The sequence below is a fragment of the Dehalobacter sp. genome, assembly GCA_023667845.1.
Taxonomy (GTDB): domain Bacteria; phylum Bacillota; class Desulfitobacteriia; order Desulfitobacteriales; family Syntrophobotulaceae; genus Dehalobacter.
The window spans coordinates 57,672-173,014 of record JAMPIU010000053.1 but is presented as its reverse complement, the minus strand read 5'-3'; the positions used below and the strand labels follow the sequence as shown (position 1 = coordinate 173,014).

General features: G+C 43.3%; 112 protein-coding genes, 1 tRNA gene and 1 other RNA gene (1 of these 114 only partly in view). 43 read left to right on the top strand and 71 right to left on the bottom strand.

All coding sequences use genetic code 11. The annotated features are described in order from the left end of the window. From NC238_04435 to NC238_04410, 6 genes are all read right to left on the bottom strand, one after another. Positions 1 to 679 carry the 5' portion of a radical SAM protein gene (locus NC238_04435; protein ID MCM1565206.1) on the bottom strand. It extends 302 nt beyond the left edge of the window, so the window shows 679 of its 981 coding nt (coding positions 1-679); its start codon is at positions 677 to 679; the stop codon falls past the left edge of the window. A gap of 74 nt (positions 680 to 753) precedes the next feature. Beyond that, positions 754 to 1,521 (bottom strand): hypothetical protein, encoded by a 768-nt coding sequence (locus NC238_04430; GenBank protein ID MCM1565205.1) that lies wholly within the window; start codon positions 1,519 to 1,521, stop codon positions 754 to 756. 1 nt (position 1,522) lies between these two features. Further along, positions 1,523 to 2,716 (bottom strand): U32 family peptidase, encoded by a 1,194-nt coding sequence (locus NC238_04425; protein ID MCM1565204.1) that lies wholly within the window; start codon positions 2,714 to 2,716, stop codon positions 1,523 to 1,525. A gap of 15 nt (positions 2,717 to 2,731) precedes the next feature. Then, the gene (locus tag NC238_04420; GenBank protein MCM1565203.1) at positions 2,732 to 4,192 is read right to left on the bottom strand and encodes a radical SAM protein; all 1,461 of its coding nucleotides are present in this window, start codon (positions 4,190 to 4,192) and stop codon (positions 2,732 to 2,734) included. An 11-nt stretch (positions 4,193 to 4,203) separates the two neighbouring features. After that, a complete protein-coding gene (locus tag NC238_04415) occupies positions 4,204 to 4,983 on the bottom strand; it encodes a hypothetical protein (protein ID MCM1565202.1) in 780 nt (259 codons plus the stop codon). Further along, positions 4,964 to 5,230 carry a hypothetical protein gene (locus NC238_04410; GenBank protein ID MCM1565201.1) on the bottom strand — a complete coding sequence of 89 codons (267 nt, stop codon included), beginning with the start codon at positions 5,228 to 5,230 and terminating at the stop codon, positions 4,964 to 4,966. The genes NC238_04415 and NC238_04410 overlap by 20 nt, the downstream gene beginning before the upstream one ends. Before the next feature lie 480 nt (positions 5,231 to 5,710). On the opposite strand from NC238_04410, the gene NC238_04405 reads away from it, so the two are divergent. From NC238_04405 to NC238_04395, 3 genes are all read left to right on the top strand, one after another. Continuing rightward, complete coding sequence (locus NC238_04405; protein ID MCM1565200.1) at positions 5,711 to 6,757, top strand: helix-turn-helix domain-containing protein; 1,047 nt, start codon at positions 5,711 to 5,713, stop codon at positions 6,755 to 6,757. A 58-nt stretch (positions 6,758 to 6,815) separates the two neighbouring features. Continuing rightward, entirely contained in the window at positions 6,816 to 8,222 is a 1,407-nt protein-coding gene (locus NC238_04400) for a hypothetical protein (protein ID MCM1565199.1), read from the top strand. A 245-nt stretch (positions 8,223 to 8,467) separates the two neighbouring features. After that, a complete protein-coding gene (locus tag NC238_04395; protein ID MCM1565198.1) occupies positions 8,468 to 9,280 on the top strand; it encodes a hypothetical protein in 813 nt (270 codons plus the stop codon). Between the two features lie 48 nt (positions 9,281 to 9,328). Here NC238_04395 and NC238_04390 read toward each other — a convergent pair whose 3' ends face one another. From NC238_04390 to NC238_04315, 16 genes are all read right to left on the bottom strand, one after another. Then, positions 9,329 to 9,811 carry an A24 family peptidase gene (locus NC238_04390; GenBank protein MCM1565197.1) on the bottom strand — a complete coding sequence of 161 codons (483 nt, stop codon included), beginning with the start codon at positions 9,809 to 9,811 and terminating at the stop codon, positions 9,329 to 9,331. Between the two features lie 63 nt (positions 9,812 to 9,874). Further along, positions 9,875 to 10,399, bottom strand: a complete 525-nt coding sequence (locus NC238_04385) for a hypothetical protein (protein ID MCM1565196.1) — start codon at positions 10,397 to 10,399, stop codon at positions 9,875 to 9,877. Between the two features lie 12 nt (positions 10,400 to 10,411). Next, positions 10,412 to 10,789 (bottom strand): hypothetical protein, encoded by a 378-nt coding sequence (locus NC238_04380; protein ID MCM1565195.1) that lies wholly within the window; start codon positions 10,787 to 10,789, stop codon positions 10,412 to 10,414. Positions 10,790 to 10,924: 135 nt separating this feature from the next. Then, positions 10,925 to 11,101, bottom strand: a complete 177-nt coding sequence (locus NC238_04375; protein ID MCM1565194.1) for a hypothetical protein — start codon at positions 11,099 to 11,101, stop codon at positions 10,925 to 10,927. 20 nt (positions 11,102 to 11,121) lie between these two features. Continuing rightward, positions 11,122 to 11,301 carry a hypothetical protein gene (locus tag NC238_04370; protein ID MCM1565193.1) on the bottom strand — a complete coding sequence of 60 codons (180 nt, stop codon included), beginning with the start codon at positions 11,299 to 11,301 and terminating at the stop codon, positions 11,122 to 11,124. Positions 11,302 to 11,314: 13 nt separating this feature from the next. Continuing rightward, positions 11,315 to 12,220 carry a hypothetical protein gene (locus tag NC238_04365; protein MCM1565192.1) on the bottom strand — a complete coding sequence of 302 codons (906 nt, stop codon included), beginning with the start codon at positions 12,218 to 12,220 and terminating at the stop codon, positions 11,315 to 11,317. Positions 12,221 to 12,226: 6 nt separating this feature from the next. Continuing rightward, a complete protein-coding gene (locus NC238_04360; GenBank protein MCM1565191.1) occupies positions 12,227 to 12,823 on the bottom strand; it encodes a hypothetical protein in 597 nt (198 codons plus the stop codon). Positions 12,824 to 13,179: 356 nt separating this feature from the next. Beyond that, positions 13,180 to 14,604, bottom strand: coding sequence for a Flp pilus assembly complex ATPase component TadA (gene tadA / locus NC238_04355; protein MCM1565190.1), 1,425 nt, complete (start codon positions 14,602 to 14,604; stop codon positions 13,180 to 13,182). Then, positions 14,601 to 15,428, bottom strand: a complete 828-nt coding sequence (locus NC238_04350) for a hypothetical protein (protein ID MCM1565189.1) — start codon at positions 15,426 to 15,428, stop codon at positions 14,601 to 14,603. The genes tadA and NC238_04350 overlap by 4 nt, the downstream gene beginning before the upstream one ends. A 20-nt stretch (positions 15,429 to 15,448) precedes the next feature. Continuing rightward, positions 15,449 to 16,219: an SAF domain-containing protein gene (locus tag NC238_04345; GenBank protein MCM1565188.1), complete on the bottom strand. Its 771-nt coding sequence runs from the start codon at positions 16,217 to 16,219 to the stop codon at positions 15,449 to 15,451. Positions 16,220 to 16,239: 20 nt separating this feature from the next. Then, on the bottom strand, positions 16,240 to 16,809 hold the full coding sequence (locus tag NC238_04340; protein ID MCM1565187.1) for an EAL domain-containing protein: 570 nt from the start codon (positions 16,807 to 16,809) through the stop codon (positions 16,240 to 16,242). A 205-nt stretch (positions 16,810 to 17,014) separates the two neighbouring features. Continuing rightward, positions 17,015 to 18,952 carry an NlpC/P60 family protein gene (locus NC238_04335; protein ID MCM1565186.1) on the bottom strand — a complete coding sequence of 646 codons (1,938 nt, stop codon included), beginning with the start codon at positions 18,950 to 18,952 and terminating at the stop codon, positions 17,015 to 17,017. Between the two features lie 45 nt (positions 18,953 to 18,997). After that, complete coding sequence (locus tag NC238_04330; GenBank protein MCM1565185.1) at positions 18,998 to 19,405, bottom strand: DUF6075 family protein; 408 nt, start codon at positions 19,403 to 19,405, stop codon at positions 18,998 to 19,000. Between the two features lie 70 nt (positions 19,406 to 19,475). Next, complete coding sequence (locus NC238_04325; GenBank protein MCM1565184.1) at positions 19,476 to 21,812, bottom strand: ATP-binding protein; 2,337 nt, start codon at positions 21,810 to 21,812, stop codon at positions 19,476 to 19,478. Continuing rightward, a complete protein-coding gene (locus NC238_04320; GenBank protein MCM1565183.1) occupies positions 21,805 to 22,170 on the bottom strand; it encodes a PrgI family protein in 366 nt (121 codons plus the stop codon). Before NC238_04320 ends, NC238_04325 begins: the two co-directional genes overlap by 8 nt. A gap of 58 nt (positions 22,171 to 22,228) precedes the next feature. Next, a complete protein-coding gene (locus NC238_04315; protein ID MCM1565182.1) occupies positions 22,229 to 22,426 on the bottom strand; it encodes a hypothetical protein in 198 nt (65 codons plus the stop codon). A gap of 240 nt (positions 22,427 to 22,666) precedes the next feature. Between NC238_04315 and NC238_04310 the strand changes: the two genes are divergently transcribed. Together NC238_04310 and NC238_04305 are read left to right on the top strand one after the other, a co-directional pair. Beyond that, entirely contained in the window at positions 22,667 to 22,921 is a 255-nt protein-coding gene (locus tag NC238_04310) for a helix-turn-helix domain-containing protein (protein MCM1565181.1), read from the top strand. Between the two features lie 90 nt (positions 22,922 to 23,011). Continuing rightward, the gene (locus tag NC238_04305; GenBank protein ID MCM1565180.1) at positions 23,012 to 23,290 is read left to right on the top strand and encodes an intracellular growth attenuator family protein; all 279 of its coding nucleotides are present in this window, start codon (positions 23,012 to 23,014) and stop codon (positions 23,288 to 23,290) included. Positions 23,291 to 23,301: 11 nt separating this feature from the next. Here the strand turns inward: NC238_04305 and NC238_04300 are convergent, their stop codons facing one another. From NC238_04300 to NC238_04235, 14 genes are all read right to left on the bottom strand, one after another. Beyond that, the gene (locus tag NC238_04300; GenBank protein ID MCM1565179.1) at positions 23,302 to 24,141 is read right to left on the bottom strand and encodes a hypothetical protein; all 840 of its coding nucleotides are present in this window, start codon (positions 24,139 to 24,141) and stop codon (positions 23,302 to 23,304) included. 63 nt (positions 24,142 to 24,204) lie between these two features. After that, positions 24,205 to 24,432: a hypothetical protein gene (locus NC238_04295; GenBank protein MCM1565178.1), complete on the bottom strand. Its 228-nt coding sequence runs from the start codon at positions 24,430 to 24,432 to the stop codon at positions 24,205 to 24,207. 5 nt (positions 24,433 to 24,437) lie between these two features. Then, on the bottom strand, positions 24,438 to 24,746 hold the full coding sequence (locus tag NC238_04290) for a TrbC/VirB2 family protein (protein MCM1565177.1): 309 nt from the start codon (positions 24,744 to 24,746) through the stop codon (positions 24,438 to 24,440). Positions 24,747 to 24,773: 27 nt separating this feature from the next. Continuing rightward, positions 24,774 to 26,537 (bottom strand): type IV secretory system conjugative DNA transfer family protein, encoded by a 1,764-nt coding sequence (locus NC238_04285; GenBank protein ID MCM1565176.1) that lies wholly within the window; start codon positions 26,535 to 26,537, stop codon positions 24,774 to 24,776. Further along, entirely contained in the window at positions 26,524 to 26,715 is a 192-nt protein-coding gene (locus NC238_04280) for a hypothetical protein (GenBank protein ID MCM1565175.1), read from the bottom strand. The genes NC238_04285 and NC238_04280 overlap by 14 nt, the downstream gene beginning before the upstream one ends. An 11-nt stretch (positions 26,716 to 26,726) precedes the next feature. Beyond that, positions 26,727 to 27,626 carry an ArdC-like ssDNA-binding domain-containing protein gene (locus NC238_04275; GenBank protein ID MCM1565174.1) on the bottom strand — a complete coding sequence of 300 codons (900 nt, stop codon included), beginning with the start codon at positions 27,624 to 27,626 and terminating at the stop codon, positions 26,727 to 26,729. A 6-nt stretch (positions 27,627 to 27,632) separates the two neighbouring features. Further along, the gene (locus NC238_04270; GenBank protein MCM1565173.1) at positions 27,633 to 28,463 is read right to left on the bottom strand and encodes a DUF3801 domain-containing protein; all 831 of its coding nucleotides are present in this window, start codon (positions 28,461 to 28,463) and stop codon (positions 27,633 to 27,635) included. Further along, positions 28,414 to 29,811, bottom strand: coding sequence for a relaxase/mobilization nuclease domain-containing protein (locus NC238_04265; GenBank protein MCM1565172.1), 1,398 nt, complete (start codon positions 29,809 to 29,811; stop codon positions 28,414 to 28,416). Before NC238_04265 ends, NC238_04270 begins: the two co-directional genes overlap by 50 nt. Next, positions 29,771 to 30,142 (bottom strand): MobC family plasmid mobilization relaxosome protein, encoded by a 372-nt coding sequence (locus NC238_04260; GenBank protein MCM1565171.1) that lies wholly within the window; start codon positions 30,140 to 30,142, stop codon positions 29,771 to 29,773. Before NC238_04260 ends, NC238_04265 begins: the two co-directional genes overlap by 41 nt. Then, complete coding sequence (locus NC238_04255) at positions 30,139 to 30,549, bottom strand: DUF3849 domain-containing protein (GenBank protein ID MCM1565170.1); 411 nt, start codon at positions 30,547 to 30,549, stop codon at positions 30,139 to 30,141. The genes NC238_04260 and NC238_04255 overlap by 4 nt, the downstream gene beginning before the upstream one ends. 529 nt (positions 30,550 to 31,078) lie before the next feature. Further along, the gene (locus tag NC238_04250) at positions 31,079 to 32,299 is read right to left on the bottom strand and encodes an ATP-binding protein (protein MCM1565169.1); all 1,221 of its coding nucleotides are present in this window, start codon (positions 32,297 to 32,299) and stop codon (positions 31,079 to 31,081) included. Between the two features lie 150 nt (positions 32,300 to 32,449). Then, the gene (locus NC238_04245; GenBank protein MCM1565168.1) at positions 32,450 to 33,397 is read right to left on the bottom strand and encodes a DUF3991 and toprim domain-containing protein; all 948 of its coding nucleotides are present in this window, start codon (positions 33,395 to 33,397) and stop codon (positions 32,450 to 32,452) included. Positions 33,398 to 33,409: 12 nt separating this feature from the next. Beyond that, positions 33,410 to 35,920 carry a DEAD/DEAH box helicase family protein gene (locus tag NC238_04240; protein MCM1565167.1) on the bottom strand — a complete coding sequence of 837 codons (2,511 nt, stop codon included), beginning with the start codon at positions 35,918 to 35,920 and terminating at the stop codon, positions 33,410 to 33,412. Positions 35,921 to 40,098: 4,178 nt separating this feature from the next. Then, positions 40,099 to 40,440 (bottom strand): TnpV protein, encoded by a 342-nt coding sequence (locus tag NC238_04235; protein ID MCM1565166.1) that lies wholly within the window; start codon positions 40,438 to 40,440, stop codon positions 40,099 to 40,101. An 82-nt stretch (positions 40,441 to 40,522) separates the two neighbouring features. Between NC238_04235 and NC238_04230 the strand changes: the two genes are divergently transcribed. Then, positions 40,523 to 40,666 (top strand): hypothetical protein, encoded by a 144-nt coding sequence (locus NC238_04230; protein MCM1565165.1) that lies wholly within the window; start codon positions 40,523 to 40,525, stop codon positions 40,664 to 40,666. Positions 40,667 to 41,489: 823 nt separating this feature from the next. Here NC238_04230 and NC238_04225 read toward each other — a convergent pair. From NC238_04225 to NC238_04170, 12 genes are all read right to left on the bottom strand, one after another. Beyond that, positions 41,490 to 41,789 (bottom strand): hypothetical protein, encoded by a 300-nt coding sequence (locus NC238_04225; GenBank protein ID MCM1565164.1) that lies wholly within the window; start codon positions 41,787 to 41,789, stop codon positions 41,490 to 41,492. Between the two features lie 12 nt (positions 41,790 to 41,801). Then, on the bottom strand, positions 41,802 to 42,410 hold the full coding sequence (locus tag NC238_04220; GenBank protein ID MCM1565163.1) for a hypothetical protein: 609 nt from the start codon (positions 42,408 to 42,410) through the stop codon (positions 41,802 to 41,804). 96 nt (positions 42,411 to 42,506) lie between these two features. Further along, a complete protein-coding gene (locus tag NC238_04215) occupies positions 42,507 to 42,656 on the bottom strand; it encodes a hypothetical protein (GenBank protein MCM1565162.1) in 150 nt (49 codons plus the stop codon). Between the two features lie 175 nt (positions 42,657 to 42,831). Further along, positions 42,832 to 43,011 carry a hypothetical protein gene (locus NC238_04210; GenBank protein ID MCM1565161.1) on the bottom strand — a complete coding sequence of 60 codons (180 nt, stop codon included), beginning with the start codon at positions 43,009 to 43,011 and terminating at the stop codon, positions 42,832 to 42,834. A gap of 92 nt (positions 43,012 to 43,103) precedes the next feature. Further along, positions 43,104 to 44,051, bottom strand: a complete 948-nt coding sequence (locus tag NC238_04205; protein MCM1565160.1) for a ParB/RepB/Spo0J family partition protein — start codon at positions 44,049 to 44,051, stop codon at positions 43,104 to 43,106. Next, on the bottom strand, positions 44,002 to 44,826 hold the full coding sequence (locus tag NC238_04200) for an AAA family ATPase (GenBank protein MCM1565159.1): 825 nt from the start codon (positions 44,824 to 44,826) through the stop codon (positions 44,002 to 44,004). Before NC238_04200 ends, NC238_04205 begins: the two co-directional genes overlap by 50 nt. Positions 44,827 to 45,006: 180 nt before the next feature. Continuing rightward, entirely contained in the window at positions 45,007 to 45,252 is a 246-nt protein-coding gene (locus NC238_04195) for a hypothetical protein (protein ID MCM1565158.1), read from the bottom strand. Between the two features lie 9 nt (positions 45,253 to 45,261). Continuing rightward, on the bottom strand, positions 45,262 to 46,098 hold the full coding sequence (locus NC238_04190) for a hypothetical protein (GenBank protein ID MCM1565157.1): 837 nt from the start codon (positions 46,096 to 46,098) through the stop codon (positions 45,262 to 45,264). Positions 46,099 to 46,109: 11 nt separating this feature from the next. After that, the gene (locus NC238_04185) at positions 46,110 to 46,940 is read right to left on the bottom strand and encodes a hypothetical protein (GenBank protein MCM1565156.1); all 831 of its coding nucleotides are present in this window, start codon (positions 46,938 to 46,940) and stop codon (positions 46,110 to 46,112) included. Between the two features lie 192 nt (positions 46,941 to 47,132). After that, positions 47,133 to 47,681 carry a hypothetical protein gene (locus NC238_04180; protein MCM1565155.1) on the bottom strand — a complete coding sequence of 183 codons (549 nt, stop codon included), beginning with the start codon at positions 47,679 to 47,681 and terminating at the stop codon, positions 47,133 to 47,135. Beyond that, the gene (locus tag NC238_04175; GenBank protein MCM1565154.1) at positions 47,674 to 48,252 is read right to left on the bottom strand and encodes a hypothetical protein; all 579 of its coding nucleotides are present in this window, start codon (positions 48,250 to 48,252) and stop codon (positions 47,674 to 47,676) included. Before NC238_04175 ends, NC238_04180 begins: the two co-directional genes overlap by 8 nt. A 587-nt stretch (positions 48,253 to 48,839) precedes the next feature. Beyond that, on the bottom strand, positions 48,840 to 50,246 hold the full coding sequence (locus NC238_04170) for a GGDEF domain-containing protein (protein MCM1565153.1): 1,407 nt from the start codon (positions 50,244 to 50,246) through the stop codon (positions 48,840 to 48,842). Between the two features lie 286 nt (positions 50,247 to 50,532). On the opposite strand from NC238_04170, the gene NC238_04165 reads away from it, so the two are divergent. Together NC238_04165 and NC238_04160 are read left to right on the top strand one after the other, a co-directional pair. Next, positions 50,533 to 51,801 carry an S-layer protein gene (locus NC238_04165; GenBank protein ID MCM1565152.1) on the top strand — a complete coding sequence of 423 codons (1,269 nt, stop codon included), beginning with the start codon at positions 50,533 to 50,535 and terminating at the stop codon, positions 51,799 to 51,801. A 180-nt stretch (positions 51,802 to 51,981) separates the two neighbouring features. Continuing rightward, entirely contained in the window at positions 51,982 to 53,589 is a 1,608-nt protein-coding gene (locus NC238_04160; protein ID MCM1565151.1) for an L-lactate permease, read from the top strand. Positions 53,590 to 53,748: 159 nt separating this feature from the next. On the opposite strand, the gene NC238_04155 is transcribed toward NC238_04160, so the two are convergent. Both NC238_04155 and NC238_04150 read right to left on the bottom strand, forming a co-directional pair. Then, the gene (locus tag NC238_04155; protein MCM1565150.1) at positions 53,749 to 55,110 is read right to left on the bottom strand and encodes an MATE family efflux transporter; all 1,362 of its coding nucleotides are present in this window, start codon (positions 55,108 to 55,110) and stop codon (positions 53,749 to 53,751) included. Between the two features lie 263 nt (positions 55,111 to 55,373). Continuing rightward, positions 55,374 to 55,577 carry a helix-turn-helix domain-containing protein gene (locus NC238_04150; GenBank protein ID MCM1565149.1) on the bottom strand — a complete coding sequence of 68 codons (204 nt, stop codon included), beginning with the start codon at positions 55,575 to 55,577 and terminating at the stop codon, positions 55,374 to 55,376. Positions 55,578 to 55,797: 220 nt separating this feature from the next. Between NC238_04150 and NC238_04145 the strand changes: the two genes are divergently transcribed. Both NC238_04145 and NC238_04140 read left to right on the top strand, forming a co-directional pair. Beyond that, complete coding sequence (locus NC238_04145) at positions 55,798 to 56,166, top strand: helix-turn-helix domain-containing protein (GenBank protein ID MCM1565148.1); 369 nt, start codon at positions 55,798 to 55,800, stop codon at positions 56,164 to 56,166. A gap of 283 nt (positions 56,167 to 56,449) precedes the next feature. Further along, on the top strand, positions 56,450 to 57,091 hold the full coding sequence (locus tag NC238_04140) for a hypothetical protein (GenBank protein ID MCM1565147.1): 642 nt from the start codon (positions 56,450 to 56,452) through the stop codon (positions 57,089 to 57,091). 138 nt (positions 57,092 to 57,229) lie between these two features. Here the strand turns inward: NC238_04140 and NC238_04135 are convergent, their stop codons facing one another. Together NC238_04135 and NC238_04130 are read right to left on the bottom strand one after the other, a co-directional pair. Beyond that, the gene (locus NC238_04135) at positions 57,230 to 58,492 is read right to left on the bottom strand and encodes an ammonium transporter (GenBank protein MCM1565146.1); all 1,263 of its coding nucleotides are present in this window, start codon (positions 58,490 to 58,492) and stop codon (positions 57,230 to 57,232) included. A gap of 302 nt (positions 58,493 to 58,794) precedes the next feature. Further along, positions 58,795 to 60,042, bottom strand: a complete 1,248-nt coding sequence (locus NC238_04130) for a CapA family protein (protein MCM1565145.1) — start codon at positions 60,040 to 60,042, stop codon at positions 58,795 to 58,797. A gap of 116 nt (positions 60,043 to 60,158) precedes the next feature. Between NC238_04130 and NC238_04125 the strand changes: the two genes are divergently transcribed. Genes NC238_04125 through NC238_04115 form a run of 3 tightly spaced genes read left to right on the top strand, consistent with a single transcriptional unit; the run spans position 60,159 to position 63,411 of the window. After that, complete coding sequence (locus NC238_04125) at positions 60,159 to 60,839, top strand: polyphosphate polymerase domain-containing protein (protein MCM1565144.1); 681 nt, start codon at positions 60,159 to 60,161, stop codon at positions 60,837 to 60,839. 57 nt (positions 60,840 to 60,896) lie between these two features. Next, positions 60,897 to 61,613, top strand: a complete 717-nt coding sequence (locus tag NC238_04120; GenBank protein MCM1565143.1) for a DUF4956 domain-containing protein — start codon at positions 60,897 to 60,899, stop codon at positions 61,611 to 61,613. Between the two features lie 55 nt (positions 61,614 to 61,668). Further along, positions 61,669 to 63,411: a CotH kinase family protein gene (locus tag NC238_04115; GenBank protein MCM1565142.1), complete on the top strand. Its 1,743-nt coding sequence runs from the start codon at positions 61,669 to 61,671 to the stop codon at positions 63,409 to 63,411. A gap of 191 nt (positions 63,412 to 63,602) precedes the next feature. On the opposite strand, the gene NC238_04110 is transcribed toward NC238_04115, so the two are convergent. Further along, a complete protein-coding gene (locus NC238_04110) occupies positions 63,603 to 64,265 on the bottom strand; it encodes a hypothetical protein (protein ID MCM1565141.1) in 663 nt (220 codons plus the stop codon). Positions 64,266 to 64,479: 214 nt separating this feature from the next. On the opposite strand from NC238_04110, the gene NC238_04105 reads away from it, so the two are divergent. The 27 genes from NC238_04105 (at position 64,480) to rsmI (ending at position 90,040) form a co-directional block, all read left to right on the top strand. Further along, positions 64,480 to 65,268, top strand: a complete 789-nt coding sequence (locus NC238_04105) for an efflux RND transporter periplasmic adaptor subunit (protein MCM1565140.1) — start codon at positions 64,480 to 64,482, stop codon at positions 65,266 to 65,268. After that, complete coding sequence (locus NC238_04100; protein ID MCM1565139.1) at positions 65,261 to 66,175, top strand: ABC transporter ATP-binding protein; 915 nt, start codon at positions 65,261 to 65,263, stop codon at positions 66,173 to 66,175. The genes NC238_04105 and NC238_04100 overlap by 8 nt, the downstream gene beginning before the upstream one ends. After that, the gene (locus NC238_04095; protein MCM1565138.1) at positions 66,176 to 67,099 is read left to right on the top strand and encodes an ABC transporter ATP-binding protein; all 924 of its coding nucleotides are present in this window, start codon (positions 66,176 to 66,178) and stop codon (positions 67,097 to 67,099) included. It begins immediately after the preceding gene. Between the two features lie 15 nt (positions 67,100 to 67,114). Continuing rightward, positions 67,115 to 68,230 (top strand): ABC transporter permease, encoded by a 1,116-nt coding sequence (locus NC238_04090; GenBank protein ID MCM1565137.1) that lies wholly within the window; start codon positions 67,115 to 67,117, stop codon positions 68,228 to 68,230. A 64-nt stretch (positions 68,231 to 68,294) separates the two neighbouring features. Continuing rightward, complete coding sequence (locus NC238_04085) at positions 68,295 to 68,939, top strand: TetR/AcrR family transcriptional regulator (protein MCM1565136.1); 645 nt, start codon at positions 68,295 to 68,297, stop codon at positions 68,937 to 68,939. Positions 68,940 to 69,050: 111 nt separating this feature from the next. Further along, a tRNA-Ser gene (locus NC238_04080) sits at positions 69,051 to 69,144 on the top strand. Between the two features lie 145 nt (positions 69,145 to 69,289). Continuing rightward, positions 69,290 to 70,273, top strand: coding sequence for a tyrosine-type recombinase/integrase (locus tag NC238_04075; protein MCM1565135.1), 984 nt, complete (start codon positions 69,290 to 69,292; stop codon positions 70,271 to 70,273). A 265-nt stretch (positions 70,274 to 70,538) separates the two neighbouring features. Then, entirely contained in the window at positions 70,539 to 70,802 is a 264-nt protein-coding gene (locus tag NC238_04070) for a hypothetical protein (protein ID MCM1565134.1), read from the top strand. A 207-nt stretch (positions 70,803 to 71,009) separates the two neighbouring features. Further along, positions 71,010 to 71,588, top strand: a complete 579-nt coding sequence (locus tag NC238_04065; protein ID MCM1565133.1) for a hypothetical protein — start codon at positions 71,010 to 71,012, stop codon at positions 71,586 to 71,588. Positions 71,589 to 71,606: 18 nt separating this feature from the next. Then, complete coding sequence (locus NC238_04060) at positions 71,607 to 71,978, top strand: hypothetical protein (protein MCM1565132.1); 372 nt, start codon at positions 71,607 to 71,609, stop codon at positions 71,976 to 71,978. Between the two features lie 102 nt (positions 71,979 to 72,080). Beyond that, complete coding sequence (locus NC238_04055) at positions 72,081 to 72,380, top strand: hypothetical protein (protein ID MCM1565131.1); 300 nt, start codon at positions 72,081 to 72,083, stop codon at positions 72,378 to 72,380. 126 nt (positions 72,381 to 72,506) lie between these two features. Further along, on the top strand, positions 72,507 to 72,950 hold the full coding sequence (locus tag NC238_04050; protein MCM1565130.1) for a hypothetical protein: 444 nt from the start codon (positions 72,507 to 72,509) through the stop codon (positions 72,948 to 72,950). 17 nt (positions 72,951 to 72,967) lie between these two features. Next, positions 72,968 to 74,368 carry a hypothetical protein gene (locus NC238_04045; GenBank protein MCM1565129.1) on the top strand — a complete coding sequence of 467 codons (1,401 nt, stop codon included), beginning with the start codon at positions 72,968 to 72,970 and terminating at the stop codon, positions 74,366 to 74,368. 508 nt (positions 74,369 to 74,876) lie between these two features. Beyond that, complete coding sequence (locus NC238_04040) at positions 74,877 to 75,425, top strand: hypothetical protein (protein MCM1565128.1); 549 nt, start codon at positions 74,877 to 74,879, stop codon at positions 75,423 to 75,425. 160 nt (positions 75,426 to 75,585) lie between these two features. Continuing rightward, positions 75,586 to 76,170: a recombinase family protein gene (locus NC238_04035; GenBank protein ID MCM1565127.1), complete on the top strand. Its 585-nt coding sequence runs from the start codon at positions 75,586 to 75,588 to the stop codon at positions 76,168 to 76,170. Between the two features lie 311 nt (positions 76,171 to 76,481). Continuing rightward, a complete protein-coding gene (locus tag NC238_04030; protein MCM1565126.1) occupies positions 76,482 to 77,318 on the top strand; it encodes a hypothetical protein in 837 nt (278 codons plus the stop codon). Between the two features lie 421 nt (positions 77,319 to 77,739). Continuing rightward, positions 77,740 to 78,006, top strand: an RNA gene (gene ffs, locus NC238_04025) — signal recognition particle sRNA large type. 183 nt (positions 78,007 to 78,189) lie between these two features. Next, complete coding sequence (dnaX, locus tag NC238_04020) at positions 78,190 to 79,866, top strand: DNA polymerase III subunit gamma/tau (protein ID MCM1565125.1); 1,677 nt, start codon at positions 78,190 to 78,192, stop codon at positions 79,864 to 79,866. Positions 79,867 to 79,974: 108 nt separating this feature from the next. Further along, complete coding sequence (locus NC238_04015; protein ID MCM1565124.1) at positions 79,975 to 80,313, top strand: YbaB/EbfC family nucleoid-associated protein; 339 nt, start codon at positions 79,975 to 79,977, stop codon at positions 80,311 to 80,313. A gap of 81 nt (positions 80,314 to 80,394) precedes the next feature. Next, positions 80,395 to 80,991, top strand: a complete 597-nt coding sequence (gene recR / locus NC238_04010) for a recombination mediator RecR (GenBank protein MCM1565123.1) — start codon at positions 80,395 to 80,397, stop codon at positions 80,989 to 80,991. 145 nt (positions 80,992 to 81,136) lie between these two features. Beyond that, positions 81,137 to 81,391 carry a pro-sigmaK processing inhibitor BofA family protein gene (locus NC238_04005; GenBank protein MCM1565122.1) on the top strand — a complete coding sequence of 85 codons (255 nt, stop codon included), beginning with the start codon at positions 81,137 to 81,139 and terminating at the stop codon, positions 81,389 to 81,391. Between the two features lie 295 nt (positions 81,392 to 81,686). Further along, entirely contained in the window at positions 81,687 to 85,223 is a 3,537-nt protein-coding gene (nifJ, locus tag NC238_04000) for a pyruvate:ferredoxin (flavodoxin) oxidoreductase (protein ID MCM1565121.1), read from the top strand. A 607-nt stretch (positions 85,224 to 85,830) separates the two neighbouring features. Further along, positions 85,831 to 87,276 (top strand): amino acid decarboxylase, encoded by a 1,446-nt coding sequence (locus NC238_03995; protein MCM1565120.1) that lies wholly within the window; start codon positions 85,831 to 85,833, stop codon positions 87,274 to 87,276. 13 nt (positions 87,277 to 87,289) lie between these two features. Further along, positions 87,290 to 88,135 (top strand): DNA polymerase III subunit delta', encoded by an 846-nt coding sequence (locus NC238_03990; protein MCM1565119.1) that lies wholly within the window; start codon positions 87,290 to 87,292, stop codon positions 88,133 to 88,135. Next, positions 88,128 to 88,880, top strand: coding sequence for a stage 0 sporulation family protein (locus NC238_03985; GenBank protein MCM1565118.1), 753 nt, complete (start codon positions 88,128 to 88,130; stop codon positions 88,878 to 88,880). The genes NC238_03990 and NC238_03985 overlap by 8 nt, the downstream gene beginning before the upstream one ends. 2 nt (positions 88,881 to 88,882) lie before the next feature. Beyond that, on the top strand, positions 88,883 to 89,191 hold the full coding sequence (locus NC238_03980; GenBank protein ID MCM1565117.1) for an initiation control protein YabA: 309 nt from the start codon (positions 88,883 to 88,885) through the stop codon (positions 89,189 to 89,191). Between the two features lie 15 nt (positions 89,192 to 89,206). Further along, positions 89,207 to 90,040, top strand: coding sequence for a 16S rRNA (cytidine(1402)-2'-O)-methyltransferase (rsmI, locus tag NC238_03975; protein ID MCM1565116.1), 834 nt, complete (start codon positions 89,207 to 89,209; stop codon positions 90,038 to 90,040). A 59-nt stretch (positions 90,041 to 90,099) separates the two neighbouring features. Here the strand turns inward: rsmI and NC238_03970 are convergent, their stop codons facing one another. Further along, positions 90,100 to 90,366, bottom strand: coding sequence for an AbrB/MazE/SpoVT family DNA-binding domain-containing protein (locus NC238_03970; protein MCM1565115.1), 267 nt, complete (start codon positions 90,364 to 90,366; stop codon positions 90,100 to 90,102). A gap of 288 nt (positions 90,367 to 90,654) precedes the next feature. Between NC238_03970 and metG the strand changes: the two genes are divergently transcribed. The 3 genes from metG (at position 90,655) to NC238_03955 (ending at position 94,481) form a co-directional block, all read left to right on the top strand. Next, complete coding sequence (gene metG / locus NC238_03965) at positions 90,655 to 92,652, top strand: methionine--tRNA ligase (GenBank protein ID MCM1565114.1); 1,998 nt, start codon at positions 90,655 to 90,657, stop codon at positions 92,650 to 92,652. Next, positions 92,649 to 93,446, top strand: a complete 798-nt coding sequence (locus tag NC238_03960) for a TatD family hydrolase (protein MCM1565113.1) — start codon at positions 92,649 to 92,651, stop codon at positions 93,444 to 93,446. Before metG ends, NC238_03960 begins: the two co-directional genes overlap by 4 nt. A 396-nt stretch (positions 93,447 to 93,842) precedes the next feature. After that, positions 93,843 to 94,481: a cobalamin-dependent protein gene (locus NC238_03955; GenBank protein MCM1565112.1), complete on the top strand. Its 639-nt coding sequence runs from the start codon at positions 93,843 to 93,845 to the stop codon at positions 94,479 to 94,481. Positions 94,482 to 94,667: 186 nt separating this feature from the next. On the opposite strand, the gene NC238_03950 is transcribed toward NC238_03955, so the two are convergent. The 17 genes from NC238_03950 to NC238_03870 all read right to left on the bottom strand — a co-directional run bounded on the left by NC238_03950 (position 94,668) and on the right by NC238_03870 (position 115,264). After that, the gene (locus tag NC238_03950) at positions 94,668 to 95,273 is read right to left on the bottom strand and encodes a DUF3786 domain-containing protein (protein MCM1565111.1); all 606 of its coding nucleotides are present in this window, start codon (positions 95,271 to 95,273) and stop codon (positions 94,668 to 94,670) included. Between the two features lie 11 nt (positions 95,274 to 95,284). Then, positions 95,285 to 95,476 carry a CooT family nickel-binding protein gene (locus tag NC238_03945; GenBank protein ID MCM1565110.1) on the bottom strand — a complete coding sequence of 64 codons (192 nt, stop codon included), beginning with the start codon at positions 95,474 to 95,476 and terminating at the stop codon, positions 95,285 to 95,287. A gap of 73 nt (positions 95,477 to 95,549) precedes the next feature. Continuing rightward, positions 95,550 to 97,484, bottom strand: a complete 1,935-nt coding sequence (gene acsV / locus NC238_03940; protein ID MCM1565109.1) for a corrinoid activation/regeneration protein AcsV — start codon at positions 97,482 to 97,484, stop codon at positions 95,550 to 95,552. A gap of 51 nt (positions 97,485 to 97,535) precedes the next feature. Further along, entirely contained in the window at positions 97,536 to 99,662 is a 2,127-nt protein-coding gene (gene acsB, locus NC238_03935; GenBank protein ID MCM1565108.1) for an acetyl-CoA decarbonylase/synthase complex subunit alpha/beta, read from the bottom strand. A gap of 55 nt (positions 99,663 to 99,717) precedes the next feature. Next, positions 99,718 to 100,503, bottom strand: coding sequence for a carbon monoxide dehydrogenase/acetyl-CoA synthase methytransferase subunit (acsE, locus tag NC238_03930; GenBank protein ID MCM1565107.1), 786 nt, complete (start codon positions 100,501 to 100,503; stop codon positions 99,718 to 99,720). A gap of 86 nt (positions 100,504 to 100,589) precedes the next feature. After that, positions 100,590 to 101,945 (bottom strand): acetyl-CoA decarbonylase/synthase complex subunit gamma, encoded by a 1,356-nt coding sequence (gene acsC / locus NC238_03925; GenBank protein MCM1565106.1) that lies wholly within the window; start codon positions 101,943 to 101,945, stop codon positions 100,590 to 100,592. Between the two features lie 51 nt (positions 101,946 to 101,996). Continuing rightward, the gene (acsD, locus tag NC238_03920) at positions 101,997 to 102,941 is read right to left on the bottom strand and encodes an acetyl-CoA decarbonylase/synthase complex subunit delta (protein MCM1565105.1); all 945 of its coding nucleotides are present in this window, start codon (positions 102,939 to 102,941) and stop codon (positions 101,997 to 101,999) included. Between the two features lie 19 nt (positions 102,942 to 102,960). After that, positions 102,961 to 103,728, bottom strand: a complete 768-nt coding sequence (locus NC238_03915; protein ID MCM1565104.1) for an AAA family ATPase — start codon at positions 103,726 to 103,728, stop codon at positions 102,961 to 102,963. Between the two features lie 16 nt (positions 103,729 to 103,744). Next, entirely contained in the window at positions 103,745 to 104,515 is a 771-nt protein-coding gene (locus NC238_03910) for a carbon monoxide dehydrogenase accessory protein CooC (GenBank protein ID MCM1565103.1), read from the bottom strand. A gap of 86 nt (positions 104,516 to 104,601) precedes the next feature. Further along, positions 104,602 to 106,584, bottom strand: a complete 1,983-nt coding sequence (gene cooS / locus NC238_03905) for an anaerobic carbon-monoxide dehydrogenase catalytic subunit (GenBank protein ID MCM1565102.1) — start codon at positions 106,582 to 106,584, stop codon at positions 104,602 to 104,604. A 667-nt stretch (positions 106,585 to 107,251) separates the two neighbouring features. After that, positions 107,252 to 108,160: an amidohydrolase family protein gene (locus tag NC238_03900; protein MCM1565101.1), complete on the bottom strand. Its 909-nt coding sequence runs from the start codon at positions 108,158 to 108,160 to the stop codon at positions 107,252 to 107,254. A gap of 89 nt (positions 108,161 to 108,249) precedes the next feature. Further along, a complete protein-coding gene (locus NC238_03895; GenBank protein ID MCM1565100.1) occupies positions 108,250 to 109,053 on the bottom strand; it encodes a methyltetrahydrofolate cobalamin methyltransferase in 804 nt (267 codons plus the stop codon). Positions 109,054 to 109,230: 177 nt separating this feature from the next. After that, the gene (locus tag NC238_03890; protein MCM1565099.1) at positions 109,231 to 110,079 is read right to left on the bottom strand and encodes a bifunctional 5,10-methylenetetrahydrofolate dehydrogenase/5,10-methenyltetrahydrofolate cyclohydrolase; all 849 of its coding nucleotides are present in this window, start codon (positions 110,077 to 110,079) and stop codon (positions 109,231 to 109,233) included. Positions 110,080 to 110,084: 5 nt separating this feature from the next. Then, the gene (locus NC238_03885; protein ID MCM1565098.1) at positions 110,085 to 110,717 is read right to left on the bottom strand and encodes a cyclodeaminase/cyclohydrolase family protein; all 633 of its coding nucleotides are present in this window, start codon (positions 110,715 to 110,717) and stop codon (positions 110,085 to 110,087) included. A gap of 262 nt (positions 110,718 to 110,979) precedes the next feature. Next, a complete protein-coding gene (locus NC238_03880; protein ID MCM1565097.1) occupies positions 110,980 to 112,656 on the bottom strand; it encodes a formate--tetrahydrofolate ligase in 1,677 nt (558 codons plus the stop codon). 42 nt (positions 112,657 to 112,698) lie between these two features. After that, positions 112,699 to 113,604 carry a formate/nitrite transporter family protein gene (locus tag NC238_03875; protein MCM1565096.1) on the bottom strand — a complete coding sequence of 302 codons (906 nt, stop codon included), beginning with the start codon at positions 113,602 to 113,604 and terminating at the stop codon, positions 112,699 to 112,701. A gap of 97 nt (positions 113,605 to 113,701) precedes the next feature. Continuing rightward, positions 113,702 to 115,264 carry a methylenetetrahydrofolate reductase C-terminal domain-containing protein gene (locus NC238_03870; protein ID MCM1565095.1) on the bottom strand — a complete coding sequence of 521 codons (1,563 nt, stop codon included), beginning with the start codon at positions 115,262 to 115,264 and terminating at the stop codon, positions 113,702 to 113,704. Between the last annotated feature and the right edge of the window lie 79 nt (positions 115,265 to 115,343).

Sequence of the window (115,343 nt, the reverse complement as noted above, 5' to 3'; positions counted from 1 at the left end):
AATTTACAAGCTGCTCATTTGTAAAGATACACTTGGGCGGATTATTGCAATCAACATGGGGAGAAATTCCGTTTCTATGGCAATCATCTAAAAACTCAGCTAATCCGGCTACAAAACTTTCGTAATGTTCAAGACTGCCTTTCTGATTATTATCTGAGGGTACAGTAATGCTGTATCGGATGGTTTTTAGTTTTAGCCTTTTGCTTTGCTCAATAATATATTGATATTTAAAATTCGGCTCAAAGATATTAATGCCGAGAGTAACCTGGGGTTCGATATTTCTTCTCCGATATTCAAATACAAGGTTTTCTACATTACTTATTGTCTTATTATATAGATACTCACCGATTACATCAGGCCCATTCAAATTAATTAAGAATGAAACTTTATTATCCGCTATAGATCGGCTCAAGGCATGATCAAAAGCAATGGCATTGGTGAAAACCTGGATTCTCCGAAAAAATGGATCATCGATTCCTTGATTCACCCATTTTTCAAAGTTCGGATGCAGTGTCGGCTCCCCCCCAAGCAACCTTAAATCAACATGCGCTGATTTTTTTAAAAAATTAATGATATATTGATAATTATCATCGGAAATATTGACCTTGTTTTTCGGATCACAATTTGCAAAGCAATATGAACATTTCAAGTTGCAGTAATTATTTAACATAATATTCATAGAAACACTCCTCGTAAAAAAAAATATCTTTAAAACATTCCGGACAGTGAAAAGAATAGAAATGATGATTTAATTTATCGAGTAATTACATTTTGAAAGTGCTTTACATTTGTGACGGCAATAGCATTACTCGATCCGGAACTATTACTAGCAGTAACATAAAAAGTTATCGGCTGAACGGTTGTCCCGGCAGGTACATTAAAATATCCAACCCATGCATTTCCGCCGGTATTCGTAAAGGTAATTACTGTTGAATTTAAAGAATTCGTTGCAGTGACGAAAGTGGTGGTCCCGTTTGTTGTTGCTGAAATCTGAATTGTTGTGTTTGGAAATGCGACGGCCTGTACACTTGCAACAACCGATGGGGGCGGCGTCCAATTATTCCAATTGCTATAGTTGGAATAATTGCTGTAAGCGCCCCAATCACCATAATTGCTGTAGTTACTGTAATTAGAATAAGCAGTCCAATTAGAATATTGGCTCCATGTTTCAGTATGATTTTCCCATTGCGTATGGTTTTCCCAAACACCGGTATTAGAGTAATTGGCGTTCCAATTTACATAATTGCCGTAAGTATTGTTGTAGACATCGGTATAAGCGCCGTAATTTCCATAATTGGTCCATCCGGAGTTAGGCCAGGACCATTCCACCCAAGCGAAAGCTTTTTCAGGCTGCAAGGAAAACTTAAGGCCCAAAGCCTTGGAGTATTTTCCCTCCTTGGCTTTGGGCTGATCCTGGTGATTGTTGTCAAGAACCAGGTCTTGAGTTATTGATGTATGAAGGATACTTAGTGAAAGAAAGGCAAACAGCAATTTTTTCAATCTGGAAAATGTTCTTGCCATATCATTCACCTACATCGCAGGACAATGGATCCCCCTGCCCTTTCCCCGCAACATAATTCTCAATCTGTTCCGCATTATTGAAACAATACTTGCATGTGGCCCCGCACTGGGCGGCGCATTGGGGCTTTTTTTCCAGGAAATAATCGAGCTTTGGCAAAAACTCAAATATTTCCTTCATCTTCAGCGTCCCGTACGGATGGAAAACTTTGTTCATAAAACGTGAATTGTAAGTATTATAGAATTCATTCAGGGCATATTCCGGATCGGTCACGCCAAACATGTAGGCCTTTATTTTATTGACCAATTCCGGCTTGGGGTGATCCCTGCCAACCAGCTTGATACTATTAACCCCTATTTTCTCATAATCGGGGATTTCCCAAGGGTAAATAATCCTGTTCAGCACCATTTGAATTGCCGGACTTTTAAAGGTTATCTGATCGCAAATGAATTTAGGGAATTCCCGGAATAACGGACTGCATTTATGAATGTTTTCCTGCTTGCCAAACAAGGCGTAGTGAATATTCTTGGTCGGACAACAAAATATACAGCCCTCATCGGCCATCAACTCCAAGCCAAGATCAGGCAGCAGCTTTTTAAAGGATTCAATAAAAGTAAAATCTTTATTGAGATCGGAAGCAGGAATGATATTGGCGATCCCTAGATTTTCGCTGACATACTTCGCCTGGTTAATTGACCGGATATCCATCATCGTTGAAGCGTTTACTGCCAGCCCGCTGAATTCCTCTTTCAGGAAGTCGGCAAGAAGCTGGCTCCCGACAGTAATACTTCTCACCCCGATATCCGACAGATGCTCGACAAACTGCTTCAGTTGGGGAATATTCGATTCAAAGTCATACAGGGAAACGGTTGAGATATTATTCATCAGATAAATGAACGCTATCCCGTTATCGGAAAGCTTTTTGATATAGGGCTTTAAATCTTCCAGAGTCCGGATTTTGCCGCTGTCTTCCTGCAAATTAACCGACCGGCCATGTTCATGTCCTGATTTTGCATAGGAAGTAACAGGCAAACTGTTATATACGGAGCGGATTTTATACTTCGCCTTATCCTGGCTGTTAAGCCTTATTAATTCCTGAATATATCCATAATCAAACAATAAAGGAACTGAGTAATACAGTTCCTGCGTCTGATTCTTTGGGGGAAATTTTTGTTTTTTCTTAAAGATATTAATCATGAATATCAACCTCTCTTAAATAACGAGAAACTCCTTCAGCTTGTTTTCAGCGTGAGCAGGAGTTTCGATCCGTTTAATCGATTCTTCTAAAATATTTTTCATCATCTTGGCGCTTCTGAATTGATGCCTGAATAAAAAGTTCAAGAATCTCGGGTTATATTTCGGCATATCGTCATAATCAATTTCATTAATAACGCTTATGATATGACTGATCACGTGCTGATGGGTGTAACAATTTTCAGGCTCCGGTTTATTCATGGTCAAATCATACTGGATGTTGTCATTGTAGCAGCCGCTATGACAGCTGAAGAAATAATCACAATCGCCGCAATGCTGCAGCATCCGCCGGGTTCCCTCGCGCCATCTTTTATGGTTGGGATGATTTAAGATATCCTCAACTGATTCCATCTCAAAAATATTCCCGAAAGACACGGCGGCACTCTCCGGCCAGTCCCGGCCGCAATGATAAACCGTACCGTCGGGCTGGGTTGAAAACCAGTAATCCTTCCCGGCGCAATCCGTAAAAGCGCAGGAACCTCCGGCATCCAATGCGGCCATCAGATATCTCTCGCACAGATCCGAATCAGCCGGCCTATAAGTGTCTAAGATCCAATAGTCAAAGAATTTGCAGATTTCCTCCGCAACCATTTTCCCGTCCAGAGTATAGGAATTCATATTTTTATGGGCCGCAAAGATGAGGTTCATCTTGCAGCCCAGGCCTAAGCGTTTAAAGTATTCATATTCATCAATCATTTGGTGAATATTATCTTTCGTGATAATCATGATCGCGCCGCCCAAGACCTCGTTTTTATCTGCCGTGGCAATGGACCGCATTAGCCGATTAGTATTTTTCCGGGTTAAATGATTTGTTAAGCCATCGAAACTGAACCCCGGCCGGATGTTCCACTTCTTTAGCACAGCCGCATTCTCCTCGTTAATAAGCGTCAAATTGGATTGCATGCAAATATTGGCTTTCTTGAATTGCTGCTTAATCATGGCGTTTGCTTCTTCATAAAATTCTTTTCCGATCAGCAAAGGCTCCCCGCCGTGCCATATCCAGGTGCCGACATTCACGTCTTTGAACACTTTTAAAATCTGTCTGACCACTTCCAGCGTGACTTTGTTCCCTTCCGCGTCAAGATCCTTGCGGAACATCACGTCGTAACAATACGGACAATGCAAGTTGCAGGCATGCGTCGTTTTTACGATCAAAGTAGTTTTATCTGGGTAAGTAATATTTTCTGCGGCAGCCATCTTTTTGAAATCGATATCGCCCTCAAAATACTCATTATGCCTTTTTATTTGCTTGAGAGACATGGAGAACATCAAGCTTTTATTGCCGGCAATAACGTCCAGAATCTCCCCGGAACCCATGCCGGGCATAATTTCCTGGTAAACTGAGCTGCGCAGCTCCCTTTCGTATTTGTTGTTGAATTTCCGGAACTGATACAATTCATCTTTGGCTATTAAATTCATAAGCATACTCCCTACATCTTCAGCTGGGTGTTTTCTTCAGAATCGACCTTCCAAACCCCGTTTACCTGCAGCAAAATAATTCTTTCCTCATATTTGCTTACCCAAAAGTTGCCGCCATTCTGCGCTGCATTGATGACGATAGTTAACTTCAGAAAAGCCCCTTCCTGATTATTTAATTGGGGGATTTGATTAAAACTTATATCGTCAAGGCATAAAGACTTCACTTGTCTGGTATCCTTGTTTTTGATGCTTTCCGATTTGAAATTCGGAAAAAAGTTGTCCAACGAATTTTGGAAATTCGCCGTTGTGTAACTGCTTCCCGGCATTTGCGACATTGCCTCAAGCTTCTTATAATCGGTAGATTTGAACTCTACCAGCCACCGGGCGGCCGCTTCATAAGCGGCTTTTTCTTTGTCTGTTTTGGCAGCGTTATTTTGGACATCGACCTGGTGCCCCAAGCTAGACAAAGATAACCCGGAATTGGCGGGAGGTTTCTGCTCCGGCTCCGGCTTACTTGGCGCAACCGGCTCAGTCTTTGGCTGAGCTTTGGGTTGAACACTAGGTTCAGCTTTTGTTTCGGTTTTGACTTCCGGCTGCGGAGCTTGCTCAGGCTCAGCCTCTTTAATCGGCTCAAGCTCTTTTTCCGGGCTTTGATTGTCTTTTTGAGTCTGGGTATCCTGCTGGACCGGAACATTTTGTACCGGCTCAGTCTTTTTGGAACTGCATCCAAAAAGAATCAAGGACAAAACAAGAAGCAGAATAGAAAATGTTTTAACTCTTAACTTTAACATGGTCGTATCCTCCTTTCGGGCCTACCGGAACATCCTCATCGCCTATTTCGATATAGGTTTGGGAAAGTGTTTTTTTCTCCGACGAGTCAGCAGTTCTGCGACGTTCGTCCATATTCATCTCCATTTCCTCCAGTTGAGACAATATGGCAAGCTTGATAAATCTTTCCTTGCTCATCCCAATCGACGCGCTGAATCCTTCCGTTCTTTGATTTAAGTTATCTGAAACCTCTAGTTCCCATTTAAACATATCCATATCTCCTCTTCAATTATAGAATTTGCTCTTAGATATTCATTATTTCATAGATTTTCATTAGTTGTTACAACTTGATCGCCTCCCCACAAGTTGAACCAAAAAAATAGTGGTCCAGATGATTGAGGGTCCCCCAAAAAAACTGGTCCACTTTCAATGTTAGAAATCGTTCTTATTTGCCTAAGAATCGGCAACTGTAATCTTTGGCTGGTAGATCTATCTTACTTATATCAGAATGACTACATCACCCCTTGATCTTTTCTAGCCCGTTTTCTATAGATGCATTTGAATAAAAATAGTATCACTTGATATGTCATAGTTTACGCCATCAAGCAGGGAGATAATAAAAACTGAGTAGGGTTGTACTGGTATTTAAGAAGGTAGAAGCAAAGTATAACGAAACATTTGACGTATTTACTACCCATTTTCTTCATATTACAATATATATATAAGAATTTAGGGAGGTAGGAATCGGAAATGGAAATGGAGCAATTAATTAATCAAGTTGTATTACAGTATTTTCAAAATAAGGGTGTTCAAGAAAGATTTCTGGATTATCTGAATCGGCATGATGTTGTTGGTCGGGAGATATTTTCATATCTTGGCAAGGATTACTCAAATATTGGAGACAGTCTCTTATTCCCACCTATTCCCAAAAAAGTATTCCTTCGTAGAATTCCATTCTACTTCTATAAACCAGACATAAGCGCAGATAGGGTAGGTTGCTTGTCCCAATATATTAACAGTTTTTATATTAACAATAGGAATGAAGAATCCTATCGCGACAAAATTGAAGTTTTTTATAAAACGCTTGAAAAGTTATTATACGATTATAAAATTTCTGTGAGTGAGATCTTTGAATACCCCATTATTCAAAGTGGGCGCATCGAACAAGCAGACCTGCTTTTACAATGGGTGCATTATCTTGAGTTAGCACAAAAATACGATATAGAGGACCTAATGCCGCAACACTTTTTTATTTCCTATAATAGTCTGCTCGAAAAGGAAAAACTGCCCCCAGTCATTTTTGATTTAAAGGAAATGTTCATCGGGGAATACGTGGGCAGAACGAAAAATATTTTCCGGATGGAAGGTACATTCCCTTGCGATGAAAAGGGAAGACCGATTATGCGATGGATAGGTGTTGATGTTAGAAACGCCACTCGCATATGGGCAGAGGTCAATGAAAAGCATAAGGGATATCTGTTTGTTGAAGCAAATCCTAAAACATTAATCCGAGGTCGGAATTGTTGGGGACCAAATGATGATGGTTCCGACGCTTGGTACGAGCTATATGTCGGTCCTCAACTGATGGAGTTTGACTTTGAGGCACTGAAAGACATAAGAAAGAGAGAGGGCTTAACACAGCAACAGATCGCTGATTGGATTGGTGCATCACTAAGAACATATCAAAAGTGGGAAAGCGGAGACACGAATCCAGACTGTTACTACTTACTCAGATTAATGAACGTTCTGGATATTAGGCAAGTATCGGAATTGACGAAAATAGTTGATGTTGATTGACTCATGTTGTACCATTATTTGTAAAGCTACTTGCATTAGAAAGAAAGGTCATTTTTATATGAAATCAGTTTTAATCGGCAATGGAATCAATATTCAATTTGGCGGTAAGGCCTATTGCAATGACTTCATCTTAATGAGGATCATGTTCAACGCCAAAGCGAATAAATATAATCCATTGTTTGACGGCCTACTTTCAGGTGAAGGCATTGAGAGCATCTTCAGAGCTTTCGTAGATATTGCAAACAAAGCTCGAAACGGTGATTATGATAGAATCGGCAATTCTGATGACCGCAAAGCCATTGCGGATTTTAAGGACAGATATACCGTTCCTGTCACCAAATATTATGAGATTATGCTTGAGGACTGGTTTCTGCTGATCCGGTTGTTCTTTATTGCGAATGCCGACATAAAAGATCAGTGGCAGTCAGCAAAGCAAGGATTTGAGCGTATGATCCTTGATGGAATCTATAATGATGGGATGCTTACTGACGTCCATCAAAATATGAACAAAAAGGTGAAGCGTTTTTTTGCTGGATTCGATAATATTTTTTCTCTTAATTATGATTGCAACCTCGAAGCGTTAACAGGTAGGAATGTGCTTCATCTACACGGCAACTATTCTGTCCCCGCTGACAGTGAAAACCCCGACACTGTTGAAGGGTATATGCGCCAGCAGGCAGGGCAGTTGGTTGTCATTGACGAGTTCCGGCATTGCTTTTGCAATGCGCTGCTGGATTATAGCGGCGAACTCAAAATTAAACGAGCTTTAAATGTCAAGAAAGGCACCACCGAAATGAATCGCTGGCTTGAGCTATCAAGACGCGACGAAGCGGAATTTAAAAAGCAAACTGCACTTCTGAGGGCAAAGGACGAATATGCTTTCCAGTTCGTTAACACGTACGTTCAGAACCCTAATCTGAAGGTAGGCACGGATTATCATTTTGAAACGCTCTCAAACCTAGACGGAGAGCTACATATTATCGGCCTATCCCCGAATAATGATAGCCATATATTTAGGTGCATAAACGAAAGCAAATTGGAGAAGATCTGGTTTTACTATTTTTCCGAAACAAATAAAGTCATCCCCGTCACCAAACCCTATGAACCATTGCCCGTCAGGGATTTATGGAAATCGTTAGACGCTGAAAGGAAAATATACAATTACTCCTATCCCATACCGGATAACTCCGAAGTGGATAAGTTCATCGAGGTGTTCAATGCATTGTCATTTGACCCAGTTCCTAAGAAGAAAATTATTGACGAAGTAAACTCCATTCCACAGTTTGAAGCGACCCGGCTATGTGCAATCGTAAGAAAAAAACTGGAAGAGCAAAAAAGCCGTAAAAATCCTAAAAACGAAAAAGAGCTGGAACGGGACATTATAGAGATCGGCAATATAGGGTTGCGTGAAGGTGTTTTGCCAGCCGCCCTGTTAATGCTGTATATAATTAATTATAAGAATTAGGGCAAGCGATAATCAAGGACTTTACAAGGATATAAGGAGAATACTTATTCATGAAGGTGACTTTCTACTGTTAACCAACAAGAAAATGAAAAATAGAATATATGATTTATCAGTTCACAACGATTATGAAGTAAAAGTATTTGCCTTAAAGGATTACGATGAATTGACGGATTATATTCAAGCTATTTGATGAGATTATATGGAAAATATAAAAATATTTCACCAAGCGAGCGGGGGGTAAATTAATGTACGAAGTTAATGTTAGTGATGATTTTGGTATATGCCAGTTTGGTAACTATGCTTTGTTTAACCCTGAAAATATTAGCAGCCCCTCAAAGAAAATTATTGATATATCTAAACCATTTACAAAATTGCTCCCTCTTTTGAAGGAAATAAAAAACATGTATATTGTCTCTTGTTTTCAAAAGAGTGATGAGATAACCAATGCAATTGAATTAATCCGCCTATGCCGTAATAGCCATACCTTTATTACGGTTATTACCCCAAAAGCCTCATTACGAGATCAATTGGCAGTTAATCAAATTAAAAATGAAGCGGACATTTTTTTGATTCTTGAAAATGAATATTGGGAAGATGAGAAAATAGTTGACCCAGTATCGTATGCAATTTCGTTTTTGGTTGAAGCATTTGATGAAGTAATAATAAGCAAAGATCACGTGCCGTGGTATGATGGCCCACTTTATGCATTTTCTAAATCTGGAACAGCGGAAATAATAACATTTAAAGTTCTAAAAAGTGAATATGAAAAAGAAAATTATGAGATTGCTGACGAAATAAAAGAAAAACTATCTGGAAAGCGTTTAGCCTTATTAAATATAAAGTCAGGTGATGATGTGCGTGTATGGCCTAAGGAGGTAATAACTAAGGCTGTTAAACGCGCTTCTGGAAATATGCTTTATGCTTCATGGTGTTCTTTATTTGGTCAAAGCATTGGTAAAAGAACATGGGTAACAGTTATTGTTTCAGATTTAGATAATAAGGATAATAGCTATGGTGGCCCCAAAAATAGGACTTTTTTTCAAGGTGGGCACTTATGATAACAAAACCTCTATTTCTTTCATTTAGGAATACTCGTAAAAATAACTTTAATACCAAAACAAGAATGAAGTAACTATATAGCATAATGAGATCAAAGCGGCACCGCCACCGGGAAAAAATCTGCTTTTTACGCCATTTGCAAAAGAATTGTTGTTTTCTCCGATAGCGATCAAAACAAGGGAATCTGTTTTCACATCATTAATAGTTCGGGATAAACCTTTAACCCGTACAGTTTGAAAAAAGAAATAAAAGAAGGCTGAAAACATAAAGAGCGCTAAATTAAAGAAGAAGGCTCCGGGTGTTAAAAACAGGCTCAGAGCCGACAGCAATTTAACATCTCCTCCCCTCATTGCCCCGTGGGAATAGACTAACAAGAGAATTAAGAAAAGGAAAAAGAAAGAAACGCAATAATTTACGGAATATGTTTTGGCGCATATTACATGGATTATCCCGAGAAAAAACCCGGGTGTTGTCACCCAATTATATATTTTCCGCTTCCGCCAATCCGTCACAACACAAATTAACAACATAGTTAAAGGTGCCAGTAATGCTAAATAATTAACCATATATTTAATCATTCCTTACATTTCAAATTATGGTGAGATTTTTAATGCAGCGTCTTTCGCTACTTTAATCGTCCAATAAGGGGTTGAATTGACGATTTGTGTTAAGCCGCGACTTACTCTGACTTCAATATAAACAACATAAGACGGCTCAGTGATAGCGTGGCTGTCTATCGGGCTTACTGCCGGCAAAACATCAGAATTATAGGTTTGATAATAAAGCGTTGCTTTATTTACATAAATAACCGGTGATCCAGGAAGTGGATTCAGGTCATTGTCTAAAGATAAATTTTTCTTTAACATATCTAAAAAAACAACATCCGCTTGCGTTGAGTCTATAGCCAAAATACCTTGGTTTAATTTTGCCTGATCGGTTTGCTGGCTGGCCGCTAAAGCGGCAAATTTTATACTGTCTGTTATTCCCCGTTTTATGTTTATGGCATGGTAGTAATCCGTCGCCCAGCCAATAAGGACAAGAGAAATGCCCAAAAAAATCAGCAGTTCAATTAAAGTTGAACCCCGGTCGTCTTTTATTATTTTATATATCTTCTTCATAAACACCCTCATTTAAGGCAAATATTGACTCATGATCGTTTTGGTTACTGTAACCGTCTCCGATTTGGAAACCGGATGCCCACTTGACCAATCAGTAAACTTTCGGGGTCCGGTTATCGAAATTGTTATATATTGTCCATAAGCAGTGCGGCTTACATCACTGCCCGACCCTGTAATCGTAAATAAACTAGTATCGACGCCGGTGTGTTTCAGTTGATCTTTAATTAGATTTCGGACCTCTGTCGTAGTTCCTCCAACAATAGCAGCCCTTTCCAACCCGAGATTCACGGCATTAACCATTGAGCCCTGCAGATTGTTAAGGAAAAACATCGATATGAATGTGAAGAATATCGCCATCCATAATGCAAAAACAATTAAGAACTCAATCAAGGTAGATCCCCGTTCATTATCAGGGTTTTCTATTGTTTTTTTTAGTAATTTAAGCATTATTTTAAGCGGATAGCATACGTCTGAACATATACTATCCGCCGTCTCCTTTCCTCCTCACAGTGAGGAATATTTTAATTAAGGAGTAGTGATATTCGTTATACTGGTATTCATACTTGTGAGTTTGCCCCGGATCGTGACAAACAGCACCGATACAGCTCCCACCGTAGCCAGAACACCGCCGAATATCCAAATAATATTTTGAACAAGATCTCCGCCTTCATCTTTGTAAAGGTTTTTTAGAAAATTTCCCATAAAAAAATAACCCCCCCTTCTTAATTAAGTTTGCTCATTCCGGCTGAGTCATTTGCTATTTTGGCTGTTATTGTATTGTAAAGAATTACTGCAATGCCTATCGTTGCCAGAATGCCCCCTAACAGCAATACGATATTTTGAACAAGATCCCCCCTTTCATCACGCAGCACTGTTGCCAGACCGCAGACAATTTTTTTCACATATTGCCACCTCCTACATTATTTGGCCAAGGCTTTGATTGGCCTGGTATAGCAGCGGGACAAGAATTATGAGAGGGATCATAACAAATGGGATTGCAGTCAAGGCTTCGACAAGCATTTTTTTGTTTTTATACCGCCTTATTTCTTTTAACCCCTCAATATATTCAATGTCCCGTGACCGGCTTGCCATATATGCAACCATATTAGAACTATCAATGGTGATAGATTGCATTAAAATATCCGCGAGATTTTTCAATTCATCGATATCAGTTTCTTTACTCAATTTGGCAAGCGCCGGTTTTGGCCCTGTTATAGACATATCCTGCAAAAGTTTCTCCAAGTGAGGCCGCAATTTATTGGTCGCGAATAAGGCCCCGCGAATAGAATCGGCTATGGTTTGTCCCGCTTTTCTCAAATCAACAATATAGGCCATGATTTCCGACAACTCATTGATGAGGGCATTTTTGTACTGGTTGTAAAAATACGCAAGTATGGCTGTGGGCGCTATGTTCCCCACAAAAAAGCCTACACAGATCAACCCTATTGCCATCATCAAGTCTTTCGTGGAAAAGCCTGCAAAGCCAAATAAGACTGCAAATATGAAAGGGGATAAATTTTTAAAAGTCTTATATTCCGCATAACCTATCGGCATTGGTTTTCCAGGCTGTTTGAGTATTTCCAGCATGTTCGCCGAACGATTATGCCCCGGCTTTTTGCTTAATAATTTAGAGATATAATTTGACATCTTTTTGCGAAGTTTTTCTAAAGAAGTATCCTGGGCTTGCCTATATGAAAGCACAGCAGTGCGAAGAGAATTTATTCTCTTAGACTCCTTGCGGTTGGTCTTAATAAAAAACGCCGCAAAAAGCAGTAACAAACCCAGTGAAATTCCTATAGAACAAATCAATAATGTATTCATACTCACTTAATCCTCCATTGATAAAAATTTCAGCAATAGAGCAGTCTCAATTAAAATGGAGATTATTATGGAGTTGATATAAAGGTGTCCTATTGAGGATTGTTTTACCAGGGCTATTGAATCTGGCCAAACAAGACTTACGCCTAAATACGTAAGAATCATTACCAGCGTAAAAGCCACAGCTTTCGAGATTAGCGGATTAAGATCCTCTTTAATTGATTGTGCCCTGTTTTTTCTTGATCTGATTTTATCTGTAAGCCTGTATAAAAGGTCTTCTGTGTTACCCCCGGCCAGCCTAGAAGAAACGATGACGTTGTAAAAGTCCCTGAAAGACTGCAGTTTTAGAAGTATCGATATTTTATAGACAACCGTATCGAATTCTTCTCCATTATTGACCCGGGACTGGATTCGGCTAAACAAAGACCGCATTTGAGAAGGCATGGCAGCAATTGAATCCCAGGTTGCAGCTTCAAGATTATTGCGCACGATATAATTGTTTAATATAAGATTGAAAGTGTTCAAGGCCTGTTTATTTAACATTCTTCGCGTACTGTGATAGATTAAATTTAACAATACCCAGGGGATCATGAAGCCAACAATCATAAAAATAACAATCCCAAAAATATTATGGCTTACGATTACAGCTCCCGGATTCTGGTAGGTGGGATTCGGAATTTTTTCCGAAAGAATCACTATTGAGAGGAAAAAAGAAATGAAACAAAACCCTATACTAATAAAAAAAAGAGCTTTTAAGCTCAACTTCAAATTTGTAATGTAGATTTTTTTATTGTAATATCTCACAAAATTACTTATCCTGTTGTTATTTTTAACTTTGTCTTGCAAATAGTATATCCTTTCATTTATGAAACCTGATATTTGCTTCTTTTCTTTTTTCCCGAGAAACCATACAATGACAGACAATAAAAGCCCGATGCTTATTCCATAACAAAGAACAAGCGTCATACCAACCACCTCTTAACATCACTTGCATTTTTTCTGCCCTTGGCCATAAGACGAGTTGCAAGTTTTTTGCTTATGAGGTTAAAGATCATTTTCCCGTCGCTATCTCTTTTAAAAATATCTTTAATAACAATATTACACTCCGAATCCAGATCTAATTCAGCGACTTGGGTAATTTCAATTTTTCTATCCACTATCCCTAACTGGATAATAATATCCACTGCCGTGACGATTTCTGTGTTAATTACCTTGTCACTGACATTGGAGATAGCTTGAACCTTGGTTCTTAATTCCTGACAGCATGATTCAGCGTCATAGGTATGAATTGAGGCCATTGTATTGGCGTGACCGGATCGCATGGCCCGCAAAGTATACATTGCCTCAATCGGAAAACGGATTTCACCAACCAAAATTACATCCGGGTCCATTCTCATAACCTGCGGGTAGATTTCCTCTACCCCTAAAGGATTGTATTTTGTGTCGCGTTCAAGCATTTCAACTACCTCAAGACCAGGGTAGTATTTTACCAGCTGCAGCTCCGGGCCATTTTCGATAGTTATTATTCGCAAACCGCTTTCGGGATCGCCAGGAACATTTTCATCCGGAATAAGATCTTGAAAAATTGAGGCCAAGGTACGAATCAAAGTTGTTTTTCCGGTGTGAGTCCCGCCGCTGACTATGATAGTAGCGCCCGCTCTTACAACATCCCGAATAAAATCAAGCTGTCGATAAGAATGTTCTTTGCTTGGAATACTTTTGATCACTTCACGCTCTTTATTTAGAGAATTTAGAGATCTGCTTTTTTCAGCTATTTTTAACGTCCCGATCTTTTCAAGTTCTTCCAAGGAAAAGTTTTTATCCCTAAATCTCCGGATATTTAATGTAATTCCGTGGCTAGGGACGATCGAGCTTTTATTAATTACAACCCTGCTTCGATCCGGAAGCCAAGCATTATCCACCATAGGGCTGCCCTCATTAGCTTCTGAGTGGCAGGTGAGCAAGATGCGTTCTGTTATTTTTTCAAGATGAGCCAGATCTGTAAACTTAATATCCTTTGCTAAATACCTGATTCCATTCTTTTTATACGTGATTTGATACGGACCATTTACGCATATTTCTGTTATCTCAGCATCAAGAAGAAGGTCATGGATAACATCATACCCAATGATGTATTTATATACCTCCCAAGCAATTTCATCGATACTCATATCGGGTACATCGAGTTTCTCATGACGAATAATATCTTTTATAACATTGCGGATTTGTTTTTGACATTCACCTACCCCATAAATAGCATCGTTAAGCAATTTAGGGTGGTTTTCAGTTAATATTGTCTGAATAATACTTGTTGTTTGATATAGATGATTTTTGCTTTCTGTGTCATACGCTTTTTGTTCAACAGCTTTAACTGAACTGATTCTCATTTAAATATCCTCCAATTCGAATCCCGCAATATACGTCGTTTTTTTACGGCTTTAGTTAAATGAAGCCGCAGCAGAATATTTTCAATTGCTTTATCAAATTTACCGTATTTTAATAAGGGAACCAGCGAGACAGTGGAGTTATCATAATTCACCTTGGAAACGCCCGGTACTGTTCCAAGCAGGGGCAGCGAAAGATTGCCCTCAATTTTATTTTTCGTGTACACTGCTTTATTGGAATATTGGTTGATGATTAATTGGAATTTATTCATATCCATATTTCGGGCATGTAAATTATTAAGCCATTTAGCAGTGTTCTCAATCGTGTTTCTGTTCTGGTCTACAACGACCAACACATCTGTTGCTGTTTTCAGCGCTGCGTCGGTGGAAATAAGCAGCGTATCGCTTTGGACGTCAATAAAAAGAATATCTACGAGATCGAATAACTCGTATATTATTGTACGGGCTTGAATATCTCCCAGCTTATCAATTAATTGGGGGTTTTTAATTAATCCCGTCCAACATAATAAATTTGGAAGGTTCTTCGTTATGTGGGCGTTTTCCTTAAGCAAATCGTGATAAGAATAATTATCCTGCCAGGACTTAAGGATATATTCAATTGAGCTTTCTTTATCTTCCAGATCTAAAAATAAGTGGAGGCAGGGCGTTATTAGCGAAAAATCCAACAACCCTATTTTTAAGTTTGTTTCCTTTGCCAGTTTCCGGGCCAAATTGCATGCAAGCGTCGACTTTCCAACACTGCAGACACTCCATAAGGCGATTATTTTCTTCGCCTGCTCATTAACCGCTTTATTTTCATCAACCATAAGATTTCCTCCAATAACTCTTACTTTTGAAGCTGAAGCAATGAAACAATAAAATCTTTGCCAATATTCATCTGTGAATTTTCGATAACATCGTTTATATTGTATAGATTCTTGGCATTCTTATCGCGCTGCCCCAACGAAATAGTTCCCATTGTTTCGGCTTGTTTTATTACTAAAAACTGTTTAGGCGTAACCTTTGCTATTATTTCTGTCGGGATACCGGTTGTTTGCTCACTGCCTGATAAACTCACAACAGATGCTGATTTATTTAAATTCGGGATATCTGCAGAAGATAATATCTTCCCCGATGAATCAGCAGTCGCTTCAATAAATAAATCAGTGACAATATATCCGGCAAGCGATAAATTACCCGTTTGTTTTGGGTCAAGAGTTAAAACAAGGTCAACGGTTTGTCCGTATTTAGCAAGGCCGGCAATGGATCCGTTGTAATCTGTTTTGAAGGCGATTAATCTCGAATTTTCAATCTCCGCCTTTGTGTTTTGTTCTATTTTATCCAACCGCACCGGATCGCCTTCTTTTAAAGGCCAATTAAGAGACTTATTTACTACCTGGTTGATACTTGCTGCAACTCCTGAAGGCACACTTTCCCTTGGAACACTTTTAACTTTCAATTGTTGTGCGCTTATAACGGTATCTTCAGTAATATTTGTGGCGGCATAAACCACAGGAATCAAACCTTTTGCATAATCCATATAAAAATAAAGGCCTATGCCGCTCCCTAAAGCGATAACCAAACCTAAAATAAATAATATTCTTCTCAAAAAAACCACTCCTTAATTTATTATCACCTTCAACAAATAATTTCAGGTTTTCCGAGGAAATAACCTTGTCCGTAGTGAGAACCGTTTATCCTTGCAGCCTGCAATTGTTCACGGTTTTCTATGCCTTCAACTATCACCTTGGTATTCAGTCTTGTGGCATGTCCAACAAAAGCCGTTATCAGGCTATCCCGGCTTACCACATTCTTTGATTGGATGAGACTTTTATCAAGCTTTATATACTCAGGCTCGACAAGGCACAAAGATTCTAATGTTGCCGAACCGGTACCAAAATCATCTAAAGCCAAAATAAAACCTAAGTCTCTAAGGACATTTAAAGCTGGAAAGCAAATTGTTTCCGATTCCGTTATTTCTAAAATTACATTTTGACCTTTTAAACACTCCCAAAAATAAGGATCGGGCAAGCTTGGATGAACGTTAATAAACGTCTTTCCTTTTGTACTTTTTCCGATCCGGCATATTTCCGCCAAAATCAAAGTTTCCAATTCCAGCACTAAATTATTTTGGGCAGCCTCAAAAAAAACTTTATCCGGCCTAAGATTTTCCCATCGAGCTAATGCTTCAAAACCGAATACCTTCATTTTCTGCAAATCCCAAATTGGCTGAAAAGCTATTTCTGTTTTTATCCTACCGGACAAAATATTGTCCAGAAAACAGGCTGAACTTTTTGATTGGCAATTCGTGATAATCACCGCCTTTACTATCAAGACAAGGAGATAGCTTTGTTCATCCGCTGATTATTCGTCAAATCCATCAAAGCAAAAATACCCTTATTTTCGGGTAAAACTATTCAAAAAACTTAGGTCTGACAATCATATAGAAGCCTGATGAACTTGAGCCCGAAACACTGGTTACCACTACATTGTTCTCTCCGGCATTGCAATTGGCAATCAACAGATTTCCATTTTCCTTGCCTACAACAATGCCCACATGGCTTAAATCGGAATAAAACGCCAGATCTCCCGGCTGTGCCTGATTCCAACTTACCGCAGTACATGCAGTATACTGACTGGAGGTACCGAATCCGATTCTATCCGCGATATCTGAATTTTCCGTAGCATTGGCAAACACCCATGCCACATAGCCCGAGCAGTCCAATCCGAAAGGCCGTACTGTTCCGGTGGTAGGACTTCCCTCGGCTGTTACCTTGGTAAGTGTTCCCCACCGGCTGTCCCAGCCGATAACTGTGGATTTGCCGCCCCAAAAATAGTTTACTTTGCCGAGAAGGGAATAAGCAGCCAGCACAGTATTTTTCCGTTGTTCATCCAAATCTTCCGGCAGGTTTTGCGTAATAGCCGCAATTTCCTGCGGGGAAAGGGTAATATCCGTATAGCTGCCGATAAGCCTCATAAATAGCTGCTGGTATTTATCCTGCATAAGCTCGTTCAACATTCCCACTTGCTGCGGATTGAAATTGTATTCGACGATCATGTTCGAATAAAATTTAGAGGTGACATGAATATGCAAGACTGTCTCGGTGCTGGTAACCGTTTCTTCGCTTGTGTTACCGTCCTTGTCTATGGTGGTTGCCGTTCCCTCATGCTCAATCGTTTCTAGCCAGTAGTCGATTTTGTTCATATCCCAAAAAATATTCCACAAGATCCCAACTTTTGTGTCGTCAAGGGTGGCAACTTCAATGCCGTTTTCCGGATCAGAGGCCACTTTTACCGCGTAAACCGCAAGGATGTCCCGCCAGTTACTGACCATATTGCTATTATCGTTGTTGGATAAATCCAGCGTGTCATGCGGGTTTTTCTTCTCTATCTGATTAAGTTTTGTCGCAAATTCTCCGTTCAGTTGGCTGACGGCCTCTGTCATAACCGGCGTATTCTTACCGGTGTCTTCATTGGAAAAGAAAACCCCGAAAACTGACTCTGACATGAGCCCTACCAGGCATATCAGCAGGATGATAACAATCGTTGCCCAGCCGCCTGCGGCAATCATTGCAAGCAGGCTCTTCAACGCCGCAATGATTGCTTTAATTGTGGTCTGCATTGCTTTTACCGCCGCTTTTGCTGAGACAGCCGCCACTCTTGTTGCCGCATGCGTTGCCTGCGTAGCCCTTTTAGCGGTTTGGGCGGTCTTAACGGTGTTTTTGGCTGCTGACCGTGAGGTCTTAATGGCTGTGGCAGCACTACGTTCGATGGTCTTAACTCTTCTCTGCGCCGTTTTTACCGTGCCTTTAGTCGCTTGCTTTACGGTTATACTACGCTCTCTGGCAAATTGTTTGATCCTGCGTCCCGTTTGGCCGTGAATTTTGCCGACCTGCAATGCTGCTTTTTCTGCGGGTTGAAAAACTGAATTTTGGAAGGTTTGAGCAGCTTTTCTTTCAGCCGTTTGCTTTGCCGTTAAAGTTGCTTTGCCCTGAACATATCTCTGTTTTGATTTTGGAACGTTAGCGCCGGGATAGGAGGTATGCCCCGACTGATCCCTGCGAGTAATAGTATTAGAAGTACCCGTCCCGCCTGCCCGCCTTTCCTTGATTTTCCACACCGCGTTTTTACCGTGTTCTCCCACAGTTAGCGCTTTTTGAGCAACTGTTTCCGTACCGTCTTTTACTCCACTCACTGCCTTATCCACATAGTTACTGTCTTCGTTATGCCCGTTTTGCTCCGTCTGCTCCTTTGTACGGATATAGGCGTCTTTCATCCTGTGCGATACATCCGAAGCTTTATCCAGTACCTTAATGTCTCTGATAACAGATTTCGTCCTTATTTCTTTCATTAACCCACACCTCCTCCCCGACTGGACATAATCTATCTGAAAGGTTTACAGTTCCTTTGCAGAGAGCTGCCGATCAGGATGCTCCGTACCCCGGCAATACTCGGGATAGCGCAGCCGGATAGCTTCAAAAAAGTAAGGAGCAAAACGGCAGTCAAACAGTTCATACGGGGCAGAGTACCTCTCTTTTCCCTCCTCAGTCCACCCGTTCCAAAGGTTAAAAGCCAAACGGCACAGACGAATAGTTCCTCCCGTCTGCCAGGCTGCCGCAAGATTTTGCGGCTCGATACAATTTTCTTCAAAGTTGAACAGGGAATGAATATGCTCCCTTGTCTCCTTACTAATCCCCATCGTGTAGAAAAACGCCCTGTGATATACATCAGTATTACATGCCGCTTTAAGCATATTGTAATAAAAGGCCTCATGCTCTTTGTCTGCAAACCAGATATTTTCCATTAGATTTTCTCCTTCAGTATGATGAAAAAGCCGTCATTACGTACAGGCTTTCCCCAATAAACATATAGGATTAGATTTCAGCCTGTTCGCCAGGTTTTGTGGTCATCAGGCGGTAGAGCCTGGTATTGCGCGGAAATTGATCGGCAAAGGGGACAAGGGAACTTCCCACCTTAATCAACCCATTCCCCGCATCCACGTTGGTGATGTAGCTGAGCTGAAGGTCGGAAATGTTCAAAAGCCTAGCCAGCTCCATTCTGTCGGTGCTGGCCTGATTGAGCATGACGATGAATTCACTGTTGGCCAGCATGGTCCTAGCCGTGTGGCTCTGCAGCAAATCATCAACATTTTGGGTAATGCCTGTGCAGAACGCCCCGTACTTCCGGACGCGCTTCCACAGGGTAAAAAGGAAATTGGCCGAATACTCATGCTGAAACATCAGGTAAATCTCATCAATAATTATGAAAGTATTTTTACCCTTGGCCCGGTTCCGGGTAATCCGGTTCAGGATGCTGTCCAGCACCACCAGCATACCGATGGGCAAAAGCTGCTTGCCCAAGTCCAGAATGTCGTAGCAAATCAGGCGGTTGTTGACGTCCACATTGGTCGGTTTGGCGAAAGTGTTCAGGCTGCCGCTGGTGAACAGCTCAATAGCCAGGGCAATTTCCTGCGCTTCCGGTTCGTCCTGCTTTAGGAGCTCTGCGTGAAAATCCTGCAAGGTGGGTGTAATTGCCTGGAAATTGCTTTGCAGATACTTTCGGTAGACATTCGCGGTGCAGCGGTCGATCAGGGACTTCTGCTTGGCCCCCAGGTTTTGACCGCCGATCAGCTGCTCGCATAAGGAAAGGACAAATTCGGACTTCAGGATGACCGGGTTGGCCCCGTCCCCGTAATCCCGGTTCATATCCATAGCATTGATATGGTTGGGGGAGGTTGCGGAAATATGAATGATCTCACCGCCCATGGCTTTGACAAGGGAAGAATATTCTCGCTCCGGGTCGATCAGTATTATGTCGTCATCGCTGGACAGGATCTGGTTGACAATCTCCCGCTTGGCTGTAAAGCTCTTGCCGGAACCGGATACGCCCAGGATGAAGCTGTTGCCGTTTAAGAGCTGCTTGCGGTTGGCGATTATCATGTTCTTGGATATGACATTTTGGCCATAATAGATGCCGCCGCTGTGGGAAATTTCCTGCGCCCGGAAAGGAATAAACACCGCCGTACTCTCGGTGGTTAGCGTCCGGATAGCTTCAATTTTCCTTAGTCCATAGGGCAGTGCCGTATTTAATCCGTCCATCTGTTGGAATGTCAGGGTGGAAAACTGGCAGAGATGCTTCCGCGCAGTGGTCAGCAAGGTTTCGGTATCGCTGTCCAGCTGCTCCTTGCTGTCCGCAACATGCACCATGGTAAGTACCGCAAACATCATCCGCTGGTCGCGGGTTGTCAGGTCGTCGAGGAATTCCTTGCTTTCTTTGCGTTGCTGTTCCATGTCGTAGGGTACAACGGCGGAAAAGTTATTGTTCTGGTTTTGCCGTCTCTGCCAGTTTGTGATGTTGGTTTCCACCCCAAGCAGTCTGTTTTCCACCTCCCGTACCGCTTCATCCGTGGGGATGGGGATAATATCCAACGACAACATCATGCTGCGGTTCAAATCGCAGAGTTCGGATATCATGCTGTCCTTGATGTAGCTGGCATATTCCCGCAGGAAAATCACGCGCCCAAACTTGTTCCCCATACGGAAGTGGTCTTTTTCAAATTCAAAAGTACTGGGACAAATATAGTCCTTGAAATCGTGACCTTTTCGCATCGTTTCGGACAGATCAAAACGAAAATCAGTTTCCTCGCCTGGACGGAAAAAGTCGTACAGGATGCGTAGGCGATCAACAGCGTCCAGCTCCACGCACTTTGAGCCCAGGTGGGAAAAGTGGGTGATCAGGTCCGCACCAACGCGGGAAAAGTAGTTCCGCGCTTCCTCGATATTTTTTTTCAGTACCGATAAGGTCACGTATTTGTCTTGGACAATCCCGTTAGCGCCGGTGGCCTTGTCCAAAAGCATCCGGTTGTATTCGCCGCGATATTCGTCCAGCCCGTCCTCCTTGAGCGGGATGAGGATGGAGCTTTCAAAGTCCGTTTTGTTCAAGCGCCGATTATTGATGGTGATTTTAGTAGTCGCCCCACTGTCCAGGGCATTGAGCAGTTCGGAATAGGACAGGAACATCGCTTCTTTATCTTCTTTTGAAGCTACTGCGTAATTGATGTCCGTAAAACGAAAGGATTTGGAAAACTTGTTGCCTACCTTAAAAATTCCGTCCGGCCAGATAGCCTTGATGGGAATGACCTGCTGAACGCCTTTGGGGATAACAAACTGCTCCTTATCCTGCTTCATAATTTTTTGCAGGGTCTTAATCATGGCGTTTTGATTCCTCCCTTTCCTTGTTTTGAACGGTCTGCTTCAACGCTTCGAAATACACGTTTGTCGGATAAAACATCAGTTTTTTGGGCAGGATAAACTCCGATTTGAGATACGCCCAGAAAAACTGTTCCGCTGTCATGCCGTGATAGCGGATAAACCCCATGGCGGCAAAAGGAAACGCGCCTAAAATGCACACCCAGCTCACTGTTTCCGTGCCTAAGACATTCCGCAGGCCGAAGTAGATGCCGATGGCAACGCCAACAGCCAGGAGAGAAAAAACAAACTGCCGCATGGACAGTCCAAAGAACAAGCTTTCTGTGTAATCCCGGATTTCCCGGTTGATTTTAACTTCCAAAGTGTATCCACCTCCGTAAAAAAACAGCGCCCCTCAACGAAGCGCTAGCAAGAATTATTTACCGTTCCTGCCGGTTTTTTTTATGCTTTTCTTTTTCGATTTGGATCTTGACCACCAATTCGTCAACCTTACGGTTCTGTTCCATAAATGCCTCATCCTGTATAAGGCGAATACCGTTTTTCAAGGCTTTATTACCAAGTCTGTTGAGTTTTTTCTTCTCTCTTTCAAATTCGTCATAGAGAGACCCCTTTTTCATTCTCTAATCTCCTTTGTCTGATTTTAAGCCGGATGACAAAGGAGTGTTCTTCATCATCCTCATAATGCAGCTTGATGTGTTTACATACCATGAAACAGCAGATTTCTGTCTCATCTTTTAGAAGGACTCCTTTCGGTTTTTACTGCGATTATCGACTTATTTTTATATTTTACTGCGATTATCGCATTAAAACCATTGTTCCCTCACATAAAATTGAGAAGAATAGTGAGGTGCAAGGGTATGAAACCACGACAGAACCCGCCCGGCAATAAAAACATGATTGGAGCCAAGGTTGTTGCCCTTCGGAAAGCAAAGAAAATTAAGCAGAAAGATTTTTTAGCGAAACTGCAAACCGTGGGCTTGGACATCAGTGCGACAAGTCTTTCACGTCTTGAAGGGCAATACCGTCTTGTTCAGGATTATGAGATCGTTGCGATTGCGAAAGCATTGGATATTTCTATTGAAGATTTGCTGGGGAAAAGGCTGAATGATTAATGCGGGTACACCGCTAAAATAGTCCGTGCGCAGCCTTCCAATTCCTTCCTCGATACGTGATAATAGGGGATAGGAAAGGAGGGTTTGTTTGTGTTGTATACATCCATTTTCTTATTTTTACTGATGCTGGCTCTAAACTTCATCTTTAAGATTGCGTCGGTTTTTCGCTTGGGCATTCCGTTGCTTTATGTTCTTTTGGTGGGCGCTTTGTTCCCAAACTTTGTACAGGAACATGAAATGCTGACAACCCTAATCTTTTTAGCCCTGCTTGGCCTTGTGGCCCTGAGTTGGGTTGCGGCCATCCGCCGAAAAATCCGGCACAGGCGGGAGCAGAAGGAAAACCAATATTATGAGGACATAAACACCTGAGAGTATTAAATTTACAACCCCATCATTTCCCGCACCACCCGGTCAGCCATTTTTACGGCCCCGACCAGCACCAGCATATTGAAAATCGACTCCCCGATATAGGACCATACCATTGTGACGGCGCTGGCACCGGTGTCCACCAACGGTGGGGAAGACGCAAAGACGGAAAAAATTACGCAGGCCAGGACGATAATGGCTCCTTCCAGACACACGGCGGCGTAGCCTTTCAAAAAGGCTTTGCCGATGCTTTGGCTCGGCTCTCCGGCGAAGGAGGCCAGAGGCACAGGGGCAATGGCGGTGTATAAAAATATTTTAAAAAAGCGGGCGTACACCGTAAGGATCATAATAAAAGACAGAACCGTAATAAATAAACCGCCGATGAGCGTCACCGCCCACAGCGGAATACTCGCCCAGAAACCGCAATTCTCAATGGCCTGCACAATGGTGTCAGGCAGTACGGTCTGGGTGGTCGTCCCAAAGCCTGCAGCGCTCATGATGCTGGAGATAATCCCCTGCACGATATTGAACAGCGCCATCATTAAGTCCAGTCCATAAGTCACGACGCCTTTGGCCAGGGCAAACCGGATGAAAAGCTTCAAGGCGTGCTCCGGCTTTTTGACTTCGGCGAAGCTGCCGCAGGTTTTGACTACGCCAATGACAAAAAACAACACCAACAGGGCCATGCCAACGGCCTGCAATGCGCCGTGAATATTAACGATAACATTCCAAATACCGCCGCCTTTAAATTCAGTTGGCGATTGCGTAATAATTTGCAAAATCTCCGCCAGCTTTGCATTCCAGGTTGCCAGGGCATTATTGAGATTGTCGATGACCCAGTTGCCGTTTGACAAATAAACTCACCTCATTTCCGAGACAAAGCCCGCGTACGAAACGTGGGCTTATCCTTGTAATCATTACCGGCATGATTCATCCCTGCTGGGCATTTTGTCCCTGATGACGCCATATTTGTCATCCACGTAGAATTTATTGACAAACGGGTTATAGATTGCGTGGCACTTGACTCCGTTATATTCGGCAAGATAATCGTTGTCACCCAGTCTCTTGAGGATGGTAGCTTTCCGCAGTTCGCCGTTCAGTGAATGAATGTGCATTTCTTCATTGATCGGAAATGTATTAAACATGACGATCAACCTCCTGTAATCAGAGTAAGGATCTCTTTGGCAAAGGTAATAATCACTCCGCCCGCCAACGTCAGGAAGCCGTTGGCCCGCTGGGAAGGGTCGTGGGATTTAAGGGAAAGGCCGATTTGCACAATGCCGAAGCCTAAGAGAATCATCCCAATGGCGCGGATCAGTCCAAAGATGAAGTCGGACAGATTGTTCACCACCTGGAGGGGATCGCCTGCCGCGTAAGCAGGGGCGGTCAAGAAGGAAAGCATTAGTACCAGTGTGCAGTAAACGGCAATAGTCCTTTTGATTTTCCTGGACATTTTCATAGAATCATGCCTCCAATGTATTGTTTTTCAGGATTGCATCTGGGTTTCGAGTTCTTCCTCGGAGAGAAGCTCGTAATCGCTGTTTTCGTTTAGGACCACAGCTTTCCAGTCCAGGGCGGTTTCCGTACCGCCGTGCCGGAAAGGTTGGCCGCCGCCGTCAACAGTCAGTTTCAGATTGGAGTGTTTAAGGATATCATACTTGTCGTCCATAATGGCTCGTTCACCGCGGATAAAGAGCAAGGCATAGCGGTTGTCCAGCATTCGCACCTCGTCGGGGGTCAGAAGCTCGCGCCCCGACAACTGATAATTGACGGAGTAGCTTCCATTACGGCCCTTGCTCTGGCCGTAGGTGTTCATGTCAATGGTTTCCTTGCCTAAAAGCTCGGATACATACTTATGGGTACTTTGCTCATTGCCGCCCAAATATAGAAACTCGTCACAATTACCTAGAATGGATTCCCAGGTATCCTTAAACAGGGCTTTGAGCTGTGCCAGGTTTTGTAGGATGATGGACACGGATATTTCCCTGGAACGTATGGTGGACAGCAGCTTGTCAAACTCATCAGGCAGAGCGACATTGGCAAATTCATCCATAACAAAGTGGACATGAACGGGCAACCTGCCTCCGTACTTATAGTCGGCAAGGTACATGAGGTTTTGAAATAGCTGGGTGTAAAGCATCCCGACTATAAAATTAAAGGATAAATCGTTGTCGGGTATCACGGCAAAAAGCGCTGTCTTTTTCTCCCCGACTGAGGACAGTTCCATTTCATCCACCGTAGTGATTCCCGCAAGGGTGGACAGGTTAAACTTTTCCAGCCGGACACCCAAACCGATGAGAATAGATTTGGCCGTTTTGCCCGCCGCCAGCTTGAAGATGTTATATTGCTTGACTGCTAGGTGATCCGATTCCTGCATTTCCAGCCTTTCGAACAGCTCGTCAAGGGGGCTTTGATAGGATTCGTCATCCTCATGGACCTCAGCGGCGGCGATCATCTCCATGACCATCGGAAAATTCTGCTCTTCCTTCGGTGCTTCATAAAGAAGATAGAGGATTAATGCTTCCAGTAAAGCGGTTTCAGCGCGTTCCCAAAAGGGGTCGTTAGTGTTGGAACCTTTGGGCGTAGTGTTGCGGATCAGGTTGGTGACGAGCTTTAACACGTCTTTGTCATCCTTGAGGTAGGCGAAGGGATTGTAGCAATGGGACAGGTGCATGTTGATTAAATCCAGAACCTTGATTTCATAACCTTTTGCTTTCAGCAGGTTTCCTGTGTCCCGCAGGATTTCCCCCTTGGGATCGAGAACGATAAAAGAGGTGTTAGCCTGCATGACGTTGGGTTTGGCGTAAAACCTTGTCTTACCGGAGCCGGAGCCGCCCACCACCATGACATTCAAATTCCGTTTGTGCTTACGGCCATCCAGGCCTATACGAACGTTTTGCGTCAGGAGTTTGTTTTTTTGAGGCTCTTTGTCCCGGTATTTCTTGCAGACAGTCGCCGCGCCTCCCCAGCGCGCGCTGCCGTGCTCCTCCCGCCTGCGGTAATTGCGCTTGGTAGAGAGGTAAATCCCTATGCCCATGCCGTAGGCGGCAACAAAGAGCAGGATACACTTGAGCGAATCGTTTACCCACCGAATGTCAAAAGGATTGTTTATCGCTACCGTGAGATTGGCAAGAATTTCAGGAAGCCCTCCGGAAAGGGAAGGGGCGGTCAGCAAGGCCGCCCATACCACAGGGATTAAAAAAACCGCAAAGAGTATGAGGTTGCTCCTTACGGTTTCAACGCGCTTCATCGTGACTCCTGCGCTTCTGCTTTTTGGTCGGGGCGTCAATGGTTTTAAGAAGCAGCTCGTCTACGGCATCGGTGGGGCGTTGTTCTTCAATCAGGTCGTTTCTGAGTTCGTTCAAGGCGTTTACCATAACGCCGTATTCGTAGTCGTCCAGGGTAAGCACTCTTTCTTCTTCCTTCATAGGAATTCCTCCTAACGTTCCCGTTCCAGTCTCTTTTCCTGCCGCTGCTGTACAAGCATCCGGTTCATCCTGCCGGAAATTTCACCGGCAGTTTCTCTAATGGTTGAAAGCTCGGCGCGAATCTCTTGTGGATTCATGCTTCCCAGCATTTCCGGAGCGTGGTCGAAACGGTAGCCGCTTGTATCCGCACCGTATTGCTTGCAAAGCATATATGACGTGCAGTAGGCGTGGAAGCCATGTTCGGAACGGCCATAATCTCTGTCGCCTTTGTCCATTTCGGCATGGGCCAGTTCCTGGGATAGGGCGCGGAAAATATTTTCCGTGTCCATGCCGCACCGGATTTGAATTTCCCGCGTGTCCGGCTGATACAGCGCGTTTGTACCTTCCGGCAGCGTATCACTGATACGAATAGGAACAGGGGCGTGATCCATCAGCGCCTTGATACGGGTGCGGTCGTCGGGATAGGCCGAAGTCTCGTGTTTTAGGGCTTTCCCGGTCTGGGAAATGTCGAACATCTTTTTGGGGTTATAGCTGATGCCACTGGTGCCGTCGTCACGCTGGTATTCTTCACCCGGTTCCAGGATGTAAAAACCGCTTTCCTTTTTGCGGATATAGATGCCTTGCTCTTTCCAAGTATCGAAATCCGCAATGCGTGTAGCATTCGGTTTTTGAGCAAGGATTAAGAGGGCGTTGGAAACACTGTAACGGTCAAAGCGGCTTTGTACATCCAGATAGCTTTGGAATTGAGTACCGCCCTGAGCTACCGCTTCGGCCGTGTCGTCGATCAGGGAGTACACCATTTCCCGTTGCTCCTGCTTCTGCTGCTTCCATGCCTCTTTGTCAAAAGGCTGGTCGTTCCGGGGGGCAGGTGCTTCCTTTTCCTGCCGGAAAAGATCATCGAAACTGCTCATAGCATCTTACCTCTCTTTCGGTTTTTTGGATTTGGACTTTGATTTCTGCCTGTTTGATTTAGCTGTCTGTTTTGTAGTTTTCTGCATTTCTTTAGCAGGCTCGCGCTTGGCTTCCGCCTGCTCCCTTTGAGCCTCCCGGATTTCCTTCAATTCCTGACGGACGGATTTCCGTTCCGGCTCAACTGTACCCCCGGCGGTTTTCCCGCTGCGCTCTGAGGTAGGCTCGGACGGAAGGGGTTTCTCCGCCGTCGCCTTCGTAGGGTTTGGGTTGTCAGGCTGTTTGGCGGCAGGCTCCGGCTGGCCGGGTTTTGCCATCAGTTTATCCAGAAAAGCGTCCGCACTTTTTTCGGCGGGCGTTTCCTTGGCGGGAGGCGCTTTTTCGTCTGTACCCTTTTTATCAGGATTAGTGTCCTTTTGCTTGGCGGCCCTGGATTTTTCGATTTCGCTTTTGATGCTTGCGGTGTCCACGGTAGCCAGCTTGAAACGTTCCACGATGCGGTTGATTTTGGAAGCGTCTTCAGCCCGTACCATGATGTCGCACATCTCGTCCAGATTCTTCTTGTCCCGCAGGGCGCAGTATAAAATGCCGTAGCGTCTGGCTTCCTGGGTGAATTTCTGCAAGTCCTCGTTTCTGACTGTAAAGACTTTCAGTTCCTTGCCGCTGCGCAAAAGCGTTTCCAGACGGGTTTTACCTCTGGTTTTCTTCTGATCTCTCAACACAGCGTACAAATAGGTGGCAAGGTTTTTCGCGCCCTCGCCGGAGATTCTGGCTAGTACCTCAATTCCTTTAAAGGTCATATTGACGATCTGATCCGCTGCGTCGGCTCCGTTGTTCATAGGTCTTTTCCTCCTTCCTTTGCTGGATTTCCTCCTGCTTAATCCGGGATAGCTTTTTCTGCATCTCCCCAGAACGGGACAGGATGTCCGCACAGAGCTTTATTTCCTTACGGTGCAGGCTGATTTGTCGGGAAAGCCCAGCAATCTGCCCCTTGTATGCCGAAACTTGCTCATCGTTCTTACACCGGCGTATCCGGTTGTAAAGAGCTTTGCGGGAGTCAAACAAAGTAGTCATTTCCTGCTGTAATCCCTGCTTATAAGTGAGAAGCTGCTCTTTACTCGAAATATGGCGGGTGCAGAGTAGCTTGGTTTGGGCGGTAAGTTTCTCCATGTGCCGGAGGTCCTCGCGCAATAAAAAATGCGTCCTTTTGCTGGACGCGGATTTTTTTGGCAAAATGCCCATTTTATAGAGGTAGTGAAGGTAAAGTGCCTGCATACCGGTAAGCTTTTTTGCGGTTTTCAAGTTCTTACTATCCCGGATGGCATAGCGTTTTCGCTTTGGCTCCGGAAATGAATGTGGCCGTTTCGGAGCGCGGTTTCGAAGAATCCGCTGCTTAATAGCTTCCTCGGCATAATCGTCGCCCAAAGTTTTCAACCGAACAAAACGTTCTTTTCCCGGGGGACGCACCGCCATATATTTTACACCCGTTTTTACCTCGTAGCCCTGTTGACGTAGGGTGACGATAAATTGCGTGAAGGTAATGGATGCGGCAACGGCTTTGTCCACATCCTTGCGGATGAGGCCCCGCCAGGTGGGCTTACCTTCCTGCTCGGCCTGCCATTCGGCGTGGTGCTTGGATTTGCCCCACTGCGGGTTTTCGATGACGGACAGGGCGTATTCCCGACACAGCCGGTCGGAAGTCTCCCGCATGAGGGCATAGGTAGCGTTGTTGTCGTAGTACCGCTTGCCGTCCACGAAGGATACGGAGTTGAGAACAAAATGATTATGAAGGTGATGCTTGTCAATATGGGTGGAAACCACCACCTCAAAGCGGTTACCCCAAAGTTCTTTTGCCAGCTTTACACCGATGTGATGGGCGGCTTCGGGAGTAGCTTCTCCCGGCATAAAGGATTGATAGCCGTGGAAGGCAAGGATGCCGTCGGTTTTCTGGAATTGCAGCTTTGTCCGGGTCATTTGCTCACAGGCAATAACCGGATCACAATTGATGCCGGTTACGTAAAACTGTTTTTCAGTCTTATCGTCCTGTGCGGTATATTCCAGCACGTTGCGAAGCCCCTGGAAATCCGGATTTGAGAAATAGAGGTTCTCTGTTTTCTGGGAATTGACGGCATAGTTGATTACCCGATCAAGGCGGTCTTTTACATCCCATATTGCTGTGGTCGCCATCTTCATTTCTCCTTTCCGGCGACGTGACCGCCGCCTGGATGTCCAGCACGGTCTTTCTCAGCCGGGTGGCTTCATACTGGAATAGCGTCCGGTCAATGTGTCCCGTGGCATTGGCCTTGGCCGCGATTTGGTTTAAGTTGACGCCAATGGCGCGAAGCTCGCGCATCATGGCGTAGTAATCGGGTGGAGGAAGTTCTTTGGGCACATAACCGTTAATGAGAGTACGGATAAAGGTTTCCTGGGACAGACCCGATTTCTTTACCTGCTTGGCAAGGTTCTGCCGTTCTTTGGTGTCCAGTCGTACAAGAATTGGAATATTGCGTTTTCTCATCGTGCCTGCTCCTTAGGCTTGGGCTGGGAGAGTTCCTTTTCCTTTTGCATAGCAATCCGCGCAGCCTGATTCAGGATGGCGGGATGTTCATATAAGTTTAAGGCGAAAATACGCAGAGGCTCTTTTTCTTCCACAGGTGCCGGTTGGATTTCCGGATAGCGGTTCGCCCAAGCTTTGACTTTACTGGAGTAACGCTTGTCCCAAGGAGCTTCCCGGATAGTGTTGGACAGTAAAAGGGACACATTCTCCAAGCCATGCGTCCCAATAAGCTGTTCCATAAACTTCTTTAATGTGTTGCTGTTGTACGCCTGCGATAAGGCACAGTCATCCATCATGGCTTTTTTGCAGTCCCGCAATTTGTAGTAGTATTCATTACGCCATTGGTCTATAGTGTCATAATTTCCCATTCATTTTCCTCCCTTTCGTATTAAATGTTCTTATAAAAATACATAAAGGCGGACCCAATGGCATCGCCAAAAAATAAGGCATTCATTTGTAATCAAAAGGCCGCGGTACGAGGAGTGTCACCACTCAGCGTATGGCGGACCGGTCCCCGCGAGCGCTTTGATGTGCCATCATTCATGATTCAGTGCATGGGCACATGAAAGCGGGAGTAAGACGGAATAGGAATACCCATGAGCCCTGCATTTTTTTGGGGTTTTAGGGGGGCATCCCCCTAACAAGCGAATTTGGCTAGCCAAATTCAGTGCTTGCTGCAACACAAGACATCAGTCTTGTGTTGTAAAAAAGTCACGATTGGTCTCAATAGATACCTGCCGAAAAGAAAAGTCTGCCAGTCATCGTTCGCACTCGCAAAACCAAAATATTTATTGCAAATACTAATTATAAGAAGAAAATAAAAAACCTGGTTAACGTATTTGTCAATCAGGTATTTGTAAACGTAATTGTCTTATTTTTAAGGCTATGCTTGTGTACTTAATACACGTCCATCAACAGGAATTCCGCAAGATGCTTGTGCTTAATGCCCTCCACGTTATCATTCCAAAAATCATCCATTGTAACGACGTATTTCGGATAATGGTCTTTGATGGCCAGCAGCGGAGCAAACTCACGGTTAATGGTTTCCTGGGCGACAGCGGGTGTATAGGATACTTGAACGTAAACTTTTTCATTTTTTCTCTCGGCAATGAAGTCAACCTCTTTGGTATCGAGCTTTCCTACAAAAACACGGTAGCCCCTTCGCTCAAGCTCCAGCATAACGATGTTTTCCAGTATCCCGGCAATCAGCCTGTCTTTGTAGCCCATAACCGCATAGGCCAAGGACTGATCCCCGATATAATATTTTTCGTTGGTTTGTAGAATCTCTTTGCCCTTGATGTCATAACGGGGAATCTTTCTGATTATATAGGCGCTTTCGAGGGCGCTTAAATAGTTGTAGACGGTATTTAAGTCAATCTTGCGCTGCTGGCTCTTAAAATAGTCGGCTACATTTTTTGCGGAAAAGGTATTGCCGATGTTGTCAAACACAAACTTGACCACCCGCTCCAACAGTTCGATATTGCGGATGTTATGCCGCTGTACGGTGTCGCGGAGAATTGCCGAAGAATAGATGTCGTTCACAATGCGGTAAGCCGTGTCTTCTTCATAATCACCGATGTGGACGGCGGGAAACCCGCCAAGACGGATATAGTCCCTGACTTCCTCCCGCATATTGACCGGCTTCTCGCCTGTGCGCACCTCCTTAAACAGCAGATATTCCTTGAAAGAGAGTGTGTTGATTTTAATCTCGATATAACGGCCTGCGATGTAGGTCGCAAGTTCGGATGACAGCAGGCGCGAATTTGAGCCTGTGATATACAAGTCGGAGTTGGCGCCTGCCAGTAGAGAGTTGACCGCTTTCTCCCAGCGCTTGACTTCTTGGATCTCATCTAAAAGGATATAATATCGGCCTTCACCTGTCATGCGCGCTTTCACATAACTGTGCAGCTTCTCCGCCGTATTCAGGTCGGAGAAATCAAGGTTTTCAAAATTGATATACAGGATGTTTTCCGGTGCAACGCCGCTGCTCTGAAGCTCATCCCGCAGCATCATCAGAATGGAGGATTTCCCACAGCGCCGGATGCCTGTCAGCACCTTAACAAACGGTTTCCCGATGAACGGCCTGATTTGCTTCATGTATAAATCTCTTTGGATCATGATAACCACCGCCTTATTGGTATTATACCACAAAACAGAGCGAATATACATGAATAGATTAGGGTTATAACCCTATAAACTTATAAAAGTATTTTGTTTTTTGCATGCTATCATTGCTTTTTAGGTGATAACAGGCAAATAATAAAAAGATTATCGTTCCTGTCCCCGTTGTTTTTCCAATACATTTCTCAGATAATCGTTCATATCCTTCCCGTGCTTCGGCGGTTCGTCGGAAATAGCGTAAGCAGGGGGGAGGATGGTTTGAAGGGTTTTTGCCGCCAGCCGTCCCGCCGTATCGTTGTCCAGGTGTAACGCAATTTCCTTGATCTGCGGGAAGTCTTTTAAGTATTGGACGAGCGCGGCGGGTGAGGTGCTTTGTTCGATAATCTTTTTCGGCTTATAGATTCCCGCAAGGGACAGACAGTTTTCCTTCCTCCAGTCCCTGCCGGAAAACAGCTCCAGCGTGCCGTAGGAAAGGAGGTCAATGGCGCTTTCAAAAAGATGGAGTTTACGGCTTCCCTGCCGTGCCGGAATGGAAAAGGAAAAATGCTTGTCGCTTCCTTCGGCTTCCCCTAAAAACCGCTTGCCGGTTGTTCCACGAAACGTCGCATATTTGGGAACACCCTGGCGGTTAAAACCGACAAATACAGCATTATGATGTTCGTGGCCTTCGTATAGCCGTCCGGTCCGGATGCTGTATTCAATTAAAGTCCTGTGGATGCCGCGCCCGGAGAGATAAGCAATCACACAGTTGTTGTTTTTGTTTTTTTCCGGCAAAAGTAAGTTTCTCTGGTTGGTGGGTTCTTGTGCTTTTGACGGGACCGGCGGCATGATAGCCGCCCGTCCGTCTATCTGAATGACTGCTTCAGGGAGCGTCATACCTCGAACCTTGATGAGATAGTCCAATGCAGAGCGCCCGCCGATGCTGCGCGACCACCAGCACCATCTTCCGTTACTGATTTTCAGGCTGTCATGAGTGCGGGTGGTATAGACGTTGCCGGAAAAGTGCACCAGCTCATGCGGCTCGTAATATTGCAAATAAGTCAGCAGATCCATTTGCTTGGCCCGTTCAATCTGCTCTGGTGTTACATAAGGCATTTCTTTATCACCTCACCTTTCATAACCCACAGTTTTCTTTTCCGGAACATCTATATCCTCGTCAGGCTCGCAGTCGATCACCTCGTTTTCATGTTTATCCATGTTGAGCAAAATGTTCAGCTCTGCCAGTCGCGCAGACTTGGTTTGCAGCTCCTGTTCCTTTTCAAAGGGGATGTCAATCTGTTCTTTAGCCGTTTCCATCTGCTGGCGAAGAGTGCTTAATTGCTCCCGGCAATATTCCAGTTTTTTGGGCATTTCAGCAAGGGCATTGTTAAGTCGGGTAATATTCCCGTAAATGTCCGTACCCAGTGATACTGTATGGCTTAGAGTGCCCTGCAGGGTGATTTGATATTGCTTATGGAAGCTGTCAAAGGAAAACAGCATTGAAAAACCCATGTAGCTGCCCAGCTCCTGCGGTTCGGGAGAAGTCATCAGCTTACATTCTTCCAGAATTGCCGCGCCTGCGTTGGCTTTTTCAGTGTAGGCAACGTTTTTTACCATCATGCCTGCAAATTGGCTGTCTTCTGTGTTGCCTTCGGTGGGTTCCAATACGCTGTGCTGTTTATACAGGGCAAGATCTTTTTCATAGCCCGCAATGCGTTCCTCGGTGGTTTTGATCTGCTGCGGATAATGCTTGAGCAATCTGTCTTCCAAAGCATAACGCTGGCTTAAGTGGTTGGCTTTCAGTAATTTCAGCTTGGAAACCTGAATGTCTAAATCCATCTTCTCTTTTATAAACGGGTTACCCGTCGCCAGTGCCTTGACTTCGGCATAGGAAAGCGCCGTTTCATCAATATCCTCGGCGCTTCGCACGGGGGATTTGCTGGTCATAATCTGGGAAATAAACCGCTGTTTATTCTCCAAAACCTGATAGAGATAGGCGTCAAAAGTGTTTTCCGTCACATAGCGGAAGATATGCACTTCGTCGTTTTTGTTTCCCTGGCGGACAATCCTGCCGCTTCGCTGTTCCAGATCACGGGGACGCCAAGGGCAGTCCAGGTCATGGAGGGCAATGAGCTTATCCTGCACGTTGGTCCCGGCCCCCATTTTAAAGGTGGAGCCTAACAGGATCCGTACCTGTCCCTTGCGCACCTTGGCAAACAGTTCTTTTTTCTTCGTTTCCGTGTCGGCATTATGGATGAAAGTAAGCTCATCGGCGGGAACACCGCGGGAAACGAGCTTTTGCTTGACATCATCGTATACGTTGAAATTCCCATCGCCTTTGGGTGTGGACAGGTCGCAGAACACAAGCTGAGTGAGCTTCTTATCTCTGTTTTCCCGCCAAAAACGGAACACATTTTCCACGCAGGTGTTTACCTTGCTGTCCTCGTGATCGGGAAGCATGGGGCTCATCAGCCGCTGGTCAAGAGCCAGCTTGCGGCCATCGTTGGTTATTTTCAGCATGTTGTCCTCATTCGGCTCTACCATCCGGTTGCGGACCCGTTCGGCGCGCTCCGCAAGCTCGGCCACCATATCCTGCTGGAATTCGCTCGGCTTGACCGCAACATTATGGTAGTTGGCTTTTGGCACGGGAAGCTTAAGTATGTCCGCAGTCTTGATGTCAGCGATTTCCTTGAACATGTTCATGAGCTCCGGCAGGTTATAGAAGCGGGCGAACCTGGTTTTGGCCCGGTAGCCCGTCCCCTCCGGCGCAAGCTCGATGGCGGTCACGGTTTCCCCAAAGGTAGAGGCCCAGCAATCAAAATGCTGGAGCCCGTTTCTGCGCAGAGCCTCGTATTGCAGGTACCGCTGCATGGTATACATCTCGGTGATGGAGTTGGAAATGGGTGTTCCTGTGGCAAAGATGATGCCGCGTCCCTCCGTTAACTCATCCAGGTAACGGCACTTGGCAAACATGTCGGATGACTTCTGCGCCTCAGTCTGGGACAGGCCTGCCACGTTGCGCATTTTGGTGTATAAGAACAGGTTCTTGTAAAAATCGGCCTCGTCCACAAATAAGCGGTCAACGCCTAATTCTTCAAAAGTGACGACATCATCCTTACGGCTGGTGTCATTGAGTTTTTCCAGCTTCAGCTTTAAGGTTTTCTTTGTCTTTTCAAGCTGTTTGATGGCGTAACGTTCGCCCCGCTCCTCCTTAAGTTCCTGGATCCCGTTGGTAATCTCTGCAATTTGCTCCTGCAGCTGCCGCTTTTGGCGATCAGCAGAAATGGGAATTTTCTCAAACTGGCTGTGGCCGATAATTACCGCGTCGTAGTCGCCGGTGGCGATTCTGGCGCAGAATTTCTTACGGTTTTTGGTTTCAAAGTCCTTTTTCGTCGCTACAAGGATGTTGGCTGATGGGTAGAGCTGTAAAAATTCCCCGGCCCACTGCTCGGTCAGGTGGTTGGGAACGACGAACATGCTTTTGTTGCAAAGCCCCAAATGCTTGTTTTCCATGGCAGCCGCCGTCATCTCGTAGGTTTTGCCCGCACCCACGCAGTGGGCCAGCAGGGTGTTGCCGCCGTACAGGATGTGCGCCACCGCGTCCACCTGGTGCCTGCGCAGGGTTATTTCCGGATTCATGCCGGTAAACCGGATATGGCTGCCGTCGTATTCGCGGGGACGGATGGAGTTGAAACGGTCGTTATAGAGCCTTGTCAGCCGTTCCCGGCGCTGGGGGTCTTTCCATATCCAGTTTTGGAACGCTTCCTTGATGGCCTCCTGTTTTTGTTGGGCAATGGCGGTTTCTTTTTTGTTCAGTACACGCTTCTCAACGCCGTCCTCATAAACGGTGTCGAAAATGCGCACATCCCGGAGATTCAGGGTTTCCTCGATAATTTTGTAGGCATTGATGCGTTTGGTGCCGTAGGTCACATTGGCCTTAATGTTGTCACTGCGGTCGTCGCTTTTGCCCTTGACGTTCCAGTTGGCGGTATAGGAGGAATAGAAAACGTCGATGTACCGCCTATACATATTAGGGGTTTCCAAAAGCTCAAAAATGAAGTCCTTGACCTCCTCAGGAGGCAGCCAGGTTGCACCAAGCCGGACGTCAATTTCCGAGGCATCAAGGTCTTTCGGTTGTACTGCCTCCAGCGCCGTGACGTTAGGGGCAATCTGCTCTGCAAGGTCGGGCCGCATCTGGGCAAGTCCTCTGGCAAGGCGGAGCTTATTCCTCACATTGCCGGAAAGATATTCATCGGCTGTAACAAAGGGACAACGGGTTATATCAAAAAAGGCTTTCGGCACATCCGCCGGGTCTTGTTCTCCGAGGTTGCGGAAGATTACTCCTTGAAGGTCTTTTTCGATCTGTTCCTCTGAAAGCCCTGTCAGGTTTTGCATGAAACCTATGTCCACGCAAGCTTTTTCTGCGATAGAGATTGCCAATGCTTCGGTGGCGGTATCCACATGGGTGACAACAGTGCGCTGCTTGATGGTGCGTTTGGTGAACATATCCGCCTTGCGCTCCAATTCGCCATTTTCATCGAGAATCTCCAGAGAGCAGAGCAGGCAGTAGGAGCTGTCATCGGAGAAGGCCATGTTGTTGCCGCGGCTGTTCAAAAGTCCATACTTGACGATAAAGTCGTCATACAGGCGGTTCAGCGTGCGTTGCTGTTCCCGGATAATTTCGTCTGAGTAATCCTCGGTTTGGTATTCGATGAGTTCACGGACACAGTCCCGGATGGCGATCATGCCCTTGATTCGGTTGACCGCCGTGAAGGAAACTTCTACCTTGTTCATCCGGCTGTTTTCGCGGTAATAGATTTCGCCGTCCACCAGGCAAAAGCTGAAATTTCGCACATTAGGATCTGCCGGGATGGAAGTATCTGCTTGTTCGGTGACATCATCAAGTTCGTATTCCGTGATTTCCGCATGGATGTTTTCCAGCGCCTCGCGCAAAAGCTCAGCAAGGTCGACACCCTCATAAGGGATACAGGTGGTTTCGCTTTGGTTGCCGTACATCCGGTCGTCAAAGGCCATCGTGCCCAGCACCATGTCCGGGTTGGCTGCGAAATACTGATTGATTGGCACGCCATCCTCAGTCGTGGAAAGATGCACCCAATCCGGTTCAATGTCGATAACCCGGTCGCGCTTTTGCAGGAAAAAGATGTCGGTCGTAACCTCGGTTCCGGCGTTGGCAAGGAAAGCATTGTTGGGAAGCCTGACGGCTCCCAATAGTTCGGCCCGCTGGGCGATGTACTTGCGGACTTCGGGGTTCTGCTTATCCATCGTTCCTTTGGAAGAGATAAAGGCGATTATGCCTCCGGGCCGCACCTTGTCTAAAGTTTTGGCAAAAAAATAATCGTGGATGTAAAACTTGTACTTGTCATACTTTTTGTCCGCCACCCCATAGCTGCCGAAAGGCACGTTGCCTATAGCCAGGTCGAAAAAGCTGTCGGGCAGATTGGTTTCCTCAAAGCCCTGCACCGCGATACTGGCTTGCTGGTAAAGCTGTTTGGCCATACGCCCCGTGATGCTGTCTAGTTCGATGCCATACAGTTTGAAGTTTTTCATGCTCTCCGGTACAAGGCCGAAAAAGTTACCGATGCCGCAGGCGGGCTCCAAAATATTGCCTGTCTTAAAACCCATGTTTTCCAGACAGGCGTACATGGCCTTGATGATGGTGGGGGAGGTATAATGGGCATTTAAGGTGGAGGCCCGTGCGGACGTATATTCCTCCTCAGTGAGCAGCTCCTTCAATTCGGTGTATTCCTTCGCCCACTGACTGTTCTGCTCGTCAAACACCTGCGGGATACCGCCCCATCCGACATATTTTGAAAGGATCTCCTGTTCCTCCGGGGTGGCAAGGCGGTTTTGTTCCTCCAGTTTGTTCAATAGCCGGATAGCGGCGGCATTCCAGCCATATTTGGTTTTTTGGCCGCCAGCGCCCAGGTTGTCGTCGATGATTCGGAAATCGACGCGTAGTTGTTTTGGTGTTTCCTGCTGAAGGTCAATGATGACTTTCGATACTTGGCCATCCCGAGTTTTTTGCCACGCGGGTTCTTTCGCCTGCTCCAAAACGCCGCGGACAAACCCAATGGTCTCGCTGCGGAAAATGGGGAAGCCGGTGTTTTGTTGGAAGGTAATATCCCGCAGGCTGACCGTGCCGGTTTTCTCATTAATGCTGTCTATGGCATACTTGCGATCCTTAATAGCAAATTCCATGCCCACAGCCATTTCTTTTTCGGCCGGTTGCTTTTCCGTTTCTCCTGCTTGAACATCTGAAAGATCTTCATCCAACCCCATCTTGAGTTTTTCACCCTCACCGCCGCTGTCAATGGTGACAGTACCGCCTTCGTGGGTAATGGCCGGATCGCCGGTTGCCCGCACCCATTTCGGCGCGTCGGGGTCGTCAGCATGAAGGGTAACGCTGTCCCTTTTTTCCGTCAGATAATCTTCATAAGTTCGCTGGAATACATCCTCGGCAAGCCATTCCTTAAACTGGGGTAGGGTGGTATAGGCTTCATAAAAAGCAGGGTGTTCCTCCCGCATGGAAAGGACAATACGGTCGATGGCCTCGTCTAGCTCCCGTTCCGCACTGTCCGGGTCAGTATCCCTGTCACGGAGGTATAGGTAGATCTGGTCGGTTCGTATCTTATTGACGATTTGGGGCAGATACGCCTGATATAGCACACGGGGGGATGCTGATTCCGTTTTTTCTTCGGCTGGTTGCTCCGGTGACCTCTCGTGTGCAATAAGATGGTCGTTTAAGGGATTTTCCCGCAGCATCCGGTCAAAGTCATCCCGTGTCAGATTTTTGCTGAACAGCGGAAAGCTTATGTCCCGGAGAACGACCTTACCTCCGTCAAAGGAAAAAATCTCATATTTATCCGCGCCAAGATACACAGTGTCGCCAAGAGAGAAGGCGTAATGGGCATTTTCCCTTGATGGCGGCCCCGGTTTTTCGGAGGAGGCTGGTTCCCGGTTCAGGATTTCACGGGCGTAGGCTTGCTCGGCAAGCTGTTGCCGGCGTTCCTCCATCTGCTGCTCATAAACAGGTAGGTATTCCTTTTCCTTGCTGTTTAAGTAGCGGTCGGCGGCAATCAGTTCGCCAAGGCGTTTTTGCACCTTTGCCCAGGGTAGAACTATTTTTATGTCAGGTTCGGTGTGCTTTCCTCTGGTAAGGGTGATGCCCTTGGCGTCGTGCCATTCGTCGATATCGGAACCGATCAGAACAGGTGCGCGCCCGCCTATGCCGTATTCTCTTTTCAAGAAGTCAATTGTTTCTTTTGCAGAAACATTCTGCTGAAAGTGCAGATAAATCCGGTATTTGCCGTCCTGGATACCGCTTCCTTGCTGTAAAACCGTATCAATAACTTCCTGGGGAATAGAAAAAGCGGAGGATTTTTCTTCCTCCGCCTGTTCGATCAGAGTCATTTGCTGCTGCACCGAGGGCAATGCCGCTTGATCAAGGAATTCGTTCAGCAATATCATGCTGCCGAAGTGTCCGGCAATGACGCCCCAGTCATAATACCCTTGGGATGTTCTTGAGGCGTAACTGCCTTCCCAAAGATGAAGAACGTTTTGATAGGTCTTGTACCCGACACGCTGATCTTCACCGATAGCCAACTCTGTATAGTCGTTATTTAAGATGCTTTTAATGTATTGAGTACGCTCGCTATTGTCCTCGTGGACAGTATAAAAAGCCACAATTTCCTGCTTTGTCGCTTTCAAGTGAGGTGTGGAGCGAAGTATTTGATTAATAAGCGGCGTGGAATGGAAAAACGGAAGACTTTTATCCTCCGTTTCCCTGTCATACCATGCTAATTGTAAATCAGCTCCGCTAGGACTGTTTCCTCCGCCGAATGCCGTAGGCTGTTCATGTGTCCCGCCCAGACCAGCGGGTCGGTCACCTTGTCCGGCGCGGGACTTCTCTGCAAGAGCTTCGCCGTGATCTGTTCGATGTGCTCCTTCGCCGTCCGGTCGATCTCCGTCAGGTGGCTGTTCAGCTTGCCAGACAGCATCAGGCTGGCGTACATCCCTTTCCTGTGATTTTTCAGATATGTTTTGCGCAACATCCCATACTTGCCTATGGGCGTTGCTTCCTCCGGCAGCGTCAGGTCGGGTATCAGATAATCGCCGTGCAACGTGTAAGTCAGTTCCATATTCATCAATCCTTTCAGACTTTTGAGCTTGCTTTACGCTTTCATTGTGCGGAACATCCTGATTTTTTGCAAAGGTGCGGTTTTGTTTTTTCTCCGTGATTTGCAGTTCCTTGACCGTCGTCTCGATTTCCCGCAGGAGCATTTCAGAAATATCGCTGGCAGCGGTTCCCAGGCGGGAAACGGTATCCAGCGTATTGAAATTGGCAACGTCTTGAAAATCCTCTAAAGTCAGGTATTGATCGGCATTGCAGCCGCAGCGAACTAAGAGCATGTAGGCCACGGAGCTTTTTAAAGCGTTTTTGAAATAGATTTCGACATTGAGGTCGTCCAGCTCCTCCAAATAGCTGTTCTCCCGAAAGGAAAGCAAGTCGAGGAGATAATCCGTAAAATTGTCCTCCACTGCATTGTGGGCGGCTGAAAACAAGGCGGCGGGCAAGCTGCTTTTATCCTCCAGGCCGCCAAAGGCATTCTCCAGCGTCTCTGTTACGGTTTCGGCGTACCGGTCCTTCATTTCCCAGAGTATGACAGGGTGGTTGTAGCGACTGTTGGTATCCGAAACGTCGAATACATGGCGCAGGCTCAGCCTGCCTCCACGGTCGTCGAAGAGGGCAATACCCTTTGCCCCGCGGTTGACCCAACGGCCCAATTTCTCGTTCCATACTTCAATTGGAGCACAGGCTGTCGCGCCGGGTCGCTGCGCATAAATCAAAAGCTGGTCCTGAAAAGGATATTTATAGTTCCAGGCAGCCGTTTTCAGAAAGGAGGTCCAGTTGACATAGTTTCTTGTGATGCTGCGGGCTATTGTCTGCGATAACTCTGTAATTAACTGCAATTTCGTTACCAACGTTTATCCCTCCTTCCTTAAATGAGTATTGGTTGTGGATAGCTTTCCTGTTTGCTCCGAATAACAAGGCCCTTTATCGTTTCGGACTTCGTTTTTCCTTTTTGAGAGCGGGCTGTATTTGTTTACCCTTACCTTTATCATGAGCCGTTCTTTTGCCTTTTTAAAGCAGTAAGCATAGAAGTTATAGTCGCTTGCTATAACCCTCCTAACGCTCCGGTACAGACTTTTTCTTCCCATTCTGCCTCACCGGGTTCTCGCCAGCGTTTTGCTCCTGCCGGAGGCTTTTCAAATGATGGACTTCATCCAGCGCGCGATTGCACAGATCTTCAAGGGCAGTCAGGCGGTCATTGCTGTAATGGCCCCAATAATAATCCCTTTCACCCTTTTTGACCTTCCAGGTTACAAATTTGGCGGGGGCACTGTCGCTCTGCCCGATGACAAATTCAGCATTTGCTACGGTCAGCCGGTCGGTAATGGTATATCCGGCATTAATCTCTTTTTCCATAACTCAACCCCCCTAACGCTCTTGTTCCTGATTTTTATGCCTTGCCTGCCGCTCGGCCTGTATCTGTTTCAGGCGTTTCTTTGCCCAATCGGGCATATATTCCGGTTTAAGCAAACCTAAAATATCCTCCCGGTTCCAGCGCGATTCCTTGCCGGAGTAAAGGTTAACGGTGTAGACCGCGCGGCCTCTGGAATTGCCATAAGCGCCAAAACCGCCAGTGACCAGCACAAGCTGCTTATCGGCGGTACGGTATTCGGGGTGCAGGCATTCCGCGCGGATGATTACCACCTTGTTTTCAATGTTCTCTTTGTAATCGCTTGGGATGCAATGCTTCAAAGTAAAAGGCTGTAAAGGAACAGTAATCTTGTTCCGTTCCGCATTAACCGCTTCAAGCTGTTTTCTTACGCGTTCGGTAAACTCCGTCATCATTTCCAGATAGTTCGCGCTTCCCATGGCATCACTATATTGGTCAACGCCTAAAGGGTTATCCCAGGAACAGTTGCACACAATATACGGGCAGGAGGTTATTTTCTCATCTACCAGAAAGAGGATTTCTTTATCGCCGACATGGATGGCGTGTTTTACCTCATAGGTATCAACCATGCGTTTAGAATCATCCATTTTGCTATCACTCTCCAATCAAATGGATGGCGGAATAGGGATGAATCGCCGTCCCGTTCATAAAAAAAGCTCTCTGCGTTTAAATAGAGAGCACCATTACAGGCCGAAAAAGAAGGGCGGTTGGTTTTTTCGCTCCTTCTCAGTAGCCTGAACTTTGTTATCCTTCTGTATCTCCTTATTGTCCGTATGAACCTGGCGAATAAGGGTACGAAAGACTTTCGGCTTCTTTTCTGCTGTCTGTTTCATAAAAAGGTTCCTTTCTGGGATCAATTTAGTGGTTTACCAGACGAAGAGTATTTCTTTTTCGGCTGGTAAATTTTGAGGGGAGGGGTGTGGGGAGGGGGAAACGGCAAGCCCCCAATTCGATGACTGCAAACAAATGGACATACCACCCCCTTGGCATACAATTTCTATAAGGTTGTTACTCTTCAAACAAAACGCACTTTTTCTTGCTGCATTTACTGTGATGCTTGACAAAGTAAAGACAGTGCTTGCAATCCCGTTCTTCTACCGTTTTAGTAATAATACTTTTGCGGTCAAATTCCGGTTTTTCCTGCATGATGCGTTCGTATTTGCGCAACTGTCCTTCTGTAAAGTACATGGAGGCACCTCCTTTTAAAAAAGGACAATAAAAAATGCTCCTGCTGGTTTGAGAGCAAAATGATTATTTTTATGCAGCTGTAGTAACCTGTTTCATCGCTCCTGCTGCTCCCTCTGGCGCTTCTTGTACCAGCTTTCCAGAAGCTGGACAACTAACTCCTCCTTTTGTTTTTCGGTAAAGTTTTTAGGAAAATAGCGGTCGATACGGTCACGCTGAATATGAAATCTTTCTTTTTGATTGGGCTTTTCTTCCGTGAGAATGGAATAAATGACATCTGCGTTCAGCCTGCCTTCCTGGCTGAACTTCTTTATCCGTTGTGCTTGTGATAGGGAAGGGGTGCAGTCCTCCGACTGTATGGTATTGTAAAGGTCCTGCTGTTCATTTTCGGACAGGTAGGAGATTTCCACCGCTGGATTAAAAGCAATCTCTTTTTCGTCCACCATTTCAAGAATAGAGGGGAGCAGGAAGGTAAGGCGAATGTAACGGTGAATTTGAGGGCCGCTTTCTCCAGTTTGTTTTGCTAATAAATCCCGTGATTGTTGTCCTTTATAATCCAGTTCAACTTGAACTGAATTTTCTTTGCTTGGTCGGCCTGCTTGACGTTTCATGGCTTCCAACTTCATTTTATAGGCAAAGGCTTTTTCGCTCGGCAAAATGCTTTCCCGTTGTAGGTTGCTGTCAACCATGATAATTGTAGCAGCATCGTCGTCCAATTCACGGACAATACAGGGCATTGTTTCCTTGCCCGCAAGCTCGCTTGCTTTTTTGCGGCGGTGTCCGGCCACCATTTCATAGCCGCCGTCTACTTTGGGGCGTACAAGGCCGGGGACTAAAACGCCGTACTGTGTTACACTGTCTGCCATTTCCAGAATAGCTTCATCCGCTTTTACTTTAAAAGGATGATTTGAAAAATCACTGATTTCCGACAGGGGAATATCCAGAACCTTTTCTCGCTGACTATCTGCGCGGTTTTCCTCCGTGGTAAATAATTCATCTACTGAGGTCAGCTTGATGCTGTTTCGCACGTCGTTTTTCGCCAATGTCCTGCACCTCCTTTGTAAAGGATTGATAGGCTCTGGCAGCTATTCCGTGCGGATCGAACGCATAGATGCTTTTTCCCTGCGCGCTTGTTTCAGCCGCCCGGATGGACAGGGGAATTTCCGTTTGAAAAACTCGCAGCTTGTCGCCGTAGTCCCGCCGCAGGACAAAGGAAATATCCTTTGCGAAATTGGTGCGGTTATCCACCATTGTTAGCAACACACCGTCAATGGTAAGTCTGGGATTGATTTGCCTTCTCACCCTGGCAATGGTCTGTAAAAGCTGTGTCATTCCTTTAACGGGCAAATAGTGGGCCTGGACGGGAATGATTACGCTGTCTGCGGCTGCAAGGGCGTTGATGGTCATCATGCCAAGAGAGGGCATGCAATCTATTAGCACATAATCATACCTGTCTTTGACCGTGTTGATATATGTGCGGAGTATCGTTTCCCGGCTCATGGTGTTGACCAGCGACACCTCAATAGCAGACAGTTCAATGTTTCCCGGCATCAGGTCTACGCCTTCCGCATGGTGAAGGATACTCTCATCAGGTTCATGCGGTTCCTCCGTCATGATTTTGGTCAGGACGCTGGCCAATGAAAAAGGAAGATTGTCCGGTTCTTGATAGCCTAAAGAATCCGTCAGATTACCCTGCGCGTCCGAGTCTATAAGTAATACCTTTTTTCCTTGCCTAGCAAGTCCGATGCCCAGATTGACTGCTGTCGTCGTTTTTCCGGTACCGCCTTTTTGATTGGCCAAGGCAATTACTTTTGACATTAAAATCCTCCTTTCATGCAAAAAGCCGTCTGCTCTATCTGATCGATAAAGCAAACGGCTTCTTCCTTGCTTATATATGAAAAGAGAACACAGGCCAAAAGCCTATGTCCTCTTATTCATTCAACTATTGATTTAAAATATTCGTTAATTGAGTGGTGAGGTAAGTACGATAATATATGCTTAGGCTAACAGGGCACTAGCAATTAGATTAGCACCCATAGTCCAAATAGAATTACAAAATGACCAACCAGCTAATATCGCTTTTTGCTTCATTTTAGTTCTCATAGTTTTTACCCCCATTCTTTTAGTGCTTTCAGTTCTTGCTTGACCTACATTCTCACGAATAAACCCTAAAACAATAAAGACTATGAGACCAAGGCTAATTGCAAATGCTTTTGTTCCTGTTTGCCCTGCAAGCCTAAGCATATAATATTCTTACTTACCACGATTCATTCTTTTATCTAATTTATATCTATTTTTGATTTTTTCTCTTAGTCCAGCCTCTAACACCTTCTCATTAATCGGTTGCTGTTCAATCATCTTATTTACTTGATAGATGATTTCTTCATTTAATAGCTTTTTGACGGTTTGCGAAGTGTACCGATCCAAGATATATTCACTTAGCTTTCTACCCAATATAATAACATTTGCCGGTCGATAAACTGTAGCAATAATAATACCAGCATAATGTGAGAACACAATATATTTACTTTGATCGCCACTATGAAACGAATAGCCAAATAATGATGGCTCAAGAAATTCAGCGACTTCATTAATAAATCCTAAATCTCTAATAGTAAATATATAATTTTTTATACATTGAGGGGATGTTGGAGAGTTCCCTATTCTTAATTCTTCTAAATAGCATAGTAATTTCTTTTCAAATTCTTCAAATACTTTTCTTGCATATTCTCCATCAAAAGAGTTTAGGATAAAGAGGTCGTCATATAAAATTCTCCATGCTACACTGAAAATATAAATATCAATTTTATCATATAATTTCGGTAACTTGCGATTCCCCTCAAGAAATTTATCCAAATAATTGTTTGCAAAATGAGTTTCATATTTACTAAAAAATAACTCGCAATTTGAGCATAGGAGCGGTTTTTTTTCACCATCTTGATATATCGAATTTATATCATAAAAATTACGGAACCGAGAATTTTGAAACGCCTTAATACGCTTATATGCTAATTTAGGTATGATATGGCTTTCTCTTAATTCAACATTTTCTTCTTTACATAATGCGCACATACCAATATTATCCTTCATGCTTAACCTCATCAGATATTTATTGGTTTAATATTTAAAAAATCACTTGGTGGAATAATAACTTCTGGTTTCATATAAGCAAAAATTTCTGGATTGGAATCATAATGGTACATGTCCCATATTCCGTAAAGAGCCTTATTTATTAGCCACTTTACGAGTGCCTCTTTCCTCAAATAGTCATCTTCATACTCATATTTTTCACCATAAAAGCTAAACCACGCAAAACTATCTAAACTAGCTTTAAATGTAATCAAATAAGGTTTCACTGATTTTTTCCATGTATCCTCGATTAAGCTTGATTTAAAAAGCTCTTTTAGATTATGCAAAAATTCAGGTCTCTCGTGAACTCTACCACCATAATCAGTTTCATTTTCCATACTAAAAAATCCACTTATTTGATAATCATAGTATATTTTATGCGCTACTCTACAAATTCGATGTTTTTGCGAATCACTAGGAAGGTTTATATCATCTGATTTATAAGGTATATCAATTTTCGTTCCATTACAAAACATCCATTTATTTGATATATCAAAATGAATATTAAAACGATCTAGGTATTTTTTAAGCGTTGTTTCCATAGTAAGAGATTGTTGCAGATTTAATAGACCGAATTTTTCTAAAGAGCCACATTTATCATCGTTAGTAGTTACATGCTGTACGATCAATTGCATATTTTCAATATGTATTTTTTGCAAATCTATATTATAGGTCTCTAAAAAATTATCTACATCATAATCTTTTGTGTTATTAAAGATATAATCATCAATTTTTTCGGATGCTATTTTTAAAAACGAACTTAAAAACTCCTTTGCCTTTTCATGTGTTGTTATGTTAAACATAATTAATATTACTCCATATGTTCTTTATAATGAGATTTACTACCCAATTAAGATTTAAAACAATCATTTTAATATGATTATATTACTTATATGAATTTATTTCCATTAATCCAGTGAAATGATATATAAAAAAAGAGACACCAAAAGGCCGTCTGTTTAATATGGGAAAAAGCAAACGGCCTTTTTGAGTCATTATTGTTGTTGTTCTTGATTGAACAGATAGCTGATAACGCTTTTTTTTTGTAGAAGGTTAGCGTTATGGTGCCTGATACATTTTACCTTTCCAGATTTACACCATGAAACTATTGTACTTATTAAATGTCCCGTAACTTGCTGTATTTGTAAACTGGTCATCATATCTGGATAATCTGCAAATTGCTGTTCAAGATATTTCTGATAATCTTTGACCTCTTTTAAGCCTTTTAGCTTATAAGCATATTTATAAGTATCAGGCCGTGGTTTGGCCTTATACTGCCTAATTTCGCTTGGTAAAAAAGGATTGTTATAATGATTCGGCAGATAGTATTTTTCAGGATTTTTGTCTCTATCTTCTAAAAATAAAATAATATCTTTCAACGCAATTTTATATCTGCGTGTCTTTTTGCCAGAATCAATGCAAGGGATAAAGCCATTTTCTAGATAATGACGCGCTGTATTTTTGCTAATATGGCATATCTTATAGAATTGATCTTTCGTTATAAATTCGGGATACCTATCTATTAGAAAGCTATAGTCAGACACTCACAGCACCTCGCTTTGACCTGAAAGTGTCAAAGAGTTGCTCATATTGTCTGGCTTGCTCTTTATGCACGTCTGATTTCCTTGTTATGTTCCTATAATACGGGCCGGTTAAAAAATCAAGGAAAGTATCTTTTGTTATAACGGACCCCTTACCTCTACGAAATGATTGTATTCGCTTGTTTTTGAAGCTTAGAGGCTTCAATTCATTGCGCAGTATCCAATTGTTTACTGCTGTTTTTGAATATCCGGTAAAACGCATTACATCTGAAACCAAAAGCAGTTTAGAGAATTTACGCAATTGCTTTTGGTAATAACGGCGCAAACCTTCAATAAACACATTTTCTGATTCAGCGAAGCACAGCGTTTTGTATTGGTATCGCAGGATGTCGGTAATCTTTATCCGTTGTCTTCTTCCTTCTGATGTGTTTATATATTCAAATGGAATCATGCCTTTTTTCTGAATGGAGTAAGCAGTGGATGTGCAAATACCCAAGATAGCGCACATTTCTTTTTGCGTGACATATTCGGGATAACGATCAATTACTGAAGAACAATATTCGTTAAAATTCATTTGCTTCACTCACTTTCTCAAATTTGTCAACGGCAAGCGAGTGAAAGCAAATCTTTGTGTTAACAATGATAAATTTTTCTAGTTCTATCCGAGTTCTATCCAAAAACAGGTTTTGATTCAATTTTTCGTTGGTTTTTTGCCATGCTCAGCTTTCCTTGTAAACACGGGAAAAATTCTCGGTGACCCTGATTCCATAAGGTTTTTGGCGATTTTTATCTACAGGTATTTACTGCTAACTTCCACTATTTTCGACTTTTATAGTTGCACTCGAAATGCGGTTGTCCGCGAGGGCACGTGGGTTCGAATCCCACCTTCTCCGCCACTGAAGATAAAGCTTCATCGTAAGATGAAGCTTATATTAATAAGAAGGTGGGATTCGAACGGGCGGATGAAGAAAAGCCGACCCATGGGAGGGTTTTCCCACCCCGGCGTGAAAGCGAGCCGAAGGCGAGCGGAGCGAATCCCACCTTCTCCGCCACTGAAGATAAAGCTTCATCGCAAGATGAAGCTTATTTTAATAAAGAAGAAGGTGGGATTTGAACGGGCGGCCGCTCCTGCTGTCATCCATGGCCTGGCGGCAAAGTAAATTAGTTATTAAATAGTTTATCCCCATACTCAGCATATAACGAGTTGAACCAAAGCTTGTATTGCTCTCGCTTTTCTTGTTTATTTTTATACATTTCATTATCGGCATTCCTATAAATGTGGTCTAAGCTGCCATTATAAGCATCCCCTAATGCAGCACCAATGGAAAAACTCACAGGCAAATAAGAGTTTTCTTTGTTATGTTTTTCGAGTTCAAATTCGATTCTCTGACAGACCTCTTTTAATGAGCCAGATGAGCAATTTGGTAAAACAATTGCAAATTCATCACCACCTACCCGGGCAGCAACGTCGTTTTCTCGGACAGAACGACGAAGTATTGAAGCAGTGGAAGTAATAAGCAAATCTCCGGCATGATGTCCCAAAGTATCGTTTACCACTTTAAGCCCGTCAACATCACATTCTATAATCGCTACTGGATTAGACCTGCCTGAACACAGTCTTAACAATTCTTCATTAAAGAATGCTCTGTTGTATAATCCTGTAAGATCATCGTGAAAACTGATAAATTTTAACCTGTCCTCAATTTGTTTTCTATATGTTAAATCCGTAAATATGATCACTGTACCTTTATATTTTTCACTTACGTCCAGCATGCGGTGAAAGTTTATAACCAGATTCCTGGTTCCTAATTCGAGCATCATCAAATTCTTTTCAATGGATACTTCAATATCATTTCCGTTGATAAAAGCAGTAAATTCTTCTGCAAGCCAAGGTAATACATGTACTAAATATATTTCATGTCTTTCATTGGAATAATAAGATGTCCCATCAATTCCTGCAGACTTGAGGAACTCTTTAGCTGCATTGTTCATATTGTCAATCATATTATTACTATCCAAAATGATCGAAGGAGTTGGAATACTTTCAAATATTGTTAAATATTTATTTTTTTCATTCGTCATCATACGATTCGTATTTTGAAGACTTAACGTAAGTACTTCCTTCTTCTCGTTAATCCACTCACTGCAAAAAGCTAATTCTACGCGATCAAAAAACCGATTAATAAACAATAAAAAGTAATCACAATCTATATTTTTTTTCCTATAGGTTTCTATTATCAGATCGAGATATGATTGACGATAATATTTCATCAATCCTAAAAACATCTCCAGGGTAACTCCACGTTTACGATGAAGCTGTGCCTCAAGTATCCCAAAAGAACCAATTGGATCATTTGCATAATCTTCATCCACATTTAATTCAGGTATAAATTCACAGGACTTGAGAACTGAGATTAAAGCTTCGGATAACCCGTTAATTGATGTACGCCAAGCTTCTTCCAGAGTAGAGGTATATTTTGTATAATTATGCATTTTTGCATATTCTAAGGTACGTCTAATTAAAAATGTTTGATTTGATTGAATCAACTCAACCGGTTCTTTCATCATATTCCCTCCTCTCCTTTGGAAAAATTAATTAAGTTTATTTAGAATCAATGATTCGACATTAAATGACATACTCCTCTCCATCGTATCAAACTATACATGTGGGATTGTGCAAATCCATATTTCCTAATTTGATGGGACTTAATTCCTAAATATTAAGGAAGAAAAAGGAATTAAATTAATACTGTAGAATTATAGATTTTACATAGTTGATCTTATTTCTTTACGTTATTTTTAGTTGAGAGTAAGTTACTCGTATGCAAACGGTGGTATGAAAGGAGAAAAGACCATGAAACCTCGTTTATCCAGAAATATTGCAATCGCGATATGTGCAGTCATTTTTTGTTTAGGCATAGTCACCTATGGTTATGCGCAAAATGCTTCCTGGCCCGGATTAAAAATAGGCGAAGATAAAACTCCTTATGTTGCTGTGGCAGTGAACGGGGAGATTTCCGGCGATAAACTTATCTTACATTGGGATCAGGTTGATCATCCTAAATTTTCCGGCTATAAAGTGGTGATTTCAAAGAGCAACCCGAATCCGAAGTATCCTGACGACGGGTATTTATACTACATTACCGACAGGACCACGACCAGTGCGGTGATCAATAACAGTGAAGCTTATAAAAACGGAGACTTTGGCGAGAAACTTGTCCCTGGTGAAAAATACTATTTTAGCATTACGGTGCTTTATTCGGATAAGACCGTTCCGGGTGACAGTCTGCAACTGACATATCCGGTCGGTACGGCTGTCTCTTCACCGGAACCTGCCAAGGAAGCTATCGCAACGCCAACCGAAACAACGCAACCCACCAAGGAAACACCGGCTACAGAAACAAAACCTGCTGTCAAACCGGCTGTATCTCCCTCTTCAAAGGCGCCTCAGGTAACCGTTTCTACGGACGACAACCGGCTCATTGTCAAATGGAATCCGATTTACAGTGAAAGCTTCCAGGGCTATAAGGTCGTTATTTCCAAAAATAATTCCAGGCCGGCCTATCCCAGTAGCGGTTATTTGACCTACATTACCAATCAAAGCACCAGCCGATGGGTAATCGACAACAGCACAGCGTATCACGGCGGAGACTTTGGCAGTTATCTGACTCCCGGACAGGCGTATTACGTTAGTGTGACGGCTTTATACAGCGATGGCAAGGTTGCCGGAAATGCCGTCCGTGTCACGTATCCGGCCGATGGATACGATCCACTAGCTGAGAAGGAAAGTGTCCAACAGAGCCTGGATCCGATTGCCATATCGGCAACAGCCAGCGGCAGTAATTTGATTTTAAGCTGGCCAGCTTCGGAAGCAGCGAATTTTGAAGGCTACAAAGTGGTCATTTCAAAGAGTAATCCTAACCCAAAATATCCAAATGACGGTTATCTGGAGTGGATTACCGACCGGAACAGGACTTCAGTGACAATCAACGCTGACACTTATTATCAGGGTGATATCCAGGGTAATTTAGTTTCCGGTGAGTACTACTATTTCAGTATCAGTATCATTTACGATGGATGGATCATTGTTCCGGGTCCCGCGCAATATGTCAGGATCCCTTAGCTGAGAAAATCTTCAGTTTTGGCTCGTTTTTCATGTGAAAAGCGGGCCTTTCTGTTGGTCTGAAACATAAAACGCAAAAAGTAAAAAGCAAAAAAAGTTCTTTTTTTTTTGAACATAATCATATATTATAAGTAGGTAGTAATAAAAAAATATACTTGTAGAATGGAAGGATGGGAGAGAATGTTGTCACTACTGCTTGCACTGCTGCCAATAGTAGTCATTGTTGTTATGCTTATTGTGTTTAAAAAGCCAGCCCATACCAGTGGAATTGTGGGTTGGCTTGCTGTTTCTCTTGTGGCGTTTTTGTTTTTCCAGACGTCGGGAGAAGTCATTGTCCGCTCAACCCTGGCCGGTCTGATTAAATCTTTTTCAGTTTCACTGATCGTAGCCACGTCACTACTTCAAATGGCCTATATGGAAAAGACGGGGGCTTTAAAACGAATTATTATATTTATTAAGACCTTAGCCAGTGAAAACAGAGCCGTTCAGATCATGATGATCAACATTGGATTTGGAACGCTGATGGTTGCCGTCGGGGCAACTCCCGTATCTCTTCTGCCGCCTATCTTGATTGCGATGGGGTACTCTACGTATGTGGCCATAGCTTTGCCTGCGATCGGATATGACGCCCTGTGTACGTATGCCTTACTCGGTGCCCCGATCGTGGTATTTGTGGATATTGCGAACAGCTTTTTGGGAAAAGGCAATGAAATTACCCTTTCTCAGGCCGGAAGTATCTTCTTTATGTTTTTGCCGTTTGTATCCACCTTGATTGGCTTTTCGATGCTTTGGATTGTCGGAAAGTGGAAAGCCGTCAAAGAAGGGATTGTCCCGGTATTGGTTACGGGCATTACCATTTCGATTGTCGCTTATTTTACCAATCATTATGACAATCTGGTTGTCCTCACAGGAGTCTTAAGTGGTTTTGCAGTCATTCTTGTAATGATCCTGTATCTTAAGCTGACGGGTAAAAAAATTATTGATCGAAGCCGGCTGACGCCGGAAGAACTTGCCTATGAAAAAGAATATCCTTTGTGGAAAGCCATTATGCCCTGGCTGCTTTTGATCGTTCTGATTCTGGCGCTGAACCTGCCGAAGGAATCATTCGATTATTTATACCGGACACTGACGCTCAGCATTCCGGGCTTATCTGCAGACGGCAAGCCGATAGCAACCAGAGCTTTATGGAATGCCTACACCTGGATTCTGGTCAGCATCTTGATTTCGATTCCGATTATGCGCCCGAAAGCCGCCCAAATTAGAGATTCAATAAAAGTTTGGTGGCGAAGGGCACCAAAACCTGTTTTCTCAGCAGCGATCTTCTTTGCGATCGGTGAAGTCATGAATATGTCTGGATTTAATATGGCTTCCAATCTCAATGCCGCAATGCCGAAAACACTGTGCCCAAGTATGGTGAAAGTACTCGCAGACTATTCCGCGCAGGCTTTTCATGGAGCCTACGGAGCTATTGTAAGCTTTATTGGGTTATTCGGAGGATTCATTACCGGAAGTGAAGCTTCGACGATTGCGATGTTTGCGAAATATACCATGTCAACAGCAACGAATCTTAACTGGGGACTTAAGGGTATTATCATCGTTACAGCCGGGTTAGCCTTTGGTGGAGGACTAGCCAGCGTAATTTCCCCGGCAAAACTCCAAAATGCGGCCGCATCTATTGATAAACTTGGTGAAGAAAACAAAGTGATACGCGTTGCCTTTATTTTTGCGCTCATCATGTCAGCAGTGACTGCTGCTGTGGTGGTCGCCTTGCTTAAGTTCCTGGTGTAATCGGGAGATCATATCGTAAATAAGAGTCTATGCTAAAATATGATCCTTCAGTGTCCCGATCTCTGAGAAAGAACGGGTCATCTAAAATACGAACAAGGACTTCACAGTTGTGAAGCCCTTGTTCGTATTTTAGATATATCAGTTTTATATCAGCCTGAATTATCCTACGCTGACAGCGGGCTGATTTTTGCTAAGCCGTTTTATTTCCAGCGTTATCAACATTGCTGTGATCAGAACGGATAAGATATCCGCAATCGGTGCAGCTCGCCAGACACCCTCAATTCCCCAAAAATGAGGCAAGACCAAAAGAAGCGGTATATAGAGCAGTACCTGCCGGGAAAGGCTCAGAACAGATGATTGAAGCGGTTTGCCGACTGCCTGAAAGTAACTTGAGCAAATAATTTGAAAACCAATCAGCGGGAACATGGTAAAAAATATCAGTATCACGTGAGTTGCCAGTACTGTAAGCGCCGTATCGTTGTCACTGAACAAGCCAATAATTTGTTCGGGCCAGAGATGTATGACCAGATAACCGACAACAGCAATACAGGTGCTCGCGATAATGGCCTTCTTCAACGCTGCCTTAACTCTTTCAAACTGCCCGGCTCCATAGTTAAAGCCTATGATAGGCTGAGCACCCTGGCTGACACCGATAATCGGCATAAAGAACAATGTTGAAATACTCATAATGACGCCGACGGCAGACAGCGCCAGGTCGCCGCCATAAAGCATGACACTCTTATTCAGAAGCATATTCTGCAAACTGTTGGCAAGTTGCATCGCAAACGGAGCAAAGCCAATGGACAATATGACTAGATAGATCGAAAAATCCGGTTTTAAATTTTTTTGGCGAAGCTTAAGTGTGCTGTGGCCGAGAAGAAAATAGCCCAATACCCAAAGCGACGTAATGAATTGGCCTGAGACCGTTGCAAGTGCGGAGCCCGCTATACCTAATCCCAAATGGAAAATAAAAATGTAATTCAACACCCCGTTAATCACAGCGCCAAGAATTTGCGTCAGCATCGCAATTCTGGGGTTTCCTTCAGCTCTGATAAAATTGTTCATGCCAAAACCGATTGCGCCAAAAACGGATCCCGCAACAATAATATTGGTAAAAGCAAGTGCATTGGGCAATACTTCCTGATTAGCACCAAAAAAGACCAAAAGCTGTTCAGAAAATGAGAAATAGAAGGCCATAAAAAGGAGCGGAAGCATAATCAAGAGAGTAAGTGCATTACCTACAATTTTCTCGGCTTCTTCTTTTTTCTGTTCTCCGAGCCGAATGGAGATTAATGCTGTTGCACCAATACCAACGAGCATCCCAAGTGCCATAAACAGAAGCATAATTGGGAAGGCCACTGTCGTTGCAGCAATCGCAAGTGTACCGACGCCACGGCCCACAAAAATCCGGTCAACAATATTATATAAGGCATTCACCAACATACCGACAATCGCCGGCCAGGAAAATTGCCATAATAGCTTCCCGATGCTTTTATTACCGAATTCAAAACTTTTATCCATGTACAGTCCCCTTCTACAGTTTCTTCATAAACTGGGCTACATTTTTACCTAAAGAACTCAGGTAAATTAAAGATTTCCACTTGTCGTTTTTATTCTCTAAACAGATTATCGGAAAAACGACAATTATTTATATTAGCATTTTTGTTTAAATATTTCAAGGATTTTTTTTGAAATATTCTTGTATGCATTTGTCAAAAAAATAAAAGGACTTCATTCCATAGAAAAATCCTTTTCATTTGAAAAATACTAATATTATTCTGTTCCTAATATTCCTGATCGCCGAGGAGCGTCGACAGACGAACTCCAAGGGCTTGAGTAAGATGGAAAAGTGTTTTAATAGATGGATTTGTTTTATCTCTTTCGATTTCACATAGATAAGAAACGGAAATACCGGCAATCTCAGCCAGTTCCTTTTGTTTTAAATGCTTTTTCTTCCGGATTTCCCGGATTTTTGAACCAAGGGACATAACACCACCTCTTTCTAATAATTACGCATATAGCGTAATTATGCAACAGTTAAATTTAGCCGTCTGCCAAAAATAGGTTCCAATCCCAAGAAAATATAGGATATTCTTCCACATTGCACATATTTACGTCAAAAATGTATAGCAATTCAGTAGACCTGGCGTTTTTCAACGATTATACTAGTATTAATTCGCTATTATCGAAAATTTGGGGGAAATTGCGTTGACTGTCGGTGATCGGATTAAAGAGCAAAGAAAAGAAAAGAAGCTTACACTTCGTAAGCTTTCTGAAAGAAGCGGTATTTCCATCTCTTATTTGAGTGATATTGAACAAAACAGAAGAAGGCCTTCTTTGGACCGGTTGACAGATATTGCCCTGGGTCTAGGTGTATCGATATCCTACCTTTTAGGGGAACAAACGATGGATGCGGGTTCAGAGCCTGAGATTTATTCGCTGGCGGATAAAAGCGTCCATTTTAGGGAAGTTTTAGAGAAATTAGAAGACTTTGATTTCTGGGAAGAAAAAGATCAGGAAGAACTGCTGACGTATCTGCAAATAAAAAAGAAGATCAGGGATTCCGACCTCTCCTGAGCCGCAGACCAGCCTTTAAACGGATATGAGGCGTTCTAAAGACGCCTTTAATCAAAAAATAACCGCATATATAATGGTATTTGAGGAAATTAATGGTCCTCTTTTTTGCGTTTTTTGGTTTGATGTGGTAAAATCGGTTGAAGTAAAAAAATGTAGAATTTTGTCACTTGAGATACAAGATAAAAATTATGGGAGGATCTCAAGTATAGGATAATTATATTCTGACAAAATAACAAAAGATGATGGCGATAAGCTGTCAAAAAGTCCTTAAGGAGGAGAGACCGTGTTTCAACAGAAAAGGATTGGCCGTTTCCTGGCTATGTTCCTGGTAGCATTTACGATTGCTGCACAGGCGATGTTTGTCGGGACAGCCGCCTTTGCCGAAGACAGGGAAAAAGTAAGCGAAGAAGAATGTAACGTCGTTAGTGCAAAAGAAGATCAAACATACAGACAAGAGAATTTAGCACGAATTGCCAGAGACTATCAGGTCGACCCCGAATATCTAGCGTATATTGCGAGCGTTGAAGAGACCTTTCAGCTGGAACCTTATGAACTGTTTGCCTTAATTGCCCAAGAATCAAAATATGTACCTGCCACCAATATGGATGGAGGATCCTTATCCTACAATACGACCCAAATGAAATTGGCTACAGCTAAAACGGCCTACATGGCCATCACCGAATATTATCATAAAGAGATCCCTTATCCCAACGGGGAACTCCTGTCAGCAGACAAATATTATGCAACCTACTTAGCCGGTGGATATCTGAAGTATTTAGAGGATGTCTATATGAATAAATATGAATCGTACACGGCATATCGATTGGGGATCAACGGGAGGTTGACCTTTTACGAGAATAATGGGCATTACAAATCGGCTTATGCAGTTCAAGTCAAATCTTTAAGTCGTTCTTTTGCCCAATAATTGTTACATTCAAAAATTTTAAGTATACTTTTTCCTGGCAAAACCTAAAAAGGATTTTCACCGTGATCACGGTGAAAATCCTTTTTTAGTGGTTCAGATAGAAGAAGTTCTATCTGATATATCTTGTACAGTCATTTATTAATTGACCATATTCCAGGCAGAATCGGAAGTCATCCCTTCAATGTCCGGATAGGCGCTTTCGCCATGCTGGCTGATATCAAGGCCTGTTTCCTGTTCTTCAGTTGTCGCTGCAAGAGGAGTAATGAGACTGATGACTTTAAGGATCAAGAAGGTCATCACGCCGCAATAAGCGTAAGTTGCGAGGATGGCCAAAAGTTGTATCCCTGCTTGGGAAAAGGACCCGGAATAGAAAAGTCCATCCACACCATTGGGATTCAGGGCTGTGGTGCAGAAAATTCCGGCAGCTAGGGTTCCCCAGGTCCCGCCGATACCGTGAATGCCAAAAGCATCAAGTGCATCATCGTAACCCAGTTTAACTTTCAGCCAAGCGACTGCAAAGTAGCACAAACCTGAAGAAACCAGTCCGATCAAGACAGCGGCAAGCGGGGTTACGAAAGCGCAGGCAGGTGTAATGGCACCGAGCCCGGCAACCATGCCCGAGACAGCACCGAGTACAGTTGGTTTACCATGAAGCAGTTTTTCAATAATTATCCACCCCAGCAGACCGGCACAGGCAGACAGGTGTGTAGTGGCAGAGGCAAGTACAGCAATACCGTCTGCAGCAAGTTCACTGCCACCATTAAACCCGAACCAGCCGAACCACAGGAGACCTCCGCCAAGGACCACATAAGGAATGTTATGCGGGATAGCTTGCTCTGAATCTTTATGATAGCGTTTGCCAATATATAAAGCCGCAATCAAGCCCGAAAAACCCGAACTAATATGAACGACAATCCCTCCAGCAAAATCCAAGACGCCCAGATTAGCCAGCCATCCTCCGCCCCATACCCAATGAGCAAGGGGCACATAAACCAAAAGACTCCACAGGGATATTAAAAGGATATAGGCAGGAAAGCGCAGCCTTTCCGCTGTAGCACCGGTCATAATGGCCGGGGTGATAATCGCAAACATCTTCTGATAGAGCATAAACAATAGATGGGGAATCGTCGCACCCTCCCCTTTGGGATCCAGGCCGACACCCCTCAAACCCGCATAATCCAATCCACCGATCAAATGCCCGATATCCGGCCCAAAAGCCAGGGTATAACCAATGACAATCCAGAGAATCGAGATAATTCCGATTGCAGCGATGCTTTGCATCATGATGGACAGGACATGGCGTCTTTTTACCAGCCCTCCATAGAAAAAAGCGAGTCCGGGTATCATTAAGAAAACTAGAGCGGTGCTGAAAAGCATAAAGGCAATATCGCCATAATTCATTTACAATCTCTCCTTTTTATCTTTGTCATCCTTGCCAGCAGCTCCTTGCCATTTATGGCACCGCCACATTCGTCCAGTCGGATAATTTTGTCATCATTCGACACCGTGAAGGCTATTTGAACGCCTCCGCGCTTCCTGTGCCGTCGTCCGTAGACATCAAAAAAAGAAGCCTCAAAAAAAGACTGCTTGCAGGCTGTCTTCTTTTATGGCTTCTTTGCCTAAGAAAAATATAATGAACATTCAGCAGACTGTAAAGAGATAACAATGATAAATAATGTATACAGAGAGATATACTGTATACATTATTCGTTGGCGAAGCGAATCTTATTTCCAGAAGGGATAGTTTGCTTAATTTGAGATACATAGGCGAGCATTTCCGCATAATCTGCGCTGTTCAGCAGCGGGTCCTGCCTTGACTGATAATCGGCCAGGGCCTTTGTCACATTTAAGACGCGATATGTCTTAGGACCGGCTCCCGGAGTTTCATCAACCCAGGTCGGATAGTACGCAACATGCGTAATAACTGGTTTTTTAGCAGAACGGATATCCAGAAAGATATCAACCATAATACCCATATTCGCCGTATCTGTTTTCTGATCAGAGATAAAATTTCCCTGGGCATAGATCACCAATCCTTCTTTTTCTTTGCCAGTGGTCTTGCTTTTTACTTGGAGGAAGGTGATCGGTTGGACAGCATGGACATGATTGCCCGCAATGATGTCAACCTCCGTATTTTCAAAAATCCAGGTGGCCAGACTGACCTGTTCAGTGGACGGTTTTGTGGCATACTCCGTTCCCCAGTGCAAAGAAGCGATAATTAAATCTGCTCCCAGGGTTCGTGCCATCTTAGCATCGGTAAGAATTTTTTCCCGGTCCAGATAATTCACGGCAAAAGCTTTACCTTCAGGCAGGGTAACCCCATTGGTGCCATAGGTATAGCTTAAGAAAGCGATACGCAGGCCGGAAATTTCCTGGATCAAAATTTCCTGACTGTCTTCGGCGGTCTGATAAGTTCCGGTGTGTTTCAGACCATATTGATCCAGAAAATTAATCGTCTGGCTTAAGCCCGAAAAATTCCGATCTAAAGAGTGATTATTGGCGCTAGAGACAACATCCACACCAAGTGTATTCCGGACAGCATCAGCCATTTGTTCCGGAGTATTAAAAGAAGGATAACCGCTGTAAGTCATCTCCTTGCCGGCCAAGGTCGTTTCAAGATTGGCGATTGTTAGGTCCGCGAGCCTTGTATCTTTTCCGATTTCTTCAAAAGAAGGGTTGAAATCATAGCCTCCGCTTGTCTGGGCGGCTTCGTACTGTGTTGGGTGGCACATGATATCCCCAAGCAGCGTAAGTTTCATTTGCGTAGATTCAGCAGCCTCAGGTTCAGAAGCAGCAGTCTCTGACGAATCGCTTTCAGAAGTAGCACTTTCGGCGGCAGGCATCAATTCTGTGGATTCAGAAGCCAGCGGCGTCTTGGTTTTTTCCCAAACGGTAAGACTAAGAAGTAAGACCACCGCTGCAAATACAGGAAGCCAACGTTTTCTTAACATAACCATCACCTAAATTCTTCACAAATTTGTTAACCAGCGTTCACATTAATGACACATAGAGTGGATAAAATAGCATCATCAAAAGATCACTGGAATAATACGACAGGGGTGATCAAGTGAGCAAATATCGGCAGGAAATTAAAATGAGCATCAATAACTTCGACAGAGTAGTACTGGTCAACCGTTTGAATAGGGTGCTTCCTAAGGACAAACATACCGGGTCGGAAGGATTTTATACCGTTAGAAGTCTCTACTTTGATGATATTAATGATACGGCATTATTGGAGAAGTTGATAGGGGTTAAATATCGGGAAAAATTCAGAATTAGAACATATGATCATTCCACCGCAATCATCCGGCTTGAGAAGAAGGTCAAGAACGATGGGTCAGGCTTTAAAGAGAGTGCGATTTTGACCGAAGAGGGATGTCAAGACTTAATCAACGGTGACTATCAATTTTTACGAAATCGTCCGGAAGCTGTATGCCGGCACCTTTATACAAAAATGAGAACCGGTCTGTTTAAGCCGAAAACAATTGTAGAGTACCGGCGTCAGGCCTATATATGGGAGCCGGGTAGAGTAAGAATCACAATTGACAGTGATGTAAAAACCGGATTCGCCGCGACCAGCTTTTTAGATTTCACCACCCCGCTGGCCAATGCTTTAGCGAGCAATACGGCAATTCTGGAAATCAAATATGACTGTTACCTGCCTAGCCATATTGCGAACCTGATTCAATTGGACAGCAGACAGAAGGCAGCGATCTCAAAGTATGTTATATGTCGAAAATACGGATAAAAGCTCCATAATGGATTTAATCACTGAATAAATTAGAATACATTGGAGGATGGTATCATGGATGCAACAACCAGTGCGGTTACTACAGATCAAACATTTACCTTTGCAGATATTTTTAAAAACAGTTTTCTCGAAAACGCAGTCACAAATTTTTCTATTGTTGATGTGGCGATTACGTTGCTAATTTCTTTTCTACTCGGACTGTTTATCTATGCGGTGTATAAGAAGACGTTCAATGGGGTCATGTATTCCAGGAACTTTAATGTTTCTCTAGTAGGTATGGCGATGATTACCACACTCATTATCATGGGTGTCACATCTAACATCGTTCTTTCTCTCGGTATGGTCGGAGCTTTAAGTATCGTACGTTTCAGATCAGCGATCAAAGACCCAATGGACATCATCTTTATCTTCTGGGCTATCGCAGCGGGAATCGTCAGTGGTGCCGGGCAGTATCTGCTTGCCATTAGCGGGTCGATTGTCATCGGAATCATGCTGATCATTTTTACAAGTAAAACAACCAATGAAATTCCCTATATGGTGGTTGTAAACTGCAGTAATAGCGAGGCAGAAAAAATGCTGCTAACAAAGCTGGTGGAGCATGTCAAAAGAATGAAAATTAAATCAAAAGCGGTTCGCGGCGGACAGGGAATCGAACTTACCATTGAAGTGCGATTAAGAGTTGACAATACGGATTTTGTTAATGCCTTGGCAGCTATAGAAGGTGTAAATGATGTCGTCCTGGTAAGTTATAACGGAGAGCTTGCAGTATAATCATCCTCCCTTAAGCAGCATTACATCCGACACCTGAAAAAAGAGGGATTAAAACATGGACAAAAAATTTACAGGGGTGGTTGCGGCCCTGCTTACAGTATGCACCTTAACGACCGCCTATGCGGCACTGTCTTACAAGCAGGGAGATAGTGCCAATGTCCGTTTGAACACTGAAAAAACAGGAAAAGGCAGCTCCTCTGCAGAGTCTGTTTATTCCGCTTATACGGAACGTTTCTTCGATCCGGACAAAGTCATTGAAATTCGCATTTCAATCCCTGAGGCGGATTATCAGGACATGCTGCAAAATCCTGCAGAGGAAGAATATAAAGAGGCTCAGGTTGTGATCAATGGCGTTAAGACAAAAAATGTCGGAATCCGTACCAAAGGCAATTCCAGTCTTAATTCAGTCCTGAGAAGCAATTCCGACCGCTATAGCCTCAAAATTGATTTTGATCATTATATTGAAGGGCAAAGCCTCTCGGGACTGACCAAACTGAATTTGAATAATGGCTGGGGTGATGCGTCCTGCATGCGGGAATATCTATCCTACTCACTGCTGAAAGAGATGGACGTTCCTGTTCCTGCTTATTGCTACGCGAACCTTTATATCAATGATCATCCAGCAGGTTTGTATCTGGCAGTTGAGGGCGTTGAAGAAGCATATGCGGAAAGGTACTTTGGCCAGGACCATGGGACACTCTATAAACCGTATGGCGATCGGGGTGAAGGAAACGATCTGGTTTACAGTGATGACAATATTGAATCCTACAGCGGCCTGCAAGCTGTGACCGCCTTGAAAGAAGGCAGCAATGAGGCTTTAGTCAAGATGATCAAAGCACTGGATGAAGGCGGGAATTTAGAAACGTACCTAAATATTGACGAGATCCTGCGATATTTTGCAGTTAACACCATACTAGTCAATATGGACAGCTATCAGGGACAGTTTACCCACAATTATTATTTATATGAGGAGGACGGTGTATTCAGTTTCCTCCCCTGGGATTATAATTTGTCCTTTGGTGGATTTGGCGGAGGTACTGCGCTGTCGATTGATCAGCCGGTTTCCGGAACGACATTAGACCAGCGCCCACTGCTGGGCAAACTACTCGAAGTACAGGCGTATAAGGATGTCTATCACCAATACATGAAAGCATTTATCCAAGGGCCTTTTGCTTTGGAGAAAATGACGGCTAAAATCGAGAAAACCGCTGATCTGATTAGACCTTATGTCACAAGTGACCCAACAAAGTTCTATACGCTGGAACAATTTGAACAAGCAATCGGCGAAGGCTCTTCTCAGGAACCTATAACAGACAGTAAGACCACATCCCGAGGCGGCTTTGGGGCTGGAAAGAATATGCCGGGAAGCGGAAATTTGATAGGACTGGCTACATTTATTCGTGACCGGATTGATAATGTCTCCAAACAGCTAAGCGGGGAACTGCCTTCATCGGGAACAACAGAGGATGCGGCCGGTGAAAATGCAGGTGGGCTACAGCCGCCGCCGACAAGACAGGGACAACAGGCGCAATGGGGACAACGGGCAGAGCAAGGGCTGCAGGGAATACATCCTGATATAAGACAAGATCAGTCAGGCATGCAGCCACCGGGAAATATGCCAGAAGGAATGGATTATAAGCAAAAGATGCCGGGCATGAATTGGCAGGAAGCGCCCGGTCAGGATCCTAATAATAGATGGATAAACCGTCGAGAAGATTATCTTATTGGCGGTGCGGCATTCGTGCTTATGATTTTAAGTCTGGCTATCCTGAAAAAAAGAAACAAACATTCGATCTAAATATAAAGAGGGTTTGCTGTTTGAACATTGATTCAGAGCAAACCCTCTTTATTTAGTATCATGCCTATCCTAAATCTACATATTCCTGCTGGTAAAATTTCAGTATACGGCGTATACGGCGTTGTCTTGCAGCTCCTTGCCATACAGAGTTTTCCTCGGTGGTTTACATGAATTAGAGGGTTGACAAGGCACTAGTGCTGGACATCGTATTCTTTAAGCTGCGAGACTACTTTTTCGTTTTCCGGCATCACATACTCAGATTTGATTAGACCGACGTCTTTCTTATAGTAATATAAGCTGTAATTTCTGCTTTCAGGATACGTGATTTTTACAGTCAGGCAATTTTCAAAAATACCAGCTGGTACTTCTACCGTGGCGGACGTGTCAATGATCTCATATGAATTTCCTTCACTGGTCCACGAATTGCCTGCGGTAAGCGGTGATTGCAGAAGGATAGCCTTAATATTTGATGGTTGATCCAAAATATTTTTATCTTCATAGAACTCAGACTGTCTGAAGGTATTAACGATACGGTCTGCTGCAACTTCATACCTGTTAGTGGTAACAGTACCGCCATTGTCAATTATGACCTGGTATTGATTACGCTGCTGGTATGTAACCTTTTCTGTATACGAAGCATATTCGTTTCCAATTCCTTCATAGAGCCAATAATTGCCGACGCTCAACGGAATGTATGCGGCAATATTTTCAGTCTGTCTGTCGGTGGGAGAAGGGGACGATTTAGGTTCGGCAGGAGAACATCCGCTAAAAAACAAGAAAACCAAAACGATCATGCTCCAAAGAATGTTCTTTTTCTTTAATATATGTTCGATAGGTTTAGGAACAATTTTCATTGGATCAACCTCCTTGGCACTTTAATAAATGATACAATATTATTATCAGTATACCAAAAATCTTGCAAAAATATGTTGCTGTGCTACAATGTCACTATAGTCATAAATTCGTGACTTTAGTATAAAATAGTATAGATAAACTGCATCACATCCTGTATGATATTGCTGAAACGGCAGAGAAAAAGAAAAGCATATTTGAAAAGGGGAAGCGAAAATGGCGAAAAAAAAGAAAATTGTGGCAGCCATTATTGCTGCAGTTGTATTGCTTTCAGGCTACCTGGGGTGGGAGTATTTTTATGCTTCCAATGACAGGATGGTTGAGGCATCCGGGACGATTGAAGCTACCACCGTGGACTTGCGTGTAATGATCGCCGGCAAGGTTCAGAATTTTCAGGGGAAATCCGGGGACAAGGTCAAAAAAGCGGATATCATTGCCGAGATACAGCGTAATGATCTGACAGCGCAGCTGGAAAGAGACAAACTGAATGTTGCAATTGCACAAAACAATCTGGATGCTTTGCCGTCGGGAAGCAGTGACCATATCATTATAACTGCCGAAGATCAGGTAAAGATGATGCAAACTGTTGTCAAAGTAACGGAAGCCCAGTTGGCTGATCTGCAGATAAAATCCCCGATTGACGGGACCATTCAAACCCAAAATTATGAAATTGGTGAATATGTCACGGCCGGATCGACGTTGGCCACGGTTGTTAATCTGGACCAGGTCTGGATTAACGTATATATACCGACAGATGACCTGCCTTTTATAGAATTAGGAGGGAGAGCGGATTTCACGATCAGTGGTCTAGACAGGGTATTTACAGGCACGATTGCAGAAATTGCCAGCCAGGGAGAATTTACCCCCAAAACGATTCAAACCAAAAGAGAAAGGGCCAATATTGTCTACAAAGTCAAAATTGCAGTGGACAATTCCGAAGGATTATTGAAACCGGGCATGCCGGCAGATGTTATGATCAAGAAGGTAGAGACGGCCGATGATTAAGGTAAATCAGCTGTCTAAAAAATTTGGATCTTTGCTGGCCGTTAACGATGTGAATCTGAACGTCAACACGGGAGAAATTTTTGGTTTAATTGGTCCGGACGGAGCAGGCAAAACGACGCTCATCCGGCTTATCTGCGGACTGCTGACCCCGGATGCCGGTGAAGTGAGGGTTTTGGGCACCACGGATAGAGAACGGGAAAAAGGAAAAGACGCCGATGCCAGAAATTTTGGTTATATGCCTCAGCGTTTCAGCCTCTATGGCGACCTTACGGTTATGGAGAACTTACTTTTTTTCGGATCGATGTATAGCCTTAAAAAAGAAGTCATTATCCAGCGTTCGGAAGAGATTCTGGAAATTACCAATCTCGTTGCGTTTAAAAAAAGATTTGCGGATCAACTTTCCGGCGGAATGAAGCAAAAACTGGCACTGACCTGCGCGCTTGTCACCAGGCCGGAACTGTTGATTCTCGATGAACCGACCTATGGTGTCGATCCGGAGTTCCGTAAAGAGTTTTGGAAGATTTTATATCAGTTGAACCAGGAAGGAATGACCATTCTGGTGTCTACCCCATATATGGATGAAGCGGAACTTTGTACCCGAGTAGCGTTCATGAATGAGGGAAGCGTTCATGCGCTGGATACGCCGGTGGGCCTGAAGGGAAAATTTCCTTATCAGGTCTGGGAGGTTATGGCCGATACAAAAGAACCCTGGTTGTTTGGGGAAGCAGATGGAATTCTGGATTATTCCCTGTTTGGAGATAAGTACCGTTTGATCATAGACAAGAACGCCGAAGCGGAAGCCTTAATCAAACAGACCCTTACGGCGAAGGGCTGTACTCTCGGCAGGCTGCAAAAAACAGCTCCATCCATTGAAGATGTTTTTGTCATCATGGCAGGAGGTAAATAGATGGAAAATGTGATTATTACCGAAGGCCTGACAAAAAAATTTGGTGACTTTACCGCGGTTGACAACGTCTCGCTTCAGGTCAGAAGAGGGGAGATTTTTGGGTTTCTAGGTCCGAATGGCGCAGGCAAATCGACGACAATCCGGATGCTCTGCGGCATTTTGGAACCAACCGGGGGCTCGGCGGCAGTCCTGGGTTATGATCTCCGGAAGGAAGCCGAAAAAATTAAACAAAACATTGGCTACATGTCGCAAAAATTCAGCCTCTATGATGATCTGACAGTGAAAGAAAATTTAAAGTTCTATGCAGGCTTATATGGAATTCCACGCAAAAATTTATCCGGGAGAATGGATGAAATGATTGCGATGGCCGATCTGACAGGAAGGGAAAATGAACTTGCCGGTAACTTAAGCGGGGGCTGGAAGCAGCGGCTTGCCTTGGGATGCGCTATCATTGCCAAACCGCCGCTGCTTTTCCTGGATGAACCGACCAGCGGGGTTAGCCCGACCAGCCGCAGAAGGTTCTTTCAGATCATAAAAAAAATGACAAATGAGGGAACCACGGTCATGGTAACAACCCACTTTATGGATGAAGCAGAACGCTGTCATCGAGCCGCGTTTATCTCCGGCGGGAAAATTATAGCGGTGGATAGTCCGGATCAACTCAAAAAGAAAACAATTCAAGGCTGCATGGTTGAGCTAAATCTCAAGGATGGTATGCAGCGCGTAAAGGAAATTGGAAAAATACCTTATGTTAAGGAATGTACGGTCCACGGAGCACTCCTTCACGTTCTGCTGACAGGAGCAGACGATGTTTCACAGCTGGAGCAGGACTTGGATTGCGAACCTCAAATCATTATGCCCTCCCTGGAAGATGTTTTTGTAACTTTGGCCAAACAGCAAAGAACCTCGGGATACGCCGAATAGAAGAGGAGGATACGAATGGGAAGAATTCAGGCTGTTCTTTATAAGGAATTCCTACATATTCGCAGAGATAGGCTGACGCTGGGACTGGTGTTTATGCTTCCTCTAATTCAGCTGCTTCTTTTTGGTTATGCGATCCAAACGGAAGTCAAACATATTCCAACGGTGGTATTTGATCAGTCCCTAAGCGGGGAGAGTAGAGATTTACTGGAGGCTTTCAGCGCTTCGGGGTATTATGACGTCCTTTATGCGGCCAACAGTTTTCAGGAAGTGAATGATATGATAGACAGCGGCAAGGCAAAGGTCGGAATCGTGTTTCCGCCTGGTTTTGCTAATAATGTGCAAAAGGGCGAATCCGCCTCTGTCCAGGTGATTGTCGATGCGAGCGATAATATGGTTGCGAACCAGGCTATGGCGACAGCTAATTCCATCGGCCTGCTGAAATCACAGGAAATCATTACCCAGAAATTGCATATCGATCTGACCAATCCGCCGTACGACATCCGAGTACGGGCCTGGTATAATCCAGATGGAATCACTGCTTATTATATGGTGCCCGGGATCCTGGGAATTGTTGTGACACTTTCCATGGTGATGATGACATCGATGTCCCTGGTCCGGGAGAGGGAAAAGGGAACGCTCGAGCAGCTTATCGTTACGCCGATCAAGTCGTATGAGCTGATGATCGGAAAAATCATTCCTTATATCTTTCTGGGCTATATTCAGATTACCGTTGCCCTACTGGTCGGGGTCCTGGTGTTTGGAGTACCGATCAAAGGAAGTCTGCTGGAACTATATGGTTTAACATTGTTTTTTATTACTGCATCCCTGGGCCTGGGGATTATGATATCCAATATCGCCAGAAATCAAATGCAGGCCTTCCAGATGTCCTTTTTTATCATGCTTCCGAGTATTATGCTTTCGGGTTTTCTTTTCCCGCGGGACGCCATGCCCAGGATCATTTACTATCTCAGCGATGTGATTCCGCTGACATATTACCTGGACATCATCAGAGGAATTGTTCTGAAAGGAATTGGTTTCTCCTACCTGGTCAGCCAGGTCATTTGCCTGATTTTATTTTCAGTGTTGTTTCTTACGATCAGTATTCTGAAGTTTAAGAAGAAAATTGTCTGATTATTTACCTAAAATTTTAGCTGTACAATTTAAGCATGAAATTAGATTAAAGGGAGTAATTATCGTGAATACCAGGGAAAAAATCATTCTAGCCTGTGAACAGCTAGCCATAAAAAATGCGCTGGGTTTTTCTCGTCTTTCTATGGAAGAGCTGGCTAAAGCGGCCGGAGTAAGCAAAAGGACGATTTATCGTCATTTTGTCAGCAAAGAAGACTTGTTTGAAGCAACGATTGATAAGGTAACGGATGAAATTATTGCCAGGAATTTGAGGCTTTCCGATTCAAAAGATATCAATACGATCATTGTCGGGGCCCTTCAGAATATTTCTTATCTGATCAATCCTCAGTTTTTAGCTGATTTAAGCCATCATTATCCGATGCTCTGGCAAAAAATTGACCAGATCCGTCAGAAAAAGATTGACAGGCTGATCGATCACCTTCTGGTCAGCAGTAAACTGCGTTTACGGGTAGATTCCGGGATTTTTAAGACATCACTGTTAACAGCGATGTCAGAGATTCTCAGTCCTGAGTTTATCCTGAAGAGCGGCATGTCTTTTGAACAGGTCGGATTGGAATTCCTGAATATGTTCATTTTCGGGGCCGTTGAACCGTTAAGCAATACAAAGCAGGAAGCAAGTTTAGCTAATTTGACAGAACTGAAAGTAAATTTGGCTGATGAGCAGAACGGGCAAAAGCTGCAGAAACATTAATATTGAATTAGAGTTGACGTCCGCTGTCCGAGCCAGTATAATAACATTTGCGACTTTGTTAAATCTTTTGCGAAAAACTGATATTAATGAAATAATTACTGTTTCAGACCCGGAGAGATGGCTGAGTTGGTCGAAGGCGCTCGCCTGGAAAGCGGGTACATGGTGATGAACTGTGTCGTGGGTTCGAATCCCACTCTCTCCGCCATAATAAAACCAGTAATATCAATGCTTTGAATAATTTTGAAGCATTGATTTTTTTGTTTTTCTGCTCTTAGCAATGACAAAGAAGCGAGTACACTAAATTCTTACACACCTGACATATTTTTAATTATTTATTTGGAGGTGTAGGGATGAGTATTCAAAGTTCAAATGTCTATCGATGGTCAAAGGAAAGCGATAAAAAAATTAAAAGGGCGGAAAATAAAAAACTGACATATGGTGAGTACTATGAAAGGTTTATTACTTCCAGGAAGGTTCTTGGAGTTTCAGAGGCCACAATAAACTTTTATAAATGGAATCTGAAGGCTTTAAACCTTTACTTAGTTAACAATGGTATTCACTATATTAATAGTATCACGAAGGAAGATATTGATGACTTTATTGTCAACCTTCAGGAAATATATGAAAACAAGATTACAATTCACACCTATCTGAGAGCAACAAGAACATTTTTGAAATATGCGATGGAATCAGAGTATGTACCAAAATTCAACATTCGGCTCATTAAGCTAGAGAGACATATCAAAGAAGTTTATAACGATGACGAAATAATCAAGCTGCTCAAGAAACCTGACTTAAAAAAATGTTCGTTTTCAGAATACCGTGATTGGGTGATGGTTCAATATTTTCTGGAAACTGGAAATAGACTAAATTCGGTGATTAATATTAAAGTGGAGGACGTGGGTTTTCCAGAACACATAGTCAAATTAAGAAAAACAAAAAACAGGAAGCAAATGTTTTCTCCCATTGCAGAATCATTTTCAAAAGTGCTATACGAATATATTGAGACTTGGAAGCTTAATCGTGAAGATTATTTGTTTCCGAACTTTGAACGAAAACAACTTACGAGAAACGCAATACAAAACGCTATATCACGTTACAACAAGAGAAGAGGGGTTGAAAAAACTTCGATTCATGCATTTAGACATACCTTTGCTAAAAATTATATTATAAAGGGTGGTAATGCCTTTAAATTACAGTTATTGTTAGGGCATTCTGGGATGGAGATAACCAGACAATATGTTAACCTTTACGGTAATGATTTGACTAACGATTTTGAAAAGTTTTCAATAATTGACGAGTACAGCCATAAAAGCAGGATAAAACGAAAATAAACTATTTATATTATCAATGCCTCTCAGAGCGTCAAAATGGCCTTCTGAGTGTAATTCATTAGTTATTAGTAGATTAGATGATTTGAAGAGTGATTTTGACAGCTATAACCCTCTTAAAAGATTTTGTTGTGAAAGCAAAACAATCAGATTAGATAACTTAAATACTCCTCAAAGCCACAAGAAAGGCACTTTTCAGTACGGGCTTTTTATTAATAAAGCTTATAAAAACTAGAGATAATTAAATAAGTAGTGGAGGAAAAAAGTTATGTCAATTTTAAACCTAATAAAAAATCATGAAGAAGAACTAAATGAAATGATTATAAGTAATGATGAATACCAGAAATATTTAAATCAAACCAGTGAATTATGGAATAAGCTTAAAGCCGAAGACATTAGCCAGGAACAGAGTAGTTTTATAGAGGAACTAGAACTGGCTTCTGGTTGCATAGGGTCTATTCATTCTGAAATTTCCTATGAGAAGGGTTTTAGGGATGCAGTTAAGCTTATTATTAAAGCACTTATTTATTAAATTTTTATCTTAGTAATAAAAGAATTATATTCACTTAATCTTACCCCTCAGAGCCACAAAAGAGGTACTTCTGAGGGGTATTCATTTAATTACATATATTCTATAAACGTTCTTATAAATGTAATATAAATGTATCAGTTTATTATATAAATATATTAGTTGTAGTTGTTATTTTCTTATGTTAGTATACTTTCAGAGGTGTTGTTCATGAATCAAATTAAAAAAATAATTCAAATGTTAGGAGTGAAACAAAAGGATGTATCTAAGTATTTGGGTATTTCATCTCAATCGTTGAATGTTGTCTATAAATCGGAAAATCCTAGAAAATATAATAATCAGATAGCAAATTTTTTGGGTATTAACGTTATGTTTCTGACTAAGAATGAAATTACTTCCGAAGACAAGAATGAAATATTAAAGCAGTATTACCAAAGCAAATTATCAAAGTCAAGATCTGAAACAATAATGTTCTCTGAAGACGAAATTCTAGATTTAGAAAACTTTTTACAAGATATAGAAAGTAATTCCTTTAGAGATTACAAAAGAATTGTTTTAGAAATGATAGCCTCGAATATGGAAATTCCAAAATTAGTATTTGAATGGGGGTCAATAGGAGTACAAGAAAATAAAATAATTATCAAAAATAATAGCCAATATGATAAATTCTCATTTGACTATAAAATGTTAGAAAAAGTAATTTTTAGAGGGAATAAAATTAATCATAAAATTTACGTTTTAGAATTTACTAATGGCTTGACAATTGAAATAGATATAATTTTGAAGTAGAAAAGAGGTTTTAAAATTATGAGTAACACGAACTATATTTGTTTTGATAGATATCTTGAAGAATATGATTATTTCAAGTTAAAAAAATATGCTGATAATAGTGGAACAAGATTATCATTAAAAGAATTAAATGAAGGATGGTTTATTGATGAAGAAACAAATCAACCACTTAGAGTATACGAGGTCGAATTCCTAGATGATGAAGGTTTTTCATTTTCATTAGTGCTTCAATTTAGAGACGATATTTTGAGAGTTGTTACCATCTATGACATGGATGACTATGTTAAACCTATTAAAGAAGATTGCTACCCAGATATTACCACTGATATGTATAAAGAGGATGATAAACTCTTTGAAACATTATCAAAACAACTTGGAATTAACGCCTGATCAGAGGAAGATAATACCTCATGATTATTGGTAATTATAATTGATAAGATATTGTTTTTAGATATAGTTTTAAAAGTCATAATTTACTAGAAAGGAGGTGATATGATGTCAAAAATATCAAAAGTTCATGATAAAGTCGCTAAACTCCTTAGTGAATATCCAGAATCCCGCAACAATGATAACTATCTATTTAGACTTTACGCTCAAATCTATTATGGAATGATTTTACCGCCAATTGAAACTATTGTTTCCTATGAAACCATTTCAAGGGTTAGAAGAGATTTTCAATCAAAAGGTCTTTATCTAGCAGAAGATCGTGTTGCTAAAGCACGCTCAAAACAAAAACAAGAATTTAAAGAAGAATATAAAAAAGAACATGCCCCCAAAGCAGTAGGCATGTAAGAATTATTTGCAAACTAATATTACATGATTTTCACGGACATATCAATAAAATTGTGATTAAGGGGTATAGATTTATATCCCTTGATTAAATCTACCCATTTTTAATAATAAAAGGAGAATTATTAAATGAATAAAAAGCCCAATAAAAATAATGATAATATCCCTCTGTCTAAAAAAATAAAAGAATCCCATCCCTATATGGAAAAAATAAGAGCTTCATGGATAGCAAATTCAAGTCATGGCAAAAAAAATTCACCATGCGGGAGAAAAACATTAACAGATTATAATGCAGGTATGTGTAATGAATGGTCAGGTGAGATGGGTTTTCTTAGATATTATATCTGGCATATAGACTATGGGTACATACCTGGGAAGTCAAAGATTCAAAGAAAAGATATGACTATTGGTTTCAGCCCAGAAAATTGTTTTGTTGTCAATGATGACAATAAGAAAAAAAGTAAGCCAACAAATAAGCCAATAAAAGCTAAGAATAGTAATAATGACATTCATTTTAAAGCTGACCTAGATGGCAATAAACAAATTAAAATTATCATTTCATATGAAGAATAAGGAGGAAATAAATAGCTTTGAAGAAGCAGAAAATTGATGACTATACCAAAGGAATTCTGGACGAATTAAAGGATACTCAGCAAACGCTGGTCATTAATCCATCACAAGATTATTGCAATAATAATTTAGTATATACATTCACAAACGATGATCTATATTACCTTGTCGGTTCAGATAAAAAGGTTATAAAGTATTCCGATTTAAAGGATAAAGGCATAAAACTCAGAAATAATAATGTCCCTGCTATGTGTAATTTTAGAGCAGTATCAGCAGTCAATTTTATTAAAGGTGAAAATAGCATTAATATTTTGGAGTGTTTTAATAATATAATTTCTCACATGAAAAAGTACGTTGTTTTTGAGGACAATAGAATATTTACTATTTTAACCTTATGGGTGATAGGTACATATTTCTATAAAATCTTTAGATATTACCCATATATTTGGCTTAATGCCGATAAAGGAAGCGGAAAGACAAGGGTCATGGAAGTAATATTACCCCTCGCATTTAACGCTGTGATGGCTGTAAACCACTCTGAAGCCTCTGTATTTAGACTTGTTGACGTTGATGGTGCAACATTATTGATCGATGAATTTGAGAAGCTTAAAAAGGATAATCAGCAGGGCATAATGACTCTTTTAAATAGCGGTTTCAATGCAGAAGCATCAGTAATCAGAAATGACAGACAAGGCGATTCTTTTAAGCCAACTCCATTTTCATCATACTCTCCAAAAGTCTTTGCTGGTATAGATGATATATCGGACGTTTTAATGGATAGATGTATCAAAATAAAGATATTCAAAAAGCCCAAAGGGATAAATATCGATAGATATAAGCTAGACAATGAAACACAGGAATTTCTCAGAGAATTGAGAGATGAACTATATATTTGTGGTCTTCAATATGCAGATAGTATCAAGAGAATATACGACAGCAATCTTATAAGATTACCAAATGAATTGTCTGATAGGGAAAAAGACATTTGGGAAGTATTATTCTCAATCGCCAATTTCATTGATAGCAAGCACAAAACGTCATTTGAACAGATATTGAATGAATTCTCCCTTGATTCCAGTAAGGAAAGATCAAAGGTCAATATTGAAAAGAATGATTCTTATAAATTAATCAGCGTTCTTATCGACATCATTCCGACGATGAAGCCAAAGAAAATTGATGGCGAAAATAAATTGTATGATTCAGATGAAGTATTTGAGAAATTCAAAAAAACCGAGGAGTTTGGTTGGTTAAAGACTAAAAATTATCTAACTACGATGCTAAATAATAAATTTAATATTAGTTGTGAAAGACTTACGATAAACAGTAAAAAGACAAGGCTTTATAGCATATCCACTAATCAATTAAAGGAGTTGGTAGACAGATATAATTTGAATGAAGTTATTGATTTGAGCGATTTATAAAGGTTGGTCTTGGTCTTGCGGTCTCGGAGCGGTCTCGTAAAAAGTCAGTATTATCAAGCGTTTGAGGGGTATAAGACCGATAGACCAAAGAATAATATAATAAATATAAGGGATATTTTTACTAGAAATCTTAATGTGTCATACTTTGAAAATGTGCGGTCTTGTGGTCTTGAATGCTGAAACACGCTTGAATAGGGCGTTTTCTGAAAGGTGTTCGGACTGCAAGACCGACTTTATTTTGATGATTTGAGTAAATTTATCACTTCTGCTATAAAAATGATGTTATATGATGCGAACAATATGATCATTTTTTTACCATATTTATGGCTGAAAACCTTGGTAAATTGCGTTTTGGGAATTGTAGACGATATAATACTCTATACCGTGTTTTTTTCCTTCTTATTCGAAAGGAGTTATTACATATTCGGAGAATTTAACTATTAATAGGATATAGTGGTATTCAATGTAATTAATTCCATTATTAAAGAATAAGAAAGGATGATAGTAAATGAATCCGTCAGATATCTACCAAAAAGCGTATCATCTTCATTATGAAGAAGGCGATTATAAAGAGGCCTTAAAACTTTACAATCAGATTATCAGCGAGTTTCCATCAAGCCAAGAGGCAACATACTCAAAAAGTCAAATAAAAAATATTGAAGACGGAAATATCAAAGCTCCAAAAAAGCAGGGAGAAAAGACAATGAAAGTAAAAGCCTGTCCATATTGTGAAGCGATAATAACCAAAAATGATTCAGATCAAGTTCCTGAATTCTGTCCAGATTGCGGGAAGAAAATAAATCCTAGAGAAATGTTAAGCCTTAATATTAAAGAAACAGCAGATTATGTTAACCCCTCAAATACTATTGCTACTATTATAAAAGTTTTAGGATGGATTACTATCATCTTTGGTATTATTATTGGAATTCTAATGACAGGTAGTAATACTGGAATTGCTTTACCGTATATTATTGGTTGTATTATTACAGGTATTTTTATGTTTGGTTTTTCAGAAATAATCAATTTACTTCATAAGATAAATATAAAATTAAAATAATATTGAGCCAAATATTAAACGGATAATTACTTGAAAGTAATTAATTGTAATAGTCATAACTTAACAGTATTGACTATGATTTTTTGTTGTAGTAAAATAAAGGCATAGAGCGTAATCAAAACATATGGTCAAAACTATGATCTGAAAAGAGGTAAATATTATGAAAACTATAGGCTATGCCAGAGTTAGCACAAGACAACAGGCGAATTGTGGGAACAGTTTAGAAGATCAAGAAAAAGCATTAAAGGAAAAAGGCTGTTCAGAAGTTTTCAAAGAAAGTTATACTGGCACAAAAACAGATAGACCAGTGTTTAATGAAATGCTGAATACACTCGAATCTGGCGATACTCTTATAGTTACAAAGCTTGATAGATTTGCAAGGACAGCCACAGAAGGCGTTAATTTAATTAGAGAATTGATGGCTAAAGGTATTGGCGTAAATATACTTAATATGGGAATGGTAGAGGATTCCCCTATAGGGAAAGTCACATTAACTGTAATGAGTGCATTTGCAGAATTTGAGCGTGATATGATTGTTGAACGTACACAAGCTGGTAAGGCAATAGCAAAAACCAAAGCAGGATTTAAAGAAGGTAGACCAAAATTATTTACTGATACTCAAATAAACCATGCTTTAGATTTGTTGGAGAAATACTCTTATACTCAGGTTGCAGAAATGACCAAAATTAGTAAGGCGACTTTAACAAGGGAAATGAGGAAACGGAAGGCTGGATTACCAAAATAACAAATAATCTTGAAGAAGGGATATAGCCTCTTCTTTTTTGGTGGGGGGTAGTTTACATTAAATGGTCTTAATTATTTCTGTGCAAGTCGTTAAGTACACCAAGGTAGACACCTCTGTTAGTATAGTTCGAATATGAGCTATATCACGATAAATTTCTAAATAAACAGGAATTTACAGAATAGTGTCGTATTTATTTATGAAATATGTGACAGATAATGAAAGCGACGAATAACTTTTTTTGATTTGAAGCTATTTATTATGTTAATTCTTATATTAATTTTCCCAAAACAATTGGATAAAGGAGACAGCTGATGCATGTACAAATAAATAGTTTAATATATGGATTAGCTACAAACCCGTGGCTAGCAATTATCTCGACTTTCATTGGTATTCTTAGTCTAATCCTAGGAATAATATTTTTCATCAAAAGTAAAAAGACAAAGAACCCAAAGGTTCAAATACGAAGTATAAATTTATTACGTGATTCAGTAGAAAAATTTAACGGATTACAAATTTTGTACAATGGAAATAAAATACCAAATGTTACAGTAACAAAAATTGCTTTATGGAATGATGGTAAGGATACTATAAATAATAGTGATATTGCTTCAGCAGATCCATTACTGATAAAATGTAAAGATGATTATCTAATTTTAGAAGCAAAGATAATATATACTAAGAAGGAATCAAATGACGTAAAATTGCACCAAATTGAGCAAGGGAAAAGTTATGCTATTGAATTTGATTATTTAGATTTTGAAGAAGGAGCTGTCATTCAGGTATTACACACTGGCAATTCTTCAAACGACATTCAATTTTGCGGAACAATAAAAAGTGCTGGGAAAGTAAATACTCGAAAAAAGCATCAAAAGTTTATTAGACCATTCTTGGCAATAGACATAATAGATTTAATAATGAAAAGGAAAAATTTTAGAAAATGGTTTGGTATATTTTATATAATAATGGGATTGCTATTACTTTCTTTGGCCTTATTTGCTCCAAATAGCGTAACAGAATTAACAGTAGAAGGTAAAACTTTTTCACTTTATCTTTCTATATTTTTATCTATAGTATTTGTTAGTTTTGGATTTATTGTGATACGGAAAAGAATTCCGAAAGGGTTTGAAATTTTCGAAGAAAATATCTAACCAAAGTCTCATTTATTAAGTCAGATGCTCCTTTTATAGACTACTTGAATATCAAGCGGGTACAGAATAATCTGTACCCACTTTTTATAAATTTATTTAAGACCAAATTGCTTAAATGGGGAATATTACATACACATTAGTGTTGTCAAAATTATTTTTTATGATATAGTATTCAAAGTAGGTGTGTAATAAAACGAGCCAACAGGAATATGAAAAGCATTGATGCTAATGGCGTAAAACCCTTATAGAATGCGGGTTTGGCTGAGTTGGTCGAAGGCGCTCGCCTGGAAAGCGGGTACATGGTGATGAACTGTGTCGTGGGTTCGAATCCCACTCTCTCCGCCATTGACATTATTCGAAGCCTTGACATTTAAGGCTTTTTATTTATTTACTTTCTTTTTCATGGTATAATAAAGTTTGACCGTGCTAGACGGGGAGTCAGCGGTTCCTTGTAACCCGCAATCCGCTATAGCGGGGTTTAATTCCTTTGATGAGGATCTGGTCGTCGGAGCAGTCCATGTTTGAATGTGATGAGTTTCTGGTCTTGCGCAACGGAACGCTTTGAACCGTGTCAGATCCTGACGGAAGCAGCACTAAGGAGTTAGTTCTGTGTGCCGCGAGGTGACCGGGAATGAACATTTGAGCAGGGTTAACGTCCGGAGGTTTTGGTTCGATCAAAGGTGCACGGTCTTTATTCATATAAGGTGGTTTTGGAGACCATCTTTTTTGGTGTATCAGAAAATTCAAGTTTCTGGTCGTATATCCGAAAGTATATTGCTTTTTGATATATCTAAGTGCAACTAAGGCTTCCGCCAACGGCTTGGCGTCGGCCAAGTATTCTTTATGAATTTAGGAAGTGACGGGTGATAACATGGCATATCTTGCACTTTATCGAGAGTGGCGGCCCAAAAAATTCAGTGAGATGGTGGGCCAGGAACATGTCAAAATAACCTTGACTAATGCACTGAACCAGAATAAGGTCGCGCATGCTTATATGTTCAGCGGACCCCGGGGTACAGGAAAGACTTCGGCAGCGAAGATTTTGGCGAAAGCACTGAACTGCTCCGACCGGGATGGCGCTGAACCGTGCAGCCGGTGTGCATCGTGTCTGGATATTGACCAGGGAAATGCGATGGATGTTCTGGAAATCGATGCCGCTTCCAACAGGGGCATTGATGAAATCCGGGATTTAAGAGAGAAAGTAAAGCTGGCGTCGTCCGGCGGCAAATATAAAGTATATATTATCGATGAAGTCCATATGCTCACACCTGAGGCTTTTAATGCTTTGCTCAAAACATTGGAGGAGCCACCGGTCAATGTTGTCTTTGTCTTGGCAACGACGGAGGCCCATAAAGTGCCACTGACGATTTTATCCAGAGTGCAGAGATTTGAGTTCCACCGCATTTCCGCGGAAGGCATTGCGATGAGACTGCAGGAGGTGTGTCAGGCTTTAGGGCGGGATATCGAGACCAAAGCACTGCGGGTTATCGCGGCTAAGGCCGAAGGTGGTTTGCGCGATGCATTAAGCATCCTCGACCAGTGTCTACTGCAGGATGATCCTATCAGGATGGAGCATGTTTATCAGGTGATCGGCATGGTTGGGGAAACATTCAGTGCAGATCTGACGGATTCCCTGCTGAATCAAGATTATGCTTTGACCCTGGCTAAGCTCGGAGAAGGAATTTCTCTGGGTCGGGATCCCCGGCAAATCATCCGCGAACTGTTGGACTATCTGCGGCAGGCGCTGTTATATTTGACCGGCGGTCAGGAACCTTTGATGGCACCTGAGATGACCCGGCGGCTTGTTGCGCAGAGTCAGGCAATCGGTCTGAACCGGCTTCTCTGCTGGATCAATGTCCTTCTGAAGGGTGAAGGGGAATTGCGCTACGCGACAAATGCCCGTCTGGCAGCGGAAATGATTCTGGTGCAGACCATTTTTGGAGCAGATATAGCGGGGGGTTCAACTGATACAACCGAAAACCGGCCTAAAGAAACGCACGTTAAACAGCCGCAAAAGGCCGTGCAGACGGCCGGTAAACATCCGGCTGAAAGTAAGGATGAGGCTCCAACGAAGGCAGTTGAAACCACCGAACAGGACCAGAATATGGCTGAAACCTTACCTGCTGCTGAACAAGGCAGTGTCAACTTCCAGACGGTCCAGGATAAATGGCCGGAAATACTCGAGGAAGTCCGGAAACGGAAAAGATCTACCCATGCTTTCCTGCTGGAGGGAAAACCGCTTGCCGTAAAAGATGATCAGGTCTATTTGGTTTTTAAAGACGGCTATTCTTTCCACCGGGACAAATTCAATCAGGTAGAAAATAAAAATGTTGTGGAAGAAGTACTTCTGCAAACATTTGGTAAAAAACTCAGTCTGAACAACCTTATTGAAAGTGAGGTTCAGGCTCTGCCGGCTGAAGCTGCGGATTCTACAGAGTCAAAAAAAAGAGTAACGGACCGGATGGGACCAGCTGAAGACGACTATTTGGTCCAAAAAGCCCGCGAATTATTTGGAGATCAGCTTGTGCAGGTGCGAAAAGAAAAGTAATATAGATGATAGACAGCTTTAAGCGAGCCATAAGCGAGCAAACGAATGTTAGAAAAAAGAATCAAGCAATAGCAAAAAAAGAATAGTCGAATAAGGAGAGTGTTATTCATGGGATTTAAACAAGGCGGTGGCGGAATGGGCAATATGAACCAGATGCTGAAACAGGCACAGAAGATGCAAGAGAATATGATGAAAGCGAAGGAAGAACTGGAAAGTCAAAGTATTCAGGCATCTTCAGGCGGCGGCATGGTGGAAGTCGTTGTCAGCGGTAAAATGGAAGTTCTGGAACTTAAAATAAAGCCGGAAGCGATTGATCCGGATGACGCTGAACTACTCGAGGACATGATTAAAGCTGCAATCAACCAGGGACTTAGGAATGCCCAGGCGATGGTCGAGAACGGCATGGCCAAAGCAACCGGAGGATTCAATATTCCCGGATTATTCTAAAACATTGATACCGTTTAACGCTAAATCTAATCAGTTTAAGGTTGACAAGGGACTAGAAAAATTCTGGAGAGTATACATTTTATGGATTATCTATATTACCCTCAGCCAGTATCCGATTTGATTGCGGCATTTTCTCGCTTGCCTGGGGTTGGGCCGAAGACTGCAGGGCGCCTTGCCTTTTATCTTTTGAGGCATCCGGATCAAGCCGGTGATCTGACGCAGACAGTGACAAAAGCGTTGCAGGAAATCAAACAATGCACGGTTTGCGGGAATTATACCGATATTGATCCATGTAAAATTTGTTCAGGGGAGCGCAGGGACAGAACGCTTCTTTGTGTCGTAGAACAGCCCCGCGATGTGATTGCGCTGGAGAAGACCGGCGAATATAAAGGGCTTTATCATGTCTTACACGGTGTACTGTCGCCAATGGAAGGGATCGGGCCGGAGCAGCTTAATCTATCTCCATTATTCCACCGGCTGGAAGGGGTTCAGGAAGTTGTACTGGCAGTGAATCCAACGGTTGAAGGTGAGGCCACCTCATTGTATATTTCAAAGCTCCTAAAACCCATCGAGATTAAAGTGACAAAGATCGCGCATGGCCTGCCGGTAGGCGGAGATTTAGAATACGCGGATGAAGTCACCATTGCCCGGGCGCTCGAAGGCAGACGTCAGCTGTAAATCAGATGTCGGTCCGTATTTTTAGATTGTATTGATCATTGTGGGAGTATCTGAATTTGGGATACTCCCTTTGCTATTTTGGTTCTATCTTGTCCACTGTCGGCATAGCCTGATAACAGGATATACGGCGGGAGGAATCATCATCATGACGTTCGTTTTTTTAGGGTTGTTTATTGTCCTATTAATATTGGTGACCGTGGCCTCATTAAGAAAACCCAATAAACTGATTAAGCTCTTCATTCACATCCTTGGCGGAATTGTCGGTTTATGGGTCGTGGATTTGCTGTTAAGCATTTTTTCATTTGAGATCCCGATTAATATTTTTACCGTGAGTGTTGTCGCGATACTTGGATTTCCTGGGGTAATTGTGCTTGCTGTTCTGCAATTAATAGGAATATAAATTGTCTGATTGAATACAGTATTCTTTTTTAAATAAGCCCTGTTGCAGCAAAATTAAGCTTGACGAATAGAACAAATAAAAAGTATACTAAAATAGCAGGGGACTATCGTAAAAAAATAGTTCCCTGTATTTGTAGCCTAATCCAGGTAGTTTACTCTTAATCGCATACTACTGGCCGAAGCAACATTTTCAATCCGTTAATGTTATTTTTTTAGTTTCTTTTATTTAATTGGTCGGATAGGGGTTATCTCTAACGAAAGAAAAACAAACAAGAAGATTGAGGAGGAGAAAACAAATGTCGAAAATGAAAACAATGTCAGGGAACGAAGCTGCTGCGCATGCTTCATATGCGTTTTCCGAAGTAGCTACTATTTTCCCGATTACCCCTTCATCCGACATGGCAGAGCTTGTTGATGAATGGGCTGCGTATGGCCGTAAGAATATTTTTGGCCAACCGATGAAGGTAGTTGAGATGCAATCGGAAGCCGGAGCCGCTGGTGCTTTTCATGGTTCGCTGCAGGCCGGAGCGCTTACTACGACGTATACGGCTTCTCAAGGTCTGCTTCTGATGATTCCGAATATGTATAAAGTCTCCGGTGAGCAGCTGCCCGGTGTCTTTCATGTCAGTGCCAGAGCACTTGCAGCACATGCCTTGTCCATCTTTGGCGATCATCAGGATGTCATGTCTGTCCGGATGACCGGCTTTGCGATGTTAAGTTCCGGAAGTGTGCAGGAAGCCATGGATCTTGCTTACATCGCTCACCTCTCTGCAATAAAAGCCAGAGTGCCGTTCCTTCATTTCTTTGATGGCTTCAGGACTTCTCATGAGATTTCCAAAATCAACGTGCCGGAGTATGAAGAAGTTGGAACGCTGCTTGATTGGGAAGCATTGAAACAGTTCAGAGACAATGCCTTGAATCCTGAACATCCCTGTCTCAGAGGGACCGCCCAGAATCCCGATATCTACTTTCAGGCCCGCGAAGCCAGTAATAGTTTTTATCAGGCGGTGCCTGGGATTGTCGAAGAATATATGCAAAAATATAAGGGTCTTACGGGACGTGAATATAAGCTCTTTCAGTATTATGGAGCTCAGGATGCTGAGCGGGTTATTATTGTTATGGGTTCTGTCGGGGATACAATCAGTGAAACGATTGATTATCTCGCAGCCCAGGGTGAAAAAGTAGGTGTATTAAGGGTTCGTTTGTTCCGGCCTTTCTCTGCGGAACACTTTATCGCAGCTTTGCCCAAGACAGTCAAGAAAATAGCTGTATTGGAACGTACCAAAGAGCCGGGTTCCCTTGGCGAACCTTTATACCTTGATGTTGTAGATGTTTTCTCCAAGCAGGCCGAAAAACCGGTAATTGTCGGCGGACGCTATGGTCTGGGTTCCAAGGATACCACACCTTCTCAGATCCTCGCGGTATATGAGAACCTGAAAGCGGAAAGTCCCAAGCACGGTTTCACGATCGGCATTATTGATGATGTTACGTTTACTTCTTTGGAAGAGAAGCAATTTATTGATACAACCCCTGAAGGAACCATCAGCTGCCAGTTCTGGGGACTTGGTGCGGATGGAACCGTCGGTGCCAATAAGCAGGCGATCAAGATTATCGGAGATTTCACGGAACTCTATGCTCAGGCTTATTTCGCCTATGACAGCAAGAAATCAGGAGGTACGACCGTATCGCATCTGAGATTTGGCAAAACCGCGATCAAAGCGCCTTATCTTGTCAATACCGCGAACTACATTGCCTGTCATAACCAGTCTTATGTGGATAAATATCATCTGCTGAAAGGACTGAAACCTGGAGGTACGTTCGTATTAAACTGTCAGTGGCCGGTGGAGGAACTGGACGAAAAGCTTCCTGATGCACTCAAAAAAGCCATTGCGGCTAAGAATGCCAAGTTCTATATTATTGACGCCGGCAAGATTGCCAGGGAAATTGGACTCGGCAGCAGGATCAATATGATTATGCAGTCGGCCTTCTTCAAGCTGGCCAAAGTCATTCCGCTGGAGGATGCGCTTCAGTACCTGAAGGATTCGGTTGTTAAGGCCTATGGCAAAAAGGGACAGGAAGTCGTTGACATGAACAATAAGGCGATCGATGCCGGATGTAATGCACTTGTGCAAGTTGAAGTTCCCGCATCCTGGGCTGAGGCCGATGCCAATAAGGGCATTTTCCTCGGAAATGAGAAAGACCCTGCCTTTATTAAAGATGTTGCGCGTGTTATGGCTGCCCAGGAAGGTGACAAACTTCCGGTAAGTGCATTTTTAGGCCGTGAGGACGGAACATTTCCTCTGGGGACCTCGGCTTACGAGAAACGCGGGATTGGTACTGCGATTCCTGAATGGATCAAAGATAACTGCACCCAATGCAACCAATGTTCTTATGTATGCCCGCATAGCGCGATCAGACCTTTCCTGATGGATGAGCAGGAAGCGGCTCAGGCTCCGGAAGCTTTTGCTGCTGTCAAGGCTGCCGGCAAAGATCTGGCCGGACTCCAATACCGCATGCAGGTCAGCCCGCTCGATTGCACAGGCTGCGGCAACTGCGCGGATATTTGTCCTGCGAAAGAAAAAGCGCTGGTTATGAGGGAAGTCGAAGAGATGACCGCGGTCCAGGCTCCTCTCTGGGAGTATGCAGTGGCTTTAAGCGGTAAAGAAGACAAAATTGCCAATAAATATTCCGTGAAGAACAGCCAGTTTGTTAAACCGCTGCTTGAATTCAGCGGCGCTTGCCCCGGCTGCGGAGAGACTGCCTATGTAAAACTCTTAACCCAGCTGTTTGGGGATCGGATGATGGTTGCAAATGCCACAGGTTGTACGTCGATCTGGGGCGGCAGTGCTCCTTCCATTCCATATACCACCAACAAAGAAGGTAAAGGACCTACCTGGGCCAACTCCTTGTTTGAAGACAATGCTGAATACGGGTATGGTATGTATCTTGGCGTTCAGCAGATGCGCAGCAGACTGGCTGACGAAATGAAGCAGGCCCTCAGTCTGGATATTCCTGCGGAAATGAAAGCAGCTTTCCAGGAATGGACAGAGAATATGAATGATGGAGATACCTCCAAGGCTGCTGCCAAAAAAGTGCTTGACGCTTTTGCTTCCGTCGATGTGAAGTCCAATGAACTTCTGCAAAAGATTTGGGAGAAGAAAGATCACTTGGTCAAAAAATCACAGTGGATCATCGGTGGAGACGGCTGGGCTTATGATATCGGCTACGGCGGACTGGACCATGTCCTGGCTTCAGGCGATGATGTCAATATTCTGGTTCTCGACACAGAAGTCTATTCGAATACAGGCGGTCAGGCTTCCAAGGCAACACCACGTGCTGCCATTGCTAAATTTGCTGCAGCCGGCAAGAAAATCCGCAAAAAGGATCTCGGCATGATGGCCATGAGCTACGGCTATGTTTACGTTGCCCAGGTTGCTCTGGGATCCAGCATGACTCAGACCTTAAAGGCCATTCAGGAAGCAGAGGCGTACAAAGGACCTTCTCTGGTTATTGCGTATGCACCCTGTATCAACCATGGCATTCATTCCGGTATGGCGACCAGTGTCACACAGGCCAAGAAAGCTGTTGAAGCCGGGTATTGGCATCTGTACCGTTACAATCCGGATCTTCTCGAAAAAGGAGAAAAACCGTTTACCCTCGATTCGAAAGAGCCATCAGCGTCCTTCAGAGATTTTATCATGTCTGAAGTAAGATACAGCTCCTTGCTTCGTACTTTCCCGGATACGGCGGAAGACCTTTTTAAAGGAGCCGAAAAATTTGCCGGAGAACGCTACAAATCATACAAGCGCCTGAATGATCAGGATTGGAACTAACACTGCAAAATTGGAGAACAAACAATGAAGCTGCTGCAGGCAGATGATGAACATTTGCCGCGGCAGCCTCTTTTTTTAGTTTCCATATCCGGCAAAAGGGTACTAATAACTCTTTTTTAAGGGAAGAATATACTATAAGCATCAAGTACCATATCAACCCTAGATCTTATAATATCCTGGTGGCAGATTTCTTTTAATACTGCGTGTCTTGCAGCTACTTGCCTTAAAAAAATCTGATCCCATTATATAATAATTTTAGGGTTGACAAGGTACTAAATAAACAGTAAGCATTTTGGTTAACCGAAAGGAATGAGTCTCAATGCATAATATTTATCCACGTTGTTCACTGTGCCGGAATACTCCCTTAAATGGTCTGTATGACGGGCTTCGCCTTGCCGGAAAGTTTATTTGCTCAGCTTGTGAAGAACAAATTATGACAGCCGATGTCCGGACCCCAACGTATCAGGAGAATTTACTGCTTATACGGAAAGTCCTATACGGACAGTCTGCTGATTACATATGTGGACAGTCAAATCGCTAAAACAAAGGTGAAATACAAGTGAAAATATGCTAAAATAAAATGATACCTATTGTGGGGAGGAACCCGGTGGATTCACTGAGAAAAGGACTTGATGACTACTGTGGGCAGGGTATGATTTCGTTTCATACGCCTGGTCATAAAGGCAGTAAGGAACTACTGTCCGGAATGATGTTTCCGGATTATGATTTAACGGAACTTCCAGGGTTGGATATGCTCCACCATCCACATGGGATTATCGCTGAAGCACAGAAAAAAGCTGCGGAAGCTTATGGATCGGAAGAGACCTTTTTTCTGATTAACGGAGGTACTGCGGGTAACCAGTCTATGTTTGCCGCGCTGATGGCCGGCACGCGGCTGACAGACAGAAAAGTCCGAATTGACCGCAGGGCACACCGATCCGTTTTTGGTGCCTTGATTCTGTCGGGGGTTGTTCCCGAATATATTGCTCCGATTATTCATCCGGATTTTCATTTGGCTCTAGGAATGGATGCGGCAGAATATTCCGACGATCTGGCAGGAATTGGGGCACTGCATCTGACGAGTCCAAGTTATTACGGAACGGTCACAGATCTCAAAACAATCATCAAGCAAAGGGACGGGAATGCTCCGTTTGTTCCGATCCTGGTGGATCAAGCCCATGGCTCCCATTTGCAGGGAGAGCTGTTCCCTGCCGGTGCCGTAGCCGAAGGAGCAGACCTGGTACTCCATAGTTCCCATAAGACCCTCGCGGCGCTCACTCAGGCCGGGATGCTCCATGTACAGGGCAGCAGAGTTGACCGCACGTCCCTAAAAAAATCATTGGAATTTCTGCAGACTTCCAGTCCGAGCTATCTTTTGATGGCTTCTCTGGAAACGGCGCTTGAAGGATTAACACAGACACAGATCTGGCAGGATCTTTACGTGGAAGTATGTCTGCTGCACCGAAAACTGGAGGGACCTTTTCGGATACTTACAGGTAAGGACTCCGGGAAATATGGTATTTATGATGTTGATTGGTCCAAAATTCTGATCAATGTTTCGGGTTTGGGCTTGACTGCGTTTGAAGCTGTAGATTTTTTAAGAAAGGTATTCCAGATTGAGCCTGAATTATGGGACAAAGAAAATATTCTTTTTATGCTCGGCGCAGGCAGCAGGCCCGAGGACGTACGTCATTTGACGAAGGCGCTAGAATACCTGGTGGGCAAGTACCGTCGGCCGGCAGGACAGCAAAAGGAGCGAAGAACGGATCAATCTCAGAATTCTGCCAGATCAGGCTCCACTCTGCTTATCCCTCCGATGCATTTGACACCGAGGGAAGCATGGCTGGCAGCCAAGAAACCGGTGAAACTAAAGGATGCCCTTGGTTTAATTTCCGGAGAAACTATTTCGATTTATCCCCCCGGCATCCCGCTTATTGCAGGAGGAGAAGAGATCACCTCTTATGTGTTGGAATATCTGAACAGGGCCAGGGAGTATAATTGGCAGGGGTGGGATGGTTCGGAACGCGGAGAAATTCTCGCAGTGAATATTTAAGGTGGATAGGATCATGGGGATCAATTATACATTATTAACAAAAGCAGCGCTTGAAGGAAAACTGGCCCATTTTCTCTTATTTCACGGTAGCGGGATGATCGAAAGAGAAAGGGCTGTTCGAGATCTTGCTCTCATGTTAAACTGTAGAAAAGAAAACAAACCCTGCAGGGAGTGTCCGGATTGTAGAAAAATGTTATCCGGCAATCACCCTGATTTTCATATGATCAGGCCGCAAAAGACATCGATTGGCATCGAACAGATTATTCAGATTCAGGGGAAACTATATCGTAAGACCTATGAAGGGAAATTCCGGATATGTTTGGTTGACCAGGCAGACAAGCTTACGCTCCCTGCTGCGAATGCGTTGCTTAAATTGGCCGAGGAGCCACCAGATCATACGTTAATTGTCTTAAGTGCAGGAAATGCCGAGGGAATTATTAATACCTTAAGGAGCCGTGCTCAGGAAGTCTATTTCTCTTCACCGGCAGAAAGCGATTGGCTGGAGGAGACGGATGCTTTCCGGCTTAGCGGCGGAGATCCAGATCTGGCAAGGAAAATCCAGGAGGTTGGTCTAAGCCGGATCAAGAGCCTGTCGGGAAACTATCTGGAGGCCATCGAAAAAAAAGATTTCCTGAAAATGTTTGCGCTTTTTCCGATGGAAAGAGAAGAAGGCCAGCTTCTTCTGCAGGTCCTGGCTGTTGTCCTGAAAGAAATGGTGATTAAAGGGCAGCAGTCACCTCAGGTTCTTAAAGAAATTACACAAATGACAGAAGCCGTCCGCAGACAGGTTAATCACAGGCTGGCGCTGGAAGTACTGGCCCTAAAACATTTGAAATTGGGAGGAACCGATATTGGCTAAAGTTGTTGGTATTCGTTTCAAAAAAGCCGGCAAGATCTATTATTTTCTTCCCGGCAGCCTCGATATAAAGCCGAACGACGGTGTTATTGTGGAGACGGTACGGGGAATGGAATACGGTAAAGCGGTCATTTCATTAAAAGAGATTTCCGAAGAGGAAGTGGTATCGCCGCTCAAAGAGGTGCTGCGCTTAGCAACACCCGAAGATGAGGAAATCTATCAAAACAATGAGAAGAAAGAAAAAGAGGCTTTTCAGATATGCCTCAGAAAAATTCATGCCCATCAGCTTCCGATGAAACTGATTGATGTAGAATATACTTTTGATGGCAATAAGATTATTTTTTCTTTTACAGCCGAAGGCCGGGTGGATTTCAGGGAACTGGTGAAAGATCTGGCCTCCGTATTCCGTACCCGCATAGAACTTCGACAGATCGGGGTGCGGGATGAGGCGAAGATGCTCGGAGGACTCGGTTCCTGTGGCAGGGAACTGTGCTGCAGCTCTTTCCTGGGAGATTTCGAACCGGTATCGATCCGGATGGCCAAAGATCAGAATCTTTCGCTTAACCCGACAAAAATTTCCGGCATCTGCGGAAGGCTGATGTGCTGTCTTAAATATGAGAATAGCTGCTATGAATGCCACAACACATTAAATAAGGGACCCAAAGAGAATCGAATTTTCTCTGAGGTATATGATAAGGAGAGCCAAGAAGAATTGCGCAAACTTGTTGCCGAAGAAGCGGAGGAATAGAGTTGGGCCAGCTATATCAGGCAATTACGGAAGTTGAAGAAAATATCTCAACGCTTTTAAGTGAAGTAAAAAGCCTTAGACAATATGTTGAGTATCTGGAAGAAGAAAACGTCAAACTAAAAAGGCAGCTTTGTGCCGTCTCAGAGGCAGATACGGTCAGGGTACAGAAAAATGCAGCCAAAATCCAAAAGGAAGCACAGGAAAATCTCGAAAAGCTCTATCAGGAAGGTTTTCATGTCTGCCATATTTATTTCGGCGAACCCGTTGAAGGAAGCTGCCTTTTCTGCAATGCTTTTCTTCGTAAAGACTGACGACCGGAGGATATCATGCCGCAAACAGGGATTTTGTATGTCTGTGCCACCCCAATCGGCAATTTAGGAGATATTACGCTTCGGGTGCTCGAAACACTGAAAGCAGTCGATTTTATAGCCGCGGAAGATACGAGGCATTCGAGAAAACTTCTTGATCATTATCAGATTAAGACCCCTCTTTTAAGTTACCATGACCATAATGAAAAATCGCGTGCCGAGGAGATTGTTCGCTTCTTAAAAGAAGGAAAAAGCGGTGCGTTGGTCTCTGATGCGGGAATGCCCGGGATATCTGATCCCGGTCATATACTTATTGCCCGCTGTCAGGAAGAAAAAATCTGTGTTGACGTTTTGCCTGGCGCCAATGCTGCTTTAACAGCACTTGTTCTGTCGGGAATGCCGGCGGAGAATTTTCTCTTTCTGGGATTTTTGCCTTCAACAAAAACAGAGCGCAAAAAAATCCTGAGAAAAATGACCGAAATTCCTTACACCATTATTCTCTATGAGGCACCTCACCGGATCAAAGCAACGCTGGAAGACATTCTGGAGATTCTTGGGGACCGTCAGACTGCAGTAGCCAGGGAGCTGACTAAACTGCACCAAACGGTACACAGGGGTCTCGCAAATGAACTTCTGCAGGAATTCCGGCTTGCACCAGTAAAAGGTGAATGCTGTATTATTCTGGCACCTGCAGAAAAAAACATTGATCCCGGGGACCCTTCCCTTTGGATGGAGGACCTCCGAAAATTTGAAAAAGACGGCAAAGATCGCAAGGAAGCAATGAAAATGGTTGCTAAAAAATATGGTATGAGTAAAAGTATGATTTATAAGGCTTTTCTGGATCAGAAGTGACAAAATGGACAAAAAAAACAGGAAGTAACTATTTACCTCCTGTCTGGAAAGCCAGATGTTCAACCGGCTTTATTTTCTGAAGCAGCAGCTTCCCCCATTGCCGCGGCACATTCACGACAGACATTCTTCCCGCGGAATACTTGAACATTGGAAGCATTGCCACAGAAGACGCAAGCTGGCTCATACTTTTTAAGTATGATTTTTTCTTCGTCAACATATATTTCCAAAGCGTCTCTTTCATCAATTCCTAATGTTCTGCGAAGTTCGATTGGTAATACGACCCGACCCAATTCATCAACTTTTCTCACAATTCCTGTGGATTTCATAATTTTCATCCCCTTTCTCAACAAGTTTCGACATATATCATCCTAATGTTACCAATCATGCCTGAAAAAGTCAATAGGCGAAAAGTTTTAAAAACGCTTTTTTATCACAAAAAATATATAGTATATTCATGATATCCAAAATTATAATATTTAATTTGTCGAAACAATCTCATTGGCCTTGACAGTATTTCCTGAAGTTTCTTATATTAAGAAAATGCAAACAAAGCAAACCTTGAAACTGCTGATGATAACGAATTGTCTACCGTAAATAAAAGGAGGTCTATTCCTGTGAAATATTATATTACCACACCTATTTATTATCCCAATTCCAGTCCTCATATCGGGACTGCGTACACGACTATTGCGGCGGATGCGATGGCCCGTCTGCGAAGAATGAAGGGCGATGATGTCTATTTTTTGACCGGGACGGATGAGAATGCGCAAAAAATTGTACGGACTGCTGAAAATGCCGGGATGGATCCGCTTACATATGTTGACGGAATCGTCGATAAATTTAAGGAATTCTGGAGACTGCTTGACATTTCCAATGATGATTTTATTCGAACAACAGAAGAACGGCATGCCAAAGTCGTACAGCAAATATTTACAAGGCTTTATGAAAAGGGCGATATTTACAAATCTGAATACGAAGGTTGGTACTGTACACCTTGTGAAACTTTCTGGACAGAGAACAAACTTGTTGACGGAAAATGTCCGAATCCGGATTGTGGAAGACATGTGGAACTTCTGAAAGAAGAAAGTTACTTTTTCAGGATGTCCAAATACAGTGGCAGACTGCTGCAATATATTCAGGACCATCCCGATTTTATTCAGCCTGCTTCGAGAAGAAATGAAATGATCCGCTTTATTGAAGGAGGGCTTGAAGATCTCTGTGTATCGCGTACGACCTTCCAGTGGGGCATCAAGGTCCCTTTTGATCCGAAACATGTGGTCTATGTCTGGCTCGATGCCCTGATCAACTATATCTCTGCGCTGGGCTATCCTGACGGCGAAAAATACAAAACTTACTGGCCGGCCAATGTTCATCTTGTTGGCAAAGATATTGTCCGTTTCCATACCATTATCTGGCCAATTATTTTGATGGCGCTTGATCTTCCTTTGCCCGAGAAGGTTTTTGGCCACGGATGGTTCTTAAATAAAGAAGGTGGAAAAATATCCAAGTCAAGAGGAAACGTTCAGGATTCATTTCAGTTGATTCAGAGATATGGTGCTGATCCCATTCGGTATTTCCTGTTAAAAGAACTACAGTATGGGTTGGACGGTACCTTCTCCGAGGACGATCTGGTCGAAAAATTAAACAGTGATCTGGCGAATGATCTTGGAAATTTTGTGTCTCGCACCTTGGCCATGGTCGTAAAATACCGGAATGGAATTGTCCCAGGACCCGGAGAAGATACCGATCTGGAGAGGGAGATCAGAGATTTAAGCAGCAGGGTAAAACAAGGGACAGAAGAAAAAATGCTGGCCTGTGATACGGCGGCTGCGCTTGAGGTCATCTGGCAGTTTGTCAGCAGGTGCAATAAATATGTCGATGAGACAGCTCCCTGGAATCTGGCAAAAAGTGAGGATAATCAGGACAGGCTGGATACGGTGCTTTATACATTTATGGAGTGCATCAGGATCCTAGGTATTTTATGCTCCCCCTTTATGCCGGGAGTACCGAGAAAAATCAAACCCCTCCTGGGAGATACAGATTTCTTCAAGGACTGGGAACAGGCAGACAGCTGGAATGTTATTCAGCCGGGCACAGCCATCCGAAAGGGAGAAGCTATTTTCCCGAGAATCGATGTCTCCGCATATCTTGAGCAGGTCAATTCTGAAATAGAAAGGTGTGTCACGCAGGTGCAGGGGAATACAGACCATCAACAAGAAGTAAATCTAGAAGTCAGTCCTTCGCAGCCGGAAAATTCGCAGCACATGGCGGAGATGGCTCCGCTCAAGGAAGAAATCAGCATTGAAGAGTTTGCCAAAATGGATTTTAGGGTTGTTAAAGTGCTGCAGGCAGAAAAAGTAGAAAAAGCCGACAAACTGTTAAAACTGGAAGTAGAAATGGGTGGGGAGCGTAGAACGATTGTATCTGGTATTGCCCAGCATTACAGCCCCGAAGAACTTGTCGGCAAAAAGGTTATTCTGGTTGCGAATCTTAAGCCTGCCAAGCTCCGCGGAATCATGTCCCAGGGAATGATTCTGGCAGCGTCGCAGGACGGAGAGCTGGAGGTGCTTAATGTTCAGAAAGATCTTCCGACAGGGGCTCAGGTCAAATGATCTGGGATACGCATGCGCATTTAGAGGATAGCCAGTTTAGCCCGGACAGGGATGAGACCATTGCCCGAGCTACCGCAGCTGGTGTAACGACGATTGTAAATGTCGGCTCTACCGAAAAGACAAGTCAGGATTCGGTGAGGCTGGCTGAAGAATACCCGTTTATTTATGCAGCAGTAGGCATTCATCCGCACGATGTTGAAACTTGTACGGATAAAACCTGGGAAACGTTGTTCAGATTGGCGAAGAACCCGAAAGTTGTTGCCTGGGGAGAAATTGGTCTGGATTATTACAGGGACATTTCGCCACGGGATGACCAGCGCAAGTGGTTTATTCATCAATTAAAACTGGCCAATGAAGCCGGTTTACCGGTGATCATTCATAACCGGGATGCACACGCGGATGTTCTCCAAATTATTAAAAATCATCTTCCTGAGGCAGGCGGCGTTTTTCATTCTTATTCAGGCTCCTGGGAAATGGCAAAAGAACTTTTGGCCATGGGTTTTTATTTGTCTTTTTCAGGACCGCTTACTTTTAAAAATGCCCGTCATGCCCCTGAAGTCGCGGCGAAAGTGCCGGAAGATAGGTTCTTAATTGAGACAGATTGTCCGTATCTTACTCCTGAGCCCTATCGTGGCAAACGAAATGAGCCTGCTTATGTGTGTAAAGTGCTAGCCAGAATTGCGGCAATCAGAGGAATGGAGATCAGGGAAGCAGCCCGTCTGAGCAGTGAAAATGCCCGCAGATTGTTCAGAATGGATCAGCTTCAGTGTGAGGTAGGTAGTAATCTTCAGTGATCTGCAAACCGAACGGAGAGATGCATTATTCTGAAAATTTTGGCGGTTTTTTGTCAAAATGGTCATCTTTTCTATTGTGAATACTCCCGGTCTAATGGTAAAATATATAGTGTGTAGGAAAAATGCAAATACTAAATCAGATTAGACTCGTTCAAGTTTTGAGAGGGCTAATAATTTTTTTCACCATCTTGTAGATACAGCTATACACCGATAGCGGAAAGATGTGTTTTGAAACTGGAGTCTTTGATTAAAAAACACGTACCAGACAGGAGGAGTGCAAGATCTCTCGGTTACCGGAGGATATTATTTCAGTCCTAGAAACAAGATATTAGTATTAAGCGGATGCGAATTTTTTGATAATTGCTTTGCGTTATTAATTTTAAGGAGGAAATATAAATGATTGATCTGAAAGTGTTAACAAATGCCGTAGGTGACCTAGACGAAGATAAACTGATGGGGATGCTGAATGACTTTGTTGCATCAAAACCTACCGAAGAAGAGGCTCAGTCCGTCGTTACGGCCTGCCAGCGGGGGATGGCAAAAGTAGGCGAACTGTTTGAAAGCGGCGAATACTTTGTAGGCGATTTGATTTTTGCTGGTGAGCTCTTAACCCAGTCCATCGATATCCTGAAACCGGTAATCGGCTGCGACGAATCCGCCAAAGTAGGCAAGATCGTACTGGCCACTGTCGAAGGTGATTTGCATGATATCGGCAAGAACATTTTCAGAAGCATGTCTGAAGCAGCCGGATTTGAAGTCTTTGATTTGGGAATCGACCAAAGCCCAAGCGCCTTCATTGAAAAAGTCAAAGAAGTACAGCCTGATATCGTAGGGATGAGCGGTGTACTGACGCTAGCCCTGGAAGCGATGAAAAGGACGGTAGATGAATTGAAGGCTGCTGGTGTGCGTGACAGCCTCAAAATTATTATTGGCGGAAACCCTGTAACAGAAGAAGCCTGCAGGCAAATTGGTGCAGATGCATTTACCACGAATGCAGCCGAAGGTGTTAAGATTTGCCAGAGCTGGGTAAAGTAAATATCTGGTGTATAAGCCGAAGCGACCACGTTCAGAAAAGCTAAGGCGTTTTGGATGTTAGCAAGGTGATAAGGGAAATAGTCCGCTGGGACTGTTTCCCTTATCGCTGTTTGGAGCTGCAAAAAAGTTTCAATATAAGGAAGCGTCCTTGTCTAGCTTGTTTGGATTCATGTTATAATGATCTATTTACTTCGCAAGTTCCTTCAAAAAGCTTAGCGCAATATCGCAGACAACAGCATGATCTTCAGCATTAAAGTAATCTGGTGTATTGGCATCAAAAAGAATATTGGCTCCCGCTGGAAATTCCTCATCGCCGTTCCAGAGAATAAAGGTGACATAAATATTGTTAATAAACTGAAAACGATAACTTAGGTCTCCGTACGTTGTTTTCACTGCATTCTGCTTTTGCATCCCGCGTTCCAAGGCAGGAAAATCCTTGCCGAACATCCTGGCAAGCCGCATGATACAACGGCCGTAAAAATTCGGGTAGTAAACCTGTCCGCCCGAGACTTCCCGATAGGTGATGTCCCTTTGGGTAGGTGCTGTACCCTTGGCGTTGACCAGGTAACGCAGGATTAATGTTAGAACCGGAAAGTTTGTAATTTTGGCACCGTCAGAATCACAGATTTCCCCTGAAGGGTAGGAGACAAAATAAGTTGTGCCCATTAATAAAACACGAAACTCTTGCTTTTGCCTGTCATACGTTGCTCCCGATTTCCGGGATATTTCCACAGGGTCACAGTCTTTGAGTTTCGCGCGAATATATTCATAGTGCATAGGTGTATCAGGCACGTGCTATTCCTTTACGCTTTTTCAGTGATCAGGATTTTATGTTCCAAGAGTTTTATTTCCTGAATGATGCCGCTAATTGTTTTTTCGTCTCCCAATAAACCTGTTAAAAAGATCTTACCAGAGTCAACCTTCATGTTCGCAACATTTTCCATAACCATTTTCTCTCCATTAGGAGTCAGAACATAAGCGTTAGATTCACACATATTAAATCACCTTTCTTAACAGTTATTTTTATGCCTGTCAGACGGGGCTTCAATCCAGTTGCTTAGCATTAATTTAGACGATTTTTCGCTGGTTCTTAACGGTTGGGAATCTTTCAATTTCAGTGTGGGGAAGGAAACAGGCAGATATGAATTCTCCCATGTAGGAGCTGTCGGCACTGAGTTCAAGGTAAGTCATATGGGAGGCAATATCCTCGGCTTTTTTTCTGGCGTCAGTGCTTTGCAGAGTCAGATAACTGCCTAACAAGGAACTATTGCCGAGATATTCAAACTTTTCGACCGGAAGGTCCGGGAAAAGCCCAATCGTAATTGAGTTATTCATATTGATATTCGTGCCGATCCCACCAGCTATATATATTTTGTCTATTCCGGAATAATCCATACCCATGCTTTTTAATAATACGACCACGGCAGAGTAGACAGCACCTTTGGCCCGAATAAAATTTTCCAGATCAATTTCGGTAATCGTGATATCTTTGGGGATATGGTATTCTCTGCTGAAAGCCAGCACATATTCGCCGATCCCATATTCATCAGAACGGATACGGTGGGTTTTCAGATGGCGGTTCAGACGGCCCCGGCTGTCAATGATCCCTGCCTTGAACATTTCGGCTATGGCGTCGATGATCCCTGAGCCGCATAAGCCGAGCGGCAGTTGATTATCAATTGTATCTATAGTAGGTTCAAAAGTTTTTCTATCGATCTTGATATTTTCAATCGCGCCTGGTGCCGCACGCATTCCGGAACTTATTTCTCCGCCTTCAAATGCAGGTCCGGCTGAACAGGCACAAGTGAGCAAGAAGTCTTTATTGCCAAAAACAATTTCACCATTGGTACCTAAGTCCATAAAAAGAATATTTTGATCTTCCGACCACAGGCCAGAAGCGAGCACGCCGGCAGTAATGTCTCCGCCAACATAGCTTGATACTGAAGGCAATATGTAGATAATGCTTTCAGCATAAGCCTCTAATCCGAGGTCGCCAGCTTTAAGGTATTCAGAACTAAGGAAAGCGGGAATATAGGGATCCTTCCGCAAATAGTCCGGATAAACCCCGAGCATGAGGTGCATCATGGTTGTATTTCCTGAGGCGACGATCACGCTGATCGCGTCTTTGGAAATACCAATTTCCTGTCTCATTTTCTTAAGCAAAGGATTAATTGTTTCTTTGATAATTGCATTGGTTAATTCCTGTAAGCCATTTTTTTTGGTTGAGTGGATAATTCTGCTGATCACATCAGCGCCATATCTGATCTGGGCGTTTCCGGCAGAGGATTTGGCAATAATCTGTCCGTTATGAAGATCGACCAGAATGGCAGCTACAGATGTAGTGCCTACATCTATAGCTACCCCATACAGCTTGTCGGATGTATCTCCGGGCTCAATATTAATGACTCTGATTCGCTCGCTGGTTTCTGCGAAATACGTTACGGTCGCCTGAAAATCATTTTCCCTTAGAATATGAGGGATTTTTTTGAGGATAGGCAGTTGGCAGACGACTTTGTGATAAGCGCTGTTTTTAAGCAGATGTCTTTGGATTCTGTCCCAGTCGGAGAGGCAGTCATCAAGGCTTGGCAGGTCTAACTCCATATAGACCTTTTGAACTGGAGAGCTAAACAGAATATGATTCTTGGCAGCCATGTTAATAACGCTGTCGATGATATGCTGATCTTTTGTTCCAGCCAAATCTTCAACTTTCATACCGCTTAAGACGGACGTTTGGATCGCCGGTACCTCAACAGTGATATCACCGTTAATTTTGGAATTACATGCTAAAACAAAACCCTGTGCTAGTTCAGATTCAGTAATGTGATGGCTTTTACGAAAATTTACACTGCCTTTAAGAACCTTTAGCTTGCATTTGCCGCATGATCCGAGTCCATTACAAGGCGCATCAAGGAAGATACCAGCTTTGCGGGCCGCATCGAACAGCGTCTCACCTAATTTGGCAATCACAACGGTGTTTTCAGGCATAAATTTTACTTTAAACATGTTGCACCATACTCCTTCTGATAGGACAGTCCTATAACAGTACTGCTTAAACTACATCAGCGGATCCATTGTTAGTGCAGGGTGGCCTTTTTCACTTAGATACTCTAAGACTGCTTCGGACTCTGAAGCGATGGTTTCATCGCAAATCATATCGACAAAGTTATCAATTCCATACATTTCTTTCGCAGTTGCATTCAGTTTGTCAGCAACGAATTCCTTGAGTTCTTTCGGCATCCAGACAATACGTCCGGGACCGCCCTCAGCTGAGATGAATTTCTTAGAGGAAATAAACTGTCTGCCATGTCCCATAAATCCGGGAGTCTGAACGCCGCCGCCTGTCATGGAAGCCAGTTCGCCGAATGTCATACCTACCGGAGATACGCCGGAAAACTCTCTGTTCACGATGACAATGCCATTGGCTTCCGGCATTATGCCGGCGATACATTCAAAGCAGCCGCAGGAAGTCATCGGATCTTCCAGTAAACTATACAGCGTGATCTGGCTCAAAGCGCCTTGGGAGTGCCGTTCCACGGTTTTGTTGACTTCTTGCCAGATACCTTTGACGGGATCATCAACAAGACCTTTGGTAATTGGCTGACAAGGACCGGTTGGATCGAGCTCAAAAGTAGCTTTGGAATCAAGCCAGCTTACGGCGCCGCATAATCCTAGTCTTTCCGGTGTAACAATGCACACATGGGAAGGGGCAAAGGACTGGCAGAGAATACAGGTATAAAAAGTGTCGACACTTTCATCAGTCAGACTGGCAATACGTTCGTCTCTTGCTGCATACTTGGAAACCACCTGCTGGGCCTTTACTTCTTTGACTTTGGCAGCATCAGTGATAATTGTAATCTGACATTTATCCACGACTGCGCCAAACTCGTCCAGCATCTTGGCATACAGCACTTCACCAAAATGGCGTAGTCTGAAGCCTTTTTCGTAAGCATCCTTGCTGATACGAATCCAGGTGGTGTCTCTCTGGCCGACGTGCATGATGCCTTCAATATAGTTCATAAAATAGTGAATTCTTCTTTCCAGAACCGGTTCAAAATCTGAATGCATGCTCTTGCCGGCTACTTCGACGAGTACTGCCAGAGGCATTCTTCCGGGTACCTGCTGTACGGTGTCAATATCGTCACCAATGAGCACAATCTTATGATCCTCAATCTCACTGGCTTCTCTTTGCGTAACAAGCTCCCAGGAATCTGTTTTGCTGCCGCCGAATTCAACAAACATAGCATCTTTTCTGATTCTCTCTCCTTCAAAAGCAGCAGCAAAAGCAACCGGAATAGGAATTTCTGTGATCTTTATCTTAATGCCTCTGATCTCAAGGGAAGTTGCAGCCATTTTATCGTAATCTTTTTGGGTGATAAGCTTCATCGGGACTTCGGCAACATCCTGGTCGGTTACAACTGGGAAGCCAAGGTTAATCGCTGCTGCGCCTGCAGCAACTTTGTAATTGCTTAAAGGGCCTACGGCATTGATAAAAGCTTTCAATCTTTTATAGGTATAACGCTTGAATTCTTCCCAGTCGCCGGGGGTCAAGGCTCCGAAGATTAAGGCAGCGCGGATGGTTACCGTAACGACGTGGATTACAGAGGTCATGTTATAACCTAAAGGCATGACCCTGAACTCAAGTCCTACTTTGACCCCGCCTTCAATGGCCTGATTGATGACCTTACCGACAAGGAAGGTTAAAAGCCCTTTAGCTTGGTATTCTTTGATGACTTTGGCGGCTGATTCGGGGTCCGGAAACTCACCAATGATAACCGCCTGCCCCGGGATATCGTCCATTACGAGACCAACACCCCAGCCGCGGATAATCGCATCCGTCAGAAAACCCATGCACGGAGCTTCATAGGGCTTTTCGTCCATGACATACTTTAAAGCTTCAATAATTTCGGAAGAGACAGCAGCTGCCATACCGGCATTCTCTGCTTCTCGAAGCTGCTCTTTTTCCACAATAAGGCTTCTGACAAGGTCTAAAGCACCTTCAAGTTCTCCCAGGGTGCCTATTTTTTTGCCGGTAATGGCATAAATAAGGGACAGGGAGTAAGCGGTGTCCGGAAAAGCAACTTTATGCTCTCTTCCTTTTAAGGAGATTGCTTTTTCAACATATTCGGCAGCAGTATCGAGAGCCTGCTTGGCGCCTGCAAATATGGTGCTATATAAATTCATGTATATTCCCCTTTCCGTAGAATTCCCCCAGGCCGTTGCAAGACGAGGCTATCAATTATAGCTCCAGGTAGGAATCGGCATATAACATATTGCCTTTAATCATGTCGCAGGTTTTGATTGTCTCCATAAGCCTCTGATCGCAAGGGTTAACAATGGCTGCGGTCAGACCGCATTGCATGGCCATTGCACAATAAGTAGCGTCAATGATCGGACGGACATGTTTCGGAGCGCCATTGGAGACATTGCTTAAGCCAGCATTGGTTCTGAGGCCCATCTCCGTAATTTGACGAATGGTCTCAAGGACTTCCGTTGCTTTTTCCTGCATGCCTTTGATGACTAGGAACAGCGGGTCAAATAAGAGATCCATTGGGTCGATACCAAGCATCATTGCTTTTTCCAGCATTTCGGTACAATAAGTGATGCGCTCTTCGACGTCAGAAGGAATACCTTCTTTAGCACACAGGGCAATAGCCATGGCATCGTTGGCGGCGGCGACTTCTAAGAGTCCCAGTCTCGGACCGGCATCGGCAGAATTGATAATCGGTTTGCCTTTGGAACGGTTGTAGACCCTGATACCGGCTTCAATGGCTTTTTTATTGGCCGTATCTAAACAAATTGGAACATTATCAAATTCATTCTGCAGAAGCTGAACGGCCCAGGCCATGACTTCTTCGCCGTCCCTTTCAGCAGGTCCGATATTCAGGTCAAGATAAACAGCACCGGCATCTAGCTGTTCTTTTGCTCTCTGGAAAATTGGGGCAGGATTACGGTCAGCGATAGCCTGCCGAATGACCGGAGAAATACAGTGGATTCTTTCACCAATGACTAAAAATCTGTCCATGTTAGGAGCACCTCCAATTTTTATTGAGAACGGAACACTTTAGATTAATAAATTAATACTTTAGGTCAATTCGTGTCTTTTTCAGTTCAGTTAATGCCTTCCATCGTTCTTAAAAATTTAGGAAGATGCATGGCTTCATCAGGACCAATGATAACTTCCCAGTCAGGAAGGCTGTCCTGGATGTCACCTTTCAGAACGGCAACTTTTCCAGGAATAATAAGCTTTCTGCATTTTGTTTTACTTTCAATGCCGGATTCTTTAATGAATTTAGCAATGACCGAACCGCTGAACTTGCCTGCGGCCCATGCTGTAAGGACGGAATAACCGCCGGCATCAGGGATTCCCAGCCAGGCCGGTACTTTGGATCTCTCCACTTCACCGGAAACAACGAAGTAAGTCAGAGCAAAGTCAACCGTAATCAAAACAGGTGAGCTGTCGCCGGGGTTGTTGATCGGATAGAATTCCGGTTCAACTCTCATCGGTTTCTGCGGGTCAGTATAGATATTCTGTCTTAAACCGAAGAGCGGGAGAGCGCGGGCGTAATCCATATCGTCCATAACAATAAGGGAACCATATTTCATGGTGAACAGGGAGGCCAGAGCAACTTCCATAAATTTGTCACCTTTGGCCAGCTCGTTGACAAAGACTACGGAAGGATAACCAAAGGTTCTGTCTTGCTCTTTTAGAGCTGTTCTGCGGATCTGTACAGCGTTGGTAAAAGCTTCACGTGCAGAAGCGCTGCCGATATCCAGCAGTAATTCTTTGTAATCAAGTTTCTGGACATTTTCGACCAGATCATACAATTCGGCAAGTGAGGGTGCTTTTAAGCCGAGAGGGAGTTTGAGATCCTTGACCAAAGCAACCATTTCCTGATAGTTGTTGCTGTCAGCGCCGAATACGATCGGGAGTTCATCTTTGACCAGTTCCAAAGTTTCTTTCAGCACGGAAACATCGGGGCATACCAGCATGTAGGCTACTTTTAAACCGGAAGCTTTAACTTTACTGACTAAAGAGAGATAAGCGTCTTTGTTGCCAACATACTGTAGGGCAGCAATTTCAGCTCTCATTTCTTCGCCGATCCGGACATAGTCGACGTTTTTCATATTGGCGATCTTCGCATCGATTTGTTCCTGGGACATCGCATCGGAAAGCAGTACAGCAAATCTGTTGCGGTTGACAAAGGTTTTCTCGTGACGGAAAAGAACAATTTCACCGCCAAGTTTACATTCGGTTTCTCCTTTGCCGAAAGTCACGACCTTCATCAGGGGAGCAGTGGACTCAGAGAGCTTTGCCATCGCATCATCACTCATGTGCGAGCACTTGCTTATTTCTACACCGCCAGCTGCTACCTTCATCGAAAAAGCCATACAGGTAGGAAAGCCACATTCTTTACAGTTGGTTTTGGGAGTCAGTTTATAGATATCCAATCCGGACATTGCCATTTTCATTTTCCTCCTTGAATCAAAAGTAGTATCAAAATTCTTAAATATTAATTATTTCAGGTTATCCACGAAAGCACGGATTGTCTCTGCTGAACGCGGATGACGTAGAACAACAGCATCGGAGCCGACGGCAATAACACTGGCGGCTGTAGAAACCTCCATAGCAATTCCACGCTCTTCCTGGCAGCCCCATTCCGGAGAATCTTCCTCTGTAGAGGCAGACTCTTTAACGTTCCAAGTATCAAAAGAAACGGGTGTAATAATCGGCATCTGTAAGGTTTTATCATTTTGACCCAAAGCGGCCAGTCTGATTCTGTCAATGGTCGAAGCGACATACTCAAAACCGTAACCGACAGGTGCGGTCCCAACATTCATTATGATATTTTCGTTTTTGACTTCCAGTTGGTTGATTAAAATATTTAATTGCTTAGCCAGGTTGATGTCAACCGAGGACTCAGCCGCTACTTTATGTTTATAAGCTGTTACGCCAGCTGCGGCAACAGTCTTATAGTTATCTTCAACAGCGGATAACAAAAGGATATTTTTACCTTCCAGCTCTTCGGCTACTTTCTCAAATAATTTAAGGTCTTTCTCATAATTTTGTGTCCCGGCAATAACAAGAGGCAGTTTAACAGCATTGGCAACTTTCTTAGCCAGAGTGGCACATTCTTCAACGGATTTATTTAGACCATTCGGATCTGCGCCTTCAAACCGTAAGCAAATGAAATCAGGTGCAAACTTTTCTTCAGCATATTTGGCCCATTCCACAGTATTTTCTGCAGCTGAACCATAGATGGACTTAAGACCATCTGCCCAATTTTCTGGGTAAATATCGAGTATTTCCAAACCAATCTTTACGCCGCTGCCGGTGTCACCGTCAAAACTGTAAAACGGAAACACATTCTGTCCACCGAGAGCTAAGGTGTTCTCCCCTGTCCCTAATTCCAAGTTGTAAATGCTTCCACTATACTTTTGGACTGAGGTTTTAAAAGCCACTAGAATCTCCTCCTTCTTCTTATAAACCAATTATTTGGCAGATATCTTTAATTGCCCGTTTTGATAAACTGTCATCAGGCAAATTAACCAAGGCTTTTCCCTGAGAATCATACGCATATATCAATGGATCCAGGGCAATGATCCCCAGCAGTTCCAACCCCTGCAAAGATATTTCTTCAGTAATCCCCTCGCTTAATTGTTCATCTGGGGCTTTATTGACAATCAAATATTGTTGAGCTACTTTCAGACCTAATTCTTTAACCAACTTGTTGATTCGGCCAACGGCCTGAATGCCGCGGCGCGAGCAGTCGCTAACGAGGATCAGAATATCAATGTTTCTTGCCGTTCCCCGACTCAAGTGCTCCATGCCGGCTTCATTATCGATCACAACATAGTTGTATTTATCAGAGACTTTGTCAAGCTGTTCCCGCAAAATCCCGTTAACAAAACAGTAGCAGCCTTTGCCTTCGGATCTTCCCATGACGAGGAGGTCATAACCATCTCCTTCGGTGATCCCGGTATTCAGTTGGTACTGAAGGTACTGGGCCTTGGTCATTCCTCCGGGGAAGCCATCACGCATGGTTTCTCTTAAGTTTACTTCTTCTCTGATTTCTCCAAGCGTAACTTCGATTGTTTCTCCCAGCACTTCATTCAAATTGGCATTGGCATCAGCATCGACGGCAAGTACAGGTCCTTGCTTATTTTTGACAAGGTAATCGATCAAAAGGCCTGTAATGGTTGTTTTTCCGGTTCCGCCTTTACCGGCTACCGCAATTGTTCTTCCCATCTAAATTGCCTCTTTTCTATATCAAAGCATTGAGCTTAATCTTAATTGCTTTAACTTCTTCAACAATCTTATTGTCCGTGAAAGGAGACTGGTCTGCCCGATCAGAATTGACGACGTTTGCGTTGTAAGAGATAAAACCCAGGCAGGCTTCAAAATCGATATTGTCGAGGATATACCCTTTATCTGCATCGTTTTTGATCTTGTTGCCCACGGCATAAATTTTCGATACGCCGATATCGGAAGCCAGCTTCTTGATCTTGTGGTACGTCTGGAGGCTTCTGGCTCCGGGCTCAATGACCACAATAAAGGCATTCACACCCTGGGCTGTTCCTCTGCCGAGATGCTCAATCCCGGCTTCCATATCCATAACGACAACATCTTTATTTTGCAGGACTAAATGAGAAGTAAGTCTTTTCAACAGGACATGTTCCGGGCAAACGCAGCCGCTGCCGCCGCTTTCGACGGTACCCATCGTTAACAGATTTACACCGTTATAGCGGGTACAGTATTTGTCCGGGATATCATCTACCTGCGGATTCAATTTAAACATTTTACTAAAGGAATCGGTCGGGGTACTTGTTCTTTCGGCAATCAGTTCTTTCATCTCGGCGATCGGTACGATCTTGGAAATAATCTCGTCAGGAAAACCAAGGGCCAAAGCCAGATTGGCATCAGGATCGGCATCAACTGCCAGGACCCGGTAGCCTTCCGCTGCATACAGTCTGCTTAGAATTGCTGCAAAAGTTGTTTTGCCGACGCCACCTTTACCTGTAATTGCTATTTTTATTTAAATCACCCCGATGCACGATTTATCTTTGTTATTGGTTGCAAGAAGAAATTCTTCTTGCAACAAAACGACCATGGCCGCGTTTTTTAAAAGCCGGCAGGAATTAAGTCGTCATAGCCGGTGACATTCATTCTCTGAACGTTAAGGGCTTCGACTTTGGCTCTCTTTTCTTCAATTCTGGCCAGCATTTTTTCTGCGGCTACAGCCGGATCTGTTTCAAAGTAGAATTTTGCTCCTACCCAGTCTTCCAGTTTGTTGGTCAGGATATCTGTAACTTCCGGGCTTCCAGTTACCGGAGGAACAACGCCCAGGAAGGTATCAATTCCAGAGCTTACTACATAGGTACCGATGGCGATAGCTTTTTCGGACATCCATTCCGGAGCTGCGCCGACAACCGGCAATTCACTCATATCGAGTCCCAGAATCTTGGCTACTTCACCAACCAGTTCAAGGATACGACTGTTGTCAACACAGGAGCCCATATGCAGAACAGGAGGGATATCGGCCAGTTCGCATACTTTTTGTAAGCCTACTCCGCAATACTTGACAGCATCTTTGCTTAAGAGACCAGCTTTGGCAGCAGCCTGAGCCGCACAGCCGGTAACAACAACAATGACGTCATTGGCGAGCATCTTTTTAATGATCTCGATATGGCTATGGTCACCTTTCACCTTCGGGTTGTTGCAGCCGACGACACCGGCTGCGCCTCTTAATACACCAGAAACTAAGCATTGCGCCAATGGTTCAAACGTGCCTGGCTTATGCGTATAAGAATTGACAACGCGGTCCAACTGGCCAATAATAGCCTGGTTGCTGTAACCGATCGTGCCGGTTGATTTATGTGTTGGGATGGAAACCTTTTCGTGCTTTCTGTTTGTATAGTTCTCTACTGCTTTCCGAATTATTCTCTTTGCGCATTCATAGGCGTTGTTCTCATCAAATTCGATATGAACGGCGTCTTTAATTTTTGCAAGTCTTGAGGTTGTGATAAATTTGGTATGGTAACATTGAGCCAGGTTGGCCAGGGCAGGGAAGATACATTGAACGTCCACAATCATGGCCTCAACGGCGCCGGTAACAATCGCGAGCTCCTGCTGATTGAAATTCCCGGCAATTTTAATGCCATGACGCATCGCGACTTCATTGCCGGTACAGCAAATGCCGACCAGGTTGATTCCCTCTGCGCCGACACTCTTGGCCAGAGCCTTCAGCTCAGGGTCATCAGCGGCAATAACGATCATTTCCGATAAACTGGGTTCATGACCATGCAAGACAATGTTCACCATGTTTTTCTCAATAACACCCATGTTGGCTTCGATTTCTCTCGGCATCGGGGTTCCAAAGATAATATCGCTGAATTCAGTACCGATATAGGAACCGCCCCAACCGTCGGTCAAAGATGTCCGCATAGAAAGATTGATCATGCTTTCAGCATCAGCGGTACAGCCCATATGTGTAGCATGCATAATCGATACAACTTCTTTGTCAATAGCATCGGGGAGGATATCATTATCTTCCCAGACTTTTAATCTTTGTTTAGTAATACTTGGCGGAATAACCATCGAACCAAAAGGCTTGCCAAAATCATTCAGAGCTGCTTCAGCAACTTCATGGGCAACCCGGTAGATATCTTTGCCTTCTGTAGCCACACCCCATCTGGCTGCAACATTCAGCAGTTTTTTCTCGTCACGGATTTGATAATCTCCGTCCGGACTTGCCATATGAAGTACATGGGCAATATGTCTGCCGTGATCGGAGTGTGCAGATGAACCGCCTGCTACCATTCGGGCATAATGCCTGGAAGCAATAACATCCGCAGTGGCGCCGCAAATACCTTTTTGAACGCCTTTTCCTGGAATCGGGCTGACGCGGCAAGGACCCATGGTACAAATCCGGCAGCAGACACCTTGCTCACCAAAACCGCATTGGTTTTTGAGAGCGGCTTTTCTGTCCCAGAGTGTTTCGGAACCGTCATTCCGGGCCTTGACGTAAAGCTCTTGAGTAGCTAAATCTACTGACAGTGTTGTTTCGTCCAGTAATTTTTTTTCATCCTGTAGTTTTTCGTCCATTGCGTTTCCTCCTTCAATAACTATACGTTGTCTTTAAATCGTTTAGCTGCTACAGATAGCTAATACTTAAAGTAAAAAGTGTCGTGTACTGAGGTTTTAACTCGAAATCGGGTCCTTTATGAGTAAATTCACAAACTTTTTTAAAAATATAAGGATTAGAGCTCTGGCAGTAAAAATGGTATAAAATAGACAGTGTAAATTTAAGATTATTATAGTACGAAATTTTTCGGGAATATATTGATCCGTTGTTAATGAACGAAATGGGAGGCTGAATAGCAATTATTCAATTCTTAACAGCATAATTTATATATACTTGTATATAAATAAAAAATTAAAAAATTACCTGTATAGGTTTGTATATCTTTGTATATACAAGGATTATGACACTTTTGCTTTAATAAATACAAAATTTATTATAAACAATTGTGGTATTTGCTTTTTAATATCTTAAAAAGAATTTTTTTACAAAATAATACTTATTGATTTCACTTAGTAATTTAGCACGTAGGGTTAGGGTCTCAGGATGTTATGATATTCCGAGGAGATCCAGACGACAGGATTAGTGTATGCTAGTTTTTCGATGATGGTAGAAAGCTCGTTTTTCAACATTTCACAACAAATCACTGTTGTCTTTATCATAATTTCTCAATTCAATCGATTTTTTTGCTTAGGAGATATAATCCAATTCTTTATTATTGAGATTTAAAGCACTGATTCCGTTTGCAGTGGCCAGTTCCAAAACGGCGTGTTTGCTTATTCCTGTCATAACCATGTGACCGACTTCATCATAGAAACCTTTTCCGTGGGATACCCCGTATGAACCAGCATCGCTGCCAACGGCGATTTTTACGCCTAATTCAAAGGCTTTTTTGACCTGGGCTTTCTGCGTATCATAAATCCGGGCAATATTCGGCAATTGGTCTGTAAAGCGGCTGTCTTTTGAAGTAATCAGGTTGCCCAAAGGTGCTAATGTAGGGACCCAGATGGCATCGTGTTCCAGCATCAGCTGCAATTCATGTTCTGTCAAAAAATAACCGTGCTCAATTGTATTTGCACCGGCTCTCACAGCGATACCAACTGCTTCTGCCGAGTTAGTGTGGACCATTACGGGAAGGTCTTGATCCCTTGCTGTCTGTATCATGTAGTACATTTCATCATAACTGAAATGTGAGCCGTCAACTTTCCCGAATTGATCAAAATCTACAAGTCCGGTCAGTAGTATCTTAAGATGATCGGGCTTTAACGCAAGCAGCTTTTTAAAAACATTTTTGAAATCAGCTATATCGGCAACCGGTCTGCCCAAAAAGCTGCCGTAGCATCCTTGTTTGTAGATCGCAAAACCAGGGGTCCGGAGAATCATTCCTTCTTCAAGGGCCAGTTCCCTGGCCAGAAGAGATACATTTAAGTTGTCTCCCCCGTCACGTAGTGCGCAAATGCCCATTTTTTTATATTTCCTAAGGAAATTGGTGATTATAGTTGAATTGGGGTTATCTTTGTGCAGCAGACGTGCCTCTTTAAAAGCTATTCCATCCAAAGCCAAATGAACATGGGCGTCAACCAATATGTTTTTAATCATTTTATTCACCTGGCTTTAAAAGGTTTTGCGGACCACCAGAAGGGGAACGCCTTTCTAGTGGTCACAAATTTCATTTTTCTTGTCTATCTTTATTTCACAGGACCAATTTTACCTTGTCTGAAAGCGGTGCTGAACTTTCTGCAGTTCTTGTCTTTACCCATTAATGCTTCAGTTGCGAGCAGGGTTGCAATCATATCTCTGCTGCAGGGATCCATAATTGCGGAATCCATACCAAAGAAAGTAGCCAGGGCCAGGAAGTTCTGGTTCACAACTTTTCTTAAAGGCATTCCAAAAGAGATGTTGCTCAAACCGGAAGTGATCTTGATTGTCGGGTACATTTCTTTGATTCTTGTCATGCTTTCATTAAAGGAGTACATAGAATTGTTATCAGTAGACAAAGCAATAACCAAGGGGTCGACATGCATCCTGTCAGGAGTAATATCATATTTAGCAGCTTCCTCAACCATTTGCTTAGCAATTCTGACTCTGGTGTCAACGTCTTTCGGAATTCCGTCATTGTCGCAAGTCAGCGCAATGACTTCCCAGGTCGTTCCCTTGATAAGCGGGAAAATGACATCGCATTTGTCGCCTTCCATGGAAACGGAATTGATAAGCCCCGGTCTCTTGGCATATTTAAAAACGGCTTCAATTGCACGCGGATTGGGGCTGTCAATACAGAGGGGAGTGTCAACGGCATCCTGAACAATATCCATTAACCATTTCAGTGTTTCCACTTCAACGTCAGGTGATGTGCTGGCACTGACATCTAGGTAGTGGGCGCCGTCATTGGTCTGGTCAATCGCACGCTGGCGGATAAAGTCAGCATCTCTTTCTTCAATCGCTTTTTTTACGATAGGGATTGTACCATTGATTTTTTCACCAATAATAATCATCTATCAAATTCACTCCTTCATGAAATTTGTATATACAGGTATACGCTTAGAGTTTAACATTGTTTCTACATATGGTCAATATCTTTTTCGACAAAGTACGCTATATTCTAAAAATAAAAGTATCCTAAATATTTTATCTTTCATAGACTATTTAGATTGCTGGGTCAACAAGGTTTATCAGTGTTTTTTTCTGGCTGCCCGCAGACAGTTTTTCATCAAAATCGCGGTGGTAATCGAACCTACGCCGCCCGGTACAGGGGTGATCGCACTGACTTTGTCCACGACTGCATCATAATCGACATCCCCGCACATCTTGCCGTCTCCGGCATCGTTGATGCCAACGTCGATGACAACGGTGTTTTCGGATACGTATTTGTCATCGATCATTTTGGCTCTGCCCATCGCAGCAATGATGATGTCCGCTTTCTTCGCAATTCCGGCCATATCTTTGGTCTTGGAATGGCACATCGTCACGGTCGCATTTTCTTTTAAGAGCATCATGGCCAGCGGTTTGCCGACAACGAGGCTTCTTCCCATGACCACTACATTCGCGCCGCTAAGATTGTAGCCGTAATGGCTCAAGGTTTCCATACATGCTGCGGGCGTGCAGGGCAGGAGTCCGCTCATATCGCCTTCAAATACTTTGGCCAGATTCAGCGGATTCATGCAGTCAATGTCTTTATCTGCCGAGATCAGGTGCTTGATGACTTCTTCGTCCAGCTGTTTCGGTAGCGGACGGAACAGCATGATGCCATGAACGGTACTGTCATTGTTGACCCCCGTCATGACTTTTGTGAATTCTTCCATGCTGATATTTAAGTCCAAAGGATAGGTCTTGGTTGCAATGCCAAGATTATCGCAGTTTTTAATAATGTTGTTTTCATAGTAAACGTCGTCCGGACGGCTGCCGACGCGAATGATGCCTAAGGTCGGGTTGATGCCTTCAGCTTTTAAAGCCGCAACTTCCTGCTGGAGGTTTTCTTTCATGGCCTGAACAACGGGTTTAGCGTTAAGAATCTGAGTCATGCTGCTTATTTACCTCCTGTGATTGCATTCTGAACTTCCGCAAAGATGCGGTCGGCTTTGGCGGTATATGTGGTGACAAGTTCATTCAGTTCAGTCTCAATTTTCTGTTTTAGAACCTGATCTTTCATGATCTGGGTGTTGATTAAGACATTCAGTTTGGCACCTTCGAGCGCAGCTTTCAGGAAGGTTACGCCGACACCGACGTCGCTAATCGCAATACGGGTGCCTTTCTGAGCGAATTCTTCCTGAAGATTGATGCCGTCAGCGCAGCATCTGGCAATATCGAGCGGTACAAGTGTTGCTTTAACCAAAGCGGCCTGCAAGGTTTCTTCTTTGGCCCGGATTTCTTCTTCAGTATTTTTAGGCAGTCCGTAAGCCTGGGAAAGCGGATAGAAAGCATCAGCATCTTCTTTGACCAGAACCTGCAGTTTTTCAATGATCTTCTGGCCTTTTTCCATCAGGACGAGTACATCGGCTTCAACATCAGCATATTTCTTCTTGCCGACAGTTAAACTTCCTACCATGACACCCAGCGCCATGCCGATGGAGCCAACATAAGCAGAAGCACCGCCGCCGCCAGGAATCGGCTCTTTGGAAGACAGAGCGTTTACAAATTCAATACAGCTCTTTTTCAACATAATATTCATCTCCTGTTCTTAATTTTTTTTGCTACTAAATTATTGCGTGAGCAACCAATATATAGCGATCCCATAGTCATGTCATCTTAAGACAAGTATTCTACAAAATACTCAAAGCTTAAATTCTGGTATCTAGTTCTAGAAACTAGTCTGTGTAATACATAGACAACGTCAGTGAATAAAGATTAAGAGCATTTATAGAATGAGATGGTAGTACGAAGCTGCCATCTCATTCTTATTGGAAACAATATTAAACTTTATCTTAGAATAAGCCGGAAATCTTACCGGTGCTGTCTACGTCAATGTTTTCAGCAGACGGTACTTTCGGCAGGCCGGGCATGGTCATGATGTCTCCGGTAAGTGCAACGGCAAAGCCTGCACCAGCAGAAATCTTCACGCCACGGATCGAGATTCTGAAGCCTGATGGACGTCCCAGTTTCTTCTGGTCATCAGACAAGGAATACTGGGTCTTCGCCATACAGACCGGAACATCACGATAGCCGATTTTTTCGATATTCTCAATATCTGCGGAGCTGCTGCCAATGAAGTCAACACCGTCTGCACCATAGATCTTGGTGGCAATTGCGGTAATCTTGTCTTTGAGGCCCATGTTGATGTCATAAGCAAAGTTAAAGTTTTTCGGGCTGTCAATGATGCGAAGGACTTCTTCAGCCAGTTTCGCACCACCAGGGCCGCCTTTTTCCCAAACTTCGGAAAGGGCTACATTAACGCCGAGTTTCTTGCACTCGTCTTCAATCATTGCCAGTTCAGCTTCGCTGTCGGTTGGGAACTTGTTGATCGCAACAACGGCAGGCAGACCAAAGTTGATGGTGACGTTTTCGACGTGTTTTAAGAGGTTCGGCAAGCCTTTTTTGAGGGCATCCAGGTTTTCTTTGTTGAGATCAGCTTTGGCTACGCCGCCATGGGATTTGAGCGCGCGAACGGTTGCAACAATAACAACGGCTTCCGGACGCAGGCCACTTAAACGACATTTAATGTCAATAAATTTCTCAGCGCCGAGGTCAGCACCGAATCCAGCTTCGGTTACAACATAGTCGCCAAGTTTTAAAGCCATCTTGGTCGCCATAACACTGTTGCAGCCGTGAGCAATGTTCGCGAACGGTCCGCCGTGAATGAAAGCTGGTGTATGTTCAAGAGTTTGTACAAGGTTCGGTTTTAAAGCATCTTTCATCAGGGCACCAACAGCACCTTGACACTTCAGTTGACCGGCAGTTACGGGTTCACCGCTTCTGTTGTAGGCGACAATGATTCTCTCAACTCTTGCTTTGAAGTCGTCAATATCGCTGGATAGGCACATGATCGCCATGATTTCAGAAGCAACCGTGATGTCAAAGCCGTCTTCTCTCGGAGTGCCATTGGCTTTGCCGCCAAGTCCGTTGACAATGAAGCGGAGCTGGCGGTCATTCATATCCATGCATCTTTTCCAAGTAATTCTACGGACATCGATATCCAGCGCGTTGCCTTGTTGGATATGGTTGTCGAGCATCGCTGCAATCAGGTTGTTGGCAGCACCGATGGCATGAAAATCACCTGTGAAGTGAAGGTTGATATCTTCCATTGGTACGACCTGAGCATAACCGCCGCCAGCGGCGCCACCTTTGACACCAAATACAGGGCCTAAGGATGGTTCGCGTAGTGCAATGACAGTTTTTTTGCCGAGATAATGGAGAGCATCTCCTAAACCGACGGATGTCGTAGTTTTACCTTCTCCGGCAGGAGTCGGGTTGATGGCAGTAACAAGAATCAGTTTGCCATTCGGTGTGTCCGCTTTTTGATTTAATAAGTTGTAGTCGACCTTGGCTTTGTATTTGCCATAGGATTCCAGATAATCCTCGGGGATTCCGAGTTCTTTTGCTACATCTAATACAGGCAGCATGGTTGATTCCTGGGCGATTTCAATATCACTTTTGAAAGCCATTGGTTTTCCCCCTTTTTTTAATTATGGACATTTTGCTTAACTTTATTTAGATTTTACGTAAGCACTATCAAATTTTTTCTGAACAAGATGGTCTACATCCAAAACAGTAGTGGATTTCTTTTTGTACATGAAGCTCAGCCAGTAAATAAGTCCGACAAATATGCTTCCGCCAACGATATTTCCGAGCGTAACAGGAATAAGGTTATTCACGACAAACGTTCCCCAGTTAAGGTGAGCAAGTTTTTCAGGTGTTACACCGAGCGTTGCAGCCTGGGCCACCCAGGTCGGGTTGGCTTTGGCAAGAATGCCGGCAGGAATGTAATACATATTGGCAACACAGTGTTCAAAACCAGAAGTAATGAACAGCCAGATCGGAAAAAAGATAGCAAGAAGTTTACCGGTGATATCCTTGGCGGCATTCGCCATCCAAACAGCCATACAAACCAGCCAGTTACACAAGATTCCCATGAAGAAAGCTTTCGGGAAAGTCAGGCCCGTCTTATATGCGGCGACTTTGATTGTAAACCCTCCGAGTAGACCTGAGGAAAAGTCAAACTGGCCGGAGTAAAGGATAAACAAGACGACAAGCATGGAACCAATAAAGTTCCCGATATAGACAATCGTCCAATTACGCAGCATCTTTAGCCATCTTGATTCCTTTTCCATACAAGATACCACAATCAGGGTGTTTCCGGTGAATAATTCAGCTCCGGTGATAACCACCATCATCAGTCCTGTGGCAAATAAGGCACCAGCGAGTGCTTTGCCTAAGCCAACAGAAGTGATGGTGTGAATGGCAGTATTAGAGCCTTCCGCCGCGAAGGCAATAAAGGCTCCCGCTAGTATTGCCAACAGCAGCAATTTCAATATAGAAGAATTCGTTTTATTCTTTCCATATTCTACAAATCCCTCAGTAATCTCTGAAGGAGTTTTAAACATTTTTTCCATTCTCCTACCCCTATTATAAGTGTATTTGGACTGATTTAAAAGGTCATAAGGTTTAAAGGACGGTTACAAAGACTGAATGCCTTTAAACTGAAGCACTTTATTCTTTTTCTTTGGACTTTGTTCTAGGTTTAATGCCAAGTCTTTCCGCAGAGTGGTCCTGGCCTTCAAAAAAGTTTATCCAGCCTGAAGTATGCTGTTTTTCCCAATTGTAAGGGCTCACATGATAGGAATTCAGCTTTTCTTCCTCAGAATAGCCTTTTAAGCGGTAATAGGCTTTGACCCAGATGCACTTTTGCTTGTCCGGATACACTTCACACCAGCCGTTGTAGCTTCCTTCACATGGGCCGTTCCGTTGGTTCTTGGGACAGTTGCCCATTGGACAGACATAGGCTACATCGATCAGCGCACAGTCACCGCAGTCCTGGCAATTGTACATGCAGGATTTGGCGAGATGCTCAATGCCGTGGAAAGGTTTTTCCAGCGCAGAATCCTTTATGGCATGACAAAATCCGCGCATAAAGCCGAACATTCCTTTGTTAGGTTCAAACATCATCTTGTGAACAACTCTAGACATCTTATAATTCAAATCAAAGCTCTTCTCATAATTGTTGTAGTCATTGGATTTTTGAGCAGTATTCAAGCCGGTCTTTTCATCTTTGGCGTAAACATAGAAACCGTTTTTTTGAGGATAGTCAAACTCCCGAATATAATCCTGCCAGTTGGCGGTCAATTCGTTTCCACGGTCAATAATATATTCAACTTGTTCATACGTCGTATTATGCCCGCCGAGATGAACGCCTTTGTAGCCCATACCTTTCAGGATAGCAAAGAGTTTCGCTGCCCTATCGAGCATGGCGGCAACACCCTTGTCGCTGCTTTGTTTTTCCTGTTCCAGTTCAGCAACAAGCTTGTCCGTAACAACACATCCGGGGACTTTATTCATACTCATCGCTTTGGCAGCACCATAAGTCAGCAGGTAAATATTTCCCATCAGACACCCGGGCAGGTTATTGTGCTTCACAAATTGATAGAGTTCGTGGTACTTTCTGACATCGTAGCCAACTTGGGGTATAATGAACTGAGCACCATTCTCGATCTTCTTTTTGAGCTTGGTGTACTGGAGCATCTGCTCGGCTTCGGTGGCTTTAAAAGGTGAAACAGCAGCACCCGCAAACAGATGGGTTGGCTGAAGTTTATTGACACCTCTAACTGTGGGAAGTTCCAACCCGTCATTCATCTTGGTGATAAAGGCCAAGAGCTGAGTGGAATCAAGGTCAAAAACCGGTTTGGGCCGTCCGAAGAAATTACCTGGATCATAGTCGCCGGTCAGTACCAGTAAGTTATGGAGTCCCGAACGTTCCAGGGAAAAAAGCTGGCTTTCCAGTTGTGTGCGGTTTTTGTCCTTGCAGGCAACGTGAATAATTGCATCGATGCCCAGACTTTTGATTTCCCTGCCAATGCCCTCAGGATTAATGCCGACACTTCCACCCGGGTTGTCAGTCAGACTAACAGCATGGATCTTTTTCCCTTTAGCAGTCTGCTCCGCCAATTGAAGCGCTTTTTCCTGAGAAACTTCTTTAGAGCCGCGGCCGGGTACGAGTTCCCATGTTACAATAAACTCATTGTTGTCCTGTATTGCTTTACGAAAAGCGTTCTCCATAAGTATCCCCCTTTCCAATTATTCTCAAAAGTCTAACATGAAAATAAAAAATAAAGAAAATAAAAAGAGATAATTGCGT

Coding starts and splice junctions, on each gene's coding strand:
- NC238_03890 (MCM1565099.1), bottom strand. CDS start 110,079: ATGACTCAGATTCTTAACGCTAAACCCGTTGTTCAGGCCATGAAAGAA.
- NC238_04240 (MCM1565167.1), bottom strand. CDS start 35,920: ATGAATCCGGAAATAACCCTGCGCAGGCACCAGGTGGACGCGGTGGCG.
- NC238_03900 (MCM1565101.1), bottom strand. CDS start 108,160: ATGATTAAAAACATATTGGTTGACGCCCATGTTCATTTGGCTTTGGAT.
- NC238_04335 (MCM1565186.1), bottom strand. CDS start 18,952: ATGAAAGAAATAAGGACGAAATCTGTTATCAGAGACATTAAGGTACTG.
- NC238_04255 (MCM1565170.1), bottom strand. CDS start 30,549: ATGGGAAATTATGACACTATAGACCAATGGCGTAATGAATACTACTAC.
- acsE (MCM1565107.1), bottom strand. CDS start 100,503: ATGGACAGATTTTTAGTCATTGGTGAAAGAATCCACTGTATTTCTCCG.
- NC238_04235 (MCM1565166.1), bottom strand. CDS start 40,440: ATGGAACTGACTTACACGTTGCACGGCGATTATCTGATACCCGACCTG.
- NC238_04120 (MCM1565143.1), top strand. CDS start 60,897: ATGGATGCAACAACCAGTGCGGTTACTACAGATCAAACATTTACCTTT.
- NC238_04030 (MCM1565126.1), top strand. CDS start 76,482: ATGCATGTACAAATAAATAGTTTAATATATGGATTAGCTACAAACCCG.
- recR (MCM1565123.1), top strand. CDS start 80,395: ATGGATTATCTATATTACCCTCAGCCAGTATCCGATTTGATTGCGGCA.
- NC238_04090 (MCM1565137.1), top strand. CDS start 67,115: ATGGGAAGAATTCAGGCTGTTCTTTATAAGGAATTCCTACATATTCGC.
- NC238_04115 (MCM1565142.1), top strand. CDS start 61,669: ATGGACAAAAAATTTACAGGGGTGGTTGCGGCCCTGCTTACAGTATGC.
- NC238_04365 (MCM1565192.1), bottom strand. CDS start 12,220: ATGAATACATTATTGATTTGTTCTATAGGAATTTCACTGGGTTTGTTA.
- NC238_04190 (MCM1565157.1), bottom strand. CDS start 46,098: ATGAAGGATAATATTGGTATGTGCGCATTATGTAAAGAAGAAAATGTT.
- NC238_04130 (MCM1565145.1), bottom strand. CDS start 60,042: ATGTTAAGAAAACGTTGGCTTCCTGTATTTGCAGCGGTGGTCTTACTT.
- NC238_04330 (MCM1565185.1), bottom strand. CDS start 19,405: ATGGAAAATATCTGGTTTGCAGACAAAGAGCATGAGGCCTTTTATTAC.
- NC238_04185 (MCM1565156.1), bottom strand. CDS start 46,940: ATGTTTAACATAACAACACATGAAAAGGCAAAGGAGTTTTTAAGTTCG.
- NC238_04070 (MCM1565134.1), top strand. CDS start 70,539: ATGTCAATTTTAAACCTAATAAAAAATCATGAAGAAGAACTAAATGAA.
- NC238_04050 (MCM1565130.1), top strand. CDS start 72,507: ATGAATAAAAAGCCCAATAAAAATAATGATAATATCCCTCTGTCTAAA.
- NC238_04400 (MCM1565199.1), top strand. CDS start 6,816: ATGAAATCAGTTTTAATCGGCAATGGAATCAATATTCAATTTGGCGGT.
- NC238_04290 (MCM1565177.1), bottom strand. CDS start 24,746: ATGAAAATGTCCAGGAAAATCAAAAGGACTATTGCCGTTTACTGCACA.
- NC238_04175 (MCM1565154.1), bottom strand. CDS start 48,252: ATGAATTTTAACGAATATTGTTCTTCAGTAATTGATCGTTATCCCGAA.
- NC238_04430 (MCM1565205.1), bottom strand. CDS start 1,521: ATGGCAAGAACATTTTCCAGATTGAAAAAATTGCTGTTTGCCTTTCTT.
- NC238_04035 (MCM1565127.1), top strand. CDS start 75,586: ATGAAAACTATAGGCTATGCCAGAGTTAGCACAAGACAACAGGCGAAT.
- nifJ (MCM1565121.1), top strand. CDS start 81,687: ATGTCGAAAATGAAAACAATGTCAGGGAACGAAGCTGCTGCGCATGCT.
- NC238_04265 (MCM1565172.1), bottom strand. CDS start 29,811: ATGGCGACCACAGCAATATGGGATGTAAAAGACCGCCTTGATCGGGTA.
- NC238_04160 (MCM1565151.1), top strand. CDS start 51,982: ATGTTGTCACTACTGCTTGCACTGCTGCCAATAGTAGTCATTGTTGTT.
- NC238_04385 (MCM1565196.1), bottom strand. CDS start 10,399: ATGAAGAAGATATATAAAATAATAAAAGACGACCGGGGTTCAACTTTA.
- NC238_04415 (MCM1565202.1), bottom strand. CDS start 4,983: ATGTTAAAGTTAAGAGTTAAAACATTTTCTATTCTGCTTCTTGTTTTG.
- NC238_04215 (MCM1565162.1), bottom strand. CDS start 42,656: ATGAAACAGACAGCAGAAAAGAAGCCGAAAGTCTTTCGTACCCTTATT.
- NC238_04270 (MCM1565173.1), bottom strand. CDS start 28,463: ATGAACAACGGAGCCGACGCAGCGGATCAGATCGTCAATATGACCTTT.
- NC238_04260 (MCM1565171.1), bottom strand. CDS start 30,142: ATGAGAAAACGCAATATTCCAATTCTTGTACGACTGGACACCAAAGAA.
- NC238_04285 (MCM1565176.1), bottom strand. CDS start 26,537: ATGAAGCGCGTTGAAACCGTAAGGAGCAACCTCATACTCTTTGCGGTT.
- NC238_04040 (MCM1565128.1), top strand. CDS start 74,877: ATGAATCCGTCAGATATCTACCAAAAAGCGTATCATCTTCATTATGAA.
- NC238_04225 (MCM1565164.1), bottom strand. CDS start 41,789: ATGGAAAAAGAGATTAATGCCGGATATACCATTACCGACCGGCTGACC.
- NC238_04295 (MCM1565178.1), bottom strand. CDS start 24,432: ATGTTTAATACATTTCCGATCAATGAAGAAATGCACATTCATTCACTG.
- NC238_04405 (MCM1565200.1), top strand. CDS start 5,711: ATGGAAATGGAGCAATTAATTAATCAAGTTGTATTACAGTATTTTCAA.
- NC238_04340 (MCM1565187.1), bottom strand. CDS start 16,809: ATGAAGGTATTCGGTTTTGAAGCATTAGCTCGATGGGAAAATCTTAGG.
- NC238_03990 (MCM1565119.1), top strand. CDS start 87,290: ATGGGGATCAATTATACATTATTAACAAAAGCAGCGCTTGAAGGAAAA.
- NC238_04360 (MCM1565191.1), bottom strand. CDS start 12,823: ATGATTGTTGGCTTCATGATCCCCTGGGTATTGTTAAATTTAATCTAT.
- NC238_03955 (MCM1565112.1), top strand. CDS start 93,843: ATGATTGATCTGAAAGTGTTAACAAATGCCGTAGGTGACCTAGACGAA.
- NC238_04250 (MCM1565169.1), bottom strand. CDS start 32,299: ATGATCCAAAGAGATTTATACATGAAGCAAATCAGGCCGTTCATCGGG.
- NC238_04425 (MCM1565204.1), bottom strand. CDS start 2,716: ATGATTAATATCTTTAAGAAAAAACAAAAATTTCCCCCAAAGAATCAG.
- rsmI (MCM1565116.1), top strand. CDS start 89,207: ATGCCGCAAACAGGGATTTTGTATGTCTGTGCCACCCCAATCGGCAAT.
- NC238_04015 (MCM1565124.1), top strand. CDS start 79,975: ATGGGATTTAAACAAGGCGGTGGCGGAATGGGCAATATGAACCAGATG.
- NC238_04100 (MCM1565139.1), top strand. CDS start 65,261: ATGATTAAGGTAAATCAGCTGTCTAAAAAATTTGGATCTTTGCTGGCC.
- NC238_04350 (MCM1565189.1), bottom strand. CDS start 15,428: ATGGTTGATGAAAATAAAGCGGTTAATGAGCAGGCGAAGAAAATAATC.
- NC238_04220 (MCM1565163.1), bottom strand. CDS start 42,410: ATGGATGATTCTAAACGCATGGTTGATACCTATGAGGTAAAACACGCC.
- NC238_04165 (MCM1565152.1), top strand. CDS start 50,533: ATGAAACCTCGTTTATCCAGAAATATTGCAATCGCGATATGTGCAGTC.
- NC238_04210 (MCM1565161.1), bottom strand. CDS start 43,011: ATGTACTTTACAGAAGGACAGTTGCGCAAATACGAACGCATCATGCAG.
- NC238_04375 (MCM1565194.1), bottom strand. CDS start 11,101: ATGGGAAATTTTCTAAAAAACCTTTACAAAGATGAAGGCGGAGATCTT.
- acsV (MCM1565109.1), bottom strand. CDS start 97,484: ATGTTTAAAGTAAAATTTATGCCTGAAAACACCGTTGTGATTGCCAAA.
- NC238_04420 (MCM1565203.1), bottom strand. CDS start 4,192: ATGAATTTAATAGCCAAAGATGAATTGTATCAGTTCCGGAAATTCAAC.
- NC238_04195 (MCM1565158.1), bottom strand. CDS start 45,252: ATGCTTAGGCTTGCAGGGCAAACAGGAACAAAAGCATTTGCAATTAGC.
- NC238_03895 (MCM1565100.1), bottom strand. CDS start 109,053: ATGATTATTATTGGTGAAAAAATCAATGGTACAATCCCTATCGTAAAA.
- NC238_04245 (MCM1565168.1), bottom strand. CDS start 33,397: ATGCCTTATGTAACACCAGAGCAGATTGAACGGGCCAAGCAAATGGAT.
- NC238_04155 (MCM1565150.1), bottom strand. CDS start 55,110: ATGGATAAAAGTTTTGAATTCGGTAATAAAAGCATCGGGAAGCTATTA.
- NC238_04055 (MCM1565131.1), top strand. CDS start 72,081: ATGATGTCAAAAATATCAAAAGTTCATGATAAAGTCGCTAAACTCCTT.
- NC238_04095 (MCM1565138.1), top strand. CDS start 66,176: ATGGAAAATGTGATTATTACCGAAGGCCTGACAAAAAAATTTGGTGAC.
- NC238_04200 (MCM1565159.1), bottom strand. CDS start 44,826: ATGTCAAAAGTAATTGCCTTGGCCAATCAAAAAGGCGGTACCGGAAAA.
- NC238_03970 (MCM1565115.1), bottom strand. CDS start 90,366: ATGAAATCCACAGGAATTGTGAGAAAAGTTGATGAATTGGGTCGGGTC.
- NC238_04150 (MCM1565149.1), bottom strand. CDS start 55,577: ATGTCCCTTGGTTCAAAAATCCGGGAAATCCGGAAGAAAAAGCATTTA.
- NC238_03885 (MCM1565098.1), bottom strand. CDS start 110,717: ATGTTGAAAAAGAGCTGTATTGAATTTGTAAACGCTCTGTCTTCCAAA.
- NC238_03945 (MCM1565110.1), bottom strand. CDS start 95,476: ATGTGTGAATCTAACGCTTATGTTCTGACTCCTAATGGAGAGAAAATG.
- dnaX (MCM1565125.1), top strand. CDS start 78,190: ATGGCATATCTTGCACTTTATCGAGAGTGGCGGCCCAAAAAATTCAGT.
- NC238_04280 (MCM1565175.1), bottom strand. CDS start 26,715: ATGAAGGAAGAAGAAAGAGTGCTTACCCTGGACGACTACGAATACGGC.
- NC238_04410 (MCM1565201.1), bottom strand. CDS start 5,230: ATGTTTAAATGGGAACTAGAGGTTTCAGATAACTTAAATCAAAGAACG.
- NC238_03960 (MCM1565113.1), top strand. CDS start 92,649: ATGATCTGGGATACGCATGCGCATTTAGAGGATAGCCAGTTTAGCCCG.
- NC238_04065 (MCM1565133.1), top strand. CDS start 71,010: ATGAATCAAATTAAAAAAATAATTCAAATGTTAGGAGTGAAACAAAAG.
- NC238_04105 (MCM1565140.1), top strand. CDS start 64,480: ATGGCGAAAAAAAAGAAAATTGTGGCAGCCATTATTGCTGCAGTTGTA.
- acsC (MCM1565106.1), bottom strand. CDS start 101,945: ATGGCAATGTCCGGATTGGATATCTATAAACTGACTCCCAAAACCAAC.
- cooS (MCM1565102.1), bottom strand. CDS start 106,584: ATGGACGAAAAACTACAGGATGAAAAAAAATTACTGGACGAAACAACA.
- tadA (MCM1565190.1), bottom strand. CDS start 14,604: ATGAGAATCAGTTCAGTTAAAGCTGTTGAACAAAAAGCGTATGACACA.
- NC238_04170 (MCM1565153.1), bottom strand. CDS start 50,246: ATGATGAAAGAACCGGTTGAGTTGATTCAATCAAATCAAACATTTTTA.
- NC238_04135 (MCM1565146.1), bottom strand. CDS start 58,492: ATGAATTATGGCGATATTGCCTTTATGCTTTTCAGCACCGCTCTAGTT.
- NC238_04275 (MCM1565174.1), bottom strand. CDS start 27,626: ATGAGCAGTTTCGATGATCTTTTCCGGCAGGAAAAGGAAGCACCTGCC.
- NC238_03875 (MCM1565096.1), bottom strand. CDS start 113,604: ATGGAAAAAATGTTTAAAACTCCTTCAGAGATTACTGAGGGATTTGTA.
- NC238_04325 (MCM1565184.1), bottom strand. CDS start 21,812: ATGATTAAGACCCTGCAAAAAATTATGAAGCAGGATAAGGAGCAGTTT.
- NC238_04005 (MCM1565122.1), top strand. CDS start 81,137: ATGACGTTCGTTTTTTTAGGGTTGTTTATTGTCCTATTAATATTGGTG.
- NC238_03915 (MCM1565104.1), bottom strand. CDS start 103,728: ATGGGAAGAACAATTGCGGTAGCCGGTAAAGGCGGAACCGGAAAAACA.
- NC238_04395 (MCM1565198.1), top strand. CDS start 8,468: ATGTACGAAGTTAATGTTAGTGATGATTTTGGTATATGCCAGTTTGGT.
- NC238_04110 (MCM1565141.1), bottom strand. CDS start 64,265: ATGAAAATTGTTCCTAAACCTATCGAACATATATTAAAGAAAAAGAAC.
- NC238_04390 (MCM1565197.1), bottom strand. CDS start 9,811: ATGTTGTTAATTTGTGTTGTGACGGATTGGCGGAAGCGGAAAATATAT.
- NC238_04060 (MCM1565132.1), top strand. CDS start 71,607: ATGAGTAACACGAACTATATTTGTTTTGATAGATATCTTGAAGAATAT.
- NC238_04075 (MCM1565135.1), top strand. CDS start 69,290: ATGAGTATTCAAAGTTCAAATGTCTATCGATGGTCAAAGGAAAGCGAT.
- NC238_04310 (MCM1565181.1), top strand. CDS start 22,667: ATGAAACCACGACAGAACCCGCCCGGCAATAAAAACATGATTGGAGCC.
- NC238_04315 (MCM1565182.1), bottom strand. CDS start 22,426: ATGAAAAAGGGGTCTCTCTATGACGAATTTGAAAGAGAGAAGAAAAAA.
- acsB (MCM1565108.1), bottom strand. CDS start 99,662: ATGAATTTATATAGCACCATATTTGCAGGCGCCAAGCAGGCTCTCGAT.
- NC238_03870 (MCM1565095.1), bottom strand. CDS start 115,264: ATGGAGAACGCTTTTCGTAAAGCAATACAGGACAACAATGAGTTTATT.
- NC238_03880 (MCM1565097.1), bottom strand. CDS start 112,656: ATGGCTTTCAAAAGTGATATTGAAATCGCCCAGGAATCAACCATGCTG.